We start from the raw sequence: 115343 nt of genomic DNA on the forward strand, positions 1-115343 counted from the left end.
TAATAACGATTTCCAATGTGTCATGGGACATGATCTCACTTGCAGCAGCAATTAGGCCTCCATCAATGAGATATGCAGTGCAAAACAATCGGTCCCACAGCGTTCAATCTAACTGGAATTCGCGGCCCGTTGCTGTCGTTCGTGAGCGGATCTACGCGGCAAGCCCACTTCCCCATTTCTGCCATTCGAACGAAGCGCAGCATTCTCAGCTATCAGACGACGGGTGTGCGGCCAAGGACGAAACCGCTCTCGCGGTATTGATGCTCGCTGCGTTTTTGGTGCCCCATTCTGATTGCTGATTTTATGGATGATCCTGTCTGTCGTTGAACTGGGATTTCTCAACCCAGCGACAGGAGATCTTCATGTCCAATCAACATATGCCGGCACTTCGCCTTCGTTTTCTCGAAGATATGCGCATCAAGGGTTTGATGCCCAAGACACAGACGATGTATCTGAGGGCCATGCGGGAGTTCACGCGTTTCCTAGGTCATTCTCCCGACAGTGCGACGCCGGAAGAATTGCGGTCTTTTCAGCTTGATACGAAGGAACACGGTGTCGGGCTGTGACCTATAACAATCGACTGACAGTGTTGAGCTTTTTCTTTACTACCACTTGCCCGCGCCCCGAGATGAAGCGGCATATGCGCTATCAGAGAGCTGCGAAGAAAATACCCATTGTATTGAGCGTTGAGGAAGTCGCGGCTATTCTGGAAGCGGCCCCTGGACCTGGTCTGAAGTATCGCGCTGCATTCAGCGTGGCCTATGGTGGAGGCCTGCGGGCGAGCGAAGTCACCCATCTCAAGATCAGTGATATCGACAGTGACCGGATGCTGATCCGGGTCGAGCAAGGCAAGGGTGGGTTCGGCTAAGGCCACCCATCATGTCCCGCTCGGGACTGGAGGTCGCGAATATCTTTCGTGCTCATGGCCCTCTCTATCGCCGTATTCATACAGGCCATCTGTCGCTGACCCAACTCAAGGTCATGTCTGCCATCGAGACTTGCCGAACCGCCGCTCTTGGTGGACATGTCGTGGCATGCAACAAGTGTGATCACCTGCATATCGCATATAATTCCTGCCGCAATCGGCATTGCCCCAAATGTCAGGGCGTTGCCGCGCGGATAGCCCGGAATGGGTGCGCGGATGTTGTTGGAATGACTGCGCGGATACGTCGGAATCCGCATCTTCACGTTGCCATCGTTTGTGGCCGTCATCGCCTATCAGAACAAGGCCATTGTCTACGACCTCTTGTTCAAGGCATCGACCGAGACGCTTCTGACCATCGCCGCCGATCCAAAGCATCAGGGAGCCCGAATTGGCATGACGAGTGTGCTGCACACATGGGGTTCCGCCATGACCCATCATCCTCATGTCCATGTCATCGTGCCGAGCGGTGGTTTGTCGCTCGATGGCATGCGTTGGCTAACCTGTCGCTCAGGCTTCTTCCTGCCGATTAGGGTTCTGTCCCGATTGTTCCGTCGCCTGTTCCTTGAAGGATTGATGCGACTGCATGAGGCTGACAAGCTGGCTTTCTTCGGAGCGCAGGCAGGTTTGTCTAACCCGGACAGCTTTGCAGCCTATCTTGCTCCACGGCGCAAGACCGAATGGGTGGTCTATGCCAAGCCTCCCTTCGGCGGGCCAGAGGCAGTGCGGGCCTATCTCAGCCGTCATACGTATCGTATTGCAATCTCGAACAGACGCCTGATCAGCGCCAACGCCGATACCGTTACCTTCAAATGGAAAGACTACCGCATCAAGCGTGGGGATCGGATGAAGGTCATGTCCTTGCCTACGGACGAGTTCATTCGCCGCCTCCTGACCCATGTCCTGCCCTCCGGCTTCCATCGCATTCGTCACACTGGCTTTCTCGCAAATGGCATAAGACGTGCGCGGATCATTGAAATCTTTGTGCGCGGACAATTGGCAAGATCTCGCGCACCGCCATGGAAGGATGCGGCATGATGAGCCCATCATACCCGACCTTGCAAATGCAGAGCATCGGACAAATCAATGCGGCCTGTCATCAAGAATTTGAGCTCGCGTGCAACGATAAAGAGAAAATGAAACGCCATTCAACAATAACTGGCCTGAGAAACTGGCTGGAATGCTCTCTTCTCCGTCAGATCGGAGCCACAAAGGCACAACTCATCGCAAGCCCCTAGCTTACTATCACCATAGAAAATCCAACCCGCGCTTTCCTCCTTGTCAGATTTATCGCAGCTGGATGAAACGCATCCAGCAGCAACAAACCTTAGATAAAAAGCTGGCCCTGCATCCGATGAATGTTTCTTTCGACCGCACTTGAGGCTGCGCTCGCCAGCTTCATAGTGATGATGCCGCTGACAATAAGAAGTGCAGCAAGAACTCGTGCAGACATGAAGGGGTTACCTAGAATTACGATTCCGACGACAAACGTGCCAACGGCTCCGTTTCCCGTCCAAATCAGATAGGCTGTTCCGAGCGGAAGTGTTTTCATCGCTACAGACAACATCTATTTCTTCGATAGGAAACATCCCTCACTTGCTGGAACCGATCTGGCAGCCTTCGTCTTTTTATCATTCCTTTATGTTCAGTCATCACTTGGTGTAGATATTCCGGTTGGCTCAGCTATGTTGCCTGATGCGGCAAGAACACCGCATAACATTTCTTGGCAAGTGGTTGGCAAATTTAGCAAATATTCAAACTAGAGTTGTCTAAACCAAACAAATGAGTGCTGTCTGATCGATCCCATATTGGCTGCATCATTCAGAAGATCTTTGAGGGAGAATAGAGTTTGTGGCCTTTGCATGCCGCCCCTTTGAGAAGTCTGCTCACCCCTTTTGTCTTTGCAATTCCATTTGCAAACTATGATGTAGGCCATCCAGTTGGACGCTTACGCTGTTGTGGGTCGCCGGGCATGGAGCGCCGTCCAGAGTAGCGACTGCTCTGTCCTCTTTGTCTACAAAAGTCTGCGAAACGGCAATGTCATAGTCGGTCTCATCGACCCGCACATGCAGGTGAAAGCTTGGCCAGCTTTTCGGAATACAAGGAGCGATAATCAGCGTTTTTCCTTCGCGCCTCAACCCAAGAATGCCAGAGATGCCAGCCTGATACATCCATCCGGCCGATCCTGTATACCATGTCCACCCTCCGCGTCCGACATGAGGCGCGACAGAATAGACATCTGCGGCAATCACATAAGGTTCCACCGTGTATCGCTCTGTTGCCTCTGGGGTTAGTGCATGATTGACCGGATTGACCAATGACAAAAGCGCATGTGCCTTCTCGCCTTCCCCCAGTTGAGCAAAGGCTAGGATCGCCCACATCGCAGCGTGAGTATATTGTCCGCCATTCTCGCGTAACCCCGGCGGATAACCCTGGATATAACCGGGATCACTGGCAGATTGATCGAAAGGGGGAGTGAACAACAAGGCCAAGCCCTCATCCCTGAGTACCAGATGTTGATCTAGAGACTGCATGGCCATTTGTGCGCGATCCCTGTCTGCCGCACCAGACAAGACAGCCCATGATTGGGCGATGGAATCGATTTTGCATTCTTCACTGGTCGAAGCCCCAAGCCAGAGGCCGTCATCAAAGGTTGCCCGGCGATACCATTCTCCATCCCAAGCCGTTTGTTCAAGAGACACGAGCAAGGAGGCTGCATGCGCAGTCCAGAGTTTGGCCCGGTCAGGGTCTCGTTTTTCAGCCAACGGTGCGAAAAGATCGATGCTCCGCAAAAGCAGCCAGCCGAGCCAGACGCTGGTTCCCTTGCCTGCTTCACCAACACGGTTCATGCCATCATTCCAATCGCCCGTGCCGATCAGCGGCAAACCGTTTTCTCCCGTTAACGCCAGACACAAATCCAGTGCACGGGCGCAATGCTCAAACAGGCTTCCTGTTTCGTCCGAAATGTCCGGCACGAAGAAGGCATCATGGGTCCCTGCCGCCAACAGAGGACCATCCAGAAACGGCAATTCCTCATCAAGAATGGCCTCATCCCCGGTTTGGGCTATATAAGTTGCCGTGGCAAAGGCAAGCCACACCCGGTCATCGGAAATATGCGTTCTGACCCCTTGGCCCGAATGAGGGAGCCACCAATGCTGGACGTCACCTTCCACAAACTGCCTTCCGGCAGCAAGGAGAAGATGCTTTCGCGTTTCCTCCGGTTGAGAGAAGGTCAGTGCGATATGGTCCTGCATCTGGTCTCGGAACCCATAGGCTCCACTTGCCTGATAAAATCCAGAGCGCGCCCAGATGCGACAAGCTTGCGTCTGATAGAGGAGCCAACCATTGAGCATGATGTCCATGGCACGATCGGGGGTTTTAACCTGAACCGCTCCCAAACTATCCTTCCAATAGCGTTGAACCCCGGACAGACACGCATCGATATCACAGGTGCGGTATTGGGTGATAACTTCACGAGCGCCCTCTCTGGTGCGACTTTGTCCAAGAAGGGAGACAAAATCATGGCTCTCACCCGGTTCCAACACAATGGTGGTGCGCTGTGCTGCACACGGATCAAGGCACGCACCCATGGTGCCAGAGAGTGCATTTTTACCTCTCATGGCTTCCGGATGGGCGAGGCTGCTGTTTCGTCCGATAAAGCCGGTTCGATCTGCGGTCCATTCCTGCTGAAGACCGTTAAAATCAGCAAATGCAACCCTATCGGGGAAGGCTGTATTCCACGGTTTGGTTGCAAACAGAGCGCCGGTATCTTCATCTCGCTCGCTTAGAATGAAAGGCTCGGACTTGACCCGGGATGAGCCCAGAACCCAGTCATTATAGAGGGTGACGGACAGGTGCCGCCTCCGGTTGGATCTGTTGGTCAATGTTAACTTGGAAATCCTGATCGGATCTGACAGAGGAACAAATTGCACCAGATTGGAATGGATACCACCTGCGGCATGCTCGAACGAGCTGTAGCCGAACCCGTGGCGCGTTATGTAGATGCCTTTGTCACGAATGGGCTGAGCGGTTGGACACCAAACCGCACCGCTTTCCTCATCGCGGATATAAATTGCCTCACCCGCAGGATCGGCAACCGGATCATTGGACCACGGCGTTAGCTGGTTCTCGCGGCTATTCTCTGCCCAGCAATATCCGCTCCCCGTCTCCGAGACCTGAAAGCCGAAATGTGGATTGGCAATCACATTGATCCATGGTGCAGGCGTAGTGTCGTTATCCTTCAGAGTGATGACATATTCTGTGCCATCTTTATCGAAGCCTCCAATCCCGTTGAAAAATTCCAGATCCTTTGGCTGAGGCAAGAGGTCCTGGTCTGAGACAATGACTGGAATAGGAGATGCACTGCCAACACCAGTCCTTGACGCTTGGTCCGGCTGGAAAATACGGCCCAATTGCTCAGATAGGGACCCGTGATTGGCTACAAGCGACACGCGCGCAACCGAAACCAGAAGGGATTTTGCTTCCAAACTGATCTGGTCTGAGCGCAGAAGCAAGACAGATCCTTGTTCATTTTCATTGCGGATCTGAGACGATCTCATTGCCGTTTGTATTGCGGACTGCAAATCCTGGATGTAGCTGGTTGAAAGATCGTTCAATATGATGAGATCAATATGGAGCCCTTTCATACGCCAATAGGCATAGGCACGAAGCAGCCGCCTCACGAGCGGCAAGCCATCCATGTCTGATATCCGTAACAGGACGATGGGAAGGTCTCCGGAAATTGACAATGGCCACAGCGCTGATTGGCGTCCAGCCCCACTGGCGACCACTGAAGCAGACGCACGGAATCGGGCATCTGAATAGAGAAGTGCCGAGGTCAAACTCTGGAAATCTGCCGCATCGCTTGAAGACACGTTCAGGTGGCGCAATTGCACCTGCGCCTGTGTCCAAGCCAAAGTTTTTGCTCGATCATAGGAATTGTGGTCGTGATGCTTATCAAGCAAATTCATCAACTCGGAACGAGACGCTGCCACCAACGTCCAAAAAGTGATGTGCAATGTTTCGCCGGGAGCGATGCTGACCCGATGCCTTAGGGAAAAGATCGGATCCAGAACTGTACCCGTTGTATTGGAAAGCGAAGCCTTGTCGTTTAAAGCTTTTGCGTTGGCAAGCGAGCGATTGCGCCCAAAAAACTTCAGCCTGTCCGTTTCATATTGTGGCTCTTGCGCTATTTCCCCTTCCACAATTGCAAAGTGAGTGGCCCAAACTTCAGGCTCGTCTGGTGAACGAAGACGACGATGTGCCAAGAGTCCCCCAAATTCGGGCAGATATTCCGTTTCAACAAACATCTTGGAAAAGACCGGATGAGCGGCATCCGATACCGGGGAAGCAAGAACCAACTCGCTATAGGACGTGACTTCAATATGACGCGCTCTTAGCCCCGCATTGGAGAGCGTTATCCGTCGCACTTCACCATCATCTTCACCCGAAACCAGCACATCCATTCGGCAGGAGAGCAATCCGTTGCGGCAGGAATACTCTCCATAATCCTCAGCAAAGACCGCTTGCTGTTGTTTCAGGTCTCGTTTGGCCAAATGACCGGCAGGAGACCAAACAGAACCGGAATCGACATCTTTTAGGAAGATGAAAGACCCGAAATTTTCATGGGTGGAATCCTCACCCCAGCGCGTGATGGCAATCTCACCCCACCGGCTGTAACCGGCGCCGCATGCTGTCAACATCACACTATAGCTGCCATTTGAGAGCAAATGGGTAATTGGTGCCCCAACCAGTGGAGACTTGAAGCGCCGGATTGTGGGCTCGTTGAATATGGCCTCTTCAGTTGAGGCTTTCACTTCTTCGGCTCCGGGATGAACCAGAGACACATAACGCGGCCTGCGTTCTTGCAACAAAAGTTCGCTGGCCATGATGAACGGATCGCTGTGAAAACGGGATCGTATGAGCCCGTCATGCATAACGTTGGCGATGGCAACAATGGTCATGCCCTGATGATGGGCCATCACATTGCGGACGATTGCCACTTTCTGCCCATCGGGCAATCGGGATTGCGTGAAATCCAGGGCCTCATAAAATCCGTAAGGTCCGCATCCTCCCAGATCAGCGATCCGATCATAGTTGATCGAGGCATTGCGGGCGTCGAACATCGCGGCCAACCCCGTCGCATAGGGAGCAATCACACGGTTCTCTGAAAGCCCGCGCTTCAACCCCAGACCGGGAACCCCAAAATTGGAATATTGATAGGTGAACTCGATATCCCGGGCGTTAAACGCTGATTCAGAGATGCCCCAAGGTAGGTTCAGCTTTCTGCCATAGCCTTGCTGAAGCGCCACAACGCGACGGTTGGTGTCATTGAGAAGGCTATCAGTGGGAGCCTGCATCACCAGAGAAGGCATCAGATATTCAAACATCGATCCTGACCAGGAAACAAGGGCAGACCCATTTTTGTCTGGCGTCGATTGTCGTCCGAGTCTAAACCAGTGGCGTGTCGGAATATCCCCTTTTGCGATGGCTACAAAGCTCGCAAGATTGGCTTCGGAGGCGAGAAGATCATAGCAATTCTCATCAAGCTTGTTCTCGGCACGCGCATAACCGATGGAGAGCAGTTTCCGCTTTTGGACAAAGAGGAATGTGAAATCCATAGCCAACGCCATGGTTCGCGCTTCATCAGCCATAGCGTCCAAACGAAGGCTCAAATGATCCCGCACCTCTGGGGAAGCGGACAGGTCTCTTTCAAACTCGCGAATTCTGCGCGATAGCGCTGTGGTCCAGTAGACCAGGTCCGGCATACGGTCTTTTTCCGGAATAATGGAAACCTCATTTGCCAGCACAACCGATTTTCTTGCAATACGGCCCAATCTTGGCGCGATTACCTCTAGGTCCTGAGCCCCATTTAGTCCGGACTTGAGTTCTTCATATAGCAGGCCAAGGCGTTGAGTGCTGGCAGACTTGACCATGACGGTCTCAAACGCCTCAAGCGCCAACATGAGCGTGTCGTTCATTCCCAATCGCACTGTAGCAATGGGTAAGTCAGCTTTCCATTCAACACATGCTCTTGACAGAGCGATCAGATGGCCAGCAAGGTTTCCGCTATCCACCGTGGAGACATAAGCCGGTTCGAGAACCTTTAAGTTGGTTGTGTCATACCAGTTGAAGAAATGTCCGCGGAATTGCTCCATGCGATGCAGGGTTTCAAAGCAAGATTCCAGCCGTTCGACAGTCTCGCTTTTTCCTGCCCACCCGAAATCATAGGCCGCACCAGCGGATAGAAGATAAAGCCCGATATTTGTCGGAGATGTCCTGTGTGCGATGACAGGCTTGGGGTCTTCCTGAAAATTGTCAGGAGGAAGCATATTGTCAGCGGGAGTGACAAACCTTTCGAAATAGCGCCAGGTGCGGCGTGCTATCGCGCGCAGACACTCTTTCTCAGTCGGTGTTAATTCGGCGTTATTTGCCTTGTCAGATGTGCGGCTGATCTTAAAAGCAACGAGGGGAGCGATAAGCCAAAGACAGGCAAAGACTCCCGTGATCGGCAATGACTGAAGGGACAAAGCAGCCAGTCCCGCGATCATGACAAGGCCCAACGCTGTTCCGCCGATCATTAGTCGGTAAAACCCCGAAAGCTTCAGTTCACACGCAAGCTCTGCCTGAGCCGCAGTAACCCACTGCAGCATATGGCTGTGCGTCACATAGAGTCTCGTGACTGATTTTATAATGGCGCGCCCCATCATCGCGGCCTGATGAGGCAGGAAGACAAGCGACAACAAGGTCTTGATTGCCGCTGCATTGAATTCCGCTCCCAGCATTTGGAAATGGCTATTGATGCGTATCCCCATATTCCTGGGAATAACGGCAAAGAAGCAAGATACGAATTCGGGAATAGCCACGGCACAAAGAACGAAACACGTGCCCAACAGAGCCGACGAAAAGGGCAGCATCCAAACCAGCCCGAGACACGCCAACAAGGTGGGAGCAACCAGAGATCGCCTTAAATTGTCAAGAATTTTCGCGAAGCCGATCAGATCTACCGACTTAATATGGCTGGGCCATGCCAATACCCACGGGAGCAATTGCCAATCGCCTCGGACCCAGCGGTCTTGGCGTTTGCATGCCACATCGTAGCGAGAGGGAAAATCGTCGATGACTTCAATGTCTGAAACCAAGCCTGAACGAACGAATATCCCTTCGAGCAGATCGTGGCTGAGGACAGTATTCTCCGGAATGCGATTGGCCAGAGCCGCCTCAAAGGCATCAACGTCATAAATACCCTTGCCGGTATAAGAGCCCTCGCCAAACAGATCCTGGTAGACATCGGAAATGGCCGAAGAGTAAGGGTCTATGCCTCCGGGTGCGGAAAAGACCCGGTGAAAAAGCGTGTTCTTCCCCTTTGCTGTCAGCGTAGGGGTTACGCGTGGCTGAAGAATACCGTAGCCGTGAATAATGCGTTGTGTCTTTTTATCGAAAATCGGACGATTGAGGGGGTGAGCCATTTTACTGATTAGCTTGCGGGCGGCATCCCTTGGCAATCGGGTGTCGGCATCCATCGTGATTACATAGCGAACTTTGTCCGGCACCCAAGGAATTGTGCCATCGAGAGCGTTGAAAGTGGTGTCCTTTGCCCCTCGCAGCAATTGGTTGAGCTCTTGCAGCTTTCCGCGCTTGCGCTCCCAGCCCATCCATTTGCCTTCAGACGCATTGAACTGCCGATCTCTAATGAGAAGAAGAAAGCGTTTGCCAGCTACGCCTGCTCCATAGCGTTCGTTCAGTTGCAATATCGCGGCCTCGCCATCAGCGATCATGGCAGATTCCGCAGCGATGAACTTCTGGTCAGCATCCGTACGATCGAGCAGCAATGCAAATGTGAGATCGTCTTCCGGGCCGGACAGATAATGGATTTCGAGGTGTTCGATCTGCCTGAGAAGCTCTTCCGAATTGCTCAGCATGGTCGGGACGACCACCATGGTTCGCGAGTCTATGGAGACGCCGTGCTCAAACTCCATGCTGGGCAGGATCACCGCGCCAAAGCTCCAGGTCACGAACCGGTTTACGAATGCTGTCGAAACCTCCGTTGCGGGAATGAAGCCGGCCAAACAAAGCAGAATCCCGACCGGGATACTTGAGATATTCAAAGCCCAAATGCATGCCCAAAGCATCATGAGGGCAAGACAGGAGATAAGACCGACATAGCCGCCAACGCCCAACCGTTGACTGAAGCGGAGTATCGACAGGCGCATGGGGGGCTTGAAGTCTATTTTGGTTTCCAGCAGCGGTCGCCCTTCCGAAAGCAAATAGTAACCGGGATCTGAGAGGCGGCTGTCTGGCGCATCTGTGCTGACCACGCTTGATACCAACGCCATGACCTGTCTCGTCACCTCGATTTCCGATAAAGGCGATCTGCGTGCCAGAACCTCAATAGCGTTGCGATACATGTCCCGCGTTGCAAAGTCCATCAGAGCAAAAGTTCCGCTTTTTCTCAGTTCAGCATCAACCAGATTCACGCTTTCAAACGCGTCCGACCACTCAATGCCTGAAATAAGGCGCAAACTGGTTATTATGTTACGGACGGACAGGTTGGAGGCGCCAAGATTTTGTTGAGAGCGCAAAACAACTTCATCAATAGAGCAGCCTTCGCTGGATAGGCGTTCTTCAAGCCAAGCCAGTATGGGTATGTCATCTGCATCATGATCACGCAGGCGCTTGGCCAGCTGCGCTGCAAACCGTTCAGGCAAAGGGGCTGATGAAATCCCGGCCAGAGCAACATCAGAAGCGATTTTCTTCACCAGCACCTGATCGACGAGGGTGTCTGCCGCAATACGGCTGTTTCGTCCGGCGACGATCTGATCTGCCAAACGTCGGAGATTTTCTATCAACACAATACGGAGCGTAATCGGAAGCGCCCAAAGCTCGCCCATGGAAAGCGGATGGATTGTTTGATAGGCACGAATAAATCGTAGAAATATCTCGGGATCAAAATGACTGTCTGTATGGGCAACAAAGGCCCAGGCTATGCCGAATACGCGAGGATAGCCAGCCAAGGGTCCATCAATCAATTTGGGCAGCTGTTGATAGTAGCTTGGAGGGAGGCTGCTTTTAATGGCGCGAATCTGCTCATCTACCAGATAATAATTATCGAGAAGCCACTCCGCAGCGGGAACCAAATTCTGTTGGTTTTCCAACTCTTCAGCGTTGGAAAGATAAGCTGCATGAATCGCATTGGCATTCTCTTTGAGGCGCTTTTGCAGCGTGGGCACTCTTGGAGGGGTTGGCGAAACCACTTGTGCAACTGCGAGCGTTTTCGCATGAAGTTCCAGCCGCTCGGCACTGAACAATTCTTCTCTGATTGGAGAGGTGTCTCTCCATGGCTTGGAGGTTTGTCTATTTAGATTGGCAAGAAATGAACGAGGTATCATTGTAACCCTTTCACACTGTGCCACTGGCATGACAAAGCAATACAGAAACCAATGGCCGCTGGCAGTCATTTCGCTTGAGAAAATTGGGAGACAAGAAGAATGATCTGCTTCTTTCCATGCGAACGCACGGCATGAAGCCCGGACCACTTGCCAGAGGTCATCTATGCAAGCTATCAGCCTTTAAAAAATGCCGCACTGATCGAGGTTAATGCCGCGGAGCAAGCCCAAGCGTGGAAACGAGTAGTCCGGTTGGTCTATGTCAGCAGAGGGCCGGCCTGATCGAGGTAAGATGAGTCAAAATCAGCAAATGCGACCAAGCGATCATAATTGTCAAAAACCACCTGCCCATTGCGAAAAGTCGCCATTCCGACTTCTCGCAACTGTCTCAAGACTCGATTGACATGCACAGCACTCAGGCCCAGCGCGTCGGCAAGAAGAGGTTGAGTGAGCGGGCAGGTAAAGCCGGTTTTGCTGCCAGCGCCTATGAGAGAAAGGCGGGTCCCTAGCTCAAGAAGAAAATGGGCCATGCGTTCTGCAGGATTGCGACGTCCAATATTGACCAGATGCTCAACCACCATGGCCTCGTCCCTGGACAATGCCCAGAGCAAAGCCATGGCAAGCCGTGGGTGTTGAGCAAAGGTATCGAGAAGGCGAGGTATCAAGATTTCACACACTTCAACTTCTGTTATGGCTTCGATATTGTGATCAGAAGTGTGAAACAAAACACTTCTTACTCCCAAAAAATCACCCGGTATCTGGAAATCAACTATTTGCCGGGTCCCGTCAGCCTGAATTTTGTAGGAGCAGACCCAGCCACTCATCAAAATGAAGGCAGCCTGATTTGACTGACCTTGATGCACCAGATCCTGCCCAACTCGAACTTTCCTGCTCTGTTTGAGAAGTTGTCCCAAAATCTCCAGTTCTTGTTCGGAAAGTCGAATGAAAGCGCTTAGTTTTTCTGCAATTGGCGTGTTCAGGATCGTCTTCATAGCATCGCCACGCTTTTGGTCTTCAGAGAAATACCTCAAGATGCTGATCTTGATCAGTCCATCATATCCGAATGTTTGGGAAGATAGGAGAAATAAATAGGCGCCAAATTCTTGATGGGACTAAAACATGACAGAGACACAACTTGTTGCTGGGGAGGCGGCTCTTTCGATCTGCGAGTCGCTTCTTTTGGCGCTGAATGATCAAAAGATCATGACGGAAGCCCAGGTCCTTGGGGTTTTGGAAGATGCGGCGGCTGCACATGAGAATGCGATTAAAGACGCTTCGGATCCCGAAGCCCATCGCCAGATCTCGGATCTGATCCGCAAGATCTCTTCCAAAGGCAATTCGGTCCGCGACCTATAGCAGACCATCGTGACTTGTTAGGGGTGATTGGGCGTCGCTTTACCCAAAGAGCGCCTGTTTCTAAACCCTGTTCATTGAGATGGCGCGGCAGCAAATTGAAACTTTCGAAGATTATATAATGCCGCGCCTTCTCAAGCAACCATCTACTTCAGAGGAGGACCAAATGCAAAGCCGCGTTACAACCTCAATTATCCATTTCGATCATCCATTTCAATTTCCCGGATCCGACAAGACTTACCCTGCGGGAGACTACGCGCTTGTTCGAGAAGACGAGGCAATAGAAGGCATCTCATGGATGGCATATCGCTGCAAATCAATTTGCATCGATGTTCCCTCCATCGGCTGGGCCAAAGGCCAAACGGAACGCTACACCGTTGGTCAAGACCAATTGACCGCCATGGTCGAGCGGGATAGGCGAACCGCCGATCGCCCTTGCGCCTAACCCTGAATCTTGAAGGGTGATGCAAGCAATGAGGCAACCATTCGGAGCCGTCATATTCTCAAACCGGTTACAAAGTGAAGGGGAGATCAATGAAGAAAATGAACGATAAAATGCATTCGAAGCAGCATCAGATGACACTGTGCCTATGGGTGGACGAAGGAGGTGCCATTGAGAAAATCGGCAATATTGACACATATGGCCAGCATCAAGAAACCGATGGTTTCTGGACCATCGATACCACCGACAGCATGGCGACCGCCTGCCGAGGCGGGAGGATCGATATGTCGCGCAGCGTGTCGTGCGCGATTGCGCGGTCTATAGACAAACCGGAAGAAAGCCTGCTGCAGCTGCTAACCGTTGGCATCCTTCCAAAAGCCAGCAAGGGAAGCCCGTTTTTCAGCCGTAGATCATCATGGGCTTAGTCTTTCCAAACCAGACCTGCAACGTGGATGAAGAGGCAGGGATCGTGCGATTTTCCGGATATGATGGCATTATGGAAATCCGCTTTTCAATGACACTCGAGACACTTGATCTTCTGATGAAGGCCAATAACCAACAGAGCCAACCCTACAGGCAAGCCTTTGCGAACCTTAGGTCCGGCATTCAGGATGTTGCGATGCGTGCCTATGGCAGGACACGAAAATCTTTCTACAGACTAGGGCCAGATTCAGGCTTCTAGGCGTGGGGTCGGCTCTTTCTCATTGGCATTCTCTTGGGGCTGATCGTCGGGATACCGGCTGCCAGATAGCATACCCAAGCCGTAAATAGTCTGAAGAGGCTAACCTTGATCAGTACCTGTGCTGCAGATGCGAAGTAACCTGCCCATAGAAAAGCGGCACTTTTGCCGCAGGAGAATGTAAAATGAATACCCCTGAATGGCTAAAACCTGGACTATATGGAGCAGTGATTGGCGCGGTATGCGTTAGTGTTGTCGGATTTTCGTGGGGTGGCTGGATGACAGCCTCTGCCTCCAACAAAATGGCAATGTCCATGGCTCATGACGATGTGATTGCAGCCCTTGTTCCTGTCTGTCTCGATCAGTCTGAAAAAGACTTGAATCGTCAGGCAACCTTGACCAAAGTCAATAGTGCTTCCTCCTACAATCGCCGCGACGTTGTCATGGATAGTGGCTGGGCCACTGTGCCCGGCGCTGAAAAGCCGAACCGTGATTTGGCTCAAGCTTGCCTGATTGCGCTCAAGCTCGACGAATAGCAATTCAGACACTGGTTGTCTTTCATCTCGATCTGTGGTGAGCAAGAATACTCGGCTCTGCCAGTCCAGTATGAAGACAACCGGGTCCCAATTGCCGCGACGCAAAGAACTCCCATCCAAAGTCTCGTGCTTTTACGCCGCTTTCCCAGACAATCGGCCTTAACAGACAAATGCCTTGGAGGCGATATATATGCGCATCAATCTTGGCTGCCAGCTCCAGTTCAGCTTTCCACAAGAGACGCCAATGGTCGCGGTTCTGAACGTCCATTACTCCCACTTTGGCGACTTGGAACGTCCTGATTTTATGGTTTCTTCGCCAAGTGTACCGTTGGAAAGTTACCGGGATGGCTTCGGAAACTGGTGTACCAGACTGATCGCTCCCAGCGGTGACTTCGAACTGAAGACGGACGGGATCTTCCTCGATAAAGGGGAGCCCGATCCAATCGCGCCTGGCGCCATGCAATTTGATGTTCAGCATTTGCCTGCCGATACGCTGGTCTATCTATTGGGAAGCCGATATTGCGAAACAGATCTTCTGTCTGAAGAAGCCTGGCACCTGTTTGAGAATACCGCGCCCGGCTGGGCACGTGTTCAGGCAATATGTGACTTTGTCCATGGCCATGTCACTTTCGGATATGAACATGCACGAGCGACGCGTACCGCGTTTGAAACAATGACGGAACGCAGAGGTGTCTGTCGCGACTACACACATCTTGCCATCGCACTTTGCCGCTGCCTCAATATACCGGCACGTTATTGTACCGGCTATCTCAGCGATATTGGAGAGCAAGGCCCAGATCCTCCCGGCGATTTTGCCGCATGGATGGAGGTCTATCTGTCTGGTCGCTGGTGGGTTTTTGATCCGCGCAATAACACGCGGCGCATCGGCCGCATTCTGGTGGCGCGTGGACGCGATGCCGCGGACGTCCCTCTGACACAGACATTCGGCAAGAACACCCTGGTGAATTTCAGTGTCTGGGCCAATGAAGTTCAGGAAAATGAGGGGGGAATGACGCTTCGCGTTCATGGCCCGAATTGAAGATCAGTCAAAATGAACTCCAAAACACTTTTTTCAAACAAAGGATAAACATGATGTCTTTCAAAGATCTGACAACCCGGGCTGCTGAAGCCGAAAAGACCAAAGAAACGGATGCAAAATTAAAAGACACAAAGGTCATACCGATCAGTGTTGGCCCCAAGAAAGCCGCCCAAGAGCAGCAGAAGCCAAAAGGCTGAACTTTCGCCTCTAGTCGGTGCGCGCAGACGATGAGCGCGCATCATTTCAACCGCATAAGCTTCTCTGGCCAATGCCATTGTTCAAAGATGCTCCGTGTAATGACGATCGAAGGAAAGAGCATGCCTGACCATAGCAATGGGTCCAACAATGAAGGACCGTGGAATCCGAAGGGCCGTCCAAACCCCGGCAACTTCAGCGCTCTCTTCGGACAGGGAGGCTCGCAATTGGGAGGGTTATTCCCCAACGGTCCGCCCTCCTTGCGCACTGTGATTATCGCTGGAGCCGCGGTTCTTGCGGCACTGTTTGCATGGTCATCATACTTCACTGTTCCAAGTGACTCGATTGCAGTCGTACAGCGATTTGGAAAATACTCTTCAGAAGTCCCTTCGGGTCTCCATTTCAAGCTTCCCTTCGGGATAGACATAGCAACGATTGTCCCGATCAAGCGCCAGTTGAAACAGGAATTTGGCTTCACCACACCGGGTGCCCACGATGCCTATCAAACCCCGACAGACGGTCGTCTGGAAACAGAAATGGTCACCGGAGATCTGAACGCAGCTCTGGTGGAATGGGTTCTGCAATACCGGATTTCGGACCCGGTCAAGTTCTTGTTTGAGGTGCGCGAACCCCGGGCGACCCTGCGCTATGTGTCTGAATCTGTCATGCGTGAGGTGGTAGGCGATCGCACGGTCGATGAAGTCATCACCATTGGGCGACAAGAAATTGAAAGTGAAGCCTTATTGAAGATGCAGGCGCTTTCGTCAAAATATGCAATGGGCATCAGCATCGATCAGGTCCAGCTCAAGAATATCAATCCTCCCGGTCCGGTTCAGTCTTCCTTTAACGAGGTGAACCAGGCTCAACAGGAAAAAGAGCGGCTGATCAATGAGGCGCGACGCGAATATAACAAGGTTATTCCCCTTGCTGAAGGCGAGAAGGATCAGCGGATCCGAGAAGCTGATGGATATCGGCTGAAACGCGTCAATGAAGCCGAGGGAGATGCTGCCCGGTTCTCCGCGCTCTATTCCGAATACAAGAAGGCTCCCGAGGTCACCCGCCGCCGGATTTATATAGAAACCATGCAGTCTGTTCTTCCTGGCATCAAGTCCAAGATCGTAGTCGATCAGACGACAGGTAGCATTTTGCCGCTCCTCAATCTTGGTAGTCAACAAGGAAGCCAGCCATGAAAATCACATCTGCAATTTTAGGACTGGTCACCATTGCTTTGGTCTTTGCTGTCAGTGGGTCGTTATACACCGTCAGCGAAGTGGAACAGGCCATCGTTACCCAGTTTGGCAAGCCTGTGGGCAAGCCGATTGTCACGGCCGGTTTGAAGATGAAAGTCCCCTTCATCCAGGAGGTTCATCCTATCGACCGTCGCGTTCTGGAATGGGATGGCAGCCCCTCGGATATGCCCACCAAGGACAAGCTCTATATATCGGTAGATCTCTTTGCACGCTGGCGAATTGTCGAACCACTTCAGTATTTTCTGCGCTTGCGGGACGAGCGTAGCGCTCAGTCTCGCCTTGACGACATTCTTGGTAGTGAGACCCGCAATGCGGTTGCCAAGCATGAGTTAATCGAGATCATTCGAACAACCAAGGATCGAACCCCCTTGCGCGACACGCTCCTGACGGACGAGGAACGAGCGCAGGATATCGGCGCACTGGTGCCAATCAGCAAAGGCAGAGCCCTTGTGGAACGACAGATATTTGAGGCTGCAGCGCAGAAAGTTGGTGTCTTCGGTATTGAGCTTCTTGATATCCGCTTCAAGCGCATCAATTATAACGAAAGCGTTCGGCCAAAGATCTATGACCGCATGATATCCGAGCGACGCCAGATTGCTGAGCGCTTCCTGTCTGAGGGAAACGGAGAAGCGGCTCGCATTCGAGGTAATCGCGTTAGAGATCTGAACAAGATTCAGTCTGAGGCCTATCGAGCGGTTGAGGAGATCCGCGGCGTGGCGGATGCGACCGCCGCCAACATCTATGCGAAGGCATACAATACCGATCTCCAAACCATTGAATTCTATGAATTCACCCGCACGCTGCAGGCCTACAAAGACATCATTTCCGGAGAAACAACCCTCGTTCTTTCAACGGACAGCGACCTCTTCAAGTTCATCAGAACAATGAAAGCGGCTACTCTTTCGGAGACAACTCCGTCTTCGACACCCCCCAATGGGGTTCTGGGAACAAAGGGGCAAGATCAATAGCGACGATCTTCTGTTCACAGTCATTTGCCTGTCAGATGGACATCTCCGTTCTTGAGAATAGTGTTCAGAGTTGCAAGGCGTCCAACTTGGATCAGCAGAAAAAGGTACGGTTTGTATCTCGTCAAAGGAGCGGACTACTATCGGCTCGGAGGGCCTCGTGTATCCAGAAATGTCTAGTCTTTCAGCGGGAAGCTTCCACATTTGGATGACATATGCGTTGGTGATTGTCGCGATCCTTGGGTTTGCGATTGATCGCATTAAAGCTGAAATAACGGCTCTCGTCCTTTTGATTGCCTTGTTGCTACTGTTTGAACTCATTCCGTTGAGAAGTGGTGACGGAAAAGTCCTTCTGGATACCAAAGACTTATTGGCGGGATTTGCTAATCCCGCCCTGATCTCCGTACTGGCGCTGCTTGTTCTTGGCAATGGTTTGTGGAGAACAGGAGCATTGGACTGGGCAATCAAACAGTTGTTTCAACGAACGGGAAGAAGTTACAAGAGTGCGATTTTTATTTGCTTCTTTGTCGTGTTCATAGCCAGTCCTTTTGTCAATAACACGCCTGTCGTAGTAATCTTTATTCCGATTCTTGAAACCGTGGTTAAGCGGTTTTCTCATTCACCGAACAGAGTCATGATGCCATTGTCTTTCATCGCCATTCTGGCAGGCATGACGACATTGGTTGGGTCTTCCACCAACTTACTGGTGTCTGGAACCATGGTGGAATTGGGGCAGAAGCCACTTGAATTCTTCGGGTTCTTTGTGCCGGGGCTTGTTCTCGCCGGGGTGGGCCTGATGTATCTCTTGATTGCCACCCCTCTTTTGCTACCAAGGCGATCCTCGCCCGCCCGACGGTTCATATCAGGCAATCATCGAAGATTCATCACACAGTTCACGGTCGGCAACGAAGCGAAGCTGATCGGGGCTCGCATTTGCTTCAACATTCTGAGAATCCGGGGGGCACGTCTTATTCTTGTACTGAGGGGAGAACAGCGCCTCATTCCGCCCTATCAAGCGCTCGCAATCTGCGAGGGCGATACCCTTATTGTTATGGGAACACACGATGCTTTGGCTGAAGCCCAGACCAGATTTCCAAAGCTAATGCTTACAACATCAGGCAAGGAGGCTCTTCCTTCCAGCAAACCGGAAAGCAGGGCTTTTCTCTCAAACAATCAAATTGTCGTCGAGATCATGATTGCTCCAGGCTCACAACTCATTGGCCTCTCTGTTGAAGAGGCCAATTTTCGCTCTCGTTATGGCTGCCTTGTTCTTGGAGTGGAACAACATTCTCGAATAACCCGCGTTCTAACAGGGAGAACTCTTCTGGAAGGTGATGTCCTGGTCGTGCAGGGAGATCATCAATCCGTAGAACGGTTACGGCAACACTCTGGAGTTGTCGTGCTTGATGGCACCGCACGACCTTTGCCCGGCATCGGAGCGGCAAAGATGGCGGGAGCAATTTTTGTTGGCGTCGTCCTTCTCAGCGTGTCCGGCATCCTACCAATCGCAGCAGCTGCAGTCTTCGGCGTTATGCTTATGCTCCTGACCGGAGTGCTGACACTCGACCAAGCAGCGAACTCTCTAGATCGGAAAATTTACTTGATGGTGGGAGCTTCATTGGCTCTTGGCTTGGCCATGCTAAAAAGCGGTGCAGCCGCTTATCTTGCTGATGGTGTCATCGGATTGATTGGAAACGCCGGGCCTGCCGTCATCCTTTCGATGTTGTTTCTCCTGGTAGCTATTCTCACGAATGTGCTATCCAATAACGCGACAGCAATCTTGTTCACACCAGTATCCATAGAGTTGGCGACTGGACTAGACGCGGATCCATTGCCATTCGCATTGGCCGTTTTGTTTGGAGCAAACTGTTCATTCGCAACGCCTATAGGCTACCAGACTAATCTACTTGTTATGGGGCCAGGATATTATCATTTTAGCGATTTTGCGCGTGTGGGATTGCCACTAATTGTCATTTTATGGGCAACCTTCAGCATATTTATGCCATGGTTCTATGGATTGTAGCCCCCACTGAATGAGCAATTCAGCGTAGACAATGAAAAGCCCTGTTTCCTTTCCCTCCAAAATTTCTTTTTGGGTGGCCTCAATCCATTAGGTGTTATATCCCGCCGTTTTAAGCTTGGTTATAAGCCCTTTGGCGTATGTGGTGGCGCGTAGGTCTAGTGGGCACTCTTGCGCAAGTTGAAAGCCATACTCTCCCGCCGCAGCTGTTTTTGTGATGATCTCGGCTACCCTGTTGCCGTCAAAAACCGCTTTGGCGATTTTTTCCCGCTTATCTTCGGCCAGCTTTAGGGATTTATTGGCAGGGGTGAACTTCATGCGAGGTAGTCTTTCGTTACGTCAATTCTGTTGTGTCCCAGCTCATTAGAGAGGGTCAGTCATGCCGCCCTATCTAAGCGCCGCTTCACCAAGGTCCTCAACGCGCGGTTAGTGACATTTTGAGATTATGGGGTACAACTGCCCACACACTCTCAACGCATGGTACGATACAGATGCGCTGAAATTAAGTAGTGACATGTTTTGGGGAAAACTTCGACTGATGGGAACCGAGATTCAACTTACAATAGCTGGTGTATCTTTATCCTACGCCAAGAACCACATAGGTGTAGACTTCGGCTTTCTGTTCCAGGACGGTGACACAGCGCGCCGAAAGTTGGATGGGATCAACTACGAGTATTACGAAGATCACCCTGAAGAGGCCGCAGATCTCGATGAGTTCGAGGAAGTGTTTGCCCGGCCTCTATCGCGTGTATTGCCCCGCCTGCATCTTTTGGGGTTTACGATCGAGACGGCACGCGCTGAGTACGAAGCGGTAATAGCCGAAGCACAGGAAATCGACTCCTACAGAACCCCTCCGGAAGAGCCTAACCTTCTGACCTTTGACGAATATTGTTGTCTGGCCTGTCGCTATCCGTTATCGACCCTCAACGATGGAGCCGAATTTGACGACGACGAAAGGGCCAAAGGAAAGCTGGTATCCGACGAGGATTTCCAACGTCTACCTTGGACGGAAAACTCCAATACGTTTTGGTCCGAGACAAGCTATTTCGGCGCGAAAGTAGCTATTCTCAGTGCATCGTCGATGCTTCTGGTTTTTGCCCTCAATCCCGCCAATCTAAGTGTCGATGTCGTCTGGGAGTTTGGTCCGCTGGTCCATTCAGGTTGGGAGCCTCGCAACCTCTTTCAACCCGGTGCAAGGCGGAATCAAAAAGTTCTAGTCGCTACCGAGGGCGCATCGGATGCTCGGATCATAAAACGCGCCCTCGACATCTTGCGCGCTGATGTCGCTGACTTTTTCAGTTTCGTAGACGTCGACGAGCGGCACCATTTTTGGGGAACGGGCAACCTCGTCAAATTTGCAGAAGGGCTTCTCCGCATCGACATACACAACAAAGTGCTCTTCGTTTTCGATAATGATGCGGAAGGCGTGGATGCCTATAAGAAGCTCGATGCTCTCAACCTACCACCTAATATGCGATCAATGTTGCTGCCCAAACTCGATGAATTCCGACAGTTTCCAGCGCTTGGTCCAGAGGGTATTAATATTACCGACATCAACGGGCGAGCGGCGGCGATCGAGTGCTATCTCGATCTGAATTTGCCTAATCGGCCGCCTGCGCAAGTTCGCTGGAGCAACTATAAAAAAGATATTGATGCTTGGCACGGAGCCTTAGAGTTCAAAGAAACTTACCAGAGGCACTTTGACAAGCAGCCATCCGAGGCACTTAGAGAGGGTCCGTACGAAACGTTAAAATTACTAAAATTGCTGGACTCCTTGATCGCCGAGGCTGCGTTGCTAATACCCTCCGTAAGCGAAGTCATCTAAGTAAATCGAAGACCCGTTCTCGGGAAGTGTTTGCTGTTGCGAAAGGCCCCTACATTTTTAATGTCTTGATTGGGCTCGGAGAGGTCTGGTGCAATGCGTCATCACCGGAACACACTCATCCAGGCTCGCGTTTAGCAATGGCGGCCCATTCTTGCAGTTCGTCCAGACTTCACTCGATTGCCGCTATCAGTTTGCTGCCAATGTTCCCGAAGCGTCCCATGGAAACAGCTTGTATTGCTCAGTAATTTCCCAATTAGTGCAGCCTCAAGACGAGCTTTGCTTGCGCCAAGAGCGAATAGCAATCTGGGTATCAGACTTTGGAGTTTCTTCATTCCAGCGATCCCAGAAGGCTACGGTTTGGCTATCTGGTTTCATATTTGGCTCAGCAATACGAATTCGCGTAGGCAGCAGGCTAGCATCGCCAACAACGAGTGCTTCGCCGATATCCAAGACGGGCAATAGGTCCCCGAAGCTTCCGAGGCTATCTGGTAAAAGGCGCTTGATGACGCTTTGATCGTCGCCGTTGGTCAGGCGCATAGCGACCACGTTATTACACTGGCTGAGGACGGTTCGGTTCACTTCTGAAGGTCGCTGACTGATTACAACCAGCCCAATCCCGTACTTTCGGCCCTCTTTGGCAATCCGTTCAAATATCTCAACAGCAACTGCGTCAGAACTGTCCGCCTGCATACGCTCTGGGATGTACAGGTGGGCCTCGTCACACATGATTGCGATTGGATGGCGCTTTTCTGATTTTGTCCAAAGGCTCGTTGAGAAGACAATCTGAGCCAAAAGGCTCACCATCAGCGGCAGCACATCAGATGGCACCTCTGAAAAGTCGATGATTTTGATGCCGCCTTGATTGTTGTGTTGTGCGCCACGACCTGCGGAGATGGCGTGGACCATCCTCTCGAGCCAAGCCATGTCCATACATTCAGGTGGAGGCTGGAACAGGAAAGCTAGGCGGCGGTCATGCCTTTTGGCTTCCAGACGACCGATCAGCCGGCTGAGCTTGCCGTAGTATGGGCCCTGCTTATCTGCCCGAGCTCCGGGTACCATTTCTTCATCCAGTTGCTGAAGCTTCTTTAGGACGTCATTGATATCGAAGGGCACCGGACTGTCGATCGTGAAGTTTTCAAGGACATCTTTGTGCACGACTGGGTCAAGTGAACTCTTTTTCGCGTCAACGATGGTACGAGTCATGATCATTGACTGGTTCGGCGCATTCTGATCACTTCGGTCTACAAACATCGACAGTAAGGCTTCATAGCCCAGCAACCAGTATGGCAAGTGCAAGACTCCGTCTGCCAAACCACGAGCATGTTCTATGTCTGATGGTCCGGCGATCCGAAGGTGCCTAAAGGCTTCGCCTTTTAGCGGGCGATATTCGCCATGAATATCGAATAAGACGGCATTCGCTTGCGGCAATTCGGCTATCTGATCGAGCAGCCGAGCTGTTGTCCAAGACTTACCAGAGCCAGTGCTTCCAACTATGACCGCGTGGCGCTGAAAAAGTTTGTTCCCATTGAGATAGGCAGTAGCTTCTTCATCCAACGTGAAATGACCCAAGGATAACTTCGGGCCGTCTGTGTTTACATCGGAGATAACTTGCATAAATTTAGTAAGCCGTTCACCTTCCAAAGAAAAACAGTTTGCGTCGATTTCAGGAACGGTCTCAAGGGTGCGGCGAAACACATTCGCAGCACTACCGACCCGGTCGAGTAGTGTGCCGATGAGGGTAATTTTTACGAGGTTATTCTCGTTTGGTACAAGGCCTTCATCGTCAGGATCGGCCTCCACCAGTTCGCGCGTATCTGGCTTCCTTGTTATCTTCACGACAATACCAATCAGGTGCTGGCCAGGCTTGCTGCTTTGGAGAACGACCAGCCGGTTGACTTGGAGACGCTTGAGCCGATCTAGGTCATCGACGCGAATAGTGACGGCAGCAGTGTCGACTGAAATGACGCTTCCGAGAGCTTCTATGTCGGCGAAATCAAAAATAGACATATGGAATACCTAAAGGACTAAGTTGTTGAAGCCGTCGATTGACCAAAGATCTGGTGTCGTGACATCGACACCTTCCGGAGCAGTGGGCGAGTAAACTCTGCTCCCGATTCCAGATCGTTCGATCCCCAAGTAGTTCGTGCCCGCCTTGCTTTTCAGGAAGTCTTTGGCCTCTTCCGTCAGGGTTCGGGCCAGTACCACTGTTGGGACGTTCCGTTCCCGGCATCTCTCGATGATTTTGGGGTGGATGTGCTGATCTCGAAACCCAAAACCCACACAAAGGAAGGCGGAAGCGTTCTTCAGTGCAGCATCGGCCCCATTAATGGTTGTCCTAAATGGGTCCTCGTAGGTCTTTTCGTATTTGTTCAAGCCTGGCGTTACGATCAGGGGCGTGTAGTGATCTTTGGATGGCAGCTCGAACACTGGCAACCCTACAGTTCTGTCGTCTGCGGTGCGGAACCAGTCAAGAGACCCATGGATTTTCCAAATCTTTACTACACGGGCAGCCTTAGATCCGTGCATCATTCTCAAGCGGCCCGTACTTTCCCACGTCTGAATGTACCCCGGCGCGAAGCCCGTTTGAAACAAAACATTCTTGGAGTTGCAGGCAAACTCGGCAACGCGATCATAATTCGTCGTAACCACGTGTACCTCGCTGTGGGTACTGCTGAACATCCTGACCAATAGTCTTCCCAAAGAGAAGTCGCCATTTGAGGCGGCGTCCTCCAAAAGCCTCTTGTCTTTTTCGTTTACGCAACGCCAAGTAAGACCTACAATTTTTGACAACAGCGATGCAGGCAGTGTCTTTCCTTCCAAGGCCGCTTCAAGGTGATCGCCGCTGGCCAGCGCTGTTTTGACCAGCAGCCACGCGTCACTTTCAGCTTTACCGTAGGTCTCCAAATTTTTGCAAAGGTAAGTGCTCAGGTCACCCATACTTGGGAGACCGTGAGGCATCGATGCCCCGCTGCCAAGAACGATTGTAGGGCAACCTTCAAAACAGGACTGGGCGGTCTTAGCAATCTGTTCTTCCGTCACGCGCAGTTATTTCCCCATAACCGTGTAGAATGGAATCGGACTTTCATCACTGTATTCAACAATCAGAGATTGGAAAGTGATCTTTTGACCAACTCTACCGGGGAAGGGGTATGTTTTTTTGAAACGTCGGATAGAACATCTTTGGACTGGCAAGACGCAACCTGCTCTTTTCTATCCCAACAGACTTTCGTGCATTCTGCAGAAAATTTCCGCTTTCTGCCCGAACGAGCCGTGATAGCCAGGACGAGCTTCGATACCCCTTGAATGTCAGCTCTTGCCTGCAGCATCGAGGATTGTGCACGTGCAGGAAATGTCGGCAATCCGCCCTGATTGCCAGATATGCATTCAGTGGGCATAAAATTTCGGCGTCGCAGCGAATGGCAAAAAAGTCCGAATTCTGTTGAAAAATTAAGTGCTGCAGCGCAAAACGGAGGGCGGTTTTGGGAGGCTCGACGCTCCCTCATTCCGGAGTTGGGAGCAGCTTTGCCATTTTGCGCAGGTTCTGCGCTGTGGCTGCCAGTGTGAACTCGTCTTTTGCTCCATTTGGGCCTCTAAGACGCAGTCTGTTCAGCCCCATGATCTTCTTCATGTGAGCGAATAGCATCTCCACTTTGCGCCTGGCGTGCCTCGAGGCGATAAAGGCATCGGTATCTGCCAGATCTCGGGCGAAGTCTCGCGCTCCTTCATGGATCGATCTGGTGATGTGTCGGGTGGCTGTGTTGGGGCAGCATCTGAACTTCAATGCGCAGTGCTGGCAGTCCGCTTTAGCAGCACGATATCGGATATTTTCATCACCCTGCACCTTGGGCCGGATTGTCTGGAATTGACGGCGACTGGGCAGCAGGTCTTTGCCATCAGGGCAAATGTATCTGTCATTCTCATAGTCAAATATGAAGTCGGGCCTCGAGAATGTCTGGTCGAGCCGCTGCGATCTGTCGAGAACCGGAACATGCGGCTCGATACCTTTCTCATGAACCAGCCAAGCAAGTGTCTCGGCATTGCCATAAGCGCCATCACCGACGAAGCGTTCTGGATAAATTCCGAACTTCTCTTCAACACGATCAACCATATCCAGTGCGGCATTGACTTCCGCCTGCCGGATCGGCGCTGTTGTTTCAACATCAACAATCACAACATTATCCAAGTCCACCAGATAGTTGGTGGAATAGGCAAAGATCGAATAGGCCTTCTTTGCTCCAGTAAAGCGTGCTGCCGGGTCAACCGGCGAAAGCACCTTTGGTTTCACGGGCGTTGCAGCGCCGAAAGCGGCATCATCAAGGGTCTCAAAGTATTCTTCTGTCGCCCGCGTGATCCGTTCTGGCGTCCAATCTGATGCTTCAACTTTGTTCAGCCGCTTTGCATCAGCTTGCACGATGGAAGCATCAACGCCCAAAGCCTCCCCACCGACAAGCCCCTCTGCGATGCAGCGGGCCAACACCAGTTCGAAGAGATGACGGAAAAGATCGCTATCCCGGAAACGGCCATGTCTATTCTTGGAAAATGTCGAATGGTCAGGAACAGGGTCATCCAAGTCCAAACGGCAAAACCATCTATAGGCCAGGTTCAGTTGAACTTCCTCACAGATGCGCCGCTCGGAGCGAATGCCCATAATGTAGCCGACCAACAACATCCTGATCATCAGTTCTGGATCAATCGAAGGGCGGCCCTGGCTGCTGTAATAGGGAGCAAGGAAAGATCTGACCTCACTCAGATCGAGAAAGTGGTCGACCTTCCTGAGTAAGTGGTCAGAAGGAACGTGACTTTCAATCGAAAACTCATAAAAGAGTGCTGCCTGCGCAACTTGCCTTGGCCCCAGCATTCGCAAATCCCCCCTTTTCCTAAAAGGATTGAATCAGGACCAAGCGATTACTTCAAGAGCGACTTTTTCAACACCATTTCCGCACTGCCGCCACTAATGCAGGTCGCAGCGAAGGGCAGGTATACCGCCCCCAGTTGACCCTGCTTGCGGCAACGTAACCGAAGAGATGCGGCTCAGGCTGGCTCAACAACGAGTCTACGCGGTCGCTTTATAAAGAGAGACAAAAAAGTAGGCCACCCAATTTACTCAATGGTGTATTCGCCACTCTTGTCCTTCGGCGGCCTTTTCCCCCTAGGGGCTTGAGGAGGCTTCCGCAGAAGATGTGAGAGATTATTCCTCGCAAGTGCAATCTGGCGTAAAAGTTCCGGATCCTGCACACCGCCATAGGCTTTTTGGACACCTTCATGATACTGGGTGAGCGACTGAAGCTCACTTCGCATTTCTTTCCGAGCTCGCTTGACGACCACGTCCCCGACCCTTTTTGCAATCGTGTTGGCAATGGTGTTAATGATACGTCCCATCGGTTTCGAGAATTTTTCAAGGCCCTTGAGCTCGACCTCAATGTCCATGGTCAGGGCGTCATCAGGCTCGGCCGCCGGATCGATCTTGGGGGTGACCTTAACATCGATCAAGGACGGATCCTTCTCGATGGCTCGCTGGCACGTTGCTGGCTCGGACTGCCAGATCCTGCGCGCATATGCCATTATGATGCCGGAGGCAGATTTGACAGACTGCCAAAGGGCCTTCCGATCAGCGTCATCCTTCGGAGCATCAGGACCATAGACAAGCCTTTCGTTCGTTTCTCCATCTGCTGGACGGAACTGAATCTCGCCCTGCTCTACCGCCTCCAATCCGCGCTCGAATGCCTGCTCTTTATCGCCGAACGTGAGCCTGTCCGTTTTCAAGTCCTCCTGACTTTTCGCTAGGGCATTCTGGGCAGCCTCCAGCTCTGCTTCTTTCCTATCGAGTTCTGCCCTGGCCTTCTCCAGTGAGGCCTTTTTCTTGTCGAGACCGTCGGATTGCTCCTCTAGTTTCGCGATGATTTTGTCGGGATTGGAAATGATGTCGTCCGGCGTGCCAAACGCTTCCTCATGTTCCTGCAATAAGGCCTTCCTCAATCTGCGGGTCCGGGCTTCTTCCTGTTCCTCATGCGTTACAAAACCACCGGCAACGAGGATCTCAATAGCGGTCTTCTGCCTCTCATCTAGCCTTGGCTTCTTGAGTTCGGACAGAACTTCTGACTGTTCTTTGATCGCCCATATCATGCGGGCTCTCTCAGATCCCGCAGGAATGGGGTCACGGGCGAGAAGATCCGGGTCGTGAGAATACAAATCACTCAAGTCCATGGCTTGAACAACCTCGATCGCATTGTGTCCTTCTGCTTCGGCTTCACGCCTCGCCTCTGCCCGCGGCTCGCCCCGTGCGATGTTCATGTGCCTTCGGCCTGGATCCCGAAACCATTCGCCTACCGCATCCTGCGCACGCTCATAACCACTCTTATTTTCGGCATCCCGAGTGCTGCAAAGCAATGGGTGGAGGGCCGAACGAAACAGGCTCCGTCCATTTGCATAGCGTGCCGATTTAGGTAACTCGACAATGTCATAGATCAAGGCATGGAGGTGGATAGCTTGCTCGTCCATGTCGACCCGGCAGTATTTCAGCATGTCGCCGAAATTATGCTGTAGGAAGGCAAGGCCTTCGTCCACAAACGCATCGCACTTGCCGATGTCAAACTGTGCGAGCTTGCCCTTGTCATCGAGAAACTCAAGAAGATCTTCCGGCGGACAATCATCATCCGCGCGGAAATGATCTCGGTGGATCGTCATGATGGCTTCGCGCAACGGGCCTTGCGAGTTTTTACTCTCCTTCCAGGGCGGTTTGGCTCCCGCCAGCATCACTTGCTCGGCGGCGTTGGCTCCTCGAGTCTTGTGAGTACCCTCCAAATTTGAGGTGTGGTTTGATAATCGGAGTAGAGCTTCCTGGGCCTCGATCTCTTTCGCAATATCGTTGCTGCCGACAAGCACGCGATTGAGATGTCGCCGAGCCGGATCACAGTGCGATTGGTCACCGATTTCTCGTTTCCCGTGCTTGACCATATCGGCGACATCTTTCGGGTATAGACTCCTGAATCGCAAGACGATCATATGCATCCCATATGCCTGCATCATATCAGCGTAGTCACTGCCCTTGTCACTTATCTGCGCCATCCATTTCCTCCTTGGTTGTTTGAGGAAATGGGGCTCCGATCAAAAACCCGCATCCCTTCTCAAGAAAAATTTTCGATTTATTTTCCGGGATGAGGCCGCAGGAAGGTACTCACTAGGCAAGTGCGGAATTTCTCGTATAAATTGCACACTTGCCAAAGTTCGCTCAGGTTAGGGCGCAGCCCTTCCCGAGACCCAACACCCGCAAAGGATGAGGCGCGCTGCCCTCTTCCCTTGACCCTGCTCCCAGCCGCTCCACGGAGGCCAATGGGGTCTATCGCACCCCCTCTTGAATCACCCCACTCGTCGCCGACGGGCCTGCCGGGCGGCTGGGGGAAACACGCTCCACGCTCTTGCCCCCAGACCCCCATCTCGTTCCCGGAAAGGAGCGTGGCCAGCTCCTTCCCGAACCCATCCATGCTTTTCGCCGCTGGCATGGTCGCATGGTGGCAACGGCCCTGCCCGGCCATTGCCCCCTGGTCGACATGGACGTTCCCGACCTGCCGTTTTCTCGCTCTGTTCACGATCCTCTCCTCTTATTGCCTAGCGATCGCGGAAGCACTTTTTTTGCTCCCACACCGGATATGAGGCAATTTTCCCGGGAGTGGTAACGGCGAGATGATTTTTTTCAAAAGGTGCATAATTACGCACCCACAACCTTGTTGCAAAAATCGGCAAGGCTGTCATAGACGATCTGGCTCAGCAGACCGGCAAAAGGGACGCCCGATATCGGCATTGGTCCTGCGGGCGCAACACCGGGCGTTGCCAGAAGAAATGGGCAAGCCACTCTCATCATAGTTTCCTATGACGAGGAAAATCCGCCTGCCGAAATCGCTGGCGTGGTCCGTGAGGACCTGACCGGTACCGACGCCAATTTTGTATGCTGGTTGGAATTGATGGACTTGTCCTGGAGGTTGCCTGCCGACCTTCCTTTGCTGGAGGCCGGGCAGACAACCATTCAGGTCAATCTCGAGAAAAAATCGAGGCTGCGACGTACCGCCTGGCAAATCCCGGACCCAACAGGTCCGAACCCTTTTCACGCCATTGCTAAAGGAGATCTACATATGGCGCAAAACCAGGAAATTACCCCCCAGACCGATACAGGTACGGCCTCTTACTTCGACACCAAGGTCCTCATAAGGGAAACCGTTGAAGCGATGGAAGAGGCGAGGACGGCCCTCGACCAATTGGCCAATGGCGAGCCTGAAAATCTCGCCTTGCCTGCGGATGCCCGAAAGCGCCTGCAAGCCGCCCTCGCCGATCGCAATGTCCTCAATGAGGAATTTATCAATGCGACCTCAGACCTGCTCGACCATGTGCCGTATTACGAGCCTGAACTGGATCAGTTTGGTAATTACAAACGCCACCGGACCCACCGCGCTCTGTCGGTAGCAAGAAGTGCTGCATGCTATGTCATGGACCTACTCGCCGCGGAACATGCAGTCGGAAAAATCCGCAAGGATCGTCCCGAATAAAAGCGGTCTCCCATGCCTAGCCCCAACAACAAAGTCGCCTCGCCACATGTCCGTGACGGGGCGATTTTTCGAAAGGCACTTGGCCTTGCCGATCTGTCCGGCCCTACCAGCTGTGGGCCAGACAGGCCGCCTCACCTTCCCTACTTCAACCTTTCGCCAACGGATCCCACACGATAGCTGCTCATCCCCGTCGGCAAGCCATTCACTTTGGCTTGCCACCCTTGTTCCGCAATCCAGCTATTCCACCATCCCCTGCCAGCCAAGAGCACCTGTCGTCTTTTCCCAGACCGCAAAGAGGCTTGGATGGCAAGTGACTTCCTTCGTATCCCCCCATATAGGAGAACACACCCATGATATCAGCATCACCCCAGAAAAGGCTCAACCGAACCACACGCCTTCTTCTATCCGCAGATGCCCATCTCGGCTCCCCATTCTCGGCCGTTACAAAACGCAACCCGGAATTGGGCACGCTGCTACAACAGGCCAGCCTCGACAGCTTTACGTCTATCGTCGATCTGGCGCTTGACGAGCATGTTGATGCCTTGATCCTCGCCGGCGACGTATTCGACAGCTCCACCCAGGATCCCAAGACCCGGGAATTCTTTACCACCCAGATGGCGCGTCTTGCAGAACAAAACATCCCCGTAATCGCCATTCGGGGCAACCATGATGCCCTCTTGGGAAATGACGCCTACAAAGAGTTCGGAGCCAATGTCTATCTGTTGCACGCCGACTCGCCAAGCGTCGAAATCGGAAACATCGTCTTTCATGGCTTGTCGTTCGACACAGACAACCCATCAGCAAGCTTGCTCCCCCAATATCCTGATCCCGTAGCAGGACGGAAGAATATCGGAGTGATGCATACCTCCGTGGAGAAAATGCCCGGCTATAACACCTATGCCCCCTGCACGTTGGAAGAGCTCAAGTCCCATGGTTATGACCTATGGGCCCTCGGTCATGTTCATGCCGACTTCATCGACACATTGGGATCTGTTCCTGTGGTAATGCCCGGAATTCCGCAACCTCGGAAATTCGAAGAGCGATTGGGCGGTTTTGCCGTCTTGGCTGAGCTAGGTGAAGAAGCAGCATCTTTCCAGTGCCACCAGGTCGGCAAGATCGAATTTGTCGAATGCAATGTGGACCTGTCCGGGTGTGCGGATGAACGGGAAGTAACCCAAGCCCTGCGGGACGGGCTCCAGTCTATCCAGAATCCCGACCGCCAGGTCGCGGTGCGCCTGAAGGCATCCTCGTGGCAGCATTCAAGCGACTGGCTGACGGACCTCGCAATGGAAGAACTGGAAGGCATGGAGCGCGTCCACCTCGACAAGGCAATAGTCGCCCCGGCCCAACGACCATTGGGATTGCTTCCGACGGCCCCTCGGGACGCCGCCCCAACCTCGCCGATCTCGGCCTGATCCGCCGACGACGGCATGCCCGGCGGGTGTCACCGCCGGGATAGTGCAGGCTGGAAACGACCTGCCCATCGATGACTTGGCTCATAGTCGTCCGTAGCACCAACGACCCTCGATCCTCACCGACGAAACGTTCCCGCCCGCCATTTCCCCGCCAAATAAAGATATAAATTCAGCTACTTAATCTCCTTCAGGCATCCGACCAACGATCTCCTGCGCCTCTCAGGCAGAGGGTGTTCCGCCCGTCAAGAAAGTTTTTTTCGCGTACCTGAGTCGAACCCATTTCCTCCGGACCGCGCCTTCCGGCGCTCCTTAGGAAAGAACTGTTCGACCATGTGGCAGAAAGAAACAAAATCGACCGACCATCCGGAATTCCAAAAGATACGGCTGCATCCAGCTGTCGACCTACGCGGCGAGGATTACCTGCTCGCGATAAGGCTCGTCGGCCAGGAAATCGTGCGTCGCCTGAAGGAAGGCGATCAGTAAAACTTTTCGGTTATGCCAAACCGAAAGCCGTCGTTCGCTGCGCCCTGCACAAACGACGACAGCGCGGACTTTACTGCTATTCGTGCGAACGATCAGAATGACCGCTTTCATCCGAGACCGTCAGGTGTTCTCGGTTGAGTGCGACTTAAGCCAGGTCACAACGTTGGCTACCGACTCATTGTATTTGGCGGTTTGCGGCATAAGAACATAGAAATCGTTTCTGCCCGCGTACCAGGCTACACCTACCTCGACTAAACGTCGGGCTTCAAGGTCATGAGCCACCAGAAATCGGCTTACCAAGGCCACACCTTGCCCGGCGATAGCCGCATCGACAGCAAGAGATGTTTGGCTCAGACGAAGGTGGCGAGGAGACTGGTCATGTACACCCAAATGCGCAAGGTAGCTCGGCCATAGGTCATGGGTGTCATGGATCTTTGGTTGCTTGGCGAGGGTTTCTGGCTCAAGAAGATTATCGCCCTTGTCCGCAAATTTTGGCGCGGCGACCGCGATGAGCGATTGTTTGAACAAAAGCGTTACATCCAGCGAAGCGCCAAAGGGTGGGGATCCTTGGCGCACTGCAAGGTCTATCCCTTCGCTATGAAAGCTTGAGACTTTCTCAGTCGCCATGATCCGCAAGTCAACATCCGGGTGCGCTGCCGTAAAGTCAGGCAGATTGGGGATCAGCCATTTCGCAGCAAAGGTCGGAGTGACACTGATAATGACTTTGTTCAGCTCTGGCTTCAGTTCCGCAGTTGCGGATCGAAGGTCTGCGAACACTCCAGCAATCCGGTTGTGATAGCTGCGCCCGACTGAGGTGAAAGCCAAGCCCTTAGGAACCCGTTCAAACAAGACCACATCAAGATGTGCTTCGAGCTGGCGCACATGTTGCGCAACGGCACCCTGCGTGACACCCAATTCATCTGCGGCAGAGCGGAAACTGAGGCGGCGACCTGCTGCATCAAAAGCACGCAAACTGTTGAGTGGGGGAAGTATTGTCATTTTGCAATAGTATTTCTACTGTCAGGTAGCATCAATTCTCAATCGAACTTTCTTACAAGGGATACTATAACACGGTTCAAAGACGAAAGGACATGAGAAATGGCAGTAGAAAAAGTGGCTCTGATCACAGCAGGCGGCAGCGGCATGGGTGCGGATGCAGCCCGAAAACTGGCAAAAGATGGGTTCAAAATCGGCATTCTGTCTTCGTCCGGCAAGGGGGAGGCACTAGCCAGTGAACTCGGCGGTTTTGGCGTGACTGGTTCAAATCTTGATGGAGATGCGCTGAACGCTTTGGTCGAGGGCGCGAAGGATCGTTGGGACCGAATTGATGTCTTGGTAAACTCTGCTGGTCACGGCCCGAAGGGGCCAGTTCTTGAGATCAGCGACGACGACTGGCACCAAGGCATGGAAGTTTACTTGATGAACGTAATCCGTCCAACACGACTGGTCACACCAGTAATGCAGAAGCAGGGCGGCGGGGCGATCATCAACATCTCAACCTTTGCGGCCTTCGAGCCAGACCCTCTTTTTCCAACGTCGGGGGTCTTCCGAGCCGGGCTTGCCGCATTCACAAAGCTCTATTCGGACAAGTATGCGTCAGAGAACATTCGCATGAACAACGTCCTGCCCGGTTTCATAGACAGCCTGCCCGAAACCGAAGACCGCAAAGCGCGTATTCCCATGGGACGTTACGGTTCCGCTTCGGAGGTGTCTTCTCTGATCGCGTGGCTCGCCTCGGAAGATGGTGGCTACATGACGGGACAAAACCTGCGTATCGACGGAGGGTTGACCCGTGCAGTCTGATGCCTTGGCTCTTGCAGCACCGCGCGAGCGTCTTGTCTTCACGGTCAAGTGGGGCGCATCCGCCGTACAGATTTTGGGATACACCGCGACGGGGTTTGGCTGGACACCTTGGAACCTCTACCTGTTTCTTGTCGGTGTCGTGGGTTGGTTTGCCGTCGGAGCGCTATGGAACGACAAGGCGCTGATGCTTGTCCACCTTGTCGCGCTTGGCGCGATGATTGCTGGTATGGCAAGCGGCTGACGATCTAAAGCTGCCATTGGTGGATATTGCAGCATTGGTCAAAATGGGCTCTGAGTTTGAATTTGCTGCGTCCGGCACGAACGGCGGCTCTTTGGTCGCTTGGTGAATTGGAATCTTTCAAGGTGTAGCTATCTGGTCGAGGTGGGGCCTTCATTAACGTATTAATGGGCAATTCAGTAGGGCATGAGGCCTGCTCTACGTCGCACGATCAATGCTATCCTCACGAATAGTGTGGCTCCTAAATTGGGAGCCACACCAGTTTATGCACAACGCTTAACCGCAATAGGAAATGCAATAGGAACGCAATAGGTTTTCCCGGTTAAGTGTAACCCAAAATGGCTCATTTCCGCCATTTTTGAGTCAAGTTCGAGTCCGGCCTGGGGAGCCATATTAGGGTCTTCTGATTAAGTTCAGAAGGCCCTTTTTCGTTAAAAATCAGCCATCATCATTAGACGACAAAGACTGTTGTATGAAGAATGCAATGGAAAATGGGTCAGAAACCCGAACAGTGCAAATGATCGGGGAACTTTCCAACCAGGAGCTATGCGTTGACGCCCTTCATGCCTTCTTCGGTATAACGCTCACCGGTCACCGGGATGGTGGATAGTATGGCGTCCAGACTTTGCATATCGGACGGTGTCATACTCACGTTTGCAGCCGCGATGTTCTCGATGAGGTAGCTCAATCGCTTGGTGCCGGGGATGGGAACAATGTCGTCTCCCTGTGCAAGCAACCAAGCGAGGGCGATTTGACCAGGGGTACACCCTTTCTGGTGCGCCATGGTCTGCACGGCCTCGACGATCCGAATGTTCTGTTTCATTGCGCTTTGTTGAAAACGCGGCAAGAAGCTGCGGAAGTCGTCATCTCCGAATTTCCCCGCCGCTTGGAAGCGTCCGGTCAGAAACCCTCGCCCGAGCGGCGAATATGGAACGAAGCCGATACCGAGTTCGCGACAGGCCGGCAGTATCTCTGCCTCGACACCGCGTGACCAGAGCGAATATTCCGTCTGTAAAGCCGTGACGGGATGGACATTGTGGGCGCGACGCAAAGTGGTGGCACTCACCTCGCACAGACCGATCCGGTCGATCTTGCCTTCTTCGACCAGTCGCGACAACTCACCCATAGTATCTTCGATGTTCTGATCCGGGTTTACGCGATGAACATAATATAGGTCGATCTGCTCCACTCCGAGACGTGTCAACGACGCTTCGCAGGCTTGCCGCAGATAGGCGGGGCTCATATCCAAGCTGCGAGCATATTCGCCTGGTTTGCGAACAATGCCGAATTTGGTCGCTATCTTCAGTTGTGAGCGGCTGCCGCTCTGCGATAGAAATCGTCCCAGCAGTTCCTCATTGTGATGGGGGCCGTACATATCGGCGGTGTCGAGAAAGGTGATCCCACGGGACACGGCTTCGTTCAGCACCGCAAGCGAGGTTTCATCATCCCTCGGGCCATAAAACTCGCTCATTCCCATGCATCCCAATCCCAGGGCCGACACTTCAAACCCCTCTGACAGATGTCGTTTTTTCATCTCTTTTCCCTTTCGAATGTTGTGCGCTTGTCGGACATATGCTATTTTCCGGGATTGGATGGTAGGCATTGAAATGGAGATCTGATTTCCATGAATGGAAAACATGACGCTGATGGCACGCTCATCTGGGACGATCTACGCATATTCTTGGCGATCAGTCGCGAAGGCACCTTGAGCGGTGCGGCCAAACGCCTACGTCTTGGTCTGGCCACTGTGTCACGCCGTATGGAGAGACTGGAAGCGGCAGTGGGACAGCCGCTCTTCTTGCGCCAACAGACCGGGTATCGCCTGACTGAAGATGGTGCCGCGATGATTGAACGCGCCGAAGAGATGGAAGCTGCCGCACGGTCTCTAACCTCCGGGATGGCGGAAAGCCCCGAGGTTTCAGGGCGCGTCCGCTTGGCGACCGCCGAGAATTTTGCCACCGGATTGCTCCTGCCCAACTTACCCGAATTCCGTGCCAAATATCCACGATTGACACTTGATATTGTGACAGATGTCGCCACGGTGAACCTGCACCGCTGGGATGCCGACCTCGCGCTGCGTATGGTCAAGCCAGACCGAGGCCATGTGTCGCTTCAGCGCTTGGGCTCGTTGGGCTACGGCCTATATGCCTCGGATGTCTATCTGGAGCACAGGGGGAGCAATGCGGATGCAGCCGATTTCGATGCAGACGACTTTATCACTTGGGGCGAGGCTCAGGCCCATCTGCCTGCCGCACAATGGGTGGAGAGTCGCCTGCAAGGTCGCGCGCCGGCTTTGAGCACATCAAGTGTTGCAACACAACTGGCGGCCTGCCGCGCCGGGGTGGGGTTTGCAATTCTGCCGCATTTTCTGGCAAGGTCGAACGGACTGATCTGTCTGGACGGCGAGCTTGGCATCGATCAGACAATCTGGCTCGTCACGCAGTCTGATTTGGTGCAGTCTCGTCGCATCCAAGCTGTTGCAGAATTCTGTCGGAGTATCATTCGACAGCATCGCGATGCACTTGCCACTGCGTGAGATCCGCTTGACCACATCAGCGCGGAATCGGAAGGCGGCTTGAAGCCTTCATTTCCCTGAGCGAAAGATTGGAGCGAATGGAGGTGACACCCGGGAGTTTGCGCAAGACCCGGTCTACGAATGCGCTGTAGTCATCGAGATCCTTTGCTACAGTGACAAGCAGGAAGTCGTCATCCCCTGTGGTGTTATGGCAGGATAGGATGTTGGGGCAATCTTCGATGATATGCTGGAATTGTTGCGTGGCCTCCTGACTGTGCTCCGAGCATCTCAACTGGACAAAAGCCATCACACCCAGCCCCACTTTTCGGCGATTCAGATTGGCTTGATAGCCCTCGATGATGCCATTTTCTTCCAGCTTTTTCAGGCGGCGCCAACAGGGTGTTTCACTCATTGAGAGACGCTCGGCGAGCTTCGCGTTGGACATCCGCCCGTCACTCTGAAGGAGGTCGAGAATTTCGGCATTCACTTTGTCAATATCTGCCATTGAGGTAGGTGCTTTTCTTTTTTTGTTTGATTTTGGAGGATCCTTTCGAAAATTCTTTGACATCAAAGCAAGAATTGCAAGGCCCTTTCAATGAAACTGAGTAGAATTGGCAAAAGCTTTGCTCTTGAAGGATCCCATCATGAAAGCCGTATTGTTTGAGAAATTCAAAGAAGCCCCCAAGGTCACCACATTGCCTGATCCCAGCCCCGCACCCCATGGAGTGGTGATCAAGGTAGAGGCAACCGGGGTCTGCCGTAGTGACTGGCATGGCTGGATGGGGCACGATGCCGATATTGAGCTTCCGCACGTACCGGGGCACGAGCTCGCCGGAACTATCGAAGCGGTCGGCAAAGACGTACGCAAATGGAGTGTCGGCGATCGGGTAACGGTTCCCTTCATTTGTGGTTGCGGCTCTTGCCCTGAATGCCATGCGGGCCATCAGCAGGTTTGTGATCATCAAGAGCAACCCGGCTTCACCCATTGGGGATCGTTTGCCGAATATGTCCCTATTCATCAGGCCGATCTCAATGTGGTGGCCCTGCCAGAAGGCATGGATTTTGCCACGGCTGCCAGCCTTGGCTGCCGTTTTGCAACCGCGTTCCGCGCGGTGGTTGATCAGGGCCGAACCTCGGCTGGTCAGTGGCTGGCAGTCCATGGATGTGGTGGGGTTGGCCTGTCGGCGGTGATGATTGCCAATGCTGTCGGAGCCAATGTCATAGCCATTGATATCGATAATGAGAAACTGGCTTTGGCGCGCGAGTTGGGAGCGGTGGCCACCATCAATGGTGCGTCGGTCGTAAATGTGCCTGAAGCGGTGATAGAATTGACCAAGGGCGGAGCGCATGTCTCACTCGATGCTCTTGGCCATCCCGTAACCTGCTTCAATTCCATTCAGAATTTGCGTGCCCGCGGCAAACATATTCAGGTCGGGCTAATGCTGGGCGATCATACGTTGCCACAGATTCCGATGCCGAAGATTATCGGCAAGGAGTTGGAAATCCTCGGGTCGCACGGTATGCAAGCCCATCGTTATGGAGCGATGCTGGATATGATTGCCTCAGGGAAACTGGATCCCACTCGTCTGGTGGGCGACAGAATCTGTCTGGCAGAGGCCCCTCAGGCCCTGATGAACATGAACAAGTTCCAGTCTGTCGGCGCAACTGTCATTACAAGCTTCTAAGAAAAGCTCGGCAGAGGCATTTGCAATCATGGCCACGGTGGATATTGCTCGGTGAGCCGTTACTGCAAATCCGCTTTTGACTTCTTGTCCCTCGACAATGTGCCACATATTTTAAGTCCATACTGCAAGACACTTCAGTGATCGAAACTCCCCTATGACAAGGTGGCAGACAGGATCTGGTTTTATGCTTAGGATGTGAAACCTTTGGTCTGATGATCAGTTTTTTGAGAATGAAGCAACCTTTGCCATATAAGGCGGTTGTGTCGCTGCCCTGATCATGCAACTCAAGAAGTGAAAATATCCTCGTTACTCGAGCCGAAACGCGTCAGACTTTTATGATTTTTGTCCCGTTGTCCTTTGTTGTCACCTTGCCACTGCTCGTCCTGTTTGTCTTTATGGTCTGGACCAATGATGAGCGGCCTCGAAACTGGCCTTTTTTGCTACTAATCCTGTTGGCGGCGTTTCAATCGATACTGATGGGCTTGCGCTTTGGCTACCATTTGCAATGGGCAGGCTTGGTCACACCACTGTTCGCATCTATTATGCCTGTGTTTGTCTACCGCGGCGCACTGCATTTTACCGGCTCGGTGCAAAAGCAAAGCTTGGGCGCGCTCATGCTGCATGCCCTGTCGCCAGTCATCATGCTGGTTTTGCTTGTGGTTCGCTTGCCGCAGTTCATCGACGGGACGATCATTCTGATCTTTATTATCTATGCGCTGCTCATCCTGCACAGAGTGTGGCGCGGCCCTGATGAGCTTCGCCTTGCCTCATTGGAAAGCGCAGGCTCGGCGCATCGTGCGCTTCTATATAGCGCATTCGTCCTGATTTTTTCAGCCAGTCTGGATACTCTCATCAGCATCAATGCTATCTTCTATGACGCGCAGTGGATGGCGCTGGCCGCCACAATGGGTAGCATCAGTACGCTTTTGTTTCTCTCCATTGCGGTCGCCGTTGCCAGTCGCAGTCGCGCATCCCCAGACTCGCTTCGCGGCTCGGACACCGCTTCGCAGGCGGATGAGAATGCAAGTTTCCAAGACGAGGAAGATGCAAAAACCATGGCCGCCATCGAGATGCTGATGACTGAAAAACAGATCTATCGCGATCTGGATCTCAACCTTGATCGTCTTGCAAGAAAGGCCGTCATTCCTTCGCGACAGATATCAGCAGCGATCAATCGAAGGACAGGCATGAATGTCTCGCAATATGTCAATGATTTTCGTATCGCAGAAGCCTGCGAACGACTTCTGGCTGACACTGCGCCTGTGACAACCATCATGTTGGACGTCGGATTTCAGACCAAGTCCAACTTCAACCGCGAATTCCGCCGCGTGACAGGCATGACGCCCTTGCAGTGGCGCAAGGCCCAGACCGAAGGCCCGCAGACGGACGAAGCATCCCCGTCAAGCCAGACTGAAAAGGACTAGATCGCGATTCAGTTCGTATCATTTCATGATTGAGGTCGCACTTCTGCGGTGCGGCGCCGATGTTGGCTGTGTCTAGTTCGCACACCAACCCCGGACCTCGATAGAATGAACATGATCACCGAACAGGAACGCAAAATCGCCCAGACGCTGCGCTCTCTCTCAGACGATGCTCCCGTCGATCATCCGACGAACAGAATGCAGCCCTCGGTGCGGCAGCTCTTTTCCCGCAAAAGGGTGTTTTTGCTATCAGCAGGCGCACTTCTCATCATTGGATCGGTCGTTTTGCTTGAACCCGATCTGCCCGCTGCTTTTCACAAAATGCTGGGCACACCTGCTGAAAAAACACTCACCCAAAAAGCGTTACAAACCAAGCCAGACTCCATGCTGGAGGGCAAGGTCAAAACCCTCCAGCCAGCGCTTCCAGTGGCAGTCCCTGCACAAGTGACGGGTTCGGGCTATGTGGTTGCGCCCGACAAAGTGACACTTTTTGCCCAATATGCGGGCCGAATTACAGAAGTCTCGGTCAAGCCGGGCGATAAAGTCACGTCTGGTCAAGCGCTTGTCACCCTTGATGATCTCGAACTCCGCCTCGCTGTGCAGCAAGCCATCGCGTCAAGAAAGGCAGCCGTGCTTGCCCTTGAAGCGGCACGCATCGCGTCTTCTGACAAGGACGCCACCTTCAAACGCCATATAGGGCTCAACAAACGCGGCATTGTCTCGGATACCGAGCTTCAAAAGGCAAAAGTTGCGGCCCTCAAAGCGAAGAACATGGTGGAACAGGCCCGTGTCGCCGCTGACAAGAGCGCACTCGACTTGCGTGACGCCGAGGCAAAGCGTGCCGACCTCACCATTCGCTCACCGATCTCAGGCACAGTGCTACAAGTCGCTGCGCATAAGGGCGATAGGGTGCCGGATTTTGCCGATGCCATTCGCTCCAATGGACTTGTCGCGATCGCCCGGTTTGACCAGTTGGTGATTGATGCCGATGTGGCAGAAAAGGCGTTGGGGGGCCTCACCTCCGGACTGGAGGGCGAAGCCACGCTTGACGCCTTTGCCGACCAGCCATTTGCCGTCGCAATCCAGCGCATAGCACCAGAGGTTAACAGTGCCAAGGGCACCGTCAGCCTTCGGCTAGTACCGAAAAACCCGCCCGTCGGCATCCGCCCAGGCATGGCGGCTCGCATTCGCATCATCCTGACCAAGCCTGACCCATCCTCCAATCAGCAACAAGGAACCCAACAGCCATGACTGGACATAACGGCTCAGACCCTTTTATCGCCCTTCGCAAGATTACCAAAGGCTACCGGACGGGCAAGGAACGCCTGACCATTTTCGACAAGATGGACCTGACCATTGAACGCGGTGAATTTGTCGCCGTGATGGGGCCATCCGGCTCGGGCAAGTCGACGCTTCTCAATCTACTTGCCGGGATCGACCGTCCCGATGAGGGCCAGATCCACGTCAATGGACAGCGGCTCGACCAAATGGGGGAAGCGGCTCGCTCCGGCTGGCGGGCGCATCAACTCGGCATCGTCTTCCAGTTCTACAATCTGCTGCCGATGCTCAATGCGGCGGGGAATGTTGAGTTGCCGTTGCTTTTGAAACCGTTGTCGGCGCGCGCAAGACGTGACCGGGTGGAAAAAGTGCTTGATCTCGTCGGCCTTAGCGGTCGGGGCAGGCAAAACCCTGCCTCCATGTCGGGAGGTCAACAGCAGCGTGTTGGCATCGCTCGCGCCATCGTTAGTGATCCCGCCTTGCTGCTATGCGATGAACCAACCGGGGATCTCGATCGCAAATCAGCCGACGAGGTGCTGGCGATGCTCGGGTTCCTGAACCGTGAGCTGGGCAAAACCATCATCATGGTCACCCATGATGGGGAGGCAGCAGCCAAGGCTGGCCGGACGCTGCATCTCGACAAGGGCGTCTTTGTCGACCAGATGGAGATGGCGTCATGACCTTTTTCAAACTTGCACGCAAAAGTGCCCTGCGCAAACCCGTGCGCAGCCTGTTGCTGATGCTGTCAGTGGGAATGGCCTTTCTGATCCATGGCGTCACGGCCAGTTTCATCAATGGCACCCAAGGCACAGAGGCAGCCAGTGATACGCTTCTGGGTGTGATGAGTGCAACAGGCCGAGCATTGCCGATGGCCTATTTGCCGCGCATTGAGGCGCTGGATGGTGTGGCTGCGGTCAGCCCCGTCATGCGACTGCGCGGTAGCATCGGAGATGCCCGCAATGTTGTTGCGGTGTCCGCTGGGGATCCGGAGAAGTTGATGGAGGTGAGTGGCAAGGAACTGGGCCTGACGCCCGCCTTGAGCGGGGCGCTTCAAACCGGGCGAGACAACGTGCTTGTTGGTCGGGCGCTGGCAACCGCGCAAGGCTGGAAGGTTGGTGACCGGCTGACCCTGAAGGCCTTTCGCGTCAAGCATAGCGGTGGAGATCGCGACTGGCACTTTGAGATTGCTGGCATTTTTGACGGTGCCAGTCCCAGCACCGACACCTATTTTATGATTGCCCACTATGACTATATCAATATGGGCCGAGAGCGAGGAGCAAACACGGCATCGACCTTTGCTCTCAAGCCAGCCAGCAATGTCACGCCGCAAAAGCTAGCAGCCCAGATTGATACGCTGTTCGCCAATTCTGCCGCTCCGACCCGCACCATGTCTGAAAAGCAGTTTTTGAGCGCCTTTCTCAGCCAATATGCCGATGTCAAACAAGTTGTGACGCTGGTGGTTGGAGCTTCGTTCATTACGCTGTTGATGATTGTCACCAACACCATGATTTTCGCCTTGCGCGAACGTCGTTTCGAGATCGGGGTGCTGAAAGTGCTCGGTCTTCGCTCATGGCATATTCTACTCATGGTTCTTGGCGAGGCTCTGTTTGTCTTTGTTATCGGCGGCCTCTTAGGCCTTGGCCTTGCGAAAGTCGCGAGCCTTGCGGCTCCTGCTGAGCTGGGGCTCGTGCTTGGCGTGTCCACAGCTCTTCAATCAGCAATCTTCATGGTGCTACTCGGTTTGATCGCCGGATTGTTGCCTGCCTTATTAGCCATGCGCACGCCAATTTTGTCCGCTTTTAAAATGAGGTAATATCCATGCAGTTTTTTATCAGACAATGTGTGGCGACGAGCCGCGCGACCCTTCTCAGTTTGCCGCGACGCTTTGCGATTTCCTTCTCGATGGTTGGATCGATCATACTGGTCGTTTGTGTCCTGTGCGGATTTTTGGCCATGGCACAAGGCTTTGAGCGCACGCTCAAGAGCGCGGGCTCGAGCCAGATTGCTGTCATTCTTGGGGGGGGCACCAATAGTGAGGCCAACTCAGAGCTTTCAGCCGATATTGCGCGCAAAATCATGGCGCTGTCTGGCGATATTGGTGCGCAACGCGATAAGGCGGGCAATCCGCTTCTGTCACGGGAAATCATTACGCCAGTGCAATATCGCGCAGACGGAGCAATGATAGCAGGCGACATGCTGGCCCTGCGCGGTATGGACCCATCCGGCCCATCCCTTCGCGATGGCATCAGCCTTTCAGCCGGACGCCTATTCACCCCCGGTAGTCGCGAAATCATGGTCGGCGATCAATTGGCCGCCACTTATCCGGGATTTGCCGTCGGCAACAAGGTGCAGCTGGGGCCGGTGACATGGAGTATTGTCGGGCACATATCTGCCCATGGCAGCGTCTTTGAATCCGAAATCTGGGGCGATCTCGACGCCGTCCGCGCCGCGTTCGACAGGCCCGGTGCGATACAAAGCCTTAGAGTGCGGCTGGCGGCTCAACAGGATCAGGCCTTATTCAAACTGCAGGCAGCACTATCCGATCTTGCCCCAAGTCCCCTGGCCATCTTCACAGAAGCGGCGCTTTATGCCGATCAGGCAGCAGGGACAGCCCGATTGATCCGTTTGTTTGGCTGGCCTGTGGCATTGCTGATGGCCATCGGTGCCTCGGCAGGTGCACTCAATACCATGATGAGTTCGCTGGCAGACCGGACAATTGAAATCGCCACGTTTCGTGCGCTCGGTTTCAACCGCATCTCTGCCTTTCTTGCCACATGGCTTGAAGCCGTGCTGCTGGCGATCGTCGGCGTCGCGTTGGGACTCGGGGCCTCTTGGCTGGTTTTCAACGGTTGGCAAGCCAGCACCCTTGGGGCCAACCAAGCCCGCATGGCATTTCAGTTGGTGGTCAGTTATGAGGTGATCGTCAAGGCGGGGGCGGTCGGCCTTTTGATCGGAGCCATTGGAGGTGCCCTGCCCGCGATTTCAGCAGCACGTTTGCCAATCACCAAAGCGCTCAGGGCAAGAGGATAAGTCTCTTCTGATGAACGATCAGGGAAAGTGCATCTTGATCCTACAAGATCAGGACGCACTTTTTTTCTACCGAGATTTTCCAATCCAGCATTGTGGGCAGGCGTTTTGAGAGGGCCCAGAGCCGTTTGATGCAGAGCGTCAAAGAGCCATTTGGTGTAAGAATAGACGGGAAAACTGAGCTGGAGCTTTGCAATTGTTTGATGCGCCGGAGATCAATGATCAGGCATGGACCGCGACAAGACGTAAAGCGGCCATGCCTTTGCCGCACGCAGACAAACTTATCTGAACCGTTTGGACCTACAGATTGATTTGATGACGAGAGGTTGTTTGACAATCTCAAACGCGTTGAACCAGACGTTGCCAATATCCGGGTGACATTCCAAAACCCGATTTGAACTGTCGCGTCATGTGCGGCTGATCGCTGAAACCGGCTCTTATAGCGGCGTCAGCCAGACTTGCGCCCGCTGCGATATCGCCTCTCACTTGATCCAAACGACGCATCGTCAGATATCGATACGGGCTGGTTCCGAATGCTTTGCGGAACTGGCGAGACAGTGCATACCGGTCTAAGTCCGTGATTTTTTCCAGTTGGTTGGAGTGGACGACCTGATCGAGATTGCTGTCAAGAAAGTCCCTTGCGCGATTTACCGCAACGAAATCGATCAGAGCGCTTTTTGCTCGCTGCGCGGACTTGTCATTCGCCAGCAATCCGTCAGCCAGCAATACGACCAGCTCATCCATCGCTACCGTTTCGAGTGTCGTGTCCATATCGGTGAATGCTGCATGAAGCGCTAGCATTAAGCGGCGATCCGTAAGGACTGCTTCACGCAAAAAGGGAAGTGCACTGGTCCTCGTCCCCAGAGCCGACCGCACCAGCGACGGCTCGACATACAGCATTCGGTAGTGGAACCCGGCTTCGGTTCCAGCTTCGCCTGTATGAATTTCGTCCGGGTGGAGGACGATCACCTGCCCTGCGAGACTATCAGCACGTACGCCACGATAATCGAAGCTCTGGACGCCCTTGATCGTGTAACCGATCGAGTAGGTGTCGTGACGATGCGGGGCGTAGGCTTCACCTGAGAAATAGGCCTCGATCCGCTGGATACCAGTCTGCCAGGGAGCGGCGACCACCCAATCGCTCGTGCACGATCGTTCAAGACCTGGTGTGAGGTCATGTGATCTTGTTTCTCTGGTTTGTCGTTCGTTTTGGATCGCAATTCTCCTAGGGACGTCACAAACATGTATGTAATCACAACAGGAAGGAAATCATCAATGCAGTCAGTCAATTTGGCGGAAAAGCTGTCGCAATTTTCAACGCACTGGGACCCGCATGTCGTTGCCGATTATAACGACAATGAGATTATGGTTGTTAAAATCCTCGGTGAGTATGAATTTCACAAACACGACACGACTGATGACTTTTTCTTCGTTCTGGAAGGTGAGTTACAGATGGATATTGAAGGGGAGCCATCACGTACCATCAAAGCGGGAGAATTGTTTGTTGTCCCCAAAGGGGTGGTGCATCGACCGCGGGCCGCCAGCGAGGTCAAATTGTTGCTGATCGAGCCGAAAGGTGAGCCAAATTCGGGTGACTCAAACCGCAAGGCAGCGCCAAAGACCCGTATTTAGTGAATAATCGCGGCGGGTGGGCTGACAATTTTGCCCGCCGCAGCGTCTTTCAACAGTGTCAAGAACCGGGCATTTCATAAAGTCCCAGCAGGTCGTCTTTAGCGTTCGTGGGGTTTTAAATTCTTGATCCTTGAGACCAGCGTCTCAATTTCTTGTTTTGAATATTTTGTATGGATTCTGTCGCTGCTCGCGGGATCATGGCCAAGGCCAAGTTTCTTTTCGCTTCGCCAGGCCTTGCTGGGGCGGATCGGTCGCGGAGTGAAGCCGCCCCCACAAGTGGGGCAGACATTATGCAGGATCTTTTCCACGCAATCGGCGCAATAGGTGCATTCGTATGAGCAGATCCGGGCATCATAGCTCTCCGGAGGCAAGTCGCGATCACAGAGTTCACAATTGGGTCGAAGTTCAAGCATGTATGGTCTCCTGTTGCAGACCAGAATAATGATAGCAACTCTGAGCGCATGGCATAAGTCCCAAATTGATCACGCGCTCCCAACAAGTTGTTCAATCGTAGCTGCATTTCACTCCGCAAGGATCACCGCAGATCTAGTCATAGCAATGCCGCCAATCAGGTGTCACACTGATGGCGGCATAGGCTTTGTCTGGTTTCCCTTTCCCTCCTACAATCCAATTGGGTTCGTAAGTGGGAAAGCTCTGCGGTTAAAGGCTGTCTTTTGCCGAACCCGCAATTTTGACCTTTATCCCCTGGGTGAGAGCCTGCGCGACGAATGCACGCAATACGTCTTGCAGTTTGTCTGAGGCGACATAGGCAATTGTGATGTGGTTGGACTGGTGTCCTGCCATCAGGTCGTCGCGCTCTACGCCATCAAGGGTCGCATTCATCAAAGGCCATTCATAGGTCGTGGCCTTGCGGCGACGTTCAAATTCATCCTCTGGCAATTCGAAGGCTTCACCGGTGCCGATATGCATGATTACGTCCGTTCCGACATAATGAGCGCGGGCCCAGATGAAACGGCCAGCCTTGCACTGACCGGCAATGGTTGACCCACCTTTCGGGAAGAACATCGGCGGCTGGCGGTAACCTTTCGCACCGGCAATCCCGTCCTTGATATGCTCGAATGGCACAGCCCCGGAAATTTCGAAATCCCAGTAGAATGTGCCCTCATACGCGCTGCCCCAGCGGACATCATGCAAGGTGGTTTCAGATGGAAGCCCCATGGCGTCGAGCAGGCGGAACAGCATGGTCTGCGGAATGGCTGTTCCCATGTCGACTTCGTTGACGCACGGGATGGGCTTGCCTTCGCAAATGATGGATCCGTCTTCATCGGGGATCGGGAAGCGCTCGGTTGAGCCGATAGCTCCTTCGGCGAAGTCTGACGCTGCGCAACAGTCTTTCAGGCCCTGCTGATACTGAACGCCGACCGCGGCCAGCCCGAAGCGTTTGGTGAATCGGGCCATAGCAATCATCATGGCGCATTGCTCAAGCACATGAGCGCGGGTGAGTTCGGTTGCCTCATCCTCGCCCCACTGGAACTGCATGCCGCGATCTTCATAGAATTTGAGGCAGGCTTCCCGCAGATCTTGCGGCACTTTTTCCATTTCAACAAGCAGAGCCGATTGGGACAGACCTTCGAGCGGCATCCCGATATCGGTCAGCGCCTTGATCGGGAAATAGCCGTTCATCATGCCCATGCACATCGTGTCAAAGAGGCCAAGGATCGCCTTGTTGCGCAGGATATATTCTCCGACCTTGATGCCATCCTTGCCTGCCGGGGTTTGCAAAACCGGATGATCGGACGAGACATCTTCGAGATAGGAGAGATTATGATCGATTTTGCCGCTTTCCAGCCAGGTTGCCAGTCCCTGTTTGAAGAAATCGTCTTCGAAACTGTCAGACCAGAGGCGGGCATACTCGACACCCAGCGACGTCAGAGAGCCAGCCATGCACAACATGCCGACCAGCCCGGGCCACGTGCCATCGAAGTTGGCGAGCAGCAAGATGGGGCCGCGATGGGATGCAAGGGACGGGGCAATATGATGGGAATATTGCCAGGCGGTCAGCAAGACAATCAGCGGGGCGTCGGGATCAATGCGGGAGAAGAGCTCTGATCCTTCTTTTTGGGATGAAATGAAGCCATGGCCGCGGCTTTCATCATAGCCATGGGCCCGCACCATCTTGTAGCCCTGAGCGGTCAGCTCACGTTCTAGGCGCTCTGAATAGTCCTGATAGATCGGCCAGCAGGGCACATTGGCGCTTTCGCGCAAATCTGCATTGGTCACAACCAGTATTTCTTTCTCGCCAGCCACGATGGATGGGCTTTGTTCCGGAAGTTTTAGCATGGATAGAGTTCCTCTATGATTCTGGTTTTCATGCACTGGCAAGGGCATCGGCCATCAAGCGGTTATGTTGCTGACGGTTTTCGTAAAGCGCGAGATAGACCTTGAATTTGGCGTCATGGAATGCGGCCTTGTCGGGGTTCGCCTTGACGGTCTCACCCGGACGAACCAGTTTCGCGCTGGCTTCTGGAATGGATCCGAAATCGCCGCTGGCGACAGCGCCAAGAATGGCGGCGCCGAGTGTTACAACATCTTCTTCGGCGGCCATGTGAATGTCACAACCCGTAACATCGGCATATTCACGCAGCCAAAGCGGATTTTTCGTCGCGCCACCACAGACATAGAGCGTGTCAATGGAATGGCCGGCCTTTGTCTTTTCCTCAATGATGTGACGAGTCCCATAGGCAACAGTCTGCAAGGTGGCGAGATACAAACGGGCAAGCGCATCCCGTCCCTTTTCAAGAGTCAAACCGGACACCACACCGCGTGCATGCGGATTGGCGCGTGGGGAGCGGTTGCCGTGGTGGTCGCCCAGAATATGCAAGTCGCGCGTCGGATATGGCTCACGGGCTTCGAGATCGGCAACCCATTCGTTTAGCAAGGCAACCGGATGCATGCCTCGACGCTCTGCTTCCTGTTTCAACTCCTCGCTTGCGTCGCTTTGTTCAATGGTCCATTCGACCAGAGAACCGGCCGCGCTTTGTCCTCCTTCACCCAGCCAGTAGCCCGGGATCATTGCGCCCCAATAAGGCCCCCAGACGCCGGGTACCATGACCGGTTCACGATTGACGATCATGTGGCAGTTGGAAGTCCCTGATATGAGGGCAAGGCCACCTTCTGGCTTGGCTCCCAACAGGGCAAGGCCGCCCGCATGCGCATCAATAATGCCACTTGCGACTGTGACGCCTTCCGGGATGCCAAGGTCTTTTGCCGCCTTGTTGCCAATGGTGCCGACAGCATCCCCCAAAGGCGCGACTACCGGAGGGACCTTTGACGTCAGATCTTCAAGCCCAACCGATTGCAGCATGTCCTCGGGAAATCTGTTTTCATGGGCCAGATAGTTCCATTTGCAGGTCAATGTGCATGTGCTGGCAACATCGGCAGCCGTGCAGCGCCAAATGAGATAGTCAGCAAGGTCAAAAAAGCGCCAGACATTGGAGTATCGGTCGGGATGATTGGTTTTCAGCCAGAGAATTTTCGGCAGCTCCATCTCGATGGAGACTTCTCCGCCCACATATTTGAGAGCGTCATGTTTGGTTGCATTGATCGCGCTGGTCTCTAAATCGGCGCGGTGGTCCATCCACATGATGATATCGCGCTCGGGGTCGCCATGCTCATCAACCGAGATAGGGGCACCATTCTCTCCGACCGCGACGAGGGAACAAGTGGCGTCGACGCCAACCGAGCGAATATTCTGCGGATCGATGTCAGCTTTCTTGATCGCTTCGTGTGTTGCCTCGCAAATCTGGTGCCAGATGTCGCTTGAGGATTGTTCGACGAAGTTTGCTTTTGGGTGAAACTGTTTGATCGCGCGTGTGGCGAAGGACAGTCGGTTCCCGTCCTTGTCATAGACCCCGGTTCTGGTGCTGGCAGATCCAACATCAATCCCAATGTAAAATGCGTTTTCCATATTTCCCTCCCGACTTTTCCACTTTGAAAAAGAAGTCGTTTGTATTTTAGATGTGCTCAAACCTGTTCAGTCTGCGAAATCTGCCTGTATTGTCCCGGTTCCAGCGTGAAATTGGAGCCATGCTCAGTCATCACTCCAGCTGCGATTGGGCTGACATTGTGTGATGGAGAATTGTGTGATGGAGCAAGGAGTAAGCTGGTCATCTTCCCTCGCCGACTGACAGCGTGCCGCCTCCGGTTTTGCATGGCCGGGCGTCTGCCATCATGATTGCCTGCACGGCGTTGATTGTGTCCAACGCGTCCAGAATACCATCCCTCACCAATGATTGCCCCAAGGCAATTGGTCCCAGCCAAGAGATGATCGGTCACGACGTGAGACTGGTATTCAACCAGCTGGAGATCGTCTGTCCAGCCGAGAGCCATCACGTCGTGACCGATCTGCTCACCATTGATATAGAATTCATAGAGCCCGACTGGTTCGGAAAGATGTTGGCAGCGTAACCGTGTCGGGATAGTCCCGCAAACTCCTGATGGGGCAGGCATAACTGATCAGAACTCCGTCGCTCTTTGTCGGGCATTGGAAATATGTGTATCCATGGCCGCAATGGCACGGGCCTCATTGCGATCAGCAATGGCATCGATGATCGCGAGATGATCGGCAAATGTGTTGGGCAGCAATTGCTCATTCAGGCTGATACGCTCGCGCTTGATGAGACGAATGCGGATGGAATTGATTTTGTAGGCCAGAATCATGATTTCGTTGCCTGTGGAGCGGATCAATAAATCATGGAATTCTGAATCAACCTCCTGACCAAGATTGAGCAGGTCATCTGTAGCCCCTTTTTTCAAGGCTTCTAGAACCTCAAGATGTTGGTTGCGCTGCTCTTCCAGAATCATGGATGGCATGTTGCGGACCGCGTGAATGGTGGCTTCCCGTTCAAGGGCGGCCCGCATCTGAAAGGCATCGCGAATCATGGGCAGGTCGATTGCCGTGATCTGGATGCCCCGTTGAGGAACCACCGTGACCAGACCTTCGGCTTCAAGGCGCGGCAAGAGTTCCCGCAAAGCACCGATAGAGAGATGGAGGAGCTTGACCAGATCTTTCTGGCTGACCAACTGACCGGATTTCAACCTGCCATCGAACAAAGCTGCCTGAAATAACTCATAGGCCATTTGCTTGACGCTGACCGCTGCCTCGGTCTGTTCGGTTAGTGTGTTTCCGGTCATTTCTCGCTCCCTTAATCCGATGCCTAGAGTGCAGCAGCCTCAGCCAGCTTCAAGGCATCCCTGATTTCGGCCATTTTGTCCATGGAGAGCGGTCGCAATGGCGGCACCACGCGCGCAAAGGCCGGGTTCCCATACCGCTCAGCCATCAGCGCCTTGAGTACGGCCAAGCCACCGTTGCCGTCAACGGTCTCGATGCGCATGCAAGCTCTCTTGACGAAGCCTTCCGAGACACCACCACGATAAAGTTGCACACAATCTTTGGCAAATGGATTGGTCATCCCACCGATCATACCAGCGCCACCGGCATCAACCATCTGACGCAGGATCACATCGCTGCCTGTGAAGACGGACAATTGAGGAAAAGCACGGATCAGTTTCAGACCAGCTTCCAGATCTCCCGTTGAATCCTTGATCCCGATGACCGTCATTCCCAGTTTTTCGAGAACGGCCTCAACCTGTTCCACGGTGAAGGTGATGCCACTGAAATGCGGGAAATTGTAGAGCACGATCTCAAGGCCCGGATCGCCGGCCTTTTCTACGATTGCCTGATAATAGTCCGCGATTCCCTGAACATCCGCATCCCGGTAGAAGAAGGGCGGAATGATCAAAGCGGCGCGGCATTTCAGCTTTGCGTAGGCTTTATAGAGCGCGACAGCGTCATCAAGGGATGCCGTCATGATGCCCGGGATATGAAGGGACATATCCATGCCGCCATCGGCCATTGCCTGCAATATATCCAGTTTCTGTTGTACCGAGAAGGATGGCCCCTCGCCTGTGGTGCCAAACAGAGAAACGTAGGAACAGCCATCGGCGAGCAACTGGTTGCAGTGATGCTGTAGCGATGGAAGGTCAATATCAAAGGTCTCGTTGAGAGGCGTGATAACGGCGCCAACGACGCCCTTAAGGTCGGTATTTTGCAGCATGGAATTGGCTTTCTTGAGATCATCGCAGCGATGATATGTCTCAACATTATACATGATTTTATGACTGATACAATAAGTGTTGCGATCAGTTAGAACCATACCAAATTCCGTTCAGTCACGAGGCTGTCTCGGAAGCCACAAACGATGGTGAAAGGAAAATCATTCACTCTGACCAGCCACTTGTGATTTCAGCAATAAAGGCCGTGAAAAGAAGGAGCCCGTCTCGTTGCCTTCTACTAAGAACAGTGTCTCGCGGCTGCCACTCTGACGTCGATGCTTTGCCCAAGCATCTTCCGGTCTTCTGTTTTGACCCAGATCGCTCTAAAGAATGGCCAAATAAGGACCTGTTGATCAAGCCCTGTTCTGCGTGTTCAGAGGCATTGGGGTGATGGGCGCCAAATCCTGTTGTTGATCTGTTTCACCAAACGAGCGATCCATCGCTGTGGTCCTTGATGGGCAAAAACTGGCAGCAATTGCATTAGGCGTGATCCTCCTTCAGGGCGTAGCCCATTTGGCAAGGGATGCGGCCAATTCCGGGCAGGACTTTGCCATCTCATGCAATGAGAGCCCCGCCTCGGCGGCCTGCCATGCTTGCCGGATGGCGCGCACACCGGCTGCGATGCCCATGGGATGGCCATGGATGCCTCCGCCTCCAAGATACATCAGATCAAGCGTCTTGCCGGTTCGGTTGTAGGTATCGACCGCCTGCCCGCCCCATTGCCCGGAACAGACCACTGGCAAGGGCCGGTCGCTATCGTCAAAGACAGGCGTCATGCAATCCTTGAAGGACTTGACGAAGCTCTCATCCGATTCCCAATATTTCGCCCGGATCCCGTTGATCTGAAACTGATCGACGCCAAGCAGACGCCAGATTTTCTGGTAAGGAGCGAATTCCATTCCCATGCCGGGATTGCGGGTCATCATGTCCCAACCATTGCGGTGTGCATGCAGGCAAAGGCTCGAACGCTTGCGCAAGAAGCTCATGCCACCATAACCGATGGCGTTGATATTTATGACCGCAGCATTGCCTCCGGCCTCAAGAACCATATCGTGATTGCGCATCATTTCATCCGGATCGGTAGACGATATGCCAAAGGCATACATCACGCGCTTGCCCGTTCTTTGCTCATGGTCCCGGATCACTGGCATGATGGCCTTGACGCGATCTTTAAGTGGCGAGTAGCCGGGGCTCATCAGCTTTTCGTCGTCCTTGATGAAATCCACTCCGGCAGCACAAAGTTCGGCAATGATCGGGGCTGTTTCTTCAGGTAGAAGGCCCAGAGATGGCTTGATGATCGAGGCTATCATCACCCCATGGTCGACACCCATCAGGGCGCGGGAGCCTTTGATGCCGAATTGTGGCCCCGGATGGCTCTGCCACGCATCGGGTAGATCGACATCCATCACTCGAATGCCACTGACGCCGCGCATGGAATAGGCCCCGCCAAAAGCGATTGTCGTCAAGGCGGCAATGTCGATGCCGATGGCCTCAAGCGGAAAGGCGATGTCGATGTCTGCGCGATGATACGGACCGCGGGTGTCTGGGTCTGGCAGAGAAGGTGTGTCATGGGGGGCTAACGGGCGCACCGCCGTGACCCTTGCAGCACAACGCGCCCGTACCTGTTCGGTTTCATTAGGCAGCGCGGTGAAGGTCCCCGTTGACTGGTCCCCGGCCATCTTTTGCGCAATCGCTTCAGGGTCACCCGCAGTTTCGATCCTGTAAGTGACAGTGATAATGTTGCTGCTTGAGGTTTGGTTTTGCATGGAGACCTTCCCATATATTGCTTGCCATACTGGTATTGTCATTATACCTGTTGCTTAACCTTTCCCAGTGAATTCGATCAGATTGATCGTCGCATCGAAAAAGGGGTTGCAACATGGCTGGTTGGCGGATGGTGTCTGGACGGAATGGATCTTCGACAGTAAGAGTGAAGAATGCCGCACAATACGATCTGATAGGGTCGTTCGCGGTTGATCGAAGCGGGAGACAGTAAGCGTGACTGAGAAAAATGATGCCAAGGTGGAACGCAAGATCGTACGCCAGAAATTGTCTGATCAGGTGCTGGATGAATTGCACGCAATGATCCGTTCTGGTGAGTTTGCCGCCGATGACTATCTGCCGTCGGAACGTGACCTGATGCAACGGTTCGGTGTCGGTCGCCCTGCGGTCAGGGAGGCACTTCAATCGCTCCATACCCAGGGGCTCATCACGATCAAACATGGCGAGCGGTCCCGCGTGAATAAACTGACGGCGACCGCGGTACTCGATCATGCCAACGAAATTGCCCGCCTGTTGCTTTATTCTTCTCCGAAAAATTTTGATCATCTCAAACAGGCGCGCCGTATGGTTGAGCGTGGCATCGTCAGAGAAGCAACGCGTCTGGCGGAACCCGATGATATTCGCGATTTGCGTGCCCTGCTGGATAGGCAGCAGAATGCCCTCGACAATCCGAAAGCCTTCGTGGAAGCGGATATTCAATTTCATGCCCGCATTGCGGATATCACCCAAAATCCTATCATAGCGGCGGCGTCCAAAGCGATGTTGCGATGGTTGTTTGACTATCAATACGATCTGTTGCACTGGGTTGGGAATGAGAGTATTTCTCTCAAGGAACACAGAAAGATTGTTGATCATATGGAAGCGGGCGACGAAGAGGCCGCGGTCGAAGACATGGTTCGCCACCTCGATCGTGCCAATGCGCCCACACCTGCCAAACAGTAACTTTTGTCTTTGCCGCTCTCTCGAAAGAGTGCCCCGCCCAGCCCGAAATTGACCGCCGGATAAAGGCTGTGCGGTCCGGTGTGCGTTATCGTGCGCCACCGCCGCTGCGTACCCAACTGAAGAAATCCCTTGTGCCCATTTGCCCGCCTTTGAGGGCAATTTCCAGTCCGTCGTGATGGCCATCGCCGAAGCCTTTGCAAATGGATGCACCGGGAATCGTTGCTGCCTTGGCCTGCAACGCCTGAATTCCCAATTGCTGCAGGCCGTAGCCTGATGTGTCGCCGCCTGAAATGATGGCGCGCTTGATACTGGTGCTTTTCAAAATCCCATCAAGGACGCGACCGAGTGACACGCCAATTCTTTCATTGGCAATAGAACGATCGATAGTGCTGTTGGCCAGTGCCTTGTGGAAGGCTTCCACTGTCGGATCATCTGTTCCCTGTGCCGAACAGACCAGAGGGCTGGCTCCCCGAGCGATGACATCCTGAGACAATCGGACCACACGCTCGATTTCCTGATGCAGGCCGCTTTCTTCGCCACAGGCAAGATCGCCTCGGAAGGTAATCAACTCAAAGCCGTCCTTGGCTGCATGGGCCAATTGTTCGGCGGTCATGGGTGAAACGGACCCCGACACTCCGACAATCTGGGAAACAGGATCAAGGGCGGGTGGCTCGGACTGTTCCGTCAACAAGCCACGGTCGATCCAATGTCGGACGAGTGCATATTCAACCCCCTGACTGCCAACGACAAAGCCAAGTGCATCACGATTTTCCCAAATCAGCTTGCCAGCGGCTCGTTCTGATCTTTCCTCCATGGAATCGATGGAAAGAATCTTTATGCGGGAGGCAAGTGCCGCATTGAGCACTTTTTGCGGGTCGCTCCACAAGGCCTCGAGATCGATAAGGGCACTGGGCAGAACCGTTTGACGGGCAAGGTGGACCAGCAGATTGGCCTCGCTCATCGGTGTGACGGGATGTCTGGACATCACCGGGTGTCGATCAAGCCGGTGAACCCCTTCAAAGGTGCCTGCGAACAGATTGCCAAATGCCTGATAGCGACGCATCTGCGGTGCAGCTGTGATCATGGGAACTGCACGGGCCGGTCGAACCGTAAGGCCAACCTCGATTGCAGTGCCGATTGCACCAATTTCGGGGGAGGAATCAAAGGTCGAACAGATTTTATAATGCAACAAGGGGGCATTGAAGCTGTCGAGCCAGGCAAGAGGATCCGCCAGATTATCTCTCATCCATGCAGGACTTTTGGACCGCGCTGTGGAAGCCAATCCGATTGCCTTCACGTCAGAAAATCGTTGCCTCAAGCTATCGGAGGGAATTTCCGTAAACAGGATCGTTGGTAGTCCGGCAAAGGCGAGGACCTCCATCACGGCTGCGGCGCCCGTGAAGTCGTCTCCATACCAGGTCACCCAAGGTTTGTGCGACAATGTTTCGTCGTGGTTATGCGGATCCAATGCGTCCTCCCGAGAAATTTCAGCGAATAAAGCAGCCAACTTTGATAGCTGAGTTGACAATGCAGGCTGAATATATACTGATATAATCATTAGGTCATCATACCAGTTGAGGTTTTTTGTTCAGCTGTTCAAGAAAGGGAGGTCACCACCATGACAGTCGTCGCTTTATTCGGTGCTGGCGGTAAAATGGGTATGCGTCTGGGGCGCAACCTGATGAAAACAGATTTTCAAGTGCGCCATGTGGAAGTGTCCGACACAGGCAAAGCGTTGCTGAAGAAGGAACATGGTGTTGAAGCCGTTGCTCAGGCAGAAGCCATTGATGGCGCAGATGTGGTCATTCTCGCTGTGCCGGACACCGTGATCGGTAAGCTTGCCGAGAGCTTGGTCCCTACCCTTGCCTCTGGCACCATGGTGGTCGTGCTGGATGCGGCCGCTCCTTATGCGGGTTATCTTCCCGAACGTGAAGACATCACCTACTTCGTCACGCATCCCTGTCACCCGCCAATTTTCAATGACGAGTCAACGCCGGAAGGTCGCAAGGATCATTTCGGTGGTGATTATGCCAAACAGGGTGTTGTCAATGCGCTGATGCAAGGGCCGGAAGAGCATTATGATCTGGGTGACAAGGTGGCACGCGCCATTTATGCTCCGGTTGCCAACACCTACCGCTGCACCGTCGAACAGATGGCATTTCTGGAGCCGGGCCTGTCCGAAACCGTGTGTGCCTCATTGCTGGTTGTCATGCGCCAAGCCATGGATGAAGTCATCAAGACCGGGGTCAGCAAGGAATGTGCTCGCGACTTCCTGCTGGGTCACATGAACATCCTTGCAGCCGTGATTTTCGAGGAACGTCAGGGTGTCTTTTCCGATGCCTGCAACAAGGCCATCGAGTTCGGCATTCCGACCCTAATGAAGGATGATTGGAAAAAAGTGTTTGAGAAGGAAGAGATCCTCGCCAGCGTTAAACGCATCACGTGATGACACCTTGAATTTTCCAAACGAACAAGCCCTCTGTTCCATAATCCGGACCAGAGGGTTTTTGTTTAGCGCCCGACCTGTTTCAGGCACTTTCGCGAGGAAGCAGCTTGAATCCGAGATCGAGACTGCGTGGCGAGATTTTCTTTTCTGCGATGGCGTCCAACGCGTACCGTGCCGCCAGTTCCCCGATCCGACCAAGTGGCGACTGTGTCGTTGTCAGCTGCGGCATTGTTTGCCTGCCGATCGATATATCGTTGAACCCGGCTATCGCCAGATCATCGGGGACAGATAAGCCGCGTTTGGCACCCATCAGCAAGGCTGAGACTGCCAGATTATCATTGCTGAAATAGATACAATCAGGTGCGGGGTCCACAGAAATCAGCCGATCAAAATCCGCATCTGACAAAATGTCATCATTCTTGTCGATGTCAATCAGCATCGGTTCTTCAGCCCCCTTGGCAAGAAGGACATTCCGAAAGCCTTCAAACCGTTTGTAGGCGCGCTTGTCCATCTGCAACTGACAACCACAGAAGCAGAACCGCTGATAGCCGCGATTGAGCAAATAGTTCGCCATTTCATTGCCAGCCTTGACATGGTCAAATCCGACCGAAAGATCAATCGGGCTGTCTGGCAAATCCATCATTTCAACAATCGGGACCCCTGCCCTTTGCAAAAGCCCCCGCGCGCGGTCTGTGTGCTCGATCCCGGAGACAATAAGTGCAGACGGAGACCACGCCATCAAGGCCTCGATTGCCTGCTCTTCGCGCTCCAGAGAATAGTCGGTGTTAATCAGCATCATCTGATACCCCGCCCCATGCAACACAGGCTGCGCGTGAGCGACAATATCCGCATATACATTGTTGGAGATAGACGGGATGATCATCGGTATAATCGGCACTGATTTGGCAGACAGCATCGAGGCCATCTGATTGGGAATATAACCCATCTCGGCAGCGATCTTTCTGACCTTGTTGCGCGTGCCTGCTGCAACATCAGAATGTTCCCGCAGGGCGCGCGATGCCGTCATCTTGCTGACGCCCGCGGCTTTAGCGACATCTGACAGTGTGACACGAGCCATTCGATTTTCATCCCTTTTCATGCGTGACTTTACCGCGTTTATCACAAGCCCTGTTTATCACGACCGACAAATGGCTTTGCAACTTGACAATATGACGGCTTCCATTCAATATTTTGTTACCGATAACGGTATCGATACCGATACCGATCACAATACAAACAATCCGCGACCTTGGCAAGGGTACTTGCTGCGGGGCGCGTTGGATCGGGAGGATCTTATGTCCCAAAAGAAAGTTGCAGCAATTGGTCTTGGTTCCATGGGGTATGGCATGGCCCAGAGCCTGATACGAGCGGGGCATGAAACCTATGGCTATGATGTCGTTCCCGACCAGATGGCGCGGCTCGCGGCTGAAGGCGGCAAGTCCGCTCCCATCGCCGACATTGCTGCCAGTCTCGATGCTGTGGTTGTTTGTGTATTGAATGCGGCTCAAACTGAAGCAGTCCTGTTTGGAGACGATGGGGTCGTTCCACGACTTAAAAGGGGCGCCGTTGTCCTCTCATGTGCCACCGTAGCGCCGGACTTTGCCCGTGCGATGGAAGCCAGATGCGCCGAGCATGGCGTTCTCTATGTTGATGCTCCCATTTCCGGCGGTTCGGTGAAGGCTGCCAAAGGCCAGCTTTCCATCATGTCAGCAGCGACGCCTGAAGCCTATGCTGCTGCCGAAGAGATGTTCGAGGCCACCGCGGAAACCGTCTTCCGGCTTGGCGACTGTGCCGGTGCTGGCTCTGCAATGAAAGCGGTCAATCAGTTGCTGGCTGGCGTCCATATTGCAGCCATGGGGGAAGCGATCACCTTCGGGGTGACCCAAGGGATTGATCCGGCCACCTTTGTCGAAGTCGTCTCAAAATGTGCCGGCACCAGTTGGATGCTGGAAAACCGTGCACCGCACATTGTTGCCGGAGACTATAAACCGCATTCGGCAATTGAAATCTGGCTCAAAGATCTGGGTATCGTGCTGGACATCGCCAAGTCTGCGAAATTCAGCGCTCCGATCACCGCAGCAGCTTTGCAGCAATATGTCACGGCTGCCGGGATAGGGCTTGGTCGCGAAGATGATTCAGCGGTCGCCAAGGTCTATGCGCGCAATGCCGGCATCTTGCTGCCCGGTATGGAATAGGCATCAATACTCCGTTTCCTCCGACTGGAACAGGCGGCCTCTATCTGAACAGCTCCACTGGTTCACTCCCAAATGAGGTCGCCTGTTTCGTCACCTTGGACACCCACTTTGGAAGGATTTTTTCATGGCTACCCTGCTTGGCTGTATTGCTGATGATTTTACCGGTGCAACCGACCTCGCCGGATTGCTCGCGCGTTCCGGCGTCAAGGTTTCACTCCGTATGGGCTTGCCAACCGAGCCTCCTGTCGATACAGCGGCCTTCGAGGTCATTGCCCTGAAATGCCGCACCGCACCGCTTGATGAAGCGCTCGCTGATGTATTCGCTGCCTATGAATGGCTCAAAAAGGCTGGTGCACAGCGGTTTTTCTGGAAATATTGCTCAACCTTTGACTCAACGGACAAAGGCAATATTGGACCGATTGCCGAAACCTTGATGACAAAGATCGGCACAAAACAGACGATATATTGCCCGGCTTTCCCCGAGAATGGACGATCAATTTTCATGGGCAATCTGTTTGTCGGTGAACAGCCAATCGCTGAAAGCCCGATGAAGGACCACCCCCTGACCCCCATGAAGGACAGCAACCTGATGCGCCTGTTGCAGCCTCAGGTCAGCAAACCGGTCGGGCTCGCTAACAGGCTCTGTGTTGCCAAAGGCCCTGAGGCTCTTCAGCAAAGACTGGACGAGCTGAAGACGCAAGGGGTGGCCCATGTGATTGTCGATGCTGTGGCCAACGAGGATCTCTTCACCATCTCCAAGGCCTGTCAGGACATGCCTCTGATGACGGGTGGCAGTGCCATCGCTATGCCGCTGCCTATGTTGTATCTGGAGCAAGGGCTGCTTTCTGCTGATGCCGGGAAGACCGAAATTCCTCATCTTGCCGACAAAGCCATTATCCTGTCCGGTTCCTGCTCAGCCATGACACGGGCACAGGTTGCAAACTATGGCGCAACAGCGCCCAGCTATCGGCTGGACCCACTGGAACTGGCTCAGAATGGCCCGAAAGCGGCCCTCGATTGGCTGGCTGAGCAGAATCTTGCCGATTCTCCTCTGGTTTATGCAACCGCAGAGCCTGATCAGGTCAAGGCTGCGCAAGAGGCCTTGGGCGTCATGAAGGCGGGGGAACTTGTCGAAGAAGCTTTGGCTGCGCTGGCGGTTGCTGCACGCGATCAGGGGGCTGAGCGCTTTGTCATCGCCGGTGGTGAGACATCGGGTGCGGTGACTCAGGCACTGGGTATCAACAAGCTCGATGTCAGCGTCGAAATTGCACCCGGTGTGCCATGGTCCTTCTGTGAAACAGCAGGCAAAAAGGTCGCCTTGACCCTGAAGTCCGGCAATTTCGGGTCAGAGGGGTTCTTTACCGATGCTTTGGCGCGCTTGAAGGAGCTTGAGGCAGCATGAGCGAGGAATCCAAATTAAGGGAATTGATGTGCCTGCTGGCAAAGTCGCTTTTTGATCGTGGTTTAACTGGCGGCTCAACAGGCAACATCTCGGCCCGCACTGCGGATGGAGGCCTGCTGGTTTCCCCTTCCGGCTCGTGTTTTGGTCGGCTCGACCCGGGTAAACTCAGCCGCTTCGACACAGAAGGCAAGTTGGTCGACGGGGACAAGCCTACCAAGGAAATGCCCCTGCACGCCGCGTTTTATGACACACGGTCGACAGCGGGCGCTGTTGTTCACCTGCATTCCTGTCATTCAGTTGCTTTGTCGATGATGCCGGACGCCAATGAGGATGACTTTCTGCCGCATCTGACGCCTTATGCCATCATGAAGCTTGGCAAGGTCAAGTTGCTGCCCTTCTTCATGCCGGGCGATGCGGCAATCGGAGATGCCGTCCGCGGGCTGGCGGGCAAACGTTCGGCCGTGATGCTGGCCAATCACGGCCCGGTTGTCGCAGGCAAGGATGTCGAAGCAGCATGCAACGCCATCGAGGAACTCGAGGATACGGCGCGCTTGGCGATGATGACGCGCGGCCTCCATCCCCGAGGACTGGGTGAGGAGCAAATCAGGAATTTGGTTACGAAATTTGACGTGGAGTGGGAGTGATGACGAAGTTTTCAGCAAATTTGGGGTTTCTTTGGAGTGACTTGGCACTTCCAGATGCCATTCGGGCGGCCAAAGCTGCCGGATTTGATGCTGTGGAATGCCATTGGCCGTTCGATTATCCGGCCGAAGACGTGAAACAGGCGCTGGATGAGACCGGCCTGACAATGCTCGGGCTCAACACGGTGCGTGGCGACACGGCCGCCGGTGACAATGGCCTTGCTGCCATTCCCGGTCGCGAGCAGGAAGCCAGAGCGGCTATTGATCAGGCGGTCGCCTATGCCGCTGCCATCGGAACACCGAATGTGCATGTCATGGCCGGCTTTGCGGGTGGCCCGAAGGCTCACGCGACCTTTGTCGACAATTTGGCCTATGCCTGCAAACAGGCTGAGGCACACGACATCACGATCCTGATCGAGCCACTCAATCACTATGACGCGCCAAACTATTTCCTTGCGACGTCAGAGCAGGCCAAGGCCATCATTCTGGAAGTTGGTGCACCAAACCTGAAACTGATGTTTGACTGCTATCACTTGCAGATCATGGAGGGTGATCTGGCTAACCGGCTGGAAAGATTGCTACCCCACATCGGTCATATCCAGTTTGCCTCGGTGCCAGACCGTGGGGCTCCGGATCATGGGGAAGTCAACTATCCCTTCCTGTTTGCGCTGGCAGATAGCCTCAAATGGACAACGCCAATTGGTGCAGAATACAAGCCCGGCTCAACACCAACTGACGAAACGCTCGGTTGGTTGAAGGCTTGACGGGCTTGTGCCCCGCCTTGCCTTCTCTGGCAGGCATGCAGGGCGGGGCTGCAACAAGTCATTGACATTGTCCGCCTGCGGGCAAAGAAATTACGGTGAGCAAAAGACAAAAACCCTGCCGACCAGATCCGGTCGGCAGGGTTTTGATGTGTCGGACAGAGCCTAGTCGCGCGGCAGGATGCGGCGGAGGGTTTGCAGGTTCTTGCCGCAAACCGATAGCCCGTCTCCACCATAGCTTTCCAGCAGAATGGGGCTTGCAAAGCCTTCTGCCAGTGCCATGCGAATGGCTTCGCGATAGTTGATTACCCCGAATTCAAGCGGAACCGGTGCCGTGGCATAACTGCCCGTGGCCGGGTCTTCATCGCGTGTGTAGTTCTTCACATGCCAATATTTCATGAAGGGAGCGACCTTCGCCAGCATGTCATTCCACTTGTCCATCGGACGATGCAAGCGAACAAGGTTGCCGATATCGGCGCAGATGCCGACATTGTCCCGGTCCACATCAGTGACAAAGCGTACCGCGCTGTCCGGTGTCCCGATATAGGTGTCCTCATACATTTCCATGGCGATCGAAATGCCATTTTCCTTTGCATGATCGGCCAGTTCGCGGATCCGATCCACCGCCAGCTTCCATGTCGCAGGGTCATCGGGGTTGCTGTAGCCCTCGGCGAGCCAGAACCACAGCGCCTTTTCCTGCGCTGGCGTGAAGGGACCGAAGAAGCCAAACGCAACTTCACTGGCGCCAACATCTGCTGCGGTATCCAGAAAACGGTGACAATAGGCCAGCGTTTGATCGCCGGCCTCGGGATCGATCACGCATTTGCGGGATGTCGACATGGCAGGGATGGTCAAACCAGCTTGCTTGACCACGGCCTTGAACTCGTCAAGACGGGATGGTTCCAGATCGGCAATCCGCATCCAGCTATCCGTGGGGTCTAGTTCGGTGAACCCTTCCTCTGCCACCTGTATGAGTGCATCGGCCCAAATCTCGGCTGGCGCGTCTTGCACCAGAGAGCCGTCCGGCAGCACCGGGGAGAAGGGAATCATCGCACAGGCAATCGGCCAATTGTCGCGCGTCCACCTGTATTTACTCATTTTGCTATCTCCAAATTTGACGGCAGGCCAACCGGACAGGTCAGCCGCCGTTGCGGGTCGTGTTGCTCACAGATTTGCATTCATGTAGGAGGTGATGAGGTCATCAAAGGAGGCATCTGCCTTGAAACCCAATGCCTCTGCCTTGGGCGTTGCAATGCCCCCTGGCCAGGTCACAACAATCGCTTCGATCTTGGGATCCGGGGCGTCCTTGACATGGGCGACCACTTCCTTGCCGGCAATGGCTTCCAGACGATCCAGCATGTGCTGAACGGAGACGCTCAAGCCCGGCAAAGTGATCGCGCCGCGATCCCCGATCACATCCTGACCAAGGGCAATGGCATGCATGACGGAGGAGACGGCCATATCCGGCGATCCAAGATGCAAGCGCGTGTTGCGGGATACCGGAAGCAGAGCCTGCTCACCGGAAAGTGGCTCACGAATGATGCCACTGGCAAAACTGGATGCTGCACTGTTCGGTTTGCCCGGTCGAACGGAAATGGTTGGGAAGCGAATGGTGCGTCCCTTGATGAAGCCCTTGCGACTGGCGTCGCGAACGAGATACTCGCCGACGACCTTCTCCATGCCATAGGAAGAAAGCGGCATAGGGGTCAGGTCCTCGTCAATGTCGGAATTGCCCGCGCAGCTGAAGACGGCGATTGAGGACGTGAAGACAAAAACCGGCGGCTTTGGCTGTTTGCGACAGCTGTCGATCAGCGCTCTCAGCGCGTCGACATTGACCTTCATGCCAAGATCGAAGTCCGCTTCTGCAGCCGAGCTGACCACGGCGGCCAGATGGACAAAGATGTCTGGCTTGATCTCGTCGATCCTTTTCAAAAGAGCTGTATCGGTCAGATCACCGACCAGCGCTTCGACTTTATCAAGGTCGCTCGCCAACCCTTCAACACCGTCTGCAAACATATCGCAGGCATAAACAGCATCGACAGGCTGCTCGGTACCATCGACCGTTATTGCGCCGCGCTCGACAAGGTCTCGCACCATGCGCTGTCCAACAAAACCACCAGCACCAGTTACTAGTATTTTCATCATGTCACCTTTTGTATTTGTGCGGATTTACCGCGTGCGAAGCCCTTCCAGCGGGTTGCCAGAATTGTTCGCCAATTCATGCATGGTGTCAGAAGGCACCGGCATTGCCGTCAAAACGGCGGGAGTGACGCACCGGATTTCGCCCACTGGGAGCCGGAACCCGATGCGGTCCTTTCAATCAGAGAAGAATTGTCACAATGTTTGGCCATATCAGAAGGATGGAGATCGCCAAGACCTGCACCCCGATGAAGGGCAGGAAGCCTTTGAAGATGTCCGTCAGAGAGATATGGTCCGGTGCGACAGACTTGAGATAGAAGGCCGCGGGCCCGAAGGGCGGCGAGAGGAAACTCACCTGCATATTCATACAGAATAGAACACCAAACCAAATGGAGACCATGTTGGGGTCCAGTTGACCAATGAAGCCGATTTCCTCAATCGGCAATCTTTGCACGATTGGCAGGAAGACCGGGATAATCAACAGCACGATACCGACCCAGTCCATGAAGGCCCCCATGAACAGAAGGATCACCATCATGGTCAAGAGGATCACCATGGTCGGCATTTCCGATCCGACGATCATATCCGCAATATAACGCGGCCCACCGGACAGGGTATATGACCCGGCCAAAGCCGCCGCACCGATGGTGACCCACAAAATGGTGCCGGTGGACTTCATCGTCCGCATCATGGAATCCCACAACAGGCCGATGGACGCCTCTCCCCGCAGCAAGGCAATTACGAAGACGGCAAACGCCCCCATGCCCGCAGCTTCGGTAATGCCGGTAATGCCGCCATAGATTGATCCGAGCACAACGCTGATGACGGTGAAAGGCGGGACAAGGCCTTTGCCGTGTTTCCAGCCCAGAGCGGATCGCTCACGGCCAAAAACAACATACACGAGGAACAGACCCAGGGCGACAAAGCCCGCCAGATAAGGGATGTGCCAAGACATACCCAACGCGATGGGATCTGCGGTTTCACCAAGGTTGGCATTCTGACCGGTTACGGTGAAGAACAACACGCGCAGCAGCAGAAGAGCGGAGACACCTGCCAACAGAATGGACAAGAATGCACCGAACATACCCATCTTTTGCCGTCCGGTCGGATCACCCGGCTTGGGATCAGGCAATGGGGCGTGTTCAGGATGCAGTTGGGTGCGAATGACGATATAAAGAATGATGAAGCTGGCAAGCATGAAGCCAGGCAGGAAGGCTGCGGTGAACAAAGCCTTGATTGAAGTCTCGGTGATCAGGCCATACATGATCAAGACGATCGATGGCGGGATCATCGTTCCCAGCGTGCCGGACGCACAGATCGTGCCGACTGCCAGTTCCTGATTGTAACCAAGCTTGAGCATTTGAGGCAGAGCAATCAGCCCCAGCAGCACCACTTCACCACCGACGATGCCCGACATGGCGGCCATGATGACGGCCATCAGGGACGTTACGATTGCGACACCGCCCCGGACACTCGAAAGCCAATAATCAAGGGCCTTATACATTTCCTTGGCGATGCCAGAGCGCTCGAGCAAGGCGGCCATGAAAATGAATAGCGGCACCGATATCATGACATAGTCGGTCAGTAGGCCGAAGACCTTTTGTGTCAGGATATAGAGAGGCCCGGTTCCTGCCTTTCCGGTTAGCAAGCCTTCGCCGAAGGTAAACGGGTCAAGTAGCAATGCGGGTTCGAATTTCATGACCATGACCAGAACGGCCAGGAAGAATGAAGCAAAAGCCAGCGGTACACCAATGGCAAGCAACATGCACATTGCCACCACAAGGACGATTGAGATTGTTCCGACGTCCATTATTCGACTCCAACAGTGCGTTTGAGGGTATCGATCTCGTCCTGATCCACTTCATCGGCAGCGCTATGCAGCACCTTTTTCTCGTTCCAGTCAGCAACCAGATTGATGACGGACTGAATGGCGATAAGGGATATGACGATCAGAATTGCGGGAAGAACAGTCGCCGGAATGGGAGGATCAAAGGCTGTGCCGAACATTTCCCATTTGTAGAACTTGTTGACGAAAACCTGATAGAAACTGCCATAGACAAGGAAGAAAGCCGTCAGGCAAACCGTCGCAACCGCGATGATGTCAAACACACGCTGTATGGTGCGGGGGACGACATCATAGAACAGGAAAATGCGGATGTGGCATCTTTGCTGCATCGCATAAAGACCCGAACACAGGAACACGAAACAGGCCAGCCACTGGGTCATTTCGTTGGCCCAAAGCGTCGGGGCCTCAAAGACATAGCGTAGGAACACCTCGTAAAGCATGATGCACGACATGCTGATGATGATGATCATCGTGACACGAGAGACGAACAATGAGAGGCGATCCACCTGCCTCCAGTGCTGATACTCTTTGGGTGCAATCCGGACGGTTAAACAGCCAATCACAAACAATATGGGAATAAGCACCATTGCCAGCCAGTCGATGGGATCGGCATGACCTCCGAATAAACCCGGAATCCCCGGTGCGATATCCTTGCTGGCATGCAGCTGGCTCATAATGTCGACGAGGCTTTGGTTCTCGGGCGGATAAATATCAAGGATAAAGGCCGGCATGTGCCAGACAACCCATCCTCCGCAAATCAGAAATGCGGAGGGAATGATCCACTCTCGCAATTCCCCGGTAGACACTCGCATAACCTATCCTCCTTATGCGAACTGGTATTTTCACAGAGCCGGTCATGAAACATCGGGTATTTGGGTCCATGTGCACTATTGATGTACCCATCGCTGGTTAACCTGCGATGGGTAGTCAACTGCTGCCTATCGTTGGCAGCGGTCACCTTCCAATGGTGCTTTGAAACATGCGCTGGTTTTCATGCAACCCCCCAGATCTTTATCCGGCTTTGAGAGCCAACTGGATATCCATCTTTTAGAACAGACTTGACGCTGAACGTGATGGACTGGCGCGGACTTCCCTGGCCTACCGTGCGTCCCAACGCTGACAATCTTGGAATCCTCCAACTCCTTGCCAATGCATCAGGCTGCCCGATTAGGCCTTTGGATAAGTGAGGCCGAGGCTAGCTCCTAGGGATAAAAGTTAACGTCCAAAACCAAAGGCCGCAAGAAAAACATTGAGATTATACAAAAATTATGAAATTATGCGTTATCTCGTGATTTTTAAACACAAACATCTTTGTGGTAAAATGTCAGAAATAGCAGATATGTTCGAAAATATGCGCGACCGGATGGTCAGCGCTGAATTTGCACCTCAGCAACGCATTCGTGCGGAAGACTTGCGGATGGATTATGGGGTTTCGGCTTCGACAATGAGAGAAGTCCTCTTCCGGCTCTCAACGCTTGGACTTGTCGATTTTCAGGAGCAGCGCGGGTTTCGTAAGCCTGCTCAATCTGACCAGTTGCAGGATGAATTGACCCATTTTCGCATTCTGCTCGAATGCGAGGGTGCTGTGCACTCCGTGCGTAACGGAGGCATTGCCTGGGAGGCGCAGCTGTCCGCGGCGCACTATGCTCTGGGGCATATTGAATCCCGAGCCAAGGATAACAAAGATCCTTCACCGGAACTGCTGATGCTATGGATGCATGCCGAGTTGGACTTCCACAAGACGCTGATCTCTGCCTGCCAGAATGACGTTCTGATCCAGACGCATGAGAGTGTTTTCTTCCGTCATCGACAGCAACTCAATTTCCAAGACAGAGACTTCCACAAGGTTCCTGCCAACATTCATCATCACCAGCGCATTCTGGATGCTGCGCTTGAGAAGGATGCTGATGCGGTGCGTGAGCATCTGACCAACCACTTGCTGCAGAATCTTAACAAACCGGCGTCTTCAACGTGAGGATGTGTATCTGATTTATGGGCACGCTCGGATACCACCATGATGGTCGTGCGCCTAGAAATTGTCTGAAGAGGGGATTCAGACCGACTGATAGTCGGCTGATATGGAGAAACACAGTCTCTTCAGGCGATCAAGCGACCCTTTAGCGGGTCTTTTGGGGGAGCCCGAATCTTTTGATCCGGGCGCCTGGTAGTTCCAATATTTGAAAGGACACTCAGGTGAAACTATCAACTAAACTGGCGATGGCTACGGCACTCAGCTTCGGCATTCTTACGTCTGCGGCTAGCGCTGCAGATGTCACATTGCGAATCCAATCGCATATGGCGCCAGAATCAACACAGGGTAAACTGCTCGCCAAGTTCGTCGATGATATCGAAGTGATGTCTGAAGGCTCGATCAAGGTCGAATTCTTCTATTCGGCTGCTTTGGTAAAACCGTCTGAAACCTTTGACGCTGCTGCCACGGGTATTCTTGATTGTGATATGACCAACGGGTCTTATCAGACCGGTAAAAACCCGGCCTTCCAGTTTGTTGCCGATACAATGGGTGGCTATGACACCCCAATGCAATATTTGGCATGGATCAACTTTGGCGGCGGTCGCGAAGCGATCAATGAGCTTTATGCTCCATACAACATGCACTTCGTCGGTGCACAGGTTGGTGGTCAGGAATCCCTGAACTCAACCAAGCCATTGCCTAACATTGGTGCCCTCAAAAACTTCAAATTCCGCTCTCCTCCGGGCCTGGAAACAGAAATTTTCCAGTCTCTTGGCGCCAAGCCTGTGGTCATGGACTTCACCGAAATCTTTACCGCTCTCGAAACCGGTATTGTTGATGGTGCTGACGCTTCCACACTCGCTCAGAACACCTCCCTTGGTGTTTATGACGTAGCCAAGCACACCACCTATCCGGGCTTCCACTCCATGTCTTCTGACCAGCTGGCCTGCCGTCAGGATGCCTGGGATGGTCTGTCCAAAGGCCAGCAACGCATCATCGAAACCGCACATAAGAAGCTGATGTCTGACTATGTGATGATCACGATGATCGAAAACGGCGAAGCTTTTGCAAAAATGGACGATATGGGTGTCTCCACCTATGACTGGTCCGCAGAAGATCGTGCTCAGTTCCGCAGCGCTGCAAAAACCGCGTGGGATGCATGGGCCAAGAAAACGCCGGAAGCCGCCAAAATGGTTGATAGCCACAAAGCCTTCCTGAAACGCATCGGCCTGTCCAAATAAGCTCCTCTTCCCCACACCAAAAGGCACCTCCAGCCAATCGGCTGGGGGTGTTTTTTTATGCTTGCGGTCCTGTGTTGCATTCCAGCCTTTGTTGCGCACGAATAGCCACCTATCAAAGGGTTGGCGCTTGTATCTGGTGGATGAAGGGCCTACATGCTGCCAAGACTTGATGAGCAAGACACAGGTCATTTGTCAGGCAGGTTGGAGCAGTATATGGATTCCTTGACGCAGGCGGTATTGGGCGCAACAGTCGGCTACGCAGTGGGTGGTCGCCATTTGGGGCGCAAGGCTGCCTTGTGGGGGATTGGTTTGGGCACCCTGCCCGATCTGGATGTGCTGGTGCGCTATGTGGACCCGATCGACAGTTTCGTCATGCATCGCTCCTGGTCGCATTCCTTGATCCTGACGGGTCTGGCAGCCTTTCCCCTTGGGTTGATGATCAGTCGCCTGCATAAGACAGCGCGTGCTGCACCAATGCGCATGATATGTATGGCGTGGCTGATCCTGTTCACTCACATCATGCTCGATGCGTTGACGAGTTACGGCACGCAAATTTTCTGGGGTCTCAAGGAAATCATTCCGACACTGCCTCAGGCACCGGTCGGGGTTGCGTCGATATCGATCATTGATCCGGTTTATACTCTGCCCTTGTTGTTTGCGACCATCTGGATCTTGGTGCGAGGTCGTGTGCGGCCAGATGGCCGGGCAACACGTGCTGGATCCGTCACAATTGTGGCCCTGCTCTTCTCCACCCTTTATCTTGGCTGGGGATTGATCGCGCAATATCAGGTAGAGCAAAAGCTCAGAGCGCAGATGGCCGCCGCGGGAACGAAAATTGATGATGTCTATGTCACGCCAACTTTTGGCAATTCGGTGCTTTGGTATGTAATGGTGCGCGAAGGTGACAAGGTTCATTATGGTTTGCGGTCGTTGCTGGAAGATGCGGACAAGCCAATCGAACTGAGAACGCAAGAGCGACGTTCTGATCTGATCGCCTTACTGACAAATGGTTCAAAAGCGCAACAGGTCGTGGCTTTTTCTCATGGTTTTTATCGCTTGGCCGAGACGGATGGGCGCATCTATATTGCCGACATGCGGATGGGCTATCCGCCGCATTTCGGGTTCAACTTCGCATTGGCAGCACGGCCAGACGCCGCTGAGGATCCGGTGGCCTTGATGCCGACAGAGCATGTGCGTGGACATCTCGACAGTCGCCTGTTTGGTTTCCTCTGGCAGCGCATATTCGATCCTGCAGCCAGCATGGCCAACTGACGGGCCCCGTTAAGCTCGTCTCTCGGGCTCCGGCCAGACGACAATATCGATCGGGTCAGGCAATCCTGCAACCGGCACGCCTATGCGGTGATCGGTTCGGGATCCCGGTGTGAAACCATCTTCGACTGCTCGCTCGAAACAGGTTTTGGACGTGACAAGGCATGATTGTTGCGCCTTGTTGGCATCTTCCAATTTGGCAGTCCGGTTGACCGCATCGCCAATCACCGTGAATTCAAGGCGATCATGCACCCCAATAACGCCAACCATCACGCGACCAAAATCCACTGCGACACCTATCCTGAAGGGCTCCGGCCACCCCAGTTCTGTAAAGGCATGGGACTTTTCAGCCATGGTCAGGATGATTGATTCTGCGGCCTCCAAAGCTCGGGCTGCGGGATTCTCGATGACAGTGACCGCGCCAAAAGTGGCCAATATGCCGTCGCCCAGAAATTTGTCGACCGAACCACCCGCCTTCTCGATCAACGGGACGACTATGGATTGATAGTCTGCAAGGATCTGGATGGTTAGTTCGGGCGCCAGATCTGCGGAAATTCGGGTGAAGCCCCGTACGTCAACCAGCATGATCGCCGCATCGCGTAACTCCCCCTCACCGGCCTGCATCACCTCGTCAGAATCGGTAATTGAACGTGCAACATCATCGGAGAAGAAGCGCTGTAATTGTTGCGTTGCTGTCTGTTCCTTGACCGCCGTAAAAAGCAGACTGCGACCTCTTAGCAACATCAATGTCAAAATGATGGTCACGGCGATGATGACAAATATCTTGTCCAGTTCTGCTCCAATCAGAATCGAGTCACTGGTGATGTAGGTGACATAGTTCCTCGTGATCAGCATACCGTCCATGTCGGAAAAAAGCGCATAGCCCAGCATTCCTATCCAACCGACAACCGCGACAGCACCCGTGAAAAGCACATAGCGGGCGTCGAACCGCAAGGACCGCAGAGCGATGAAGAGGAATAAATATAGGAAGGTCGGCGATTTCAGATAAAATGAAGGATGCTGGAGATACTGGATATGGTAGCTGAAAATGATCCCCAGCAACATCGAAACATCAATCAAAATCGACAGAATGATCAGCCAGTTGGGTAGCAATTGGCGGTGGGCCAGAAAGAGCTTGGCGAGGGTGAACAGCAGATAGCCGACCAGGGCCATGGGCACGAAATTATGCCCCAGATTGCCGCCTTCCGCCCGTGGTGCGATGAGATAGAGTGTGCCGAACAGGCAGATAACCAACAACTGAACCCAGCCGATCAGGATTTCGGCGGCTTCTTCTTGTGTCTGGATTTCTCTAAGCACACGCCGGGGGACATGCTCATCGGGCCGATTGTGGCCCATATTGATGATTGTCCGGAAGATCTTTGGCAAAGTCATGATGTTGGCAATCAAAATTGATATGGGCGCTGCGACACAATCTGCATAGCGTGTTTAATCCGGCGTTTGATTGTCTGGCAAATTGGCTGGCAACTCAATCACCATGCCTTGCCGACCGACGGTGACTCTATTTGACGAGGCGTTGACATGGGCCTGTATCTGATCGAGTGCTTCATCCGTTCGGTAAGGTGCGTGATGAAACAGAATGGATTGCTTGACCGATGTCTCTTTCGCCAGTTGCAGACACACATCATCGGTGGAGTGACCCCAGCCAACATATTTGGGATAGTCCTCTGCTGTATACATCGCATCAAAAACCATCAGGTCGGCACCACTGACAAAGGCTTTGATATCTTCACCAAGACCACCTGCTTCATGCTCAAAATCGGTGACGATGGCGATGACACGCCCTTTCCATTCGATCCGATAACCACAGGCCCCACCTGGATGGTTCAGCCGGATTGTTTGGATTTTGGCACCGTTATCGAGTTCCATGGTCTCGCCGATGGTGAATTCACTGAAGGTGGTGCATGTCAGAAGTGTGGTGGTCACCGGAAAAAGCGGCGGTTCCATCAGTTTTGACAAGGAATCATGCAAGGTCACGCCATTGTCGAGGATCGGACCATGGGCCCTCACCTTCACATTGGGATTGTAGGCCGAGCAAAAGAAAGGCATGCCGCACAGATGATCAAAATGATAATGCGTGACAAACAGATCCAGTTGCTCTGTGCCGCGGGCGATGAGATCAAGCCCGAGATGCCGGATGCCAGAGCCGCCATCAATCACGATGACATCATCGCCGCAGGAAATCTCAATGCAGGCTGTGTCGCCGCCATAGCGGCTCGTTTCCGGTGTGCAACAGGGTATTGACCCTCTAACGCCCCAAAACCGTACCTTTACCACTTCACTCAATGTTGTCTCCTGTTACGGCTTTGGTGCCATGCGCCGGTTCACGACTTCAGCAAGGTCAGTTCCTTGTTCATCCGGTCCAGGCGCTGACCCAATTCCCGCATCACTTCCAATGAAACATCTGGAAATTCTCGCAACAGTTTAAGGAAGTTGTCTTTAGAAATTGCCAATGCTTCCAGATCCGTCGCCGCTACAATGGTTGCTGTGCGGGGTACATCGCAAAGAATAGCGATTTCACCCACAATGTCATTGACGGTGAAATCGGCAACCTTGACCGGACCATCGGGCGTATCAACCAGAACATCGGCTGTGCCATCCAGTATGATGTAAGCGGCATCGCCTGTTTCACCCTGATCACACAGATGCTCTCCTTGAGTGAAAAACAATCGATCACTGATGAAGGCCAACAGCTTGAGCTTGGCCGCTTCGATGCCCTTAAAGAGGGGCACTTTCTTGAGCGTTTCGACCTCAGTATTCAAGCCCATGAGTGTTTCCTCCGGTGATGAAGGCAGGTGTCCTGTTGTTGTTGTCGGTCGCGGATCACTGGCATCAGACAGTCTCCAGAATGTCTTGTGGTGCGCCGGACTGGACGATCCGGCCTGATTGCATGATGTGGAGTTTATCACAATTGGGTGCCAAGTCGGGACGATTGACGCCCCAGATGACGGTCTTATTGGCCATCGCTTGTTCCACCAAAGCGTGGGTTACCTGATCTTCGGATGTGCCTTGCAGCAAATCGTCAGCGATGAGGATTGTTGGTTGTTTGAGCAAGGCACGAACCAGTGCAATTTTGCGTCTTTGCCCGACGGATAGAACGCTGCCCATCACGCCGACATCGAAGTCGAGCCCCGCCTGCATGATATAGGCCGTGAGGCCCACCTCTTCGCTGATGTCAGAGACCAGCCTTGCGACGGCCTCCTGGCTGCCCCGGCGATCCGCACGAGGCAGGCCGAAGACCAAATTTTCCGAAATGGAGAAATAGGGATGGACTGCATCGCGATCAAAAAAGGCGAAATCCTTGCGATCCTCTTCAGACAGGCTTCGCCGAAAGGCTTCTCGAAGGGAGACGATTTGTGCGGCGCGTTCGTCTGACAGCACTCCCAAACGGTGGCGAGCGGGACTGAGGCGAAAGGCCAGCGCGATGAAACGGCGGGTCTCCCAGCGTTCAAGCGCTTCTGCTCCCTGACTGTGTGCCTTTGCAACAAGATTGCGATATTCAACCAACTCTGTCGCAGTCATCAGGTCGAGGGACTCGAGGATAGCGCTGTCTCCGTCTATGTCAGAGAAGAGTTCGATAATCGCATCGGCCACGGCTATGCCGATTTCGACAAACAGCTTGCGGCAACCGCTTTGGTTGAGGAAGGCCCGCACATGGTCATTTTCCGACAGCATGCCGACCTCGGTATGACGATCGGCGGAGGTGGCAAAAAGCAGATTTTCAGCGAGCGTTGCAGTGGGGTTGAACGCATCCCTGATCCAGAAGGCGATTTTGGAGGACAGGTTGCGGTTTGCCTGAACATCATCGAACAACTTGTTACGCGCCATCAGAATGGCATTCTGGGTCTTTTCATCCAGATTTTCAGGAAAGCGAGAGCGCAGTCCCATCTGGTAAATGTCATCTCCAAGTCCCACATGATTCAACAATTCGACAGCGCGGGTGTCGAGTTCTTCGGGTGTCGCAACGCCTGCCGCTTGATAATTTTCCCAAATGGCTTCAATAACATAGGGTGTATTGCCGGTCAGTTCGGCTTCCCGCATGCGATCGGCCAGATCATCAAGCGCTTCGGGGGTGGAAATTGGCCGGTTGCGAATGCTGTAACGCAGATTGGATCGAATGGTGCCAGAAAAGATCTGCGGCGATGGGCCGATATAGGCAACCTTCTGTCCGATGACGCTTTCCGGCATTTCTTCAAGATTCTTGCCTCCTACCGTCAGGCGACCCGATTTGGGCGACAGCAAACCTGCTAGCATGGCGGCCAGTTCGGTGCGGCCACTCCCATCTCCTCCCACCAAGGCAACCGTCTCGCCGGGGTCTATCGACAAGGTGATGGCGGACAGCTCCTGCCCGGCAGAATCTCCCACATAGGTGACATGATCGAGTTTCATTTGACCTGCCATTGCAGAGAGCAGATCTTCAGTCGGTTCCGTAGAGATACGAGTGTCTGGATACAGATCGGGTATATCGAAATTCTCGACAATGGCCTCATATTTGATGCGTACATCGGCTTGATTCTGGTAATAGCCGAGCAGCTCCTTCCATGGACCCGCCAAGTCCTTGTAGGCAGCCAAAACCGCAACCAATGCCCCAAAACTGACGTCGCCCTTGATCACCAGATATCCGCCGATCGAGTAGAAGAAGAAGGGGGTCAACTGGTTGATGAAGTTATTGATGAACTTGATCATGAATTTGCGGCGGAAAACCGCAAACCGGATGGTGAAATTGGCGTGTAGCCGGTCGGTCAATTCTGCCAGATGCCATTGGGCGGTGTCGTTGGCATGAATTTCTGTGATGCCCTGCACACTTTCCCCGATCCGGTCGGAAATACGCCGGACATTGCGGACACGCTCCTTATTGAGCATATTCACCCGCTTTTGCAGTTTGGGGATGATATAGCCCTGAACGGGATAGAAAGTGATCGCTGCGACGCCCAGCAGCGGGTCCTGCACGAAGATGAAGACCAGATAGACCAGGAGCTGACCGCCCTGAAAGGCGGGCAACGCCACTGCATCGCCGATAAACCCGCCCAGTGGCTCTACTTCCGAGGTGATCATCGGGATGATTTCACCGGAACTCATCTTGCGAAAACGAGGCAAACGGAACAGCAGGACGCGTTTATATAAATCATAGCGCAAGCGGCGCAGCATCCGTTCACCCACCAGCCCGCGATAGACATTCAACACATATTTGACTGCATTGTTGATCACTACGAGGCCAAGGAAGGAGAAGCACAGGAGCAGCAGATAGTCGATCTGCCCCCATTCGGCTCCCAAAAGAGATCGCGGGAAATTCTTTCCTGAAATTGCGTCATTGACGATCAGCTTGGGAAGCTCAAGCGTGTAGTAAAGGATAGGAAAGGAAAGCAGCGTAATCAGAAACAGGATGATCTGCTGTGTCCTACTGTAGCGCCAGACAAATTGAAAAAGGCTCTTTTCCATGCTTCCCCGTCTTCAACCTGTTGGTTGCCAAGTGTTTTTGAAGCGCTAATCCACTGATGCAACCATGGCATCTATGGGGCGCAACATCAATAACCATTGTTTGACATCATAGTCAGATGCAATCGCTCCTTGTCCAATCACAGTTGCTTGCAGTTGGGTTCATTCTGATCGGCTGCTCCCGATGCAGGTCCCGATCCGTTGTGCATGAAAAAGTCTTTTTCGCAAGCCGGGCGGCATGACAAAATTTGCCCTGAAGCTGGATCGTAAGAGACCGAGCCACCGCAGATGGTGTCATGTACGAAAAATCGCGGTTTTTGTATTGCCTCACGCATTGGGACTGGCTTGTTTCCAAAGCGCGGTTTTCCTACATTCCATCCATGAAATCAGACCAGAACAGGATAGCGACCCCATGGAAATCCGTGCAGATGTGACCAATGCAATTGGCAACACCCCCCTTATTCGCTTGAATGCGGCGAGTGAGGCGACGGGCTGTGAAATCCTTGGCAAGGCGGAGTTCCTCAATCCGGGGCAGTCCGTCAAGGATCGTGCCGCCCTCTATATTATCAGACAAGCTGTTGCTGATGGCAGCTTGCGCCCCGGTGGCACAATTGTCGAAGGCACCGCCGGCAATACGGGGATCGGGCTTGCGCTGCTCGCCAATGCTCTTGGCTATCGCACGGTGATTGTCATTCCTGAGACCCAGTCTCAGGAGAAAAAAGACATGCTGCGCCTTGCTGGTGCGGAGTTGGTGGAAGTGCCAGCCGTGCCGTATCGCAATCCCAACAATTACGTCAAGGTGTCCCAGCGTCTCGCTGAACAACTCAATGAGAGTGAACCAAATGGAGCCATATGGGCCAACCAGTTTGACAATGTGGCCAACCGTCAGGCTCATATCGAGACCACTTCGCAGGAAATCTGGCACCAAACGGATGGCAAAATCGACGGTTTCATCTGCGCTGTCGGGACTGGCGGTACGCTGGCTGGAACCGCTCAGGGTCTGCGGGCCCACAACCCGGATATCAAGATCGGTCTGGCCGACCCGCATGGCGCCGCACTCTACAATTATTACAAGCATGGTGAGTTGAAATCTGAAGGATCTTCGATTTCAGAAGGCATCGGTCAGGGCCGGATCACGGCCAATCTGGAAGGCCTGAGCGTGGATCATCCCTTCCAGATCGCCGACAAGGACGCCCTTCCCTATGTGTTTGATCTTCTCGAACATGAAGGCCTGTGCCTTGGTGGCTCATCAGCAATCAACATTGCCGGTGCAGTCGAGTTGGCAAAAGCATTGGGGCCGGGCCATGTGATCGTAACCATTCTGTGCGACTATGGCACGCGGTATCAGTCCAAGCTCTACAATCCCGATTTTCTGGCCTCCAAGGGCCTGCCTGTGCCGCAATGGTTGACCCTAGAGAGCCGCGTCAAGCCGCCACTGGTGGCCGAGGCCTGATGAAGATTAACAATGTGACCATGAAAAGGGTGCCTTGCGGCGCCCTTTTTTCATACCTTTTGTGGAAACCGAGACTTGCGACAAATAAGTTCATTGGCAGCGGGTGGGTTTGTGGCACTCTGCTGCCATAAACAGCCAGAGTAATGGTTATGCACTGCCTATATTTTCACGATAATTGAAATACGGTTGGCAGAGGCGTAAGACGATCATGCAGATACGACAGGATCTGCTCCCGGGTGCCTGTTCGGGCATGATTATCTGGCGAGATACAACCCTGCTGTCATTTGTTCGATGCTCCTTGTGGGCATCTGGCTCGAAAGACGCTGACTAAATGAGGATTCCCATGGCGACTGACTATAAAAAGCTGATGACTGATGTGTCCAAACAAATCGGAACCTTGCGCAAGGATATTCCGGACACCATGGCTGGCTTTTCCGCCATGTCAGCCGGGGCTGACAAGCCCGGCGCGCTTGATTCCAAAACCAAGGAATTCATCGCGCTTGGAATCGCCATTGGTCAGCGGTGCGAGCCGTGCATCGCCTTCCATACCCGCGCCTTGTTAAAGCTGGGCTGCACAAAGGCCGAGTTCGAGGAAGCCCTTGGCACCGCGATCTATATGGGCGGAGGCCCTTCCCTGATGTATGCGGCCAAGGCAATGGATTGCTGGGAACAGCTGGCGGGTGAATGATTGCCGCTGTGGTTTGAATGAAATGAAAAGGTCGGGCAGTCCCGGCCTTTTTTTGTATCCGGCTTTTTCGCGCCAGACTTCCTTGCTGACATACATTTTTGGTGCATGAATGGGCTTGGCTCTTTTCGCGGTCGACCTCGTTGGCTAGGGTTGGTTTGATTTTCGGTATGCCGATGCGGCAGATGTTTGGGAGGTTCCAATGGGTGAAAGAACAAAATGGCTGGTTAGCACGGACTGGCTCGAAGGCCATCTCGATAGCCCGGACCTCGTTGTCGTGGATGCGTCCTGGTTTCTGCCCATTGAAGACAGAGATCCAATCGCCGAACACAAAGCAGAGCATATTCCCGGCGCCATCTATTTCGACATGGATGCTGTCGCTGATTTGAGTGTCGACTTGCCACATATGCTGCCAACGCCGGACTATTTTGCAACCTCGGTGGAAGCCCTTGGCATTTCAACTGGCCAGAAGATCGTCGTGTATGACAGCAAGGGAATCTGGTCAGCCCCGCGCGTCTGGTGGACATTCCGCACCATGGGCGTGTCAGACGTCTATGTGCTTGATGGCGGTTTGCCGAAATGGAAGCGCGAGGGACGCCCCCTCACCGATCAGCCGACGCACCGGGTCACGGGTCGCTTTCAAGCACGGCTCGATCATGGCGCGGTCAAAGATTATGCTGATATGCTCAAGGCAATAGAGGATCCGGAAGCGCAGATTGTCGATGCACGGTCTGAAGAGCGTTGGCGTGGCCTTGCGCCTGAACCACGGCCAAACTTATCATCGGGCGGCATGCCGAACTCGAAAAATGTGCCCTTTGTCACTTTGGTGGACGAAGACGGATGCTTGAAACCAGTTGATGTATTGAAGCAGATTTTTGATGAAGCGGGTGTCGATCTGAGCAAGAAGATCATCACGTCTTGCGGATCTGGCTCAACTGCGGCTGTGCTGACTTTGGCGCTGGACACGATTGGCGCGACGAACCTGTCGCTCTATGATGGGTCCTGGACAGAATGGGCAGCCAAGGAAGACAGTCCGATCCTCTCCGAAGCCTAGCGCCATTTCACGCTCTATTGCTTTCCCCAGCGTTCGGTTGGGTGAAAAATTGGCTTTTTGTGCCCGGCGATTAGATCCAAATTGTCGAGAGCCAGTTGCAAGCTATGCTGATAGGCCATGGTTTCGATCAGCTCTAGTGTCGCCCTTTGCGGCACCTGAAACCGCCGAACCGCGATGATCGGTCCGGTATCCACGTCGCGAGCCATTGCGTGCAGGGTCACGCCATAGGCCCTCTGCCCAGTTTTCAAAAGTGTCTTTGTGGGCCTATATCCGGGCATCCATGGCGGTCCCGGGTGAATATTGAGAGCTTGGTCGAGTTGTGACAGCATCGCTTCCGGTACGATGACATCAGTCAGAAAGCCAAATAGGGATACCGAGGTCGGTGCCTTGGCAAAGAGTGCTTCGAGCATCGCCTTGTCCGACGCAATGCTGGTTTGCAGCTCTGGTCGAACATGAGCAAGTCGCTGCGCAAAATAGTCAGCTTCCTGTTCCGGCATCAAGAGGATCAATTTGTCGACTGTCTCTGTTGTCATGCCAAAAGCTCATCACGTCTCGTTCTGGTTTCCAATCGAAAAGACCCGATCCAATGGACCGGGTCTCAAGATTGTTCAAACCCAATTTCTGCCTAGTGCAGGATCTGGCTGAGGAAGAGTTTCGTGCGCTCATGCTGCGGATTGGTGAAGAAGGCTTCCGGCTCGTTCTGTTCAACAATCTGACCTGCATCCATGAAGATCACGCGGTTGGCAACCTGACGGGCAAAGCCCATTTCGTGGGTCACGCAAAGCATGGTCATGCCTTCTTCGGCAAGACCCACCATCACATCAAGCACTTCCTTGATCATTTCCGGATCGAGCGCTGAGGTTGGCTCATCAAACAGCATGATGCGTGGGTTCATGCACAGCGAGCGGGCAATCGCCACACGCTGCTGCTGACCACCGGAGAGCTGGCCGGGATATTTCAAGGCCTGCTCAGGGATCTTGACGCGCTCAAGATAGTGCATCGCAATCTCTTCGGCTTCCTTCTTGGGCATCTTGCGCACCCAGATCGGGGCCAAAGTCAGGTTTTCAAGAATGGTCAAATGCGGGAACAGATTGAAATGCTGGAACACCATGCCAACCTCACGACGAATTTCGTCGATTTTCTTGAGGTCGTTGGTCAGCTCAATGCCGTCTACGACAATCTTGCCTTCCTGATGCTCTTCAAGGCGGTTGATGCAGCGGATCATCGTGGATTTGCCTGAACCGGATGGGCCGGCGATAACGATACGCTCTCCCTGCATGACCTTGAGATTGATGTCACGAAGGACGTGGAAGTCACCATACCATTTGTTCATGCCTTCGATTTCGATGGCAACTTCGCTGTCCGATATATGCATCTTTGTGCGGTCAGCGTGGATTTCGGAGGCGTCAACTGTTTTATCAGTCATAGTGTGCTCCTAAAGCTTATCGTTTATGACCGGTGTGCAGCCGGTTTTCCATGAAAATTGAGTAACGGGACATGCTGAAGCAGAAGATCCAGAAGATCGAGGCTGCGAACAAATAGCCCGTATGAGACGTCGATGGCGTTGACCAGTTGGGATCCGTGAAGGATAGCTGCACCTGCCCCAACAGGTCGAACAGACCGATGATCAGCACAAGCGTGGTATCCTTGAACAAGCCGATGAAGGTGTTCACGATGCCTGGAATAACCAGTTTCAGCGCTTGCGGCATAATGATCAGTCCGGTTGATTGCCAGAAAGTCAAACCCAGTGCGTCAGCCCCTTCATACTGCCCTTTTGGGATGGCTTGCAAGCCACCACGGACAACCTCGGCCATATAGGCTGCGGAAAAGAGAGCAACACCGATCAGAGCGCGCAACAATTTGTCAAACGTGACGCCTTCCGGCAGGAAAAGCGGCAAAACAACCGACGACATGAAGAGCACGGTGATCAATGGGACACCACGCCAGAACTCGATGAAGAACACCGATACGAGGCGAACCGCGGGCATTTTTGACCGACGTCCCAACGCAAAGGCGATACCCAAAGGCAAGGATGCCGCGATGCCAGTGATGGCGATCACAAGGGTCACAAGGAAGCCACCCCATTTTGCGGTTTCAACCGGCATCAGACCAAAATCGATCGACATGACGGCAAGAATGGCCGCAAAACCCAGTGCAATGACGCCGATGATGATCATAAGCGGCTTGATCGGGCTTTTGGTTGCGTAGGCAGTCACCGCGCCGATGCCGAGCAGAATGGCAACTGCAATCACAAATTCGGCAATCCAGGTCTCGAAAGACAGGGACACCCCGGTCAACAGCTTGAAGGTCATCACTGGATAGACCAGCACCATGAAAAGAATGTTTTCACGCTTGAATGGCAAAGCTGGAATGAGCGCGGGGACCAGTCCCAGAGCACCAACGAGGAAAACAATATTAACCCGCCAGTATTCCTCAACCGGATAACGACCATAGACGAACTGCGGGAAATAGGCCTTCACATAGGCCCAGCAGGCCCCATGCGTGTCAACGCAGGCTTCGCGGTTGGTGCCCTCCCAGACGGCGTCAACAAAAGCGAACTGAATGAGCGGCGGTACCAAAAGATAGATCAGGTATACCCCCAACAATGTCAGCAAGGTATTGGACACGGAGGAAAAGAGGCTTTCTTTCATCCAATGCACGGGCCCTCTGATGCTGGAAGGCGCAGGTTTTTCCGGCGTCATTTCCTTGCGAACAAAGGAGACTGATTGCTCAGCTTGAATATCAGACATCGATCTCTCCTATCTTTCGACCAAGGCAATGGACCGGTTGTACCAGTTCATTATCATGGAGGTTATCAAGGACAGGGACAGATAGACCAGCATCCAGATACCAATGATCTCGATTGCCTGACCTGTCTGGTTCAGCACGGTGCCACCAACCGAGACAATGTCTGGATAGGCAATCGCCACCGCAAGGGACGAGTTTTTCGTCAGGTTCAAATATTGACTCGTCAGCGGCGGGATGATCACGCGCATCGCTTGCGGGATGATGATCAATCGCAGCGTATGGCTTGGCTTTACACCCAATGCATAGGAAGCTTCGGTCTGCCCGTGGCTGACCGCCAAAATGCCTGCGCGGACAATCTCGGCGATGAAGGCGCCGGTATAGATTGTCAGAGCGAGCAACAGGCCTACAAATTCGGGGATAACCTTCATGCCACCGGCAAAGTTGAAGCCTTTAAGCGCTGGCAGATCATAGGTGATCGGCATACCGGCAACGAAATAGGCAACCAGAGGCAAACCGATTAGCATACCAAGGCCTGTCAGGAAGACCGGGAATCGCTGGCCCGTTGCCATTTGCCGCTTTTTGGCCCATCGGTACATGATGATGACGCCGAGAACCGCAGCAATCAGAGCATACAGGATCAGAGCCGATCCTTCGCCAAATTCTGGTTTTGGCATAAAGAAGCCGCGGTTATTGAGGAAGAAGCCCCCGCCAAAATCCAGCGACTGCTTTGGATGCGGAACGGTCCGTAGAACAGCGAAGTACCAGAAAAACAGCTGCAACAGCAGCGGAATGTTGCGGACGATTTCGATATAGACCGTAGCCATCTTGGAGATGACCCAGTTATTTGATAGTCGCGCAATACCCATGACGAAGCCGACAATGGTGGCGAAAAAGATGCCGATCACTGCAATAAGCAAGGTGTTCAGCAAACCCGCCAGCAGGGCTTCTGCATAGGTTGAGGTTGCGGAGAGGTCAATCAGGGACTGGTTGGGCAGAAAACCTGCCGTATTGTCCAGAAAGCCAAAACCGGATGCGATATTCTGTTTCTCAAGGTTATGGGCGGTGTTCTGGACAATATTCCAGACCAAATAGACCAAACCGCCGACAAGAACGATCTGATAGATGTAGCCCCTTACCTTGGGATCGTTAAATATCGAGCCCTTGGCCGAGGAACCATCCCCAGCCTGATGAGAGTTAGCAGCCATTTGTGCCTCGTTGGTGACTGGTCTTGTTGCTCGTTATTGCTTTGACCAGGCTATCGAGACGCGACGCCAAGCGTTCCCACTTATGTGGGTTATGATTGTATTTACGCTGTTTTGTCGCGAACAAAAAAATTACCCCGGCAGATTCGTGGTATCTGCCGGGGCGTAATCCAATTGATTAACGGATTGGCGGTGCGTACATCAGACCACCTTTGGACCACAGAGCGTTTACGCCGCGTGCAATGCCAAGTGGAGTGTCCGGACCGACATTTTTGTCGAAGCTTTCACCATAGTTACCGACGGCTTTGATCACGTTGTAAGCCCAGTCATTGCCGAGGCCGAGATTTTCACCGAAGGACCCTTCAACGCCGAGCAGACGACGGATTGCAGGGTTGGAGCTTTCTTTCATTTCATCAACGTTGGCCTGGGATACGCCGAGTTCTTCAGCGTTGATCATTGCAAACAGAACCCATTTGTTGATGTTGAACCACTGGTCGTCACCCTGACGAACAACTGGGCCAAGTGGTTCTTTGGAAATGATTTCCGGCAGAACGACATGGTCAGCAGCGTTGGTGAGTTTCAGGCGCTGTGCATACAGGCCGGAAGCATCCGTGGTGTAAACGTCGCAACGACCGGAATCGTATGCCTGAACAACTTCGTCAGCTTTTTCGAACTGAACGAGTTCGAGTTCCATGTTATTGGAACGGAAATAGTCGGTCACGTTCAGCTCGGTGGTGGTACCGGTGTTGGTGCAGACAGATGCGCCAGACAGTTCCAGAGCGGAAGAGACGCCCAGAGATTTGCGGATCATGAAGCCCTGACCGTCATAATAGTTGACGCCAGCGAAGTTCAGGCCCAGAGCGGTGTCACGGGTCATGGTCCAGGTGGTGTTACGCGGCAGCACGTCGATCTCGCCAGACTGCAGGGCGGTGAAACGCTCTTTAGCAGACAGTGGGGAGAATTTTGCGCCCGAAGCGTCACCAAAAATTGCAGCGGAAACCGCGTAGCAGAAATCGACATCGAGGCCGGTCCAGTTGCCCTGATCATCAGGGTTGGAGAAGCCTGGCAGACCCTGGCTCACACCGCACTGTACGGCGCCTTTGGCCTTTACGTCATCAAGAGTGGCAGCGCCAGCAGCAGTTGCGCCGACAGCCATTGCAGAACCCATAAGTACGGAGAGAAGAGCTTTTTTCATATTGCAGCCTATGTTCGTTGCCCGATAGGAAAGATTTGATTGCAAGTTTGAACATGTTGTAGGGAAAATCCGAACTGGATGCATCCCGCCACGTGTTCTTTCATTGTTTGGTCGATTGCAGGATGTGCAATTGACACCGCTATCGAAGGAAATTATTTGATCTCGGTCAAGAGGAAATGTGACCTGATATCCACGAAACTTGTCGATTCGCATGAAAAATGTTTCTTAACACCGGGTTTTTGAAATATTTTAATCGGAGCGGGATCAATTTCCGATGAATCTGCCGCGCTCTGTGGAGCTTAAACCTAGTCAAAAGGTCACCAATGAAAAATCATACTGGAAAAAACACCAAGGCACTGAAGACTGCCACCCGTCTTGTGACCACTGGACGCTCGCCAAAAGAACAGGATGGTTTTGTGAATCCACCCGTGATTCACGCCTCAACTGTGGTGTTTGATTCGACCGAGCAACTCTATTCTGGCAAATCCAAATTTGCCTATGGCCGCCGGGGAACCCCAACCACCAATGCGCTGACCGATGCACTGACTGACCTTGAGGGAGCGCACGGATCCGTTTTGGCGCCCTCAGGGCTTGCGGCCTGTTCACTGGCCCTGCTTTCTGCGTGTAAAGCAGGTGATCATGTGCTGATCACTGACAGCGTTTATGAACCAACCCGTAACTTTGCCAAGACTGTTCTCGAACCGATGGGCGTCGCGGTGCAATATTATGACCCGCTGATCGGAGGGGACATCGCAACCCTCTTCAAGGACAACACGTCTGCGGTCTTCACCGAAGCGCCGGGGTCGCAGACATTCGAGATGCAGGATATTCCGGCCATCGTTGCTGCCTGCAAGGATCGGGATATTCTGGTTCTGCTCGACAATACATGGGGTACGCCGCTCTATTTTGATTCGATGGGCCATGGAGTGGACATCACCATTCAGGCGGGCACCAAATATATCGTCGGCCATTCTGACGTAATGCTGGGCACCATTTCGGCCAACGAGCGGGCTTGGGGGCGTCTTTATGATGTTCATGGCGCGATGGGCTATCATGTCGGGCCGGATGATGTGTATCTAGCCTTGCGCGGCCTTCGTACCATGGGCATCCGGTTGCGTCAGCATCAGGAAAGTGCGTTCGAGATGGCCCAATGGCTGGAAGCGCGGCCTGAGGTGGATCGGGTGCTCTATCCCCCTCTGCCCTCGGATCCCGGTCATGCCATCTGGAAACGGGACTTTACAGGCGCGTGCGGCCTGATGGGCGTGGTGCTGAAAGATGTCAGCAAGAAACAGGCTTGCGCCTTCATCGATGCTCTGGACCTGTTTGGTCTTGGCTATAGTTGGGGTGGTTTTGAAAGCCTCGTGATCCATGCTGATCCGCGGAACTATCGCACGGCAACCACATGGAATGAGCCCGGCCAGTTGATCCGGCTGCATATTGGTTTGGAAGATGTGTCAGACCTGAAAGAGGATCTGGAAGGTGGCTTCGCGGCCTTGAGCTCAGCCAAGTAGGCGAATTGATCTTGAAAACACTTAAAGGCAGCCTGTGGCTGCCTTTTTTGTCCTCATGACTCGTGTCAGATGACGTCCTTCATGATTTCATCATCTTCGAGCGCTGGTTCGACACTCGTTTTGGTCTGTTCCAGTCGCTTGCCCAGTTGGATGTGACGATACAGATAGGCCCCCAAGGCACCGGAAATCACGAACAAGACGACCCCTACGCCGATCTGTGCGGTTTGATCCACTTGCACGCCACTGCCCATCAAGGCAAAAATGGCGGTCTGGGGAATATATCCGGCCGCAGACCCAAGCACAAAGGGGATGGCCCGCACATGGGTGACCCCTGCGATGAGGTTCGTGACAAGGTTGCTGCCCACCGGGAGAAACCGGATCAAGAGCGTGGTGACGAAGGGGCTGCCGGTCAGCACCTGTTCAAAGCGTGCGACACGTTTGCCGAAATTGCGCTGAACGAAGCCGCGCCCCATCAGGCGGGCATAGGTGAAGGAAAGGATGCAGCCACAACTGGTTGCCAATACGGCGAGCGCAGTGCCGCCCAGAAAGCCGAAGGCATAACCGCCCATGAATGAAATAGCCTGACGTGGAAAGCCGACCGCAGCCAATAGGCCACCCATGGCGACGAATAGCAGATATCCTGAAACGCCCCTGCCCTTGACTTGCGCATCGACCCAATGCTCGTCAAACATATCCGCAATGCCGATCGCCTTGAGGCCGTAACCAATAGCGACCAGAGACCCGATCATGATCAGGCCTTTTAGATAGGGGCGCAAGGTCTGGTACAGACCGCCGCCGCGAGCATTTGCAGGTTCACGCATGATCAGGTTTCGGGTCCATTCTGATCAGTCAAAGAAATTTCCTTGATCACCGGAATTTTCTTGCGACGCTTGCGCAGCCAGTAGACCCCGAGCAGATCGAGAATGCCGACCCAGAGACGATCAAAGATGCCATATTTTGAGGTGCCATGGGACCGACCACGGTCAATCACGTCGATATGGACGACCTTCAGTCCTTCACGAACGACCAAGGCAGGCAGGAACCGGTGCCAGGCTTCGAAGAAGGGCAAATTGAGAAAGACCTGACGGCGGATCACCTTGAGACCACAGCCGGAATCGCGTGTATTGTCCTTGAGCAAAGACTGACGGATGCTGTTTGCCAATCGTGAGCCGTATTTCTTGACAAAGCCGTCGGTGCGCTTCATCCGCTGACCAGCGGCAAGTGCGTGGTCAGGACCACCAGCTTTCAGAGCGTCAATCATTTGTGGGAAGAAGGCCGGATCATTCTGACCGTCACCATCAAGAGTGGCGATGAACTCCCCTTGTGCATGGAGCAATCCGGTTCGCACCGCATTGGACTGGCCGCAGGATTTCTCATGGCGGATATGGCGCAGCCAAGGGCGTTCGATGGAATAAGCTTGCAGCAACTGATCCGTCCCGTCATCCGACCCATCGTCAACGATTATAAGCTCGAATGGCCTGCCGGCCAAAGCGCTGCCGACTTCGTCGATCAGAAAGGCCAGATTGTCTTTCTCGTTCTTGCAGGGAATGACCACGCTGACTTCCAGCGCATGGGACATGGGGGGCAGATGTGCAAGCATGAATGCCTTCCGAACTTGCCCTTGATCGGGCGTTGTTGTTGCTCTCGGACGCCGGTCGCCCTGCACTTCGGCTTGGTCCTAGGCCTTGTGGCGCAGGAAGTGAAGAGCCTTGAGCAGCTTCGATATAGCCAGTGGGCGACTGGAGGGCAAGCGGATCAAGCCTTTTTCACCACGGAACAGCAAGCGGCGGTTGGCAAACCACAGGGCCAATAGCCACGCAAAGCTTGCGCCATAGGCAAAACCGGCGACCGTGTCGGAAGGGTAATGCGCCCCGACAATGACGCGTGATGCGGCCACCCACAGCCCCAGACCAAGCCAGATCCATTTAAGGCGGGGGAAAAGCAGAAGAAAGATAACGGCCATCGCCCCTGCCGTAGTCGAGTGGCCGGACGGGAAACTCTGGAAGCCAGATGACAGGCCCGGCGGGTCGAAATGGAATGGGCCGAGGGTATCAAAATGGCGCGGCCGTGCGCGTCCGATGGCCATTTTGAAAAGGTTGTTTGAGATGCCCGAGCCAGCGACAGCGACAAAGGCATAGAGTCCCAACAATTGGTAGTTGGTCAGCACTGCCTTGGCCGACCGGGGCAAATGGTCCCACGAAAGCAAGCCGAGCAGGAGAATGGCCAAGGCGGCGGGCACCAAAAGAAATTCGGACTTGCCGACTTCCGTCAATGTGCGAAAGAAGGCATAGGTCTGCGGCGAGATGGTTGACTTCCAGTGGCCGGCGGCTTGATCAACGAAAAGAAACCCAATGGCAATGAGACTGACAACGACCGTGAGGATCAAAAGCCAATCGGGATGCCGAACAGCGGCGCCAAAATGCCCGGACCGCACCTGAAAAGACCGGACGGCGCGAAGCGTGCGGAAGTGCTTCCACTGGTCTTTCAGGCGAAAAATAGCACGGGGAATAGAGGCAAGCAGGGACATGAATTGTTCCAAAATTGTCTCAGCACGAGGCCGGGCTGGTGGTCTGGTTTTGTGGTCTGGCTTACATTTTCATCCGATATAGGGCGAAACTTTGCCACTTACCACCATTCAGTTTAAAACCCTTGACGTGATCGACGGCCTCGATCAGGTCGGCCCGGTTGCCGATGGCTTCAAGGAAGGCAGGTTCCCTGCTTTGTTCAATGATGGTCATCCGGCACCCTGCTTCAATCAGAAAGTCAGCGGCCTGTTTGGTTTGGCTGGGATCGATCAGTTGTGTATCCGTGCCCATCAAAAAGACCAGACTTGGCTCGCTGTAGCCAACGCTGGCCAACTCGATCGACTCGCAGGGTTTGTTGCGATTGACAGATGCTGCCATCTGATTTGATAGCCAGACATTGTTCAGGGCCGGGAAAATGGTGCCATGGATCGAAAGATACAGGACCGGAGCCACGAGGGCTGCCAATAGGAAGGCTGCCATCACCCGTCCACGCACCAGAACCGAGAAGGACAACAGGCCGAGACCAACAGCAACAAGGCCCAGCCCCAGCGCTGCGGGGTTGATTACGCCTTCAATGATGAATAGGGCAATCGGGGCGCCGATGCCGAGAATGGCGGCAATCAGCGGCACGAACCCAGCGATAATTTTGGCCCAGAGCTTATTCCAGCTCGTTGCGCGATTTTCCAATGCCAAGGCCGTCAACAAAGCCAATGCCGGGAAAGTCGGCAGGACGTAGTGCGGCAGCTTGGTGGAGACCAGCTCGAAGATCACCCAGGTGGGCAAGATCCAAGACAGGGCGAAGCGCACCGCATGTTGTTTCTTTTGTTTCCAGACCCAGCCAAGGGACAAGAGCAGAAAAATGGAGACAGGCCAGAATGTCAGATTGGAAATTGCGAGATAGGTTCCCGGAGGCGCTCCGTGAGATTCCTTGCCTGTGGCAACCTTGGCCAACATATCCTTGCCGACCGAGTCAACATAGAAAGCCCAGTCCGTATGCAGGCCAATGGCAATGAACCATGGCAGCGTGATCAACAACATCAACGGAATACCAAGCTTCCACCGTGTGCCCTTGAGCCATGCAAAAGAGCGTTCTTGTGCGGCGAGCAAAAGGACGGTCAGGCCCGAGACCATCAGGACAATCGGCCCCTTGATCAGAATGCCCATAGACAGAGCCACCCAGAGAATGGAGGCCTGATAGCGCTTCAATCCTGCTCGGTTTTCATAGAGCTCCCACAATAGCCATTGCACGGCAAGGATCGTGGCGAGCAACATGGCATCAGCCTTGGCCAATCGTGCCTCGACCCCCAGCAAGATCGCAGCCGACATGGCAATACCTGCCAGAAATCCGACACGGACAGAGGCCATACGCATGCCAATCAGGAAAGTGAAGCCGACAGAAAGCAACGCACCGGCCATGGAAGGCAGACGATAGGCCCAGATACCGGCATCTTCCCCCTGCCCTGAAATTTTGGCACCAGCAACCTGAAGCCAGTAGATCCCAACCGGTTTCTTGTAGCGGGTGCCATCCTGAAAGCGAATATCGACATAGTCGCCGCTTTCCATCATTTGCTTGGAGGCCTGCGCAAATCGGGCTTCGTCACGATCGACGGGAGGAATGGTGTTGAAGCCGGGCATGAAACACACCAAGGCGAACAGCATCAGCGCCAGAAAGGCCTTGAGACGTGAGGAACAAAGGGCAGAGAGCCAGTTTTCCGTCGCATCACTCAGTGATGTGATCCAATCTGGTTCAGGTTGTGGCTGAGCCGGGCCCGACTGCCAGCGTGGCTGGTTGTCCGGTGAAGACGGATCGTTTGGAAACAGGCCGGTGTCAGACATGATAGCCTCTTTGTCTTGTCACTTCCGCTCGCGGCGAAAAAGGATCGAGAGATGGCTTGTCTTACCGGATTTGATACCCTTTGCACAGGGAAAGGAATGAATTCACTGTGTAAACTGAGGGTGTGCACGCGTTGGATAAATGGCAGTGCAGTAAAGCCTTACGTGTTGCTACCACTCCATCGGGTTGCGCAGCGGGACGCACTTGTCTTGAAGGTTTGCCGCCACATGATTGCACTACTTCATTTGTGACAGAAATCGTCATTGTCACAAATGAATTTCAAACATGGTCGGTAGTGCAGCAAATATCCAGCTCTGATTCCATGCTTTTGAGTGATTCTGTCTATTATTTTCAAGTAACGGCCAGGGGAGTGAAAGTATTGCGATTGATCATCTTATATTTGCATGTTACAAATAACTTACGTAGGAAGAATCACCTATGTCGCCATTTTGCGTTGTTAGTTCGTATGCCAGTTTCTGGAAAGGGGGGCGAACTTATGCGTTATGAGAGTCAATTGTTGGACGCCGTTGAGAGCTGTCCAGTCCCAAATGATGATCTGGGCTGGCATGGACAATCTCTTGCGCAAAAAGAGCAGTTGAGTGTGCTCATTGTTGAAGATGATGATTTTGATTTTCACATCATCAAACGCTTCATGCTCGAAGCCAAAGGATACAGCGCCAAAATTGACCGAGCGTCTTCTCTTGCCAAAGCCAAGCTTGCTGCCACTCACCGTCGCTATGATGTTGTTCTGATTGACTTCTGTTTGGGAGACGACACCGGCGTGCTTGCTATGAGCGCTTTTGGTGGCCGTCAGTCTGATTGCGTGATGATCCTGATTACAGGGATGTTGGCCCCGGATATTCAAAAGATCTCCCTCAAAGCCGGTGCTGTCAGCTGTATCGACAAAGAACAGCTCAATGCGAAAATGCTGGAAGCCACAATAACCACCGCTCTGCACAATCACAGACTGGAACAAGAGCTTCATCGGGCCATTTTCGATCTTGAGGAAGCGACCCGAGCGAAGAATGCTTTCTATGCCAACATGAGCCACGATCTGAAGACGCCATTGAATGCAATCATGGGGTATGCAGAGATCATTTCAAGCAACTGCCTCAACTTGCCGGTTCCAGATCAGTATCGTGACTATGCCAACTTGATCCGGTCGGGCGGATTGCATTTGCTCGAAGTGATCAACAATCTTGTCTTAAGCGCGAGCGACAAGATCAACAGCGTTGGTGGGCCGTTTGAACAGGCCAACCTTAATCTGTTGGTAGACAAGGCGCTTGAGCTTGTGCTGATCTTGGCTCAGAACAAGTCCATCAACGTGGATCTTTCTCCATCAAATGAGGCCATTCCGGTCTATTGTCAGCCGTCCTTGATTACGCAAGCCATTGTCAACATTCTGTCCAACGCGATAAAATACACGCCAGATGGCGGGCATATTGCGGTTCGCGTACATTCATGCGGCGAAACCCACTGTGTGTCGATCGAGGATTCCGGCATCGGCATGAGCCAAGACGACATCGAAATCGCAAAAGCCCCATTTGGGCGCTGCAAATTGCCACCGGAGCTGTCTCAGGAAGGCACCGGGCTGGGGCTGTCGATCGTGGACCGAATTGCCGTCAGTCATCAGGGAGGTGTTTTGATTGAAAGTCAGCCCGGAGTGGGAACAAAAGTGACGCTCAAATTGCCTGCCATTCAGTGAAGCCAGCTGTGAGAAAATGCGCGAGCGTCTCACCCTCCTTGGGTATGCGACTTTCCTTGACCGACGCGCGGACTCTCGTGCTAGTCTTCAGCCTGTGGACCGGATCGCGACCGCGACCGATCAATCGATGGTTTTTTGGGTGCATATGTGACAGATCTTACTCTTCTTTCTCGAGATGAATTGTTTGACTATATTCATGCATTGGAAAGGCAGCTTGATCAACATGCTCAAGCACAGGCCAACGACCATCTCCCACACTCTTCCAAGTCGTATCATGAAGTCAGTCGGCGTATAGCCCATGATGTCAAAGCACCTGTCAGGCAAATCGCTCAACTTAGCGAAATACTGGTTCAGAACACCCAGAGAGTGGTTGATGAGGAGACGCTAACCGTTGTCGATATGATCAAGAACCGGGCGGCAGAACTTGATATTCGACTGGATGAACTCCGCGCCTTCAGTTCCGCGCATTTTCTACCACTAAACTGCGAGACTGTTTCCTTCGTCGAAATCGTAGAGTCATGCCGACTCAGCTTGGGGCTTGGTGATGATCGAGTCACTTTTGCAAGTGATGAAGAGATTTTGGTTCAGGCCGACAGAATGCTACTGACCCTCCTTTTTAACAACCTGTTGATATTTCTGTTCAAATCTTATGATTTGTCGCCGTTGATCAAAATATCATTGCATTCGGACGAGGTTTCACCCTTCGCGAGGACGCTCGACATTTCGGTCTCTGGTTATGTTTTTGAAACTACGGAAAAATCCGGACTGTTTGAGCCATTCACAACCATCAGCACCAATGACATCGATATGAGTGCCGGGCTGAAATTGAGTATTTGTGCCCAGGTATGCAAGCGTCACGGTTGGACTTTGTCAGAAGACTTTTCTGGCCGGGAAGGCTTCTCCATTAAATTGCATTTGTGAAATCCGCTTTGTCTATTACCTTTAAGAGAAGGCTGGAGCTTGGGGGAAGACTATGGCTGGCAGTTTGATGGATGATATATCGGAAACTAGCCCTGTTTCTGATGGCGCTGACTATGGGGGTCATTCGGTTCAGATGTCGTGTCTGTTGATCGACGATGATCCGATCGACATTCGCTATGTTAGCTGGCTATTGCAACAGGCAAACGGTTTCGACTTGAAGGTTCAAACGGCTTCGTCTCTCAGAGAGGCGCGCCGTCTTTGCACCCAGCAAGAGTTCGATCTTTATCTATTCGATTATTGGATGGGAGAAGATTCGTCTGTTTCCCTGCTGCAGGAACTCGCCTCCAGATCAGGCGCTCCGCATATGATGGTGGTCATGTCTTCGCTGGATGACGAAAGTTTTCAGCGTTTGAGCCTTGAATCCGGTGCCGACTTCTTCTTAGCCAAGCAGAATCTATCCCATCTTACCCTTGAGAAACTGTTGCAACGGGTGTTTTACGCGGCATCAAAACGCCGCGCCAATACCCAGCACCATCTCGACGAAGACCAAAGGACCGATGCCTGGATGCGGTCATTGCGGTCTCAGTTGGATAAGGTGCATGGCTATTCCGTGCTAGCCATGTCGTCTCTTCACAACCACACGAGGGAGGAGGCGAAAAGTCATCTGGCCGATGCGATCGCATGTCTGTCGGGCATTCGCAATGAAATGCCCTATATGAATGCGAGTCTGAGCAATGGCCACAAACGATCAGAAGTCGTCCTCTCGCCGTTCGACGTCAGTCAGTTGCTGTCAAGCACGGTCGAAGCCTGCAGTTTGGAGGCTGAGCAGTTCAGCAAACGGGTGAGTTTCTACGAACAGGTTGAGGATTCCATCATCCTGTCTGATCCTATGCTGCTACAAGACCTGCTGACCATTACGCTTCGCGGGGCCATTCGTCATGGGGAAATGGCCAGCGACATCGCAGTCAGTTACGAGCTGCAGCCAACAAATCTGGAGATTTTCATTTCCGAATTCGGCGCATCCGAAGATGCCGAAGTTGAGAATTATGATTATGAAGGCCGCGAGGTTATGCAACTCTCCAACTTGTTCGGCGAAGAGCGGACAGGCAGCTTTCTCGTGGCTGATCATATCCTCAAGCGTCTTCAAGGCAGCTGGGCAATGGGCCGTCGGGACAACAATACGGAAATCAAGCTCCGCATCCCTTTGAATATCGACGCTCTCAACTAACCCGTCCTTATCCAATCACGACTTTGCTATGACTTTCCAGAAAGCCTCAGTGTTGTTGAACTGTTGGTCGGGCATCGTGATTGGTGCTTCAAACAATCGGGTTTATTATCACATAGAGACTAAAACAAATCAGACTGATAACGGTTGATACCGCCAAGCTGTTGCTCACAAATGCCATTTCCTCTTCTCTCGCCTTTTGCATAAACAGAGGAATGATGAAGGGTGGTGGTAATATCAGCAAAATAAAGAATGCGGCCTGAAAGCCAGCCCCCAAGCCGAGCCACCCGTCGATCACAATGTGATTGAGCAGCAAGGCCGCTGGCACGACAAGACCATACCGAAGGGTCACCAACCGAACCACATCTCCCAAACCTTCGCGTTGGACCTTGATACCATAGCCCACAACCAGCAAGATCAGCGGCACAACCATGACAGTTAGCAGTTTGAGTGTTGCATAAAAGCTTGAAAAAACGGGTGCTGTTTTGACAATCTCAGCGAGTCCCAGCGCATTTAGCACAAGCCCGGCCGACAATGCCAAGGTAACGGGAGATGCCGCAAACATTTTCAGGATCGTCGACGGGTTGGAGCGTCCATCTCGACGGACTATCAGCATTGGTGCAAAGACAAACCAGATGAACAATTCATGCGGCAGATCGACAATAGCAATATAGCCAACCGCTTCCATGCCATAGGCACCACCAAATAAGCTTACACCCAACATGCCATATTCAAAGCCGGTGAACAAAAATGGAAACCAGGGATGGTGCGGCGCCAGCCATTTCCCAAAGAGAAGTCCCAACCCATAAAGCCCCAAGCAGATTAACGCCACGAGCAACCAAAGTCCCAGATAGGCGATCTTCATCTCCATGTCGAGAAAGACCGTGAACAGAACGCTCGGCAAGATCAGACTGACGATCAGCTTCTTGATACCCGCGATGACGTCGCTGCTGACCAACTGGGTCCAGCGCAGTAGCATACCCAAGACAATCAGAAACAAAATGGGAAGCAGGGAGTCAAAAATGGACATGATCGCCTCACATGCGGGGTCAAGAGGCACTTATCGTTTCACGCGGTCAAACCATTGGCAAGATTGAAGGCGTGGCTTGGATTATTTGACGCAGAGGTTGGGTTTTGAGGAAAGCACCGGCAATGCACCGCTGAAACCTTGGAAAAGCTGGCGACCCCTGAAGGATTCGAACCCTCGACCTGCTGATTAGAAGTCAGCTGCTCTATCCAACTGAGCTAAGGGGCCAACACGTTGAAACAATGAGATATTCTTGCTTCGGCCGGCATGCGGCGAGATACGGAAAGGTCCGTCTCGCATCTCACTTGAGATTACTGCAATTTGGAGGCCACTTTTAAGGGTCTCACTGGTGCTTTTCAATCAGTTTTTTGGAAATCTTGAGACCAGTTGTGAATGACGCGCCATTGGCTGTGCCCGTTTGACCAGTATCAGGGCGACGCATGCGCCCGATAACTTGCCAAACAAGGATTTTGAAAACCCGTCTGACCCGGCCACAGGACGCAATGGCGTCTTTTCACCGGTGTCGTCAGGTCTCGGCAATACCTGCTTGGGACAGAATAATGCAAGAGATTGCTAGAGCGCGGATCACGAGAGATTATCTCATCGGCTCAAAAACGGTTTTGGTTTTCTGTGATGCATGCTTCAGGCAAATGTGGTGTTGGACTCAATGCGTCCAATTGCCATCAATGCGGTTGATCGCAAAATTGTCCGAATAGGCCTTGACGATCCGCTTGCGCTTTTTGGGCTCACTCACCTGATAGTCGATGCCATGACGCTTGGCATAAGCAATTGCATCTTCTTTGGTTTCAAAGGTCAAATCGAGTTGCTGGCGCGTATCTGTGGAACTTGTATAACCCATCAAGGGTTCAACATTCTTACCCTGAATGGGCTCGAACTTCAGGCACCAATGCTTGGCCTTGGCCATGCCGGACTGCATTGCATTCCTTGCCGGTTGATAAATGCGCGCTTTTGCCATCGATGTTCTCCCCTTTGGTGGTGCTAGTCCATGAGTCACCACGCCGGAGCAAGATACTGCCCGTGCCTACAGATTTCAATCATTTGCTGAAAGAAGTGGTCGGAGCGAGAGGATTCGAACCTCCGACCCCCTGATCCCAAATCAGGTGCGCTACCAGGCTGCGCTACGCTCCGACATATTTTCGCAATGGTGCGTTATGCAGCCAACGAAGATGGCGATTGAATAGCAACCGCATTCAAAAGGAGCAAGCGCAAAGTCACCCACCTCCTCATTTTGCCTTGGGGGGTGTGAACAATTGATGCAGGAGCCTGTCGCCGCGAGAAAGTGCCAGTCGGTCTGCAGTCCCGGCCTTCACTTCCAGAACATAGCGCACCGGGCCACCGGAGCTGATGATCGACTGGGACAAGGGCGTGGTGTTCTTGACGATATGACGGATGGTGCCATCGGCACTGACAAACAGCATGTCGAGGGAAAGATAGGTGTTTTTCATCCACATATAGACCTGTTCGGTCTTTTCAAAGTCAAACAACATGCCGTGGTCCGGCGCGATTTTGGTGCGATACATCAGACCCTTGGCGCGCGTGGCATCATCGTCGGCAATTTCTATTGAAAAATTGTGTCGCTTTTCACCGGACTGAATGATGAGTTTAGCGTTCATTTTGTCAGCGCTCGCTGTCGGGTTGGCTTGAGCTTGGATGAAAGTACCCGGTCCAATGACGCAGAGTGTGACAAACACCAGACTCACCGCCAGACAGCATTTTACCAAGGAAACCATAAACGCAAAAAATCTTGAGGCCATGAACATGTCTCGACTGCAACTGAAAGAACAACAAGGGAATATAAGAGACCCGCAACGCGCTCAGAACTCACCAAGGGCCGATGCACTCTGCCGCTTGCATGGATCATACAATAATTCCACGAGTGAGGTCGAGATGCTCAACCAATGTTGATTGTTCAACAAGCAAAGTTGGGGGTGGTAGTCGACACGAACAGGCGCTCTTTTGCACGAGTGCCCGAGCAGTACGCCCGAAACGGTTCCTGCTTTGGTTATCGGCTACCGCAGCAATGCTATCATTGCGAGAGGAATCTTTCAGCACACGCTCAAGGGTCAAATAGCCACAGAAATACAAAAGCCGATCACGCCTCAACTGCTGCATGAACACAAGGCTGAGAGGTGATTTTCGACGTGCATTGGCCGAGCAATGCCGCAAAACTCAATGGGATGGTGGAATGTGGCCGCCAGTAGAGGGCCGAATTTCGGTCGCCATCTTGCCCTTTGGCCCTGGTCCATAACGCACCATAACTTCCTGATGCGGGCGTAGTTCGGTCAGGCCATAAAGCCGCAGAGTCTCCATGTGAATGAAGATATCCGGGGTCCCCTCACCTTGCGTGAGGAAACCAAAGCCCTTTTCCCGATTGAACCATTTGACCCAAGCGGTCTCCAGCTCACTGGTTGGCGTCACTTTGACATGGGTGTTGGCAGGTGGCAGTTGGGAAGGATGGAGGGCTGTGCTTTCGTCCATGGACAGAATTCGAAGGGCCTGCAGGCCCTTGGGACCCTTGAGCGCCTCGCAGACGATCCGTGCGCCTTCATATGCGGTCCGGTATCCGTCACGACGCAAGCAAGTCACATGCAAGAGGATATCGGCACTCATGTCATCAGCCATGATAAAGCCGAAGCCTTTGGCTACGTCAAACCATTTGATCTTGCCAGCAACCTGAATGACGTCAACAGACTGGTCCTCAGATGCTTCACTTTCAACGGGTTGCCGCTCCGGTGCGTTTTTCACCCCCATCTTAGTGCCTCAATGCTTTGCGTAGCCTCGTTCCCGACTCAATACTATGGTCGATTCTCAAAAGGAGGATACCATTTGCCACCGTGAGTGCATCAATAATTTTTTTACTTTTTGCAGGTTTCGTTTTTGCGCCCTGTTTTTCTCACGCATGGGCAAAAAATCGCTCGTCTATTTACAGTCCAAATAAGTAGAAAGCGGGAGTCGCCGTCTTTTTGTGTTTGGTCTGCATAGCAATGCCGGTTCTGGGCCTGTTTGAATGCTGCCAGATCAACGAATGGACTGCATAACTTTGCCGATTTCTCCATGCACGCAAAGATCTGCCATGTCATCAAGTGGCGTTGGGTCGCGGTTAATGATGACAAGCTTTGCGCCATTGCGTTTGGCGATCTCTGGCAGACGTGCTGCAGGATAGACCACAAGCGACGATCCCAACACGATCATCAGGTCACACATCTGAATATGAGTGAGGGAATCCTTCATCTTGTCTTCAGGCATTGCCTGCCCGAAGGAAATGACCGCCGCTTTGACGAGACCGCCACATGCGTCACAGCGTGGCGCTTTGTCATGCGTCTCGATATGGGTCTTTGCATCAGGCAGAGACATTGGGGTCTGGCAATCAAGGCAAGCGCCATAGGTGCTGTTGCCATGGATCTCGATGACATGGTCATCGGACAGCCCGCTTTTCTGATGCAGCCCGTCGATATTCTGCGTGATGGTACAGGTCAGTTTCCCCATCGCCTGTAAGCGCACAAGCGCCTTGTGCCCTTCGTTGGCCTCGGCGATCGCAAATTCTTCGTTCATGACAAAGCGGCGGCGCCAGTCTTCCCGTCGTGCGGCTTCAGAGCGAACAAAATCGGCAAACTGGATGGGTTCCATTTTCGACCAAATTCCATTGGGGGATCGAAAATCGGGAATACCGCTTTCAGTGCTGATGCCCGCACCGGTAAAGGCGACGATGGAAGAGGCTTCATCAATCAGCTTCAGAAGCTGTTGCGCGGGGTCCTGTGTATGTCGGGTTGAAACTGTGTCTTGCATCCACCGCTCCCTGTGCTTACGTAGATGACCGAGTCCGTGTCTGAACTGGTCTTTGTTTGAATCGAGGAATTCATACCATGAAATATTTGCACACTATGGTGCGCGTCGCCGACGTTGAAAAGTCTCTCGACTTTTATTGCAACAAACTGGGTCTGAAAGAAGTGCGCCGAAACGACTATGAATCCGGTCGCTTCACGCTGATTTTCCTTTCTACTGACGGGGAATATGAAAATTGCCTCGAGCTGACCCACAATTGGGATCCGGAAGAATATGATGAAGGCCGCAACTTCGGTCACCTCGCCTACAGTGTTCCCAACATCTATGAAACCTGTCAGAAGCTGATGGATGCCGGCGTGACGATCAACCGTCCTCCACGTGACGGCCGCATGGCCTTCATTCGCTCACCGGACAACATCTCCATCGAGTTGCTACAGGAAGGTGATAGCCTGCCACCACAGGAGCCTTGGGCTTCGATGGAAAATACCGGCAAGTGGTAAATTTGTTTCAGGTGCAATGATATAATTTGCATCCTACCCGAGCGATCCCGCTGGTCGCTCGGGTTTTCTATTAAGCATTCAGTTATTAAACCTGCCCTTTTGAGGCAAATATTCGTAAAAATGGGCCTTTTGATCAGCCCCAACGCCTTAATGCTGTCACAGTTGACCATCATTTCCGGTCACGCTTTCGTGACGGCATGCGTGATGCTGCCCTCATGTCAGCCTTTGGGGTTCAACAGAAGTACCCCATGGTGACCGCGTCCTTCTTCGCAAGACAAAAAAGATCCGAAGGAACGACGCGCGGCGATGAAGTCCGAGCGCACCGATGAACGCCCTTTAAGGGCTCGAATTCCAGTTTTTTGTTCGCCGCAACAGAGCCTGACCGGCCCTGCAAGCGAACTGTTTTTGGCCTTCGCTCATGCACCTTCATTGTGTTGCGTGGCAAGAGCCCTTGTGCGCAGCCGTGTCCCCCAACCTTCGCTGCGCCATGACGATGTGGGCCCTCGGTGTCCGCGATGAGGTAGTATAGATGTTGAGTTTCAAATCTGGGCTTTTTGCCATTCTTGCACTTGTTCTGGCGGGGTGTCAGACCACTGGCAACAATGGTGTCACCATGTCGACCAGTACGCATAACAGCATGTCCAAGCGAACTGTGATGGCCTATGCCAACGGATTGGACAGCAAGCCGGTCCGCAGTGGCAAATCGCGGTTTTTGGTGGCCCATGGCAAGGTTCAGCTTGGCTGCCTCAAGCCTGACCTTGTGAAGTTGCTTACCAAGATTGAGAAGCATTATGGCAAGAAAGTCGTCATCACGTCCGGCTATCGGTCAAAGTCCCACAATCGACGGGTGCGTGGGGCAAAGAACTCCCAGCACATGTATTGCAAGGCTGCGGATATTCGCGTTCCGGGCGTTAGCAAGCAGGCATTGGTGAAGTTTGCCCGCACCCTGCCCGGCATTGGCGGCGTCGGCCTCTATTGCCGCTCGTCCTATGTGCATGTTGATGTGGGCAATCGACGGGACTGGTATTGGGGATGTGGCAATAAGAAGCGCCGCAGGGTGGCGCGACGCTAAATTGTCGCCGATTTTTCGAAATAGTCCGGCCTGCCATGCCTTTGCGTGGCGGGCTTTTTCAATTGCGGCTTTCGTATAACTCCTAGGTAAGCGATATTCAGGGGCGTGGGTAAAGACTATAATGCAACTAGAATCACGCCGCTTTGGGAGATTGAGGTTCTTTCCTCTCCCCATATCCCTTGCTTGAGGTAACATGGCCAGCTCAGCCGACTTTTCATATCTAACTGACTCTATCGTTTTCCTGGGCGCCGCCGTCATTGCCGTGCCCATTGCAAAACGTCTCGGGGTCGGATCGATCATCGGTTACCTGATTGCAGGCATGATTATCGGCCCGTTTGGTCTCTCCTTCATCCCTTCGACAGAAGACATCGTCCCTATTGCCGAATTAGGGGTCGTGCTGCTGCTGTTTGTCTTGGGGTTGGAGCTCAAACCTGAACGCCTTTGGCGCATGAAGGCCGATATTTTCGGGCTTGGAACCAGTCAGATTGTCTTGACTGGACTGGTTTTGGGAGCGGTTTTCACCTTGTTTGGTCTGTCCCAACCAATCGCCTTTGTCGGTGGTTTCGGTATGGCCTTGTCCTCCACGGCGTTTGCCGTCCAAATCCTGCAAGAGCGCGGACACTTCTCGACCGTTTATGGTCAACGGGCCTTTGGAATCCTGTTGATGCAGGATATTGCGATCGTCCCCTTGTTGGCGATGGTCAGCATTGTAGCGCCTTCTTCTGGGGTGGAAAGTCATGAAAGTGTCGCCAGTCAGATTGGCATCACCGTCGCGGCCGTGCTGATCGTAATTTTGGTGGGGCGCTATCTGCTGTCCCATGTCTTTTCCATGCTGGCTGCCACAAAGGCCCGTGAAATCATGCTGGCTGCTGCGTTGTTGGTGGCACTGGGCAGCGCCGGGATCATGCACTTGGCCGGTCTATCGATGGCTTTGGGGGCGTTTCTGGCAGGAATCATGCTGGCGGAATCCAGCTTTCGCCACACGCTGGAAGCGGATATCTTTCCCTTCCGTTCGCTGCTGATGGGACTGTTTTTCATGACGGTCGGCATGACGCTCGATTTGCCGGTGACGTTGGCGGAGTTGCCAATCATTCTGGTTGGTGTCGTGGTGGTGATGGCGTTGAAGGGGTTGATCCTGTGGCTGCTTGCCAGAGTGACGGGTTCTTCCAGTATCGATGCCGGCTATATCGCGGTTGCCTTGCCACAGGCTGGCGAGTTTTCGTTCGTCCTGTTTGCCGCAGCGTCAGCTGCGGGTTTGCAAAGTCCTGCTTTCACGGTCATGACGGCGATCGTGATTGTCACCATGGTGATGACGCCCTTTGTCGGCAAAGGCCATGATGCGGCCTTACGCTATCTGGCCAATCGCTACCCGGAGCGCATCGAGCCCGAACTGGAGATGGTCGACAAGAGCGAACCGCATGTGCTGGTGGTGGGTTTTGGTCGCTTCGGCAAGATCGTCTCGCAGATGCTGATGGCGGAGGGGTTGCGGATCGTGGCCATTGATAACAATACCAAGCGTATTGCTGTCGCACGGCGTCATGGCCTGCCGGTCTACTATGGCGATGCCACACGCGAGGATGTGCTGCGGCTGGCCGGTGCGGAACAGGCTTTGTTGATTGCGCTCTGCGTCGAGAATCCGATCGTAATGGCAAAATCCATCGATCTGATCCGGGAACATTTCCCCAAAGCCGCAATATTTTGCCGGGCAACTGACCGCGCCCATGCGGTGGAGCTGACCAAATGTGACGTTGATTTTCAGGTGCGCGAGACCTTCGAGAGCGGCATTAATTTCGGCCGCGCCGCACTTGATCATCTGGGCATATCGACCGAACGCATTCAGGACATCGAAGCGGATGTCCGTGAGCGTGATCTGGAATTGCTGATGCATCATCTCAAAGCTGGCGATGCTCAGGAAGCCAATTTGGGACGCATTCTTCCACCACGCAAAAAACCGGACTAGACCCCACCTTCATCAGCAAACTCTATTTGGGCACTGCGATTGGATTGTCCGGATATTGCTGCCATTCGGCCATCGATCCATCATACAGCAAGCCCTGTTTATTGCCGAGCAGCTCATGGGTAACGAACCAGGCCAAAGATGCCCTGTGGCCGGAGTTGCAAAAGCCAATATGAGCCTGCATCGGATCCATGCCCTGCGTGGAAAATAAAGCTTTGGCGCGCTCCAGAGTGAGGAATTTGCCACCCTGCTTGGGTTCAACCAGCTGATCAAATGGCAGATTTTGCGCTCCGGGGATCGTACCGGGACGTGGACCGCCCGCCTTGCCTACATATTCTTCATGCGAGCGATAGTCAAAAATGGCCATACCCTTCTTCCACGCAGTCAACACGTCATCCATCGAGGGTGCCATGGCGGGATTGGGGTTTGCAGTATATTTTGTCGCCCTCACACGGGTCATTTGTTTGGTGAAAATGGGTTTTGGCAAGCGACTATAGGCAATCAAGCCACCGTCAAGGATCGACACCTTTTCATGTCCAATGACTTTGAGGGTCCAATAGATTCTTGTCGCAACAGCGATTTCACCTGCATTCATGCCAATTGGGGTAAGGACAATGTGATCGGTCGGCTTTATGCCGAGGCTGCCAAGCAGCTTTTCGAGATAGGCAATATCCGGCAAGGCCTTGCCCTTGACCGGCCGACGCTGACGCCATTGGCCATATTGGGTATTCACTGCGTTGGGCAGGTGGACGCGGGCATATCCATTGACAGGTTGAAGATCGACAAAAACGACATCTTCGCTTCCCAGATTGCTCAAGACCCATTCGGCACTCACCAGCGGGCTGCTCGCCGAAGCGACAGAGGTGCTCACGGTCAATATGAAAAAGGCGACAAGAGTCCGCGCCCAAGCGAGGCATGCCTCATACGCCGTTGCGCCAGATTGCTGTTTGCGGGCAGCACGCATCGGCTCCTCCCTGTTTGTGGTCTTTCCATTCACTGATGACAGCGGGTCATCAACGGTAAAAAATCAGCAATGCCAACACCAGAATACCCAGAGCTATCAGCCCCCAGCCTTGTGCACCGCCCAAAAACCCTTTTGCAGCGGCTCCTTCTGCTTCCTGCTCGAGTTCCAAAACCGCGTCCTCGGCTTTGTGCATGGCTTTTTCCAGTTCAGCTTCCTTTTCCTTATCTGTCATTGGGAGTTTCTCCTTTTTTACCTTGTCTGCGATCGCTTCGAAGAGTTGCGAGGCCAACATGAGTGTCCTCTTGGGATCAAACGCGGGATCATCGGTCAAGGTTCCCAGTTCGAGGGAAACATGATAGGTCAGAAGGGTGCCCTCTGCTCTTTCTTCCAGTCGGATGCTGTTGTGACTGCTAAGGATAGTCGCATTCTCGTCAAGGGCTTTGGAGGTCATGGTGAACGCGTTGTCGTGCTCACCAGGAAGCAAGCGGATTTCCTGCCGGGTTTCCTCTTTGTCGTCTCCCCAACGCAACAGGCGAACATGAAACCACCCCGGGGCCACTTCCTGTATGTCTTGGCAATTGGGAAAACAGGCTTTCAGCAAGATCGGGTTGAAAAACCGTTGCCGCACCTCCGCAGCGTTCGCTGCGCACAACACTTCACCGGATAGCTCCATTCTCGCCCCCTGTTGCGTGGTTGTTGCGCCTTGCCCAAACGCATATGCAATATTTCTATTATCGCAAGTATAAATAATAATGCACCCGCTTGAATTGATTTTGTTCAATGCCAGCACAAAATCTGGCAATCCCCACAGCAAGAATGTCGCGCTTTGGGGTGGTTTTTATAGGGATCTTTTGGTATCAGTCACGCCTTGCGAGGCAATAAGGAGACCCATATGGCCAGCGTGACCGCTATCAATTCGGATCAGACCGAATCCATTCGCCCGGACCGATCAGAATTGTTGATGCCTGCGGGCAATCTTGAAAAACTGAAAATGGCCGTGCTGTATGGTGCGGATGCCATCTATATGGGTACACCAGACATGTCGCTGAGGACCAAGTCTCAGATGAGCCTTGATGATGTGGTTGAGGGCATTGAGTTCGCCCATGCGCATGGCAAACGGGTCTATCTGACGCTCAATCTGTTCTCCCACAACAAGGATATCGACAAGCTGCCGCAATATGTCGAGACCGTTCGCAAGGTGAAGCCGGATGGCTTGATCGTGGCTGACCCCGGCGTCTTCATGTTCGTCAAATCGCAAGCCCCCGAGCTGGAACTGCATGTCTCGACCCAGGCCAATGTCTGTTCCTGGCAATCGGTCAAATTCTGGGAAATGCAGGGTGCCAAGCTGGTGGTGATGGGGCGTGAGGTCTCGTACAAGGAACTGGCCGAGGTGCGGGAGAAGTGCCCGGACATCAAGCTCGAAGCCTTTGTTCATGGCTCGATGTGCATGACCTATTCGGGCCGCTGCTTGCTGTCGAACTTCATGGCCGAGCGCGGCGCCAACCAAGGGTCATGCGCCAATAGCTGCCGCTGGAAATATAAGGTCCATATGAAGCTGCGCGACGGCACCGTGCGCGAATTGAAACTGTCGGAAGAGAATATGGAGCTGTTTGACTTTTTCCTTGAAGAGGAACAGCGCCCCGGCGAGCTGATGCAGATTACTGAGGATGAGCGCGGCTCCTACATTCTCAATAGCCGCGATCTGTGCATCATGCCAAAGCTGTCTGATTATCTCTCCATTGGCGTCGACAGCCTCAAGGTCGAAGGGCGCGGCAAGAGCCCTTATTATGTGGCTTTGGTGGCGCGTGCCTATCGCATGGCAATTGATGACTGGTATGAGGATCGCGACAATTGGGACCCGGAAGCCTATATGGAAGAACTGGCGACTGTGCCAAACCGTGGCTATACCCTTGCCTTCCATGATGGTCGCTTGACCAATTACGCCCATGGTTATGAAGAGACATCGACCTTTGCCGAGTGGGAATTTGCCGGCATGGTGTCTGAAGTCCGAGACGATGCTTTCATTGTCGACGTCAAGAACCGGCTCGAAGCTGGTGATGTGATCGAGCTGGTCTCGCCTTATCTGCGTTCGCCGATCCCGATCCGTCTTTATGAGTTCGAAGACGCCAAGAACGGCAAGATCCAGACGATTGTTAATCCGGGCACCAAGCCACAGGTGCGGATTCCCTTCTCGCTGTTTGACCATGAAGACCCCGAGATGCTGCGCCAGCATGTGCCCGTGATGACCGTTCTGCGCAAGGAACGCGCCTTGACCCCTGCCCAGTGGGAGCGGTTGAAGCATGATTCCGAGGCCCATGATCTGGAACTGGGTCGCGGCGACGAAGGGCTGTATGAGCGCAAGAATGTCAAGCTACAGGCGGCGATGGACGCAGACCAGACCAAGCGGTCGACCAAGAGCCCGCGTCTGGGCACCGAAGGGTGTTGTGGTCGTGGCTGCAACGGCTGCACGATGTTCTGGTATGACGACAAATATGAAAAGGCACGCGCTCTGCTGGCCAAGAGCGAGCAAGGCAAGCTGTTGACCAAACAACAAGCCAAACAGGAAGTCATCAAAAAGGTCTCATGATCTTTCATTTCAACTGTTATGACAAAGCCCGAAGCGTTTGACGCTCCGGGCTTTTTGTTTATTCAGATTGCTTATTCAGCGGCTTCCATGCGGGCCTTGAGGCAATAGTCTGCATGGTGGATCATGTCGCCATGTTCAGCGATGGTTTCAAGCCAGCTGCGGATGACCGCGGGATGATGAGGCGCGGCCTGAACACCAGCTGCCAATTCATCATGACAGATGGCTTCCACCGCCAGACTGACGGGGATCGACACCAAACGACCCATGGCGCTTGCCTGATTGGTGCCGTAGCTGTCGAGGCTTTTGGCCTTATGCCAGAGCGTTTGGCCGTTGCGGGTCACTTTCAATTCCACTGACATGACCACCCGGTCCCGCTCACCTTCATGATAGGCGTGGTCTGCCCAGAGGCGGTCGGACAGTTGGGCAAGCTCGGCGTCATCATTCTCACTATGGGTCGTTTCAATGGTTTTGAAAATATCTGCCCATGCCTCTGACCAGCCAGCCAGACGCAAGGTTCCTCGCACAAAGCGCGTCACATTCCAGTCTTCTCCAATGCCATATTCGGCCATGAATGGCAGGGAATCCCTGTTCGGGTAGGATTGGAAAGTTTCAAAGCCGGATGCCAACTCAATCGGGTAGTCTTCAACCGCATCCCATGGCCGCTCGATCACGGTCTCGCGGCCATCCTGAATTGCCCGTGCCGGGCTTTTGAGGGCTTTTAATACGCCAAGCGGCGACCAGCTGAATTTGTATTTGAAGTCATTGGCAATGGCAGGAAAGCCGCCGCAATAAGACTGGAAATCATGATTGTTTGAGGGGTCAAAATGGCTGCTCTTGCGATAGTCATCCATCAAGAGATGAGCCAGCAAATGATCGATGCCCGGATCGAGGCCAACCTCATTGATCAGCACCAGACCTTTGTCCTTGGCGGCGTTATGAAGGGCCTGCATGTCAGGGCCGATATAGGAAGAGGAGACAAAATGGGCTCCACATTCAAGGCACAATTGAGCGATTGCTGGATGGAATGAGGCTGGCAGCATGGACACCACGATATCACCGGCTCGGATGGTCGCTTCGAGCGCTCCATCAGTTGCTTCACAGATTTCGAACTGGCCCGCAAGTCCACGGGTCGCCAAAATGGCCTTATCGAGATCGCGTTCCCAGAGCTTCAAAGGATAGTCTTTGGCGATCAATCTGCGAATGCCAGGAACAGAGGCAAGCCCTGCTCCAAGCCAATGGATTGTCTTTGCATTAGCGTTCATATGTGGGTCTCCAACAAGGTGATTGCTTGGTTGCAGTTTTTGAAAACTGTCTTTGAAACAAAGCTTTGCTGGAGAGATGCGGGTACGGCAAGGGGTGTGGATGGGTGGTTCGGCAAAATGCCGGGCGTTGGCTGACAAACTGTCTTGGTGATTGGATTGCAGGAGACAGATTGCCGAGCGCCCGGCGCTGGCCAGCCATGCACTGAGGATAACAAAAAGCCCGACCATTGGCCGGGCTTTCGCAGTTTGCGAGTCATACGCGCCGTTCGAAGCGCGTCTTAGGCGACATGTTCGGTCAAATGGAACTCATCGCCCTGGGCTCGGAGTGCCTCGAACCAGCGATGAATGATGGTCGGGCTGCTTGGGGCGGCCTGAACACCTTTGGGCAATTCGCCGTCCAGCACGGCTTCCACGGCAAGGCTGACCGGGATAGAGACCAAACGTGCCATGGCAGAGAAGTCCGCACCGCCTTTTGCGTCCAGCACATAATCCTTGTGCCAGACCACGGTCCCGTCCTTGGAGGCTTTGAGGTCAACGACAAGCACCACACGATCCGGCTCGCCTTCATCATAGGCGTGATCGGTCCAAAGCTGATCGCTCAAGGCTGCCAGTTTGGCCTCACCATCCGGGCCGCCGGCTTCTTCCTCGACAAATTTGAAGATGCCTGACCAAGCGTCGGACCATCCATTCAAACGCAATGTACCACGTACGAAGGTGTTTACTGACCAGTCACTCTCAAACCCATAGTGATCCATGAAAGGAAGGGAATCCCGGTTTGGATAGGACTGGAAGGTTTCCGCGCCGCTTGGCAGCCCCACGGTGAAATCGGAAATCGCATCCCAAGGCTTTTGGGTTGTGACTTCCTCACCACCGAGGATCGCCTTGGCAGGGCTTTTCAGTGCTTTCAGAACGCCAAGAGGCGACCAGCTGAATTTGTAGCGGAAGTCATTGGCCTTGGCCGGAAAGCCACCGCAATAAGACCGGAAATCGTGACTGTTGGTCGGATCAAAGACGTCGCTGGCACGATAATCCGCCATCAACAAATGGGCCAGCAAATGGTCAAGGCCGGGATCAAGGCCCACTTCGTTGACGAAGCAAAGCTCAGAGGCTTTGGCTTTTGCATCAAGAGCGGCCATTTCCGGGCTTATATAAGAGGATGATACGAAATGGGCATCCTTTTGCAGGCAAAGCTCTGCGACTTGCAGATGCATGGTCGCAGGCAGCATCGAGATGACCACATCGCCCGCCGTAACATCGGCAGACAGGGCGTCGAGCGAGAAGGCTTTGACCGAAAAGTTTCCAGACAGGCCAGCCGTGGCGGCTTCCGCTTTTTCGACGGTCCGGTTCCAAAGCGTGACCGGGCGGCCATTTTCAATCAGACGACGAATACCGGGGACTGAAGACAGCCCTGCCCCCAGCCAATGAATATTTCCCATGGTGGATTGCTCCTTTATTGTTCGCGACATATGAGCATTCTGGATCCAATCTGCAAAGAGCTTGTCTCTTCCTCAATCAAGAGAAGTCATTTTTTCCCCATTTTGATGGATGGCAAGTCTGGCGAAATTGTGAGTTGATATGAAAGATGCGCCATGAACACTTGTCCTTGTGATGGCGTTGAGCGAAGCATTTGAAGGAGTTTGCATGCCCACTGATATCGAAATTGCACGCGCTGCGAGCGTTCTCCCAATCAGCGAGATCGGCGCGAAACTGGGCATTCCTGCCGAAGAGCTTGTTCCCTTCGGACACGACAAGGCGAAGCTTTCGACAACCTTCCTGAACAGTCTGAATGGACGCAAGCATGGTCGACTGATTCTGGTGACCGCCATCAGTCCGACCAGCGCTGGCGAAGGCAAGACGACGACGACAGTCGGTCTGGGCGATGCGCTCAATGCCATTGGCAAGAAAACGTCTATCTGCATTCGCGAAGCCTCGCTTGGCCCCTGCTTTGGCATGAAGGGTGGCGCGGCGGGTGGCGGATTGGCGCAGGTCGTTCCGATGGAAGACATGAATCTGCATTTTACCGGTGATTTCCATGCCATCACCTCGGCTCACAATCTGCTGTCTGCCATGGTCGACAATCATATCTATTGGGACAATGAACAGGAGATCGACAATCGCCGCGTCGAATGGCGACGGGTGGTTGATATGAATGATCGCTCACTCCGGCATATTGCCACCGGCCTTGGTGGGGTTGCCAATGGCTTTGTTGCCGAAAGCGGGTATGACATCACGGTTGCCTCGGAAGTGATGGCGATTCTTTGTCTTGCCGACGATCTGGAAGACTTGCAGCGACGACTGGGAGATATCATCGTCGGCTATCGCCGCGACAAAAGCCCGGTTTTCTGCCGCGACATTGGCGCAGACGGGGCGATGACGGTGCTGCTCAAGCAAGCAATGCAGCCCAATCTGGTGCAGACGCTGGAAAACAATCCCGCCTTTGTTCATGGTGGTCCGTTCGCCAACATTGCCCATGGCTGCAACAGCGTGGTGGCCACCAAAGCAGCGTTGAAATTGTCCGATTATGTGGTCACGGAGGCAGGGTTTGGGGCCGATCTGGGGGCAGAAAAGTTCTTCAATATCAAATGCCGCAAGGCCGGTCTGACACCGGACGCAGCTGTGGTGGTTGCCACGGTGCGTGCCCTCAAGATGAATGGCGGAGCAACCAAGCATGAACTGGACCAGCCGAATCTTGAGGCTCTGAAAGCCGGGTTGAAAAATCTGGGTCGCCATATCGAGAATGTGAAACAGTTTGGCGTGCCGGTGGTGGTCGGCATCAACCATTTCGCGTCTGACACGGACGCGGAAATAGAAGCAATTCAGACCTATGTCACCAAGTTTGGCATTGAGGCAATTGTCTGTCGCCATTGGGCAGAAGGCTCCAAGGGTGCGCTCGATCTGGCTCACAAAGTGGCGAAACTGGCCAATGGCGGCAATGCACAATTTGCTCCACTTTACCCCAACAAGATGCCTTTGTTTGAAAAGATCGAAACCATTGCAAAACGGGTCTACCGCGCCAATGAAGTGATCGCCGACAAGAAGATTCGCAACCAGTTAGCCAGTTGGGAAGAGCAAGGCTATGGCGATTTGCCGATTTGCATGGCCAAAACGCAATATAGCTTTTCAACTGATCCAGATTGGCGCGGCGCTCCGACCGGGCATTCCGTTCCGATTCGTGAAGTGCGCCTGTCTGCCGGAGCCGGTTTTGTCGTGGTGATTTGCGGTGAAATCATGACCATGCCGGGCTTGCCGCGCAAACCGGCAGCCCTATCTATCCACCTTAATAACAATGGCGACATTGAAGGGCTGTTTTAACGGGGCTATAGGTAGGCGGGAATTGAGAGCATAGCGGCATCATTTTGTCGCCAATGGGTTTGAGGGAAACAGCATGACCGCCACCCGAATTGATGGCAAAGCCATCGCCACTGATTTGCGCGCGACAATCGCGATCGAAGCCGAGAAACTGATCAAGGAAACCAACGTGGTGCCCGGCATTGCTGTGGTGATTGTCGGCGAAGACCCCGCCAGCAAGGTCTATGTCGCCTCCAAGGGCAAAGCCGCCAAGGAATGCAACTTCCATTCTGTGCAACATACTTTGGCGGACGATGTCACGGAAGAAACCTTGTTGTCTCTAATTGGCGATTTGAATGACGATCCGGCCATTCACGGCATACTGGTGCAGTTGCCGCTGCCCGATCATATCAACGAGTCCAAGGTGCTCAATCTGATACGCCCAGACAAAGATGTCGATGGTTTCCATCCGATCAATGTCGGCTTGTTGACCGCAGGCGAGCGCGACAAGGCGATGGTGCCTTGCACCCCTGCCGGCTCGCTCATTCTGGCCAAGCGGGTTTTGGGCAACCTGTCGGGCAAGAATGCGGTTGTCATTGGCCGCTCGAACATTGTTGGCAAACCGATGGCGGCTTTGCTGCTGGCGGAAAGCTGCACCGTCACGATTGCCCATAGCCGGACCAAAGACCTGCCGGATGTCGTGCGTGGCGCTGACATTGTCGTTGCTGCGGTTGGGCGGCCTCAAATGGTCAAGGGCGACTGGATCAAGGACGGTGCCTGTGTCATCGACGTGGGGATCAACCGGATTGATGCGCCAGAGCGCGGCGAAGGCAAGACCCGTCTTGTCGGGGACGTAGACTATGACAGTGCTGCTGAGCGGGCCGGATCCATCACACCGGTGCCGGGTGGCGTCGGCCCGATGACGATTGCTTTGTTAATGGCCAACACCCTGACAGCGGCGCGTCGCTCGGCCGGGCTTGATGATCTGGATTACGCATCCATGCTATCGTGATCTTTGCATTCTTACGGCGCGCTTTATGGGTCCTATTTTAGTACCCAACGCGCTGAAATGATTGTAAAAGCGTCACCTGAGGCTTATATTATAAGAGTAAGATCCAGCGTTCTGAGGGAGTGAACCATGCCGAACAAGGACGTCGCAGAATATCTCATCGCCAAGATCAAGGCGGATGGTCTGCTTGATGAATACAAGCGGGCACGCAAGCCCAAACCTCCCAAGCAAAGCGACGACACCTTTTTGAAGGCGGGTTATCGCATTCTGGAGGAAACCGGCGCGTTACCCAAAGAAATCGAACTAAAGAAGGCAATCGCCGATCAATATGAACGCCTCAATGCAGCAACCAGTCAGGAAGAGCGCGAAGCAGAGTTTCGCAAACTTGCCGAGTTGCAGATGGTGCTCGGCGTAGAACAGGATGCGCGGCGCAAATTCTACACAGAATAATTGCACGGCTCTGCGCTTCTATTATACCCCGCCTGTCCTGACGGATTGGCGGGGTTTCTTTTTTGCTGGCATGTTGGTTCGATGTCATCCCTCGCATTTTTCCTGTCGAATGCTCGACCTTTGACAGACTTCTCCTTTCGATCTGTCCGTTGTGATTGACAATCCTAGGGTTATCCCGCACAAGGGGAGTTACGGAAGGTTCTGCTTTGCAAGAAGGCAAGGCGGATGAAAAGGGAACACGGTGCGGATGACCCAACTCGGGGCCTAAACCGTGGCTGCCCCCGCAACTGTAAGCGGATTGCCATTTCAAAGGACCACTGGATTTTTAATCCGGGAAGGCGAAATGGCGTAAAACCGCGAGCCAGGAGACCTGCCTGCCGCAGCAATTCACGACCGGTCGGGGAGGATCGGAGCCGTGGAACCTTTTCCGCATGCTCCACTTTACCCGGTCTATCTCGATTCAAGTCGGCCTTGTCCAACAGGCCTATCAGGAGGCGAAATGGCGAAGAAGTCTGGGCTTATGCAGGTCTGTGTGACCTGTCGGCGCATTGATCCTACGGACACCGCAGCGGATGCCCGGCCCATCGAAGGCCAGTTGCTACACGACCGGTTGGTCGAAGCGGTTAGCAAGGACGATGTGTTGCGCGATACGCTAGCCGTTGAACCTGTGCAATGCATGAATAGTTGCCAGCAAGCCTGCACGGTCAGCCTGCGCAGCGCTGGCAAATATGGCTATGTGATTGCTGAGCTGGATAAGTCTGATGAACGCGTCGACGATCTGCTTTCCTTCTCCCGGCTTTATGTTGCGTCTGATACCGGCGCACCAGTTTGGCGAGAGCGCCCAGAGCATGTTCGCAAGAACACCCTCGTCCGCCTGCACCCGTCTCCCGAATTTCCCGATATGAAAGATTAGAGGTCCATCATGTCCTTTGCCTCCTCCAACAAAAAGATTCCTGCAACTGTCGTGACCGGCTTTCTTGGTGCTGGCAAGACAACCCTGATCCGCAAACTGATCGAACAGGCAGGCGACAAGAAAATCGCGCTGATCGTCAATGAATTCGGGGACATGGGCTTTGACGGCGAATTGCTCAGCGACTGCGGTAACCCGAACTGCACTGCCGACGATGTGGTCGAACTGAAAAATGGCTGCATCTGTTGCACGGTGGCTGATGATTTCCTGCCAACCATCGAAATGCTTCTGAAGCGCGATCCGAAGCCGGATCATATCGTCATTGAAACCTCTGGCCTTGCCCTGCCTCAGCCGTTGGTTAAGGCCTTCCAGTGGCCGAGCGTGCGGGCCTCTGTCACGGTGGACGGAGTTGTGACCATTGCCGATGCATCTGCGCTCAGCGATGGGCATTATAGCCAGAATGAAGACGCCATTGCCAAGCAGCGCGCGCAGGATGACAGCCTTGATCATGAAAGCCCGATTGAGGAATTGTTTGCCGATCAGCTGAAATGCGCTGACATGATTGTCATTTCCAAAGCCGATCTGGTGGACGAGGAAGGTATGGCGCGGGTTGAAGCGATCATCGGCGAACATGCCCGCGAAGGCGTGAAGAATATTCACTCGCGCAATGGCGATGTCTCAGCCGCCATTTTGCTGGGGCTTGATTCCGTGGCTGAGGATGATCTGGATAGCCGCAAGGCCGCCCACGATCACCATCATGATCATGACCATGACGACCATGATGACCATGACGATCATGACCACGACCACCATCATTATCATCATCATGACGAGTTCCACTCCATTGTCGTGCCGCCGCGCGTCTTTGCCTCGATGGAAGATGTGAAGGTGAGTGTTGAGAAGGCGTTGGCGCAGCCGGGTATTTTGCGGGTCAAGGGTTATGCGGCGCTTGAGGGCAAGAAAGCCCGCGTTGTCGTTCAGGCAGTTGGTCGTCGGGTTGACAGCTGGTTCGATACATCAGGCGAAGCCAAGACCGGTCTGGTGGTGATCGGCCTTAAAGATTTTGATCAGGCAGCGGCGGAAGCCACGCTCTCCTGATTTTGAAAGGTCATAGCAAGTCCCATGCATATTCTCGCACCACAAGCCGGCCGCATTGATGATCAGGATGAAGCAATCGATCTGGGGCAAAGCCCCGGCGATATTCTCATTCTGTCAGCGGCCGACAGTGAGCTTTCCGCCTTTGTTGAATCCTCCCGTTATCGGCGGTCGCAAGACCATCGGGTGCGCCTTGCCAGTCTGATGGCGCTGGGGCATCCCTACTCGGTCGACATGTATGTGGAACAGACGGCGCAACATGCAAAGCTGATCGTATTAAGGCTGTTGGGCGGGGCGGAATATTGGCGCTATGGCCTGGAACAATTGCAAAAACTGTCTCGCGGCACTGGCATGCATTTGCTTGTCATGCCGGGGGACAATAAATGGGATGAAGATCTTGCGTCCTGGTCAAGTGTTGACCCTGCGGTTGTCCGTCGGTTCTGGCGCTATTGTGTTGAGGGCGGACAGGACAACATGATCCATGCGCTCGATTATGCGAGCCATTTGATCGACTCGAACCGCGCGGATGCCCCTCAGCCTCTCGCCCTGCCCCGTGTCGGCATTTTGCATGAAGGTCGTAGCTTTAGCGGCGATGATGGGCTTGAGGCTTATATCAGTTTGTTTGAAGGCAAAGAGGCGCGGCCAGTGGTGCCGATCTTCGTTTACCGGTCCTATATTCAAAGTGCCCTCACCGCGCCGATTGATGCCTTGTGCAAGGCGTTGGAAGCCAATGGACACCATGCCATTGCCTTCTTCGTGCCGAGCCTCAAGGACGCTGAGGCACAGGAATTTCTCAACAAGACGTTTGAAACGTTTCGCCCTGCGGTGTTCCTCAATACATCGGCCTTCGCCTTGTCCAAGGCCGGGCAGCGTTATGAGCCGACTTTCCTTGATGTCTATGAATGCCCGATCCTACAGGTGATCCTGTCAGGTTCCAGCGAGGAAGCGTGGGCGGAGAGCCCGCGTGGTCTGTCGGCCCGCGATTTGGCGATGCATGTGGTGTTGCCAGAGCTTGATGGACGCATTCTTTCGCGTGCCATCGCCTTCAAAGAAGAAGGCGCGCTGGATGAAGCAACCGAATTCAAACCCGTCCGATTGGTGCCACACGACAACCGGGTGGCTTTTGTGGCCAAGATGGCGGCTGGCTGGGCACGGTTGCGTCAAAGCAAAGAAGCGGATCGCAAACTGGCGATTATCATGGCCAACTATCCCAACAAGGATGGCCGCATTGCCAATGGTGTTGGTCTGGATAGCCCGGCTTCTGCGGTTGGCTTGATGCAATCTTTGCTGGCGGATGGCTATCAGATTGACGGGCTTCCTGCGGATTCCGACGCTTTGATGCAGCAGATTTTGGCTGGTCCCACCAACGCCTTGGGCGAAGCGGAACGGGTCAGCGACGTGCAGTTGTCCGTTTCTGACTATCAGGCGGTGTTTGATCAATTGCCGGAAAAGGTGCGCTCCGAAATTACCGGTCGCTGGGGGCCAGCCGATCAGGATCCGATGGTGCGCGATGGGGCTTTTCAATTGGCGATCCATCGCTTTGGCAATCT

The 115343-nt window shown here is 53.5% G+C and carries 99 protein-coding genes, 2 tRNA genes, 1 pseudogene and 1 riboswitch (1 of these 103 running past the window's edge); of the genes and pseudogenes, 52 read left to right on the plus strand and 50 right to left on the minus strand.

Annotated elements, in window-relative coordinates; translation table 11 throughout:
- The first annotated feature begins 362 nt into the window (after positions 1–362).
- The 3 genes and pseudogenes from DSD30_RS21750 to DSD30_RS18030 all read left to right on the plus strand — a co-directional run bounded on the left by DSD30_RS21750 (position 363) and on the right by DSD30_RS18030 (position 1960).
- The gene (locus DSD30_RS21750; protein ID WP_198663037.1) at positions 363–566 is read left to right on the plus strand and encodes a phage integrase N-terminal SAM-like domain-containing protein; all 204 of its coding nucleotides are present in this window, start codon (positions 363–365) and stop codon (positions 564–566) included.
- A 74-nt stretch (positions 567–640) separates the two neighbouring features.
- On the plus strand, positions 641–868 hold the full coding sequence (locus DSD30_RS21755) for a tyrosine-type recombinase/integrase (RefSeq protein ID WP_198663038.1): 228 nt from the start codon (positions 641–643) through the stop codon (positions 866–868).
- A gap of 11 nt (positions 869–879) precedes the next feature.
- Positions 880–1960 (plus strand): annotated as a pseudogene (locus DSD30_RS18030) (IS91 family transposase).
- A gap of 289 nt (positions 1961–2249) precedes the next feature.
- Here the strand turns inward: DSD30_RS18030 and DSD30_RS18040 are convergent.
- The 3 genes from DSD30_RS18040 to DSD30_RS18050 form a co-directional block, all read right to left on the minus strand.
- Entirely contained in the window at positions 2250–2489 is a 240-nt protein-coding gene (locus DSD30_RS18040; RefSeq protein ID WP_114011151.1) for an SMR family transporter, read from the minus strand.
- Between the two features lie 319 nt (positions 2490–2808).
- Positions 2809–11229, minus strand: coding sequence for a glycoside hydrolase family 94 protein (locus DSD30_RS18045; protein WP_245418532.1), 8421 nt, complete (start codon positions 11227–11229; stop codon positions 2809–2811).
- Positions 11230–11564: 335 nt separating this feature from the next.
- Positions 11565–12299, minus strand: coding sequence for a Crp/Fnr family transcriptional regulator (locus DSD30_RS18050; protein ID WP_114011153.1), 735 nt, complete (start codon positions 12297–12299; stop codon positions 11565–11567).
- Between the two features lie 127 nt (positions 12300–12426).
- Here DSD30_RS18050 and DSD30_RS18055 point away from each other — a divergent pair, with 127 nt between their 5' ends.
- The 9 genes from DSD30_RS18055 (at position 12427) to DSD30_RS18095 (ending at position 19789) form a co-directional block, all read left to right on the plus strand.
- Positions 12427–12663 (plus strand): hypothetical protein, encoded by a 237-nt coding sequence (locus DSD30_RS18055; RefSeq protein ID WP_114011154.1) that lies wholly within the window; start codon positions 12427–12429, stop codon positions 12661–12663.
- A gap of 163 nt (positions 12664–12826) precedes the next feature.
- The gene (locus DSD30_RS18060; RefSeq protein WP_157967762.1) at positions 12827–13105 is read left to right on the plus strand and encodes a hypothetical protein; all 279 of its coding nucleotides are present in this window, start codon (positions 12827–12829) and stop codon (positions 13103–13105) included.
- Between the two features lie 89 nt (positions 13106–13194).
- Positions 13195–13527, plus strand: a complete 333-nt coding sequence (locus tag DSD30_RS18065; protein ID WP_114011156.1) for a hypothetical protein — start codon at positions 13195–13197, stop codon at positions 13525–13527.
- Positions 13518–13784: a DUF1488 family protein gene (locus DSD30_RS22050; RefSeq protein ID WP_114011157.1), complete on the plus strand. Its 267-nt coding sequence runs from the start codon at positions 13518–13520 to the stop codon at positions 13782–13784. The genes DSD30_RS18065 and DSD30_RS22050 overlap by 10 nt, the downstream gene beginning before the upstream one ends.
- Before the next feature lie 182 nt (positions 13785–13966).
- Positions 13967–14317, plus strand: a complete 351-nt coding sequence (locus DSD30_RS18075) for a hypothetical protein (protein WP_114011158.1) — start codon at positions 13967–13969, stop codon at positions 14315–14317.
- Between the two features lie 190 nt (positions 14318–14507).
- Positions 14508–15356, plus strand: coding sequence for a transglutaminase-like domain-containing protein (locus tag DSD30_RS18080; protein ID WP_114011159.1), 849 nt, complete (start codon positions 14508–14510; stop codon positions 15354–15356).
- 317 nt (positions 15357–15673) lie between these two features.
- The gene (gene hflK, locus DSD30_RS18085) at positions 15674–16741 is read left to right on the plus strand and encodes an FtsH protease activity modulator HflK (RefSeq protein ID WP_114011300.1); all 1068 of its coding nucleotides are present in this window, start codon (positions 15674–15676) and stop codon (positions 16739–16741) included.
- Entirely contained in the window at positions 16738–17769 is a 1032-nt protein-coding gene (gene hflC, locus DSD30_RS18090; RefSeq protein ID WP_114011160.1) for a protease modulator HflC, read from the plus strand. Before hflK ends, hflC begins: the two co-directional genes overlap by 4 nt.
- 157 nt (positions 17770–17926) lie before the next feature.
- Positions 17927–19789 carry an SLC13 family permease gene (locus tag DSD30_RS18095; RefSeq protein ID WP_157967764.1) on the plus strand — a complete coding sequence of 621 codons (1863 nt, stop codon included), beginning with the start codon at positions 17927–17929 and terminating at the stop codon, positions 19787–19789.
- Positions 19790–19876: 87 nt separating this feature from the next.
- Here DSD30_RS18095 and DSD30_RS18100 read toward each other — a convergent pair whose 3' ends face one another.
- Complete coding sequence (locus tag DSD30_RS18100; protein ID WP_114011162.1) at positions 19877–20104, minus strand: hypothetical protein; 228 nt, start codon at positions 20102–20104, stop codon at positions 19877–19879.
- Between the two features lie 220 nt (positions 20105–20324).
- On the opposite strand from DSD30_RS18100, the gene DSD30_RS18105 reads away from it, so the two are divergent.
- On the plus strand, positions 20325–21611 hold the full coding sequence (locus tag DSD30_RS18105; protein ID WP_114011301.1) for a HEPN/Toprim-associated domain-containing protein: 1287 nt from the start codon (positions 20325–20327) through the stop codon (positions 21609–21611).
- Positions 21612–21875: 264 nt separating this feature from the next.
- On the opposite strand, the gene DSD30_RS18110 is transcribed toward DSD30_RS18105, so the two are convergent.
- The 5 genes from DSD30_RS18110 to DSD30_RS21640 form a co-directional block, all read right to left on the minus strand.
- The gene (locus tag DSD30_RS18110) at positions 21876–23618 is read right to left on the minus strand and encodes an ATP-binding protein (protein ID WP_114011163.1); all 1743 of its coding nucleotides are present in this window, start codon (positions 23616–23618) and stop codon (positions 21876–21878) included.
- A 9-nt stretch (positions 23619–23627) separates the two neighbouring features.
- Positions 23628–24650, minus strand: a complete 1023-nt coding sequence (locus DSD30_RS18115; RefSeq protein WP_114011164.1) for an SIR2 family protein — start codon at positions 24648–24650, stop codon at positions 23628–23630.
- 460 nt (positions 24651–25110) lie between these two features.
- Complete coding sequence (locus tag DSD30_RS18120) at positions 25111–26469, minus strand: transposase (RefSeq protein ID WP_114011165.1); 1359 nt, start codon at positions 26467–26469, stop codon at positions 25111–25113.
- Positions 26470–26711: 242 nt separating this feature from the next.
- Positions 26712–28676, minus strand: coding sequence for a hypothetical protein (locus DSD30_RS18125; RefSeq protein WP_114011166.1), 1965 nt, complete (start codon positions 28674–28676; stop codon positions 26712–26714).
- Between the two features lie 640 nt (positions 28677–29316).
- Entirely contained in the window at positions 29317–29466 is a 150-nt protein-coding gene (locus DSD30_RS21640; RefSeq protein ID WP_157967765.1) for a hypothetical protein, read from the minus strand.
- 271 nt (positions 29467–29737) lie between these two features.
- On the opposite strand from DSD30_RS21640, the gene DSD30_RS21645 reads away from it, so the two are divergent.
- The 3 genes from DSD30_RS21645 to DSD30_RS21650 all read left to right on the plus strand — a co-directional run bounded on the left by DSD30_RS21645 (position 29738) and on the right by DSD30_RS21650 (position 32046).
- Positions 29738–30148: a hypothetical protein gene (locus DSD30_RS21645; protein WP_157967766.1), complete on the plus strand. Its 411-nt coding sequence runs from the start codon at positions 29738–29740 to the stop codon at positions 30146–30148.
- Between the two features lie 350 nt (positions 30149–30498).
- Positions 30499–31563 (plus strand): metallophosphoesterase family protein, encoded by a 1065-nt coding sequence (locus DSD30_RS18140; protein ID WP_114011169.1) that lies wholly within the window; start codon positions 30499–30501, stop codon positions 31561–31563.
- A gap of 330 nt (positions 31564–31893) precedes the next feature.
- The gene (locus DSD30_RS21650; protein ID WP_157967767.1) at positions 31894–32046 is read left to right on the plus strand and encodes a hypothetical protein; all 153 of its coding nucleotides are present in this window, start codon (positions 31894–31896) and stop codon (positions 32044–32046) included.
- A gap of 120 nt (positions 32047–32166) precedes the next feature.
- On the opposite strand, the gene DSD30_RS18145 is transcribed toward DSD30_RS21650, so the two are convergent.
- A complete protein-coding gene (locus DSD30_RS18145) occupies positions 32167–33045 on the minus strand; it encodes a LysR substrate-binding domain-containing protein (RefSeq protein WP_114011170.1) in 879 nt (292 codons plus the stop codon).
- 99 nt (positions 33046–33144) lie between these two features.
- Between DSD30_RS18145 and DSD30_RS18150 the strand changes: the two genes are divergently transcribed.
- Positions 33145–33849, plus strand: coding sequence for an SDR family oxidoreductase (locus DSD30_RS18150; RefSeq protein ID WP_114011171.1), 705 nt, complete (start codon positions 33145–33147; stop codon positions 33847–33849).
- Positions 33839–34090 (plus strand): DUF6552 family protein, encoded by a 252-nt coding sequence (locus tag DSD30_RS18155; RefSeq protein WP_114011172.1) that lies wholly within the window; start codon positions 33839–33841, stop codon positions 34088–34090. Before DSD30_RS18150 ends, DSD30_RS18155 begins: the two co-directional genes overlap by 11 nt.
- A 541-nt stretch (positions 34091–34631) precedes the next feature.
- On the opposite strand, the gene DSD30_RS18160 is transcribed toward DSD30_RS18155, so the two are convergent.
- Positions 34632–35621 (minus strand): aldo/keto reductase, encoded by a 990-nt coding sequence (locus DSD30_RS18160; RefSeq protein ID WP_114011173.1) that lies wholly within the window; start codon positions 35619–35621, stop codon positions 34632–34634.
- Between the two features lie 90 nt (positions 35622–35711).
- Here DSD30_RS18160 and DSD30_RS18165 point away from each other — a divergent pair, with 90 nt between their 5' ends.
- Positions 35712–36623, plus strand: a complete 912-nt coding sequence (locus DSD30_RS18165; protein ID WP_114011174.1) for a LysR family transcriptional regulator — start codon at positions 35712–35714, stop codon at positions 36621–36623.
- 16 nt (positions 36624–36639) lie between these two features.
- On the opposite strand, the gene DSD30_RS18170 is transcribed toward DSD30_RS18165, so the two are convergent.
- The gene (locus DSD30_RS18170; protein ID WP_114011175.1) at positions 36640–37107 is read right to left on the minus strand and encodes an Lrp/AsnC family transcriptional regulator; all 468 of its coding nucleotides are present in this window, start codon (positions 37105–37107) and stop codon (positions 36640–36642) included.
- Positions 37108–37246: 139 nt separating this feature from the next.
- Between DSD30_RS18170 and DSD30_RS18175 the strand changes: the two genes are divergently transcribed.
- The 6 genes from DSD30_RS18175 to DSD30_RS18200 all read left to right on the plus strand — a co-directional run bounded on the left by DSD30_RS18175 (position 37247) and on the right by DSD30_RS18200 (position 44016).
- On the plus strand, positions 37247–38287 hold the full coding sequence (locus DSD30_RS18175; protein WP_114011302.1) for a zinc-dependent alcohol dehydrogenase family protein: 1041 nt from the start codon (positions 37247–37249) through the stop codon (positions 38285–38287).
- A 335-nt stretch (positions 38288–38622) separates the two neighbouring features.
- A complete protein-coding gene (locus DSD30_RS18180; protein WP_114011176.1) occupies positions 38623–39711 on the plus strand; it encodes a helix-turn-helix domain-containing protein in 1089 nt (362 codons plus the stop codon).
- Between the two features lie 105 nt (positions 39712–39816).
- Positions 39817–40959, plus strand: a complete 1143-nt coding sequence (locus tag DSD30_RS18185) for an efflux RND transporter periplasmic adaptor subunit (protein WP_114011177.1) — start codon at positions 39817–39819, stop codon at positions 40957–40959.
- A complete protein-coding gene (locus tag DSD30_RS18190) occupies positions 40956–41666 on the plus strand; it encodes an ABC transporter ATP-binding protein (RefSeq protein WP_114011178.1) in 711 nt (236 codons plus the stop codon). Before DSD30_RS18185 ends, DSD30_RS18190 begins: the two co-directional genes overlap by 4 nt.
- Positions 41663–42799, plus strand: a complete 1137-nt coding sequence (locus tag DSD30_RS18195; protein ID WP_114011179.1) for an ABC transporter permease — start codon at positions 41663–41665, stop codon at positions 42797–42799. Before DSD30_RS18190 ends, DSD30_RS18195 begins: the two co-directional genes overlap by 4 nt.
- Before the next feature lie 5 nt (positions 42800–42804).
- Positions 42805–44016, plus strand: a complete 1212-nt coding sequence (locus tag DSD30_RS18200) for an ABC transporter permease (RefSeq protein ID WP_114011180.1) — start codon at positions 42805–42807, stop codon at positions 44014–44016.
- 336 nt (positions 44017–44352) lie between these two features.
- On the opposite strand, the gene DSD30_RS18205 is transcribed toward DSD30_RS18200, so the two are convergent.
- The gene (locus DSD30_RS18205) at positions 44353–45147 is read right to left on the minus strand and encodes an AraC family transcriptional regulator (protein ID WP_114011181.1); all 795 of its coding nucleotides are present in this window, start codon (positions 45145–45147) and stop codon (positions 44353–44355) included.
- Between the two features lie 141 nt (positions 45148–45288).
- Here DSD30_RS18205 and DSD30_RS18210 point away from each other — a divergent pair, with 141 nt between their 5' ends.
- Positions 45289–45645 (plus strand): cupin domain-containing protein, encoded by a 357-nt coding sequence (locus DSD30_RS18210; RefSeq protein ID WP_114011182.1) that lies wholly within the window; start codon positions 45289–45291, stop codon positions 45643–45645.
- Positions 45646–45743: 98 nt separating this feature from the next.
- Here the strand turns inward: DSD30_RS18210 and DSD30_RS18215 are convergent, their stop codons facing one another.
- The 7 genes from DSD30_RS18215 to oiaX all read right to left on the minus strand — a co-directional run bounded on the left by DSD30_RS18215 (position 45744) and on the right by oiaX (position 53486).
- Positions 45744–46058, minus strand: a complete 315-nt coding sequence (locus tag DSD30_RS18215; protein WP_114011183.1) for a DUF1272 domain-containing protein — start codon at positions 46056–46058, stop codon at positions 45744–45746.
- A gap of 247 nt (positions 46059–46305) precedes the next feature.
- Positions 46306–47946 carry a signal transduction protein gene (locus tag DSD30_RS18220; RefSeq protein ID WP_114011184.1) on the minus strand — a complete coding sequence of 547 codons (1641 nt, stop codon included), beginning with the start codon at positions 47944–47946 and terminating at the stop codon, positions 46306–46308.
- Positions 47947–47974: 28 nt separating this feature from the next.
- The gene (locus DSD30_RS18225) at positions 47975–49573 is read right to left on the minus strand and encodes an FGGY-family carbohydrate kinase (RefSeq protein WP_114011185.1); all 1599 of its coding nucleotides are present in this window, start codon (positions 49571–49573) and stop codon (positions 47975–47977) included.
- Between the two features lie 56 nt (positions 49574–49629).
- Entirely contained in the window at positions 49630–50115 is a 486-nt protein-coding gene (locus tag DSD30_RS22055; protein WP_114011186.1) for an alpha-L-rhamnosidase N-terminal domain-containing protein, read from the minus strand.
- Positions 50116–50121: 6 nt separating this feature from the next.
- On the minus strand, positions 50122–50799 hold the full coding sequence (locus DSD30_RS18235) for a GntR family transcriptional regulator (protein WP_114011187.1): 678 nt from the start codon (positions 50797–50799) through the stop codon (positions 50122–50124).
- A 23-nt stretch (positions 50800–50822) separates the two neighbouring features.
- Complete coding sequence (locus tag DSD30_RS18240) at positions 50823–51722, minus strand: dihydrodipicolinate synthase family protein (RefSeq protein WP_114011303.1); 900 nt, start codon at positions 51720–51722, stop codon at positions 50823–50825.
- A gap of 495 nt (positions 51723–52217) precedes the next feature.
- Positions 52218–53486, minus strand: coding sequence for a 3-oxo-isoapionate-4-phosphate decarboxylase OiaX (gene oiaX / locus DSD30_RS18245; RefSeq protein ID WP_114011188.1), 1269 nt, complete (start codon positions 53484–53486; stop codon positions 52218–52220).
- 232 nt (positions 53487–53718) lie between these two features.
- On the opposite strand from oiaX, the gene nanR reads away from it, so the two are divergent.
- A complete protein-coding gene (gene nanR, locus DSD30_RS18250; RefSeq protein WP_245418533.1) occupies positions 53719–54444 on the plus strand; it encodes a transcriptional regulator NanR in 726 nt (241 codons plus the stop codon).
- An 85-nt stretch (positions 54445–54529) separates the two neighbouring features.
- Here the strand turns inward: nanR and DSD30_RS18255 are convergent, their stop codons facing one another.
- Positions 54530–55867, minus strand: coding sequence for a four-carbon acid sugar kinase family protein (locus tag DSD30_RS18255; RefSeq protein ID WP_280955323.1), 1338 nt, complete (start codon positions 55865–55867; stop codon positions 54530–54532).
- Between the two features lie 195 nt (positions 55868–56062).
- On the opposite strand from DSD30_RS18255, the gene DSD30_RS18260 reads away from it, so the two are divergent.
- Positions 56063–56890 carry a phosphogluconate dehydrogenase C-terminal domain-containing protein gene (locus tag DSD30_RS18260; RefSeq protein WP_114011190.1) on the plus strand — a complete coding sequence of 276 codons (828 nt, stop codon included), beginning with the start codon at positions 56063–56065 and terminating at the stop codon, positions 56888–56890.
- A gap of 82 nt (positions 56891–56972) precedes the next feature.
- Here DSD30_RS18260 and DSD30_RS18265 read toward each other — a convergent pair whose 3' ends face one another.
- Complete coding sequence (locus DSD30_RS18265; RefSeq protein ID WP_198663039.1) at positions 56973–57968, minus strand: LacI family DNA-binding transcriptional regulator; 996 nt, start codon at positions 57966–57968, stop codon at positions 56973–56975.
- A gap of 217 nt (positions 57969–58185) precedes the next feature.
- On the opposite strand from DSD30_RS18265, the gene ltnD reads away from it, so the two are divergent.
- From ltnD to DSD30_RS18285, 4 genes are all read left to right on the plus strand, one after another.
- Complete coding sequence (gene ltnD / locus DSD30_RS18270; RefSeq protein WP_114011305.1) at positions 58186–59085, plus strand: L-threonate dehydrogenase; 900 nt, start codon at positions 58186–58188, stop codon at positions 59083–59085.
- Between the two features lie 124 nt (positions 59086–59209).
- The gene (gene otnK, locus DSD30_RS18275; protein WP_114011192.1) at positions 59210–60487 is read left to right on the plus strand and encodes a 3-oxo-tetronate kinase; all 1278 of its coding nucleotides are present in this window, start codon (positions 59210–59212) and stop codon (positions 60485–60487) included.
- Positions 60484–61131, plus strand: a complete 648-nt coding sequence (gene otnC / locus DSD30_RS18280) for a 3-oxo-tetronate 4-phosphate decarboxylase (RefSeq protein WP_114011193.1) — start codon at positions 60484–60486, stop codon at positions 61129–61131. The genes otnK and otnC overlap by 4 nt, the downstream gene beginning before the upstream one ends.
- Positions 61131–61892, plus strand: coding sequence for a hydroxypyruvate isomerase family protein (locus DSD30_RS18285; RefSeq protein WP_114011194.1), 762 nt, complete (start codon positions 61131–61133; stop codon positions 61890–61892). The genes otnC and DSD30_RS18285 overlap by 1 nt, the downstream gene beginning before the upstream one ends.
- 162 nt (positions 61893–62054) lie before the next feature.
- On the opposite strand, the gene DSD30_RS18290 is transcribed toward DSD30_RS18285, so the two are convergent.
- The 4 genes from DSD30_RS18290 to DSD30_RS18305 form a co-directional block, all read right to left on the minus strand.
- Entirely contained in the window at positions 62055–62987 is a 933-nt protein-coding gene (locus DSD30_RS18290; protein WP_114011195.1) for a sugar phosphate isomerase/epimerase family protein, read from the minus strand.
- A 66-nt stretch (positions 62988–63053) separates the two neighbouring features.
- Positions 63054–64031, minus strand: a complete 978-nt coding sequence (gene denD / locus DSD30_RS18295) for a D-erythronate dehydrogenase (RefSeq protein ID WP_114011306.1) — start codon at positions 64029–64031, stop codon at positions 63054–63056.
- A 178-nt stretch (positions 64032–64209) separates the two neighbouring features.
- Positions 64210–65838, minus strand: coding sequence for a TRAP transporter large permease (locus DSD30_RS18300; RefSeq protein WP_114011196.1), 1629 nt, complete (start codon positions 65836–65838; stop codon positions 64210–64212).
- A complete protein-coding gene (locus DSD30_RS18305) occupies positions 65838–66686 on the minus strand; it encodes a TRAP transporter small permease subunit (RefSeq protein WP_114011197.1) in 849 nt (282 codons plus the stop codon). The genes DSD30_RS18300 and DSD30_RS18305 overlap by 1 nt, the downstream gene beginning before the upstream one ends.
- 464 nt (positions 66687–67150) lie before the next feature.
- Here DSD30_RS18305 and DSD30_RS18310 point away from each other — a divergent pair, with 464 nt between their 5' ends.
- From DSD30_RS18310 to DSD30_RS18320, 3 genes are all read left to right on the plus strand, one after another.
- On the plus strand, positions 67151–67849 hold the full coding sequence (locus DSD30_RS18310; protein WP_198663040.1) for a GntR family transcriptional regulator: 699 nt from the start codon (positions 67151–67153) through the stop codon (positions 67847–67849).
- Between the two features lie 218 nt (positions 67850–68067).
- Positions 68068–69087, plus strand: a complete 1020-nt coding sequence (locus DSD30_RS18315; protein ID WP_245418534.1) for a TRAP transporter substrate-binding protein — start codon at positions 68068–68070, stop codon at positions 69085–69087.
- 213 nt (positions 69088–69300) lie between these two features.
- Positions 69301–70359 carry a metal-dependent hydrolase gene (locus DSD30_RS18320; protein ID WP_157967768.1) on the plus strand — a complete coding sequence of 353 codons (1059 nt, stop codon included), beginning with the start codon at positions 69301–69303 and terminating at the stop codon, positions 70357–70359.
- A 9-nt stretch (positions 70360–70368) separates the two neighbouring features.
- Here DSD30_RS18320 and DSD30_RS18325 read toward each other — a convergent pair whose 3' ends face one another.
- The 4 genes from DSD30_RS18325 to DSD30_RS18340 all read right to left on the minus strand — a co-directional run bounded on the left by DSD30_RS18325 (position 70369) and on the right by DSD30_RS18340 (position 75813).
- A complete protein-coding gene (locus tag DSD30_RS18325) occupies positions 70369–71748 on the minus strand; it encodes an adenylate/guanylate cyclase domain-containing protein (protein WP_198663041.1) in 1380 nt (459 codons plus the stop codon).
- Between the two features lie 54 nt (positions 71749–71802).
- On the minus strand, positions 71803–72651 hold the full coding sequence (locus DSD30_RS18330) for an MBL fold metallo-hydrolase (RefSeq protein WP_245418544.1): 849 nt from the start codon (positions 72649–72651) through the stop codon (positions 71803–71805).
- 47 nt (positions 72652–72698) lie between these two features.
- Positions 72699–73142 carry a Crp/Fnr family transcriptional regulator gene (locus DSD30_RS18335; RefSeq protein WP_114011201.1) on the minus strand — a complete coding sequence of 148 codons (444 nt, stop codon included), beginning with the start codon at positions 73140–73142 and terminating at the stop codon, positions 72699–72701.
- A gap of 64 nt (positions 73143–73206) precedes the next feature.
- Positions 73207–75813: an ABC transporter ATP-binding protein/permease gene (locus tag DSD30_RS18340; RefSeq protein WP_114011202.1), complete on the minus strand. Its 2607-nt coding sequence runs from the start codon at positions 75811–75813 to the stop codon at positions 73207–73209.
- Between the two features lie 409 nt (positions 75814–76222).
- Here DSD30_RS18340 and DSD30_RS18345 point away from each other — a divergent pair, with 409 nt between their 5' ends.
- The 3 genes from DSD30_RS18345 (at position 76223) to sseA (ending at position 79002) form a co-directional block, all read left to right on the plus strand.
- Complete coding sequence (locus DSD30_RS18345) at positions 76223–77263, plus strand: cysteine synthase A (protein ID WP_114011203.1); 1041 nt, start codon at positions 76223–76225, stop codon at positions 77261–77263.
- Positions 77264–77606: 343 nt separating this feature from the next.
- A complete protein-coding gene (locus DSD30_RS18350) occupies positions 77607–77951 on the plus strand; it encodes a carboxymuconolactone decarboxylase family protein (RefSeq protein ID WP_114011204.1) in 345 nt (114 codons plus the stop codon).
- 199 nt (positions 77952–78150) lie between these two features.
- A complete protein-coding gene (sseA, locus tag DSD30_RS18355) occupies positions 78151–79002 on the plus strand; it encodes a 3-mercaptopyruvate sulfurtransferase (RefSeq protein WP_114011205.1) in 852 nt (283 codons plus the stop codon).
- A gap of 14 nt (positions 79003–79016) precedes the next feature.
- Here sseA and DSD30_RS18360 read toward each other — a convergent pair whose 3' ends face one another.
- From DSD30_RS18360 to DSD30_RS18380, 5 genes are all read right to left on the minus strand, one after another.
- Positions 79017–79535, minus strand: a complete 519-nt coding sequence (locus DSD30_RS18360) for a formyltransferase family protein (protein ID WP_114011206.1) — start codon at positions 79533–79535, stop codon at positions 79017–79019.
- Between the two features lie 92 nt (positions 79536–79627).
- Entirely contained in the window at positions 79628–80377 is a 750-nt protein-coding gene (locus tag DSD30_RS18365; protein WP_171021979.1) for an amino acid ABC transporter ATP-binding protein, read from the minus strand.
- Positions 80378–80444: 67 nt separating this feature from the next.
- Entirely contained in the window at positions 80445–81752 is a 1308-nt protein-coding gene (locus tag DSD30_RS18370; RefSeq protein ID WP_114011208.1) for an amino acid ABC transporter permease, read from the minus strand.
- Between the two features lie 9 nt (positions 81753–81761).
- A complete protein-coding gene (locus tag DSD30_RS18375) occupies positions 81762–82955 on the minus strand; it encodes an amino acid ABC transporter permease (RefSeq protein ID WP_114011209.1) in 1194 nt (397 codons plus the stop codon).
- A gap of 175 nt (positions 82956–83130) precedes the next feature.
- Positions 83131–84147: an amino acid ABC transporter substrate-binding protein gene (locus DSD30_RS18380; RefSeq protein WP_114011210.1), complete on the minus strand. Its 1017-nt coding sequence runs from the start codon at positions 84145–84147 to the stop codon at positions 83131–83133.
- Between the two features lie 323 nt (positions 84148–84470).
- Here DSD30_RS18380 and metC point away from each other — a divergent pair, with 323 nt between their 5' ends.
- Positions 84471–85658 carry a cystathionine beta-lyase gene (gene metC, locus DSD30_RS18385; protein WP_114011211.1) on the plus strand — a complete coding sequence of 396 codons (1188 nt, stop codon included), beginning with the start codon at positions 84471–84473 and terminating at the stop codon, positions 85656–85658.
- A 65-nt stretch (positions 85659–85723) separates the two neighbouring features.
- Here the strand turns inward: metC and DSD30_RS18390 are convergent, their stop codons facing one another.
- The 4 genes from DSD30_RS18390 to DSD30_RS18405 all read right to left on the minus strand — a co-directional run bounded on the left by DSD30_RS18390 (position 85724) and on the right by DSD30_RS18405 (position 90019).
- The gene (locus DSD30_RS18390) at positions 85724–86479 is read right to left on the minus strand and encodes a TVP38/TMEM64 family protein (protein ID WP_114011212.1); all 756 of its coding nucleotides are present in this window, start codon (positions 86477–86479) and stop codon (positions 85724–85726) included.
- Between the two features lie 2 nt (positions 86480–86481).
- Positions 86482–87258 carry a glycosyltransferase family 2 protein gene (locus DSD30_RS18395; protein WP_245418535.1) on the minus strand — a complete coding sequence of 259 codons (777 nt, stop codon included), beginning with the start codon at positions 87256–87258 and terminating at the stop codon, positions 86482–86484.
- A 78-nt stretch (positions 87259–87336) separates the two neighbouring features.
- On the minus strand, positions 87337–88185 hold the full coding sequence (locus DSD30_RS18400) for a phosphatase PAP2 family protein (protein WP_114011213.1): 849 nt from the start codon (positions 88183–88185) through the stop codon (positions 87337–87339).
- Between the two features lie 61 nt (positions 88186–88246).
- Complete coding sequence (locus tag DSD30_RS18405; RefSeq protein WP_114011214.1) at positions 88247–90019, minus strand: ArnT family glycosyltransferase; 1773 nt, start codon at positions 90017–90019, stop codon at positions 88247–88249.
- Between the two features lie 131 nt (positions 90020–90150).
- Between DSD30_RS18405 and DSD30_RS18410 the strand changes: the two genes are divergently transcribed.
- From DSD30_RS18410 to DSD30_RS18425, 3 genes are all read left to right on the plus strand, one after another.
- Positions 90151–91722, plus strand: coding sequence for an ATP-binding response regulator (locus DSD30_RS18410; RefSeq protein ID WP_157967769.1), 1572 nt, complete (start codon positions 90151–90153; stop codon positions 91720–91722).
- Between the two features lie 147 nt (positions 91723–91869).
- Positions 91870–92643, plus strand: a complete 774-nt coding sequence (locus DSD30_RS18420; RefSeq protein ID WP_157967770.1) for a phytochrome family protein — start codon at positions 91870–91872, stop codon at positions 92641–92643.
- A 52-nt stretch (positions 92644–92695) separates the two neighbouring features.
- A complete protein-coding gene (locus tag DSD30_RS18425) occupies positions 92696–93871 on the plus strand; it encodes a response regulator (RefSeq protein ID WP_114011218.1) in 1176 nt (391 codons plus the stop codon).
- An 88-nt stretch (positions 93872–93959) separates the two neighbouring features.
- On the opposite strand, the gene DSD30_RS18430 is transcribed toward DSD30_RS18425, so the two are convergent.
- The 7 genes from DSD30_RS18430 to DSD30_RS18460 form a co-directional block, all read right to left on the minus strand.
- Positions 93960–94898, minus strand: coding sequence for an AEC family transporter (locus DSD30_RS18430; protein ID WP_114011219.1), 939 nt, complete (start codon positions 94896–94898; stop codon positions 93960–93962).
- 148 nt (positions 94899–95046) lie between these two features.
- Positions 95047–95123 (minus strand) — tRNA-Arg (locus DSD30_RS18435).
- Positions 95124–95559: 436 nt separating this feature from the next.
- Positions 95560–95871 (minus strand): ETC complex I subunit, encoded by a 312-nt coding sequence (locus DSD30_RS18440; RefSeq protein WP_114011220.1) that lies wholly within the window; start codon positions 95869–95871, stop codon positions 95560–95562.
- A 96-nt stretch (positions 95872–95967) separates the two neighbouring features.
- Positions 95968–96044 (minus strand) — tRNA-Pro (locus DSD30_RS18445).
- A 95-nt stretch (positions 96045–96139) separates the two neighbouring features.
- The gene (locus DSD30_RS18450) at positions 96140–96529 is read right to left on the minus strand and encodes a DUF192 domain-containing protein (RefSeq protein WP_245418536.1); all 390 of its coding nucleotides are present in this window, start codon (positions 96527–96529) and stop codon (positions 96140–96142) included.
- A 556-nt stretch (positions 96530–97085) separates the two neighbouring features.
- Positions 97086–97667 carry a cold-shock protein gene (locus DSD30_RS18455; RefSeq protein WP_114011221.1) on the minus strand — a complete coding sequence of 194 codons (582 nt, stop codon included), beginning with the start codon at positions 97665–97667 and terminating at the stop codon, positions 97086–97088.
- Positions 97668–97934: 267 nt separating this feature from the next.
- Positions 97935–98702 (minus strand): SIR2 family NAD-dependent protein deacylase, encoded by a 768-nt coding sequence (locus tag DSD30_RS18460; protein WP_114011222.1) that lies wholly within the window; start codon positions 98700–98702, stop codon positions 97935–97937.
- Between the two features lie 77 nt (positions 98703–98779).
- On the opposite strand from DSD30_RS18460, the gene DSD30_RS18465 reads away from it, so the two are divergent.
- From DSD30_RS18465 to DSD30_RS18475, 3 genes are all read left to right on the plus strand, one after another.
- On the plus strand, positions 98780–99199 hold the full coding sequence (locus tag DSD30_RS18465; RefSeq protein WP_114011223.1) for a VOC family protein: 420 nt from the start codon (positions 98780–98782) through the stop codon (positions 99197–99199).
- A gap of 529 nt (positions 99200–99728) precedes the next feature.
- Positions 99729–100271, plus strand: coding sequence for a YcbK family protein (locus DSD30_RS22000; RefSeq protein WP_114011224.1), 543 nt, complete (start codon positions 99729–99731; stop codon positions 100269–100271).
- Between the two features lie 193 nt (positions 100272–100464).
- Positions 100465–102231 carry a monovalent cation:proton antiporter-2 (CPA2) family protein gene (locus tag DSD30_RS18475; RefSeq protein WP_114011225.1) on the plus strand — a complete coding sequence of 589 codons (1767 nt, stop codon included), beginning with the start codon at positions 100465–100467 and terminating at the stop codon, positions 102229–102231.
- A gap of 22 nt (positions 102232–102253) precedes the next feature.
- On the opposite strand, the gene DSD30_RS18480 is transcribed toward DSD30_RS18475, so the two are convergent.
- Together DSD30_RS18480 and DSD30_RS18485 are read right to left on the minus strand one after the other, a co-directional pair.
- Positions 102254–103192 carry a sulfurtransferase gene (locus tag DSD30_RS18480; RefSeq protein ID WP_114011226.1) on the minus strand — a complete coding sequence of 313 codons (939 nt, stop codon included), beginning with the start codon at positions 103190–103192 and terminating at the stop codon, positions 102254–102256.
- A gap of 49 nt (positions 103193–103241) precedes the next feature.
- Positions 103242–103865 (minus strand): SRPBCC family protein, encoded by a 624-nt coding sequence (locus tag DSD30_RS18485; protein ID WP_114011227.1) that lies wholly within the window; start codon positions 103863–103865, stop codon positions 103242–103244.
- A gap of 219 nt (positions 103866–104084) precedes the next feature.
- On the opposite strand from DSD30_RS18485, the gene DSD30_RS18490 reads away from it, so the two are divergent.
- On the plus strand, positions 104085–105779 hold the full coding sequence (locus tag DSD30_RS18490) for a peptidase U32 family protein (RefSeq protein WP_114011228.1): 1695 nt from the start codon (positions 104085–104087) through the stop codon (positions 105777–105779).
- Between the two features lie 71 nt (positions 105780–105850).
- Here the strand turns inward: DSD30_RS18490 and DSD30_RS18495 are convergent, their stop codons facing one another.
- Both DSD30_RS18495 and DSD30_RS18500 read right to left on the minus strand, forming a co-directional pair.
- Entirely contained in the window at positions 105851–107041 is a 1191-nt protein-coding gene (locus DSD30_RS18495) for a saccharopine dehydrogenase family protein (RefSeq protein WP_114011311.1), read from the minus strand.
- A 278-nt stretch (positions 107042–107319) separates the two neighbouring features.
- Positions 107320–108477, minus strand: a complete 1158-nt coding sequence (locus DSD30_RS18500) for a saccharopine dehydrogenase family protein (RefSeq protein ID WP_114011229.1) — start codon at positions 108475–108477, stop codon at positions 107320–107322.
- A gap of 205 nt (positions 108478–108682) precedes the next feature.
- Between DSD30_RS18500 and DSD30_RS18505 the strand changes: the two genes are divergently transcribed.
- The 6 genes from DSD30_RS18505 to cobN all read left to right on the plus strand — a co-directional run.
- Positions 108683–110353, plus strand: coding sequence for a formate--tetrahydrofolate ligase (locus DSD30_RS18505; RefSeq protein WP_198663043.1), 1671 nt, complete (start codon positions 108683–108685; stop codon positions 110351–110353).
- A 73-nt stretch (positions 110354–110426) separates the two neighbouring features.
- Entirely contained in the window at positions 110427–111341 is a 915-nt protein-coding gene (gene folD / locus DSD30_RS18510) for a bifunctional methylenetetrahydrofolate dehydrogenase/methenyltetrahydrofolate cyclohydrolase FolD (protein ID WP_114011231.1), read from the plus strand.
- A 126-nt stretch (positions 111342–111467) separates the two neighbouring features.
- Positions 111468–111788 (plus strand): DnaJ family domain-containing protein, encoded by a 321-nt coding sequence (locus tag DSD30_RS18515; protein ID WP_114011232.1) that lies wholly within the window; start codon positions 111468–111470, stop codon positions 111786–111788.
- Between the two features lie 179 nt (positions 111789–111967).
- A riboswitch (cobalamin riboswitch) is annotated at positions 111968–112180 on the plus strand.
- 107 nt (positions 112181–112287) lie between these two features.
- Positions 112288–112701, plus strand: a complete 414-nt coding sequence (locus tag DSD30_RS18520) for a DUF1636 family protein (protein WP_114011233.1) — start codon at positions 112288–112290, stop codon at positions 112699–112701.
- A gap of 9 nt (positions 112702–112710) precedes the next feature.
- Positions 112711–113796 carry a cobalamin biosynthesis protein CobW gene (cobW, locus tag DSD30_RS18525; RefSeq protein ID WP_114011234.1) on the plus strand — a complete coding sequence of 362 codons (1086 nt, stop codon included), beginning with the start codon at positions 112711–112713 and terminating at the stop codon, positions 113794–113796.
- Positions 113797–113820: 24 nt separating this feature from the next.
- Positions 113821–115343 carry the beginning of a cobaltochelatase subunit CobN gene (cobN, locus tag DSD30_RS18530; protein WP_114011235.1) on the plus strand. 2275 nt of this gene lie beyond the right edge of the window, so the window shows 1523 of its 3798 coding nt (coding positions 1–1523); its start codon is at positions 113821–113823; its stop codon lies beyond the right edge, outside the window.

This window comes from Cohaesibacter intestini (assembly GCF_003324485.1).
In the GTDB taxonomy this organism is placed as follows: Bacteria; Pseudomonadota; Alphaproteobacteria; order Rhizobiales; family Cohaesibacteraceae; genus Cohaesibacter; species Cohaesibacter intestini.

Excerpts from the sequence above, each read along its gene's own strand:
- DSD30_RS21750 (WP_198663037.1), top strand. The coding sequence starts at position 363 with ATGTCCAATCAACATATGCCGGCACTTCGCCTTCGTTTTCTCGAAGAT.
- DSD30_RS21755 (WP_198663038.1), top strand. The coding sequence starts at position 641 with ATGCGCTATCAGAGAGCTGCGAAGAAAATACCCATTGTATTGAGCGTT.
- DSD30_RS18040 (WP_114011151.1), bottom strand. The coding sequence starts at position 2,489 with ATGTTGTCTGTAGCGATGAAAACACTTCCGCTCGGAACAGCCTATCTG.
- DSD30_RS18050 (WP_114011153.1), bottom strand. The coding sequence starts at position 12,299 with ATGAAGACGATCCTGAACACGCCAATTGCAGAAAAACTAAGCGCTTTC.
- DSD30_RS18055 (WP_114011154.1), top strand. The coding sequence starts at position 12,427 with ATGACAGAGACACAACTTGTTGCTGGGGAGGCGGCTCTTTCGATCTGC.
- DSD30_RS18060 (WP_157967762.1), top strand. The coding sequence starts at position 12,827 with ATGCAAAGCCGCGTTACAACCTCAATTATCCATTTCGATCATCCATTT.
- DSD30_RS18065 (WP_114011156.1), top strand. The coding sequence starts at position 13,195 with ATGAAGAAAATGAACGATAAAATGCATTCGAAGCAGCATCAGATGACA.
- DSD30_RS22050 (WP_114011157.1), top strand. The coding sequence starts at position 13,518 with ATGGGCTTAGTCTTTCCAAACCAGACCTGCAACGTGGATGAAGAGGCA.
- DSD30_RS18075 (WP_114011158.1), top strand. The coding sequence starts at position 13,967 with ATGAATACCCCTGAATGGCTAAAACCTGGACTATATGGAGCAGTGATT.
- DSD30_RS18080 (WP_114011159.1), top strand. The coding sequence starts at position 14,508 with ATGCGCATCAATCTTGGCTGCCAGCTCCAGTTCAGCTTTCCACAAGAG.
- hflK (WP_114011300.1), top strand. The coding sequence starts at position 15,674 with ATGCCTGACCATAGCAATGGGTCCAACAATGAAGGACCGTGGAATCCG.
- hflC (WP_114011160.1), top strand. The coding sequence starts at position 16,738 with ATGAAAATCACATCTGCAATTTTAGGACTGGTCACCATTGCTTTGGTC.
- DSD30_RS18100 (WP_114011162.1), bottom strand. The coding sequence starts at position 20,104 with ATGAAGTTCACCCCTGCCAATAAATCCCTAAAGCTGGCCGAAGATAAG.
- DSD30_RS18105 (WP_114011301.1), top strand. The coding sequence starts at position 20,325 with ATGGGAACCGAGATTCAACTTACAATAGCTGGTGTATCTTTATCCTAC.
- DSD30_RS18110 (WP_114011163.1), bottom strand. The coding sequence starts at position 23,618 with ATGTCTATTTTTGATTTCGCCGACATAGAAGCTCTCGGAAGCGTCATT.
- DSD30_RS18120 (WP_114011165.1), bottom strand. The coding sequence starts at position 26,469 with ATGCTGGGGCCAAGGCAAGTTGCGCAGGCAGCACTCTTTTATGAGTTT.
- DSD30_RS18125 (WP_114011166.1), bottom strand. The coding sequence starts at position 28,676 with ATGGCGCAGATAAGTGACAAGGGCAGTGACTACGCTGATATGATGCAG.
- DSD30_RS21640 (WP_157967765.1), bottom strand. The coding sequence starts at position 29,466 with ATGAGAGTGGCTTGCCCATTTCTTCTGGCAACGCCCGGTGTTGCGCCC.
- DSD30_RS21645 (WP_157967766.1), top strand. The coding sequence starts at position 29,738 with ATGGCGCAAAACCAGGAAATTACCCCCCAGACCGATACAGGTACGGCC.
- DSD30_RS18140 (WP_114011169.1), top strand. The coding sequence starts at position 30,499 with ATGATATCAGCATCACCCCAGAAAAGGCTCAACCGAACCACACGCCTT.
- DSD30_RS21650 (WP_157967767.1), top strand. The coding sequence starts at position 31,894 with ATGTGGCAGAAAGAAACAAAATCGACCGACCATCCGGAATTCCAAAAG.
- DSD30_RS18145 (WP_114011170.1), bottom strand. The coding sequence starts at position 33,045 with ATGACAATACTTCCCCCACTCAACAGTTTGCGTGCTTTTGATGCAGCA.
- DSD30_RS18150 (WP_114011171.1), top strand. The coding sequence starts at position 33,145 with ATGGCAGTAGAAAAAGTGGCTCTGATCACAGCAGGCGGCAGCGGCATG.
- DSD30_RS18160 (WP_114011173.1), bottom strand. The coding sequence starts at position 35,621 with ATGAAAAAACGACATCTGTCAGAGGGGTTTGAAGTGTCGGCCCTGGGA.
- DSD30_RS18165 (WP_114011174.1), top strand. The coding sequence starts at position 35,712 with ATGAATGGAAAACATGACGCTGATGGCACGCTCATCTGGGACGATCTA.
- DSD30_RS18170 (WP_114011175.1), bottom strand. The coding sequence starts at position 37,107 with ATGGCAGATATTGACAAAGTGAATGCCGAAATTCTCGACCTCCTTCAG.
- DSD30_RS18175 (WP_114011302.1), top strand. The coding sequence starts at position 37,247 with ATGAAAGCCGTATTGTTTGAGAAATTCAAAGAAGCCCCCAAGGTCACC.
- DSD30_RS18180 (WP_114011176.1), top strand. The coding sequence starts at position 38,623 with ATGATTTTTGTCCCGTTGTCCTTTGTTGTCACCTTGCCACTGCTCGTC.
- DSD30_RS18185 (WP_114011177.1), top strand. The coding sequence starts at position 39,817 with ATGAACATGATCACCGAACAGGAACGCAAAATCGCCCAGACGCTGCGC.
- DSD30_RS18190 (WP_114011178.1), top strand. The coding sequence starts at position 40,956 with ATGACTGGACATAACGGCTCAGACCCTTTTATCGCCCTTCGCAAGATT.
- DSD30_RS18195 (WP_114011179.1), top strand. The coding sequence starts at position 41,663 with ATGACCTTTTTCAAACTTGCACGCAAAAGTGCCCTGCGCAAACCCGTG.
- DSD30_RS18200 (WP_114011180.1), top strand. The coding sequence starts at position 42,805 with ATGCAGTTTTTTATCAGACAATGTGTGGCGACGAGCCGCGCGACCCTT.
- DSD30_RS18210 (WP_114011182.1), top strand. The coding sequence starts at position 45,289 with ATGCAGTCAGTCAATTTGGCGGAAAAGCTGTCGCAATTTTCAACGCAC.
- DSD30_RS18215 (WP_114011183.1), bottom strand. The coding sequence starts at position 46,058 with ATGCTTGAACTTCGACCCAATTGTGAACTCTGTGATCGCGACTTGCCT.
- DSD30_RS18220 (WP_114011184.1), bottom strand. The coding sequence starts at position 47,946 with ATGCTAAAACTTCCGGAACAAAGCCCATCCATCGTGGCTGGCGAGAAA.
- DSD30_RS18225 (WP_114011185.1), bottom strand. The coding sequence starts at position 49,573 with ATGGAAAACGCATTTTACATTGGGATTGATGTTGGATCTGCCAGCACC.
- DSD30_RS22055 (WP_114011186.1), bottom strand. The coding sequence starts at position 50,115 with ATGCCTGCCCCATCAGGAGTTTGCGGGACTATCCCGACACGGTTACGC.
- DSD30_RS18235 (WP_114011187.1), bottom strand. The coding sequence starts at position 50,799 with ATGACCGGAAACACACTAACCGAACAGACCGAGGCAGCGGTCAGCGTC.
- DSD30_RS18240 (WP_114011303.1), bottom strand. The coding sequence starts at position 51,722 with ATGCTGCAAAATACCGACCTTAAGGGCGTCGTTGGCGCCGTTATCACG.
- oiaX (WP_114011188.1), bottom strand. The coding sequence starts at position 53,486 with ATGCAAAACCAAACCTCAAGCAGCAACATTATCACTGTCACTTACAGG.
- DSD30_RS18260 (WP_114011190.1), top strand. The coding sequence starts at position 56,063 with ATGACAGTCGTCGCTTTATTCGGTGCTGGCGGTAAAATGGGTATGCGT.
- DSD30_RS18265 (WP_198663039.1), bottom strand. The coding sequence starts at position 57,968 with ATGGCTCGTGTCACACTGTCAGATGTCGCTAAAGCCGCGGGCGTCAGC.
- ltnD (WP_114011305.1), top strand. The coding sequence starts at position 58,186 with ATGTCCCAAAAGAAAGTTGCAGCAATTGGTCTTGGTTCCATGGGGTAT.
- otnK (WP_114011192.1), top strand. The coding sequence starts at position 59,210 with ATGGCTACCCTGCTTGGCTGTATTGCTGATGATTTTACCGGTGCAACC.
- otnC (WP_114011193.1), top strand. The coding sequence starts at position 60,484 with ATGAGCGAGGAATCCAAATTAAGGGAATTGATGTGCCTGCTGGCAAAG.
- DSD30_RS18285 (WP_114011194.1), top strand. The coding sequence starts at position 61,131 with ATGACGAAGTTTTCAGCAAATTTGGGGTTTCTTTGGAGTGACTTGGCA.
- DSD30_RS18290 (WP_114011195.1), bottom strand. The coding sequence starts at position 62,987 with ATGAGTAAATACAGGTGGACGCGCGACAATTGGCCGATTGCCTGTGCG.
- denD (WP_114011306.1), bottom strand. The coding sequence starts at position 64,031 with ATGAAAATACTAGTAACTGGTGCTGGTGGTTTTGTTGGACAGCGCATG.
- DSD30_RS18300 (WP_114011196.1), bottom strand. The coding sequence starts at position 65,838 with ATGGACGTCGGAACAATCTCAATCGTCCTTGTGGTGGCAATGTGCATG.
- DSD30_RS18305 (WP_114011197.1), bottom strand. The coding sequence starts at position 66,686 with ATGCGAGTGTCTACCGGGGAATTGCGAGAGTGGATCATTCCCTCCGCA.
- DSD30_RS18310 (WP_198663040.1), top strand. The coding sequence starts at position 67,151 with ATGCGTTATCTCGTGATTTTTAAACACAAACATCTTTGTGGTAAAATG.
- DSD30_RS18320 (WP_157967768.1), top strand. The coding sequence starts at position 69,301 with ATGGATTCCTTGACGCAGGCGGTATTGGGCGCAACAGTCGGCTACGCA.
- DSD30_RS18325 (WP_198663041.1), bottom strand. The coding sequence starts at position 71,748 with ATGACTTTGCCAAAGATCTTCCGGACAATCATCAATATGGGCCACAAT.
- DSD30_RS18335 (WP_114011201.1), bottom strand. The coding sequence starts at position 73,142 with ATGGGCTTGAATACTGAGGTCGAAACGCTCAAGAAAGTGCCCCTCTTT.
- DSD30_RS18340 (WP_114011202.1), bottom strand. The coding sequence starts at position 75,813 with ATGGAAAAGAGCCTTTTTCAATTTGTCTGGCGCTACAGTAGGACACAG.
- DSD30_RS18345 (WP_114011203.1), top strand. The coding sequence starts at position 76,223 with ATGGAAATCCGTGCAGATGTGACCAATGCAATTGGCAACACCCCCCTT.
- DSD30_RS18350 (WP_114011204.1), top strand. The coding sequence starts at position 77,607 with ATGGCGACTGACTATAAAAAGCTGATGACTGATGTGTCCAAACAAATC.
- sseA (WP_114011205.1), top strand. The coding sequence starts at position 78,151 with ATGGGTGAAAGAACAAAATGGCTGGTTAGCACGGACTGGCTCGAAGGC.
- DSD30_RS18360 (WP_114011206.1), bottom strand. The coding sequence starts at position 79,535 with ATGACAACAGAGACAGTCGACAAATTGATCCTCTTGATGCCGGAACAG.
- DSD30_RS18365 (WP_171021979.1), bottom strand. The coding sequence starts at position 80,377 with ATGCATATATCGGACAGCGAAGTTGCCATCGAAATCGAAGGCATGAAC.
- DSD30_RS18370 (WP_114011208.1), bottom strand. The coding sequence starts at position 81,752 with ATGTCTGATATTCAAGCTGAGCAATCAGTCTCCTTTGTTCGCAAGGAA.
- DSD30_RS18375 (WP_114011209.1), bottom strand. The coding sequence starts at position 82,955 with ATGGCTGCTAACTCTCATCAGGCTGGGGATGGTTCCTCGGCCAAGGGC.
- DSD30_RS18380 (WP_114011210.1), bottom strand. The coding sequence starts at position 84,147 with ATGAAAAAAGCTCTTCTCTCCGTACTTATGGGTTCTGCAATGGCTGTC.
- metC (WP_114011211.1), top strand. The coding sequence starts at position 84,471 with ATGAAAAATCATACTGGAAAAAACACCAAGGCACTGAAGACTGCCACC.
- DSD30_RS18390 (WP_114011212.1), bottom strand. The coding sequence starts at position 86,479 with ATGCGTGAACCTGCAAATGCTCGCGGCGGCGGTCTGTACCAGACCTTG.
- DSD30_RS18395 (WP_245418535.1), bottom strand. The coding sequence starts at position 87,258 with ATGCTTGCACATCTGCCCCCCATGTCCCATGCGCTGGAAGTCAGCGTG.
- DSD30_RS18400 (WP_114011213.1), bottom strand. The coding sequence starts at position 88,185 with ATGTCCCTGCTTGCCTCTATTCCCCGTGCTATTTTTCGCCTGAAAGAC.
- DSD30_RS18405 (WP_114011214.1), bottom strand. The coding sequence starts at position 90,019 with ATGTCTGACACCGGCCTGTTTCCAAACGATCCGTCTTCACCGGACAAC.
- DSD30_RS18425 (WP_114011218.1), top strand. The coding sequence starts at position 92,696 with ATGGCTGGCAGTTTGATGGATGATATATCGGAAACTAGCCCTGTTTCT.
- DSD30_RS18430 (WP_114011219.1), bottom strand. The coding sequence starts at position 94,898 with ATGTCCATTTTTGACTCCCTGCTTCCCATTTTGTTTCTGATTGTCTTG.
- DSD30_RS18440 (WP_114011220.1), bottom strand. The coding sequence starts at position 95,871 with ATGGCAAAAGCGCGCATTTATCAACCGGCAAGGAATGCAATGCAGTCC.
- DSD30_RS18450 (WP_245418536.1), bottom strand. The coding sequence starts at position 96,529 with ATGAACGCTAAACTCATCATTCAGTCCGGTGAAAAGCGACACAATTTT.
- DSD30_RS18455 (WP_114011221.1), bottom strand. The coding sequence starts at position 97,667 with ATGGGGGTGAAAAACGCACCGGAGCGGCAACCCGTTGAAAGTGAAGCA.
- DSD30_RS18460 (WP_114011222.1), bottom strand. The coding sequence starts at position 98,702 with ATGCAAGACACAGTTTCAACCCGACATACACAGGACCCCGCGCAACAG.
- DSD30_RS18465 (WP_114011223.1), top strand. The coding sequence starts at position 98,780 with ATGAAATATTTGCACACTATGGTGCGCGTCGCCGACGTTGAAAAGTCT.
- DSD30_RS22000 (WP_114011224.1), top strand. The coding sequence starts at position 99,729 with ATGTTGAGTTTCAAATCTGGGCTTTTTGCCATTCTTGCACTTGTTCTG.
- DSD30_RS18475 (WP_114011225.1), top strand. The coding sequence starts at position 100,465 with ATGGCCAGCTCAGCCGACTTTTCATATCTAACTGACTCTATCGTTTTC.
- DSD30_RS18480 (WP_114011226.1), bottom strand. The coding sequence starts at position 103,192 with ATGCGTGCTGCCCGCAAACAGCAATCTGGCGCAACGGCGTATGAGGCA.
- DSD30_RS18485 (WP_114011227.1), bottom strand. The coding sequence starts at position 103,865 with ATGGAGCTATCCGGTGAAGTGTTGTGCGCAGCGAACGCTGCGGAGGTG.
- DSD30_RS18490 (WP_114011228.1), top strand. The coding sequence starts at position 104,085 with ATGGCCAGCGTGACCGCTATCAATTCGGATCAGACCGAATCCATTCGC.
- DSD30_RS18495 (WP_114011311.1), bottom strand. The coding sequence starts at position 107,041 with ATGAACGCTAATGCAAAGACAATCCATTGGCTTGGAGCAGGGCTTGCC.
- DSD30_RS18500 (WP_114011229.1), bottom strand. The coding sequence starts at position 108,477 with ATGGGAAATATTCATTGGCTGGGGGCAGGGCTGTCTTCAGTCCCCGGT.
- DSD30_RS18505 (WP_198663043.1), top strand. The coding sequence starts at position 108,683 with ATGCCCACTGATATCGAAATTGCACGCGCTGCGAGCGTTCTCCCAATC.
- folD (WP_114011231.1), top strand. The coding sequence starts at position 110,427 with ATGACCGCCACCCGAATTGATGGCAAAGCCATCGCCACTGATTTGCGC.
- DSD30_RS18515 (WP_114011232.1), top strand. The coding sequence starts at position 111,468 with ATGCCGAACAAGGACGTCGCAGAATATCTCATCGCCAAGATCAAGGCG.
- DSD30_RS18520 (WP_114011233.1), top strand. The coding sequence starts at position 112,288 with ATGGCGAAGAAGTCTGGGCTTATGCAGGTCTGTGTGACCTGTCGGCGC.
- cobW (WP_114011234.1), top strand. The coding sequence starts at position 112,711 with ATGTCCTTTGCCTCCTCCAACAAAAAGATTCCTGCAACTGTCGTGACC.